The sequence below is a fragment of the Caulobacter segnis genome (genome assembly GCF_023935105.1).
Taxonomy (GTDB): Bacteria; Pseudomonadota; Alphaproteobacteria; order Caulobacterales; family Caulobacteraceae; genus Caulobacter; species Caulobacter segnis_B.
On the sequence record NZ_CP096040.1, the window covers coordinates 3,261,870 to 3,374,234 of the forward strand.

Genomic DNA, 112,365 nt, shown 5'->3' on the forward strand with positions numbered 1-112,365 from the left:
CTGCTGTTGCGTGGCCGGCGTTTCGCCGTCTTCTGGGCGGGCGACAGCCGCTGTTATCTGCTCCGTGGTGGCGAACTCTACCAGCTGACAGTCGACCACTCCCAGGTCCAGGAGATGGTCGCCGCCGGGCGCCTGACGCCCCAAGAGGCGGAGAACCACCCCATGGCCCACGTGCTGTCGCGCGCCGTCGGCGTCGGGCCGCGCTTGGAACTGGACGCGGTTTCGGATGAGGCCAGGGTCGGCGACGTCTTCCTCGTCTGCAGCGACGGCCTGACCCGTGTGATACCGGATGACGAACTGGCGGCGATCCTGACGCGCGGCAATCCCGGCGCCATGGTCGACACCCTGGTGGCCACCTGCCTTGAACGCGGCGCTCCGGACAATGTCAGCGTGGCCGTGGTGGCCTGCGACGAGACCACCCTGCTCGTCTTGGCCTAACCTCGGGAAGAAGACTTGGCCTTGGCCTTCATGTCGGCGGCGATCCGCTCGTAGGCGTCGCGGAATTCCTTGGCGAAGACCTCCATGAAGGCCTCGTCCGATCCGTGCGTGACCCCTTCGAACTCGCGCTCGTAGGCCTGCCATAGCGCCGCATCCCGCGCCCCAGGCAGGATCTTGGCCAGCAATCCCTTGTTCTCGGCCCGCCCCCGGATGGCCGACGGCGAAAAGCGATCCAGCGTCGCGGCCAGCGCGCCCTGCATGGCCGAGAGCGTCGCCATCTGATGGGCCTGAAGATCGCGGAACGCGTCCTCGACGGCTCGGTCCGAAGACATGAAGCCGCGATCCGGGCGGTTCAGCATCTGGGCCAGCGCGCGATCGGCCGAGCGCGTGAACTTCAGCGGATTATTGCCGTCGAACTCCAGGGCCGTGCCCTGGGCGCCCAACTGGGCCTTCGCCCGCGCGCGGGCCTCAAGCATGACGACCAGACCGCCCATCAGTCGCCGCAACAGTCCGCCGGCCGTCGCCAGCACCTGTTGTGGAGATTCACGGAAATCTTGAGCCTCCAGACCGGCCCCGCCCAGGAATGCGTTCCAGTCGGCGCTGCTTCCGGCCGCCGGCTGCATCGCCGGCGTCGGGCTCGGCGCCGGGGCGATGCGCGGTTGGGCTGGCGCGGAGGGGGCTGTCGCCTGGCGGTCCCAGGCCGGCGCCGTGGTCGGCGGTGCGGGCGCGAAGCCGCGATCCCAGTCCACCTCGTTGGTCGCCGCCAGCCGTCCCCAGACGTCGTCGGCCGTCGGCGCGGCCGGCGCTGATGGCTCGCTGGACCAGGCCGAAGGCGCGGGCGCGCGCGGCTGCTCGGCCGCCCAGGCGGAGGCCGGCTGCGGTTCAGCCTGGACGCGCGGCGGCGCCCAAGCGCCAGCAGCGGCGCCCTGCCCCGTGACCGCGGCCCTGGGCGCGGGTTGGTCCCAGCGACCGGGATCGCCCACGACTTCACGGCCCCCGTGACTGTCCCAGCCGCTCCAGGCCAGGGGATCGCGCGCCACGTCGTTGGCCACGGCCTGATCCAGCCGCGCCTCGATCTCGTAGTGCCCGATCAGGATCACGTCGCCGTCGCCGATGCGGTGCGGCGAGGATAGCCGCGCGGTCGAGCGATTGACGAAGGTCCCGTTGGTGCTGTGGTCGACCAGCACGTAGACGCCGTCGTGATATTCGATCTCGCAGTGCGAGGAGGAGATGTAGCTGCGCGGATCCGGCAGGCACCAGTCCATGTGCGGCGAGCGGCCGATGCGCGCGCCATGACGATCCAGCGCCAGATGCGCCGATTCGCCGTTGTCGAGCCGATCCAAGGACTTGATGGTGAGGACGAGGGTCATGGACATCCGTCTTCGCTACCGACGGCCAGAGCGTCGCCTAGCGCGAGGGCCGCGCGCAAGCCCTCCTGTCGCCGGCCGCTGTCGGTGGCCGCCGTCAGCACGGCGCTGGCCGCGAAGGAGCCCGCCGCCGCCTTAGGCGCCGGCAGCGGCTCAAGGTCTGGCGGGGCCAGCGAGCCACCGGAGAAGAACACCGCCAGGGCGCACATCCGCTGGGAGCTGGTGTCGCTGGCCGCCAAGGCCGCATCGAACGCCGCGCGCCGACGCGTGTCGTTGGGATCGCGCAGCCACTGCAGCGAGGCCTCGAGGGCCTCGGCGTCACGCGGCTTCAGGTCCGGCGGAGACATGTCACGCACGGCCTGGGCAGCCCAGGCCACGACCTCGTAACGCGGCAGGGCCTGGCCCAGGAACAAGGCCGCATCGTCGTCCTTGCCCTCCCGCCGCAAACGGTCGAAGACGGCTTCCGGCGGATCGCGGTCGTGCTCGGATTGTGGCCAGCCCAGGATCGCGGTGATTTGGCCGGCCTCGGTCCAACGCACCTGTTTCCAGCGTTTCATGCGGGTCCTAGTTGATCTTGACGGCGCCGCCGGTGACCGTGGTCAGGGTCGTGCCGTCGATTTCGGTCATGGTTCCGTGGACCCGGTTCGTGGCCGTGGCGTTGCTGACGATCGTCAGCGAATCCAGGATGATGCGGGTCGGGTCCATGGTGATGGAGCTCTTGCCAACCCGCAGCGTAATGCTCTGGGCGGCCTCGATGGTCACCTTGCCCTTGCTGACCGTCACCGAGTAGTCGCCCGAGCGGATCGTCGTGGCGTCGTTCTGCTCGACGGTCGTGGTCCGCTTCCCCTTGCTGACCTCGTGGGTCTGGTCGCCGGTCTCAATGGTCGTCGTCTCGTTCCGCTTGACCGCCGTCACCCGGTCGCGCCCCACTCGCGTGGCGCGGTCGCGCTGGACGGTCAGCTTGTCATCCAGCAGGACCTCGCGCACCATCTCGCGCTGGGCGTGGATGTAGATTTCCTCGGACCCGCCCTTGTCCTCCAGTCGGATCTCGTTGAACCCGATGCTGTTCGGGGGCGGCGTCTTCTCAGCCCCGGCATAGTCGCCCAGGCGGCCGACGGTCTGGCTCTTCCACAACGACCGGGTCTTCTGGACCGGCAGGTCGTAGGCGTGCTTGCGCTGGCCGTTGTAGACGCGGCCGGTAATGATCGGGCGGTCCGGATCGCCGTTCAGGAAATCGACGATCACCTCCTGTCCGACCCGCGGGTGGTCGACATTGCCGAAGCCCTCGCCGGCGGCATGGTGCGAGACCCGCATCCAGCACGAAGTCTTGCCCGGCTGGTCGGGGGAGCGATCCCAGTGGAACCGGACCTTCACCCGGCCCCATTCGTCGACATAGATCACCTCGCCGGGCGGTCCCGTGACGGTCGCGGTCTCGACCCCGGTGGACACCGGCTTGGCGGCCGTCAGCTGCGGCCGGAACAGAGTCTCGCTCGGAATGGCGATGACGTTGACCCGCCGCGCCTGGCGGTCGTCGCCGCTGCGGTGGCTTTCCGCTTCGATCACGTGGTTGAGACCGGTGATCAGGTACTCTTGGTTGAACCGCTCCACCCCCGCCTCGGTCAGCGTGAATAGGCCGCCGCAGGCCAGGCCCAGCACATCGCCGCTTCCGGTGTAGAGCCGGCGCGGCGCGCGGCTGGCGGCGAGACGCGACTTGCCGCGCGCCTCACCGTCGGCCTGTTCGGTGAAGTCGCCGAGATACTCGTACACCTCCAGCGCGTCGCCGGGATGTTGCTCGGCGCTGTTGGCCACGGCCTCGACGGGGTTCTGAGGCTTGGTGAAATCGAAGCTCCGCAGGGTCACCTTGGCCTGGCTGACCGAGCTGATGCGCTCGTTCCACTCCGACAGGGTGTCGGGCGTGGTCGCCTCGTCTCCCGATACGGGCAGGAAGCGGATGCTCTCGTAACCGGGCGCCGGCTTGTGCGCGGACTTGCCGTCGCAGAGCACCAGCTTGTGGGCCGCCTCCTCGTGCCGGAAATAGTAGTAGACGCCCTCATCCTCGAACAGGCGCGACAGGAAATTGAAGTCGCTTTCCTTGTACTGGACGCAGTACTCGCGCGGCTTGTACGACGCCGTGATCTTGTCGAACTCAACATCTTTCATTCCGACATCGGCGAAGACCTGCTTGGCGATGTCGATGATGCTTTTATCCTGGAAGATCCGGTAGTTCCGGTTCTGGTCCAGCAAGGCGAACCACGGCTTCACCGTCAGCCGGTAGTGCGCGCCGCTGATGTCGACCTTGGTCAGGACGGCGTCCGTCAACAACCCATGGAAGTAGCGGACGTGATCCATCTCGTCGCCAACGTCGAACGAGACCGGCTTGCCGACATGGGGCAGGAAGTCGATTTCGTCGACCGAAAAACCTTCCGCAATAATTGTGAACGGCTCGCTCAAGCGCTCAAGGCACTCGAAACGTTCAAGGTTAAGCTTAGCCGTACCAAGCGAGACAGAAATGGCCGCCTGCCGATCCATTAATCGCTCCCGTTACTAAGCTTTACCATACGATTGCCGTGGTTATGCCGCTAGGTGTAGCCGGTAAATATCAAATCTCAATCGGATGCACTTGCCAAATCCGTTTCTTTGGCCACACTCCCCGCTGCCCGTCGACGCCGCGCCCTCTCAAATCGAGGTTGAGGACGTCTGGGCTTGGAACAACGGTGACGGCTTCGAACATGGCGCTTGATCTCGGTCGACTGTTGGCGCCGGTCTCCGAAGCGGACCCCACGGGTCCCGATCTCGCCTACGACCCGGCGCGCTACGAGATCGAGCAGGCATTTGAAACCGAGGTCTCGATCGACGCCTCGGGCGTGGAGACTCAACCGTCCGAGGTCGACTGGCGTACGATCGTCGATCGCATCGTCGAGCAGAGCGACCGGACCAAGGATTTGTGGCTCGCGGCCTATCTGTGCCGGGCCGCCGCGCGCGCCGGACAGCTCGAGACGGTCGAGTTGGGCACGAGAAACCTCGCAGGCCTGCTTGAGACCTACTGGCCCAGCGTCCACCCAAGGCTCGAGGACTACGGGTTTCAGGGCCGCAAGGGCCCCTGCGACTCCCTGGTCAGCCAAGCGCAATTCCTCGCGCCGCTGCGCAAAATCACCCTGATCAGTCATCCGCGCCTTGGCCGCTACTCGATCGACGACTTCGAACGGTTCCGCTTGAGAGGTGAAAGCGAGGAAGGCTACGGAATGTTCCGCGCCGCCCTCGAGGATTTGCAATACGAGGGCCTGGACGACGTCATCCAACGCCTAGACGCGATCGAGAATAACCTCAGGCGCGCCGACTTGGTGCTGACGTCCAACGCCGACGACGTGGGCGGGACCAATTTCAAGGACGCCTACGACGCCCTCGGCCAGATGCGCCGCGCCATCCAGGCGTTCAGCCCGGAACCCGCGAAGCCAGAAACGTCGGAACCACCCACGCAGCCGCACGTTGCATCGTCAAGCTTTTCAAATGTCGCCGTCGTGGCGGCGCGTCTTGAGACGCGGGACGATGTCATCCGCGCTCTCGATGCGCTCAGCGACTACTACCAGCGCAAGGAGCCGGGACATCCGATCCTGACCCTGATGCGCCGCGCCAGGGAGTGGGTGGGTCAAGATTTTATGTCGATCCTCGAAGATATCGCCCCTGGCAGCCTTGATGAGGCCAGATCGGTTCTTCAATCTCGCAAGCAACGCGAACAGTCTTGAAATATTGTTACAACATCGCTTGACATCTCTTAGAGATCGAACAAGCCTTTAAATATCCACGTAAGCTCTAATTACGGGTGACTAATCATGGCGTCGAATAAAGGCGGGCAACGGTTTATCAAAGAAAACCGCGCGCCCCGAGTCCACATTGAGTACGAAGTTGAAACCTTCGGCTCGCGCCAGAAGATTGAGTTGCCATTTGTGGTTGGCGTGATGTCCGATCTGTCCGGCAAGTCCAATGTCGAGAAGAAGCCGATGGACAAGCGCGACTTCGTCGAATTCGACATGGACAACTTCGAACAGAAGATGGAAGCGATCGCGCCCCGCGCGGCGTTCACGGTCGAAAACACCCTCACGGGCGAGGGCAAGATCGGCGTCGACCTGACCTTCAAGTCGATGGAGGATTTCTCCCCCGGTCAGGTGGCCAAGAACGTGCCGGCCCTGGCCAAGCTGCTCGAGGCGCGCCAGCAGCTCAACGACCTGATGCTCTACATGGACGGCAAGGACGGCGCTCAGGACCTGCTCGACAAGGTCCTCAAGGACGCCGAGCTGATGAAGGCCCTGGCCGCGGCCAAGCCGCCGGCCGAGGCCGACAAAGCCGCCGACAACAACGCTTAGTCCAGGGAGCCCCTAGATGGCAGAGACCCTTCAACAGACGGTCGCCCCGGCCAGCGACGAGACCGTCACGGTCGACGATTTCACGGCGCTGCTGCAGCGCGAGTTCAAGCCCAACACCGACGCAAAGCAGGCGCGGATCGAAGAGGCTGTCCGGACGCTGGCTCAGCAGGCCCTCGTCGACACCCAGATCATCGGCGGCGATGTCTTCTCGACCGTCGACGCCCTGAAGGCCGCGATCGATCGCAAGCTGACCGAGCAGGTCAACAAGATCATTCACAACGCCGAATTCCAGAAGCTGGAATCCGCTTGGCGCGGCCTTTGGTACCTGGTTGGCAATACGCCGACGGGCAAGGACCTCAAGGTGCGCGTGCTCAACGTGTCCAAGGACGAGACCCGCAAGATGTTGCGGCAGTTCCGCGACGCGGCCTGGGATCAGAGCCCGCTGTTCAAGAAGATCTACGAGGCCGAGTTCGGCCAACTGGGCGGCCAGCCCTATGGCGCGTTCATCTGCGACTATGCGTTCGACCACACCGCGCCCGACATCGAGGTGATGAAGGGTCTGGCCAAGATCGGCGCGGCCGCCCACGCCCCGTTCATCGCCGCTGCCGACTCCGAACTGCTGGGCATGCAGAGCTGGCAGGAGCTGGCCAACCCGCGCGACATCGCCAAGCAGTTCGACGCCACCGACTACATGGCCTGGCGCTCGTTCCGCAATTCGAACGACAGCCGCTACATGGCGCTGACCCTGCCCCGTTTCCTGGGCCGTCCGCTCTATGGGGCCAACAGCGAGCCGGTCGAGGAGTTCGCCTTCGAGGAGGACACCGACGGCGGCCAGCACGACAATTATCTGTGGCTCAACGCGTCCTATGCGCTGGGCGTGCGGATCACCGAGGCCTTCAAGACCTATGGCTGGTGCACGCGAATCCGGGGCGTGGAGTCCGGCGGCACGGTCGAGGACCTGCCCACGGCGATGTTCCCGACCGACGACGGCGCCCTCGACGCCAAGTGCCCGACCGAGATCGCCATCTCCGACCGGCGCGAGGCCGAACTGTCCAAGGCCGGCCTGATGGCCCTGGTGCATCGCAAGAACACCGACCAGGCCACCTTCATCGGCGCCCAGACCCTGCACGCCCCCAAGGCCTACGAGGACGCGGACGCCACGGCCAGCGCCAACCTGTCGGCCCGCCTGCCCTACATCTTCGCCAGCTGCCGGTTCGCCCACTATCTCAAGTGCATGGTGCGCGACTGGATCGGCAGCAGCCGCGAAGCCCCGGCCCTGACCAGCGACCTGCAGTCCTGGATCATGCAGTACGTGGACATGCAGCCCGACTTCTCGACCGAAGAAGACAAGGCTCGCAAGCCCCTGAAATCCGCCTCGGTGGATGTCATCCCCGACCCGGAAAACCCGGGCTACTACCGCGGCGTTTTCCGCATGGTGCCGCACTACCAACTCGAGGGGATGGACGTGTCACTCAGCATGGTTTCGCGTCTCCCCAAGAGCGCGACCTAATCATCAGTAATCATTTCTCGTGAGGAGAACGCCTTATGGCCGTGGATATGTTCCTGAAACTTGAAGGCATTAGTGGCGAGTCCAAGGACAGCACCCACAAGGGAGAGGTCGACGTCCTGGCCTGGAGCTGGGGCATGACGAATTCGGGCACCGCGCACGTCGGCGGCGGCGCGGGCGCCGGCAAGGTCAATGTCCAAGACCTCTCGTTCACGAAGTACGTCGATCTGGCCTCGGCTCCGCTGATGCTGGCCGCCGCCAACGGCAAGCACATCAGCAAGGCCACCCTGGTTGTGCGCAAGGCCGGCGAAAGCCCGCTGGAATACATCACCATCACCATGAGCGACGTGCTGGTGACGTCGGTCTCGACGGGCGGCAGCGGCGGCGAGGATCGTCTCACCGAGAACGTCTCGCTGAACTTCGCCAAGGTCGAGGTCTCCTACAAGGAACAGTCGCAAGCCGGCAAGGCTGCCGGCACCGGCGACTTCAAGTGGGATATCGCGGGTAACGTGAAGTTCTAAACGGCCTGCGTCAGTTCTCGGCGAGATCATGAAATCAATGACGATGAACGCCGACGACCTGCTGCGCGCCGGTGATTTGGACGGCGCGCGCTCGGCCCTTGTCGAAAGGGTCAAGCGCGCGCCGGACGATCAGCCGGCCCGCATGTTTCTATTCCAGCTCTTCTGCATCCTCGGTGAATGGGACAAGGCCCTGGCCCAGCTGAAGGCCCTGACCCAGTTGTCGCCCGAAGCCCAGATGCTGGCGGTCGCCTACAACACCGCGATCAAGGCCGAGCGCGAGCGCGAGGAGGCCTTCGCCGGCCGCGCCCCGCCAGCCCTGCTCGTCGGCGGCCAACCCTGGACAAGCGATCTGGCCACGGCGCTGGGCGCCGCGATCCAGGGCCGCCACGACGAGGCTCAGGCCGCGCGTGATCGCGCCTTCGACGCCGCGCCCGACACGCCCGGACAGTTCAACGACCAGTCCTTCGACTGGATCGCCGACTCCGATCCGCGCTTTGGCCCGTCGTTCGAGGCCTTCGTCCACGGCCGCTGGGGGTTGATCCCCTTCGAGGCCATTTCCAAGATCACAAGCGAGGGTCCGCAGGATCTGCGTGACCTCGTGTGGCTGCCCGTCGAGATTGAATTCAAGACCGGCCAGTCCGTCGGCGCCCTGCTGCCGGCCCGCTATCCCGGCACGACCGGCGAAGCCGACGCGCAGTTGCTGCTGTCTCGCGCCAGCGACTGGCGCGACGCTCCTCTGGGCGATCAGGCCGTCGGCCAGAAGCTCTGGTCGCTCGGCGGCGGTGACGAGGTCGGCGTCCTGACCCTCCGCCGCCTGGTCCTGGCGTGATGGCGACACGGATCAACCCCACCCTGTTCGACAAGCTGGTCGCCGACCTCGACATCGAGGGCGTGCGCGACGATCCCAAGATCGAGGCGGGCCAGGTCAGCCGCGCATCGACCCTGCGGCTCTACCCGATCATGAAGCTGGAGCGCTTCAACGAGTCGGCCCTGCGGGCCACGGTGCTGCGCGAGCTGAACTGGATCCTCAACACCACCCATCTCGGCTCGGTCCAGAACCTGAAGGCGTATCCCGAAGTGGCGACCTCGGTGTTGAACTACGGCGTGCCGGACATGGCCGGAAAGTTGCTGCAGCGCGGCGCGATCCAGGCCCGGGCTCGCGAGATCAAGGAAGGCATCCGCCGCTACGAGCCGCGCATCGCGCCGCGCCGCCTGGATGTCACGGCCGCCACCGCCGCCTCCAAGCCCAACGCCGTCACCTTCGTCATCCGCGCCGACGTCACCAGCGCCGTGAAGGCCCTGCCCGTCGAGTTCAAGACGGACGTTGAGATCGACACCGGCTCAGCGACCCTGCGGGAGTAGCGCATGGATCCCCGGCTGCTCAGGGCCTACAACGAAGAGCTGCTCTACCTGCGTGAGACGGCCAAGGAATTTGGCGAGGAATACGAGTCGGTCGCCGGGCGCCTGGGTCTCAACGCCCCCGCCGACACCGACCCGTATGTCGAGCGCCTGCTGGAAGGCGTGGCCTTCCTCGGCGCCCGGGTGAAGCTGAAGCTGCAGGACCAGTTCCCGGACTTCACCCAGCACCTGCTCAACGCCATCCAGCCGCACTACCTGGCCCCGACGCCATCGATGTGCGTTGTCGCGCTGGAGCCGCGCGAGGGCGATCACGCGATCGCCGCGGGGTTCAAGGTGCCGCGTCTGACCGAGCTGTCGGCCACGGGCCGGGACGATGCGGCCACGCCCGTGACCTTCCGCACGGGCCAGGACGTCACCCTGTGGCCCTTGCGGATCACCGAGGCCGAATATCTGCCGACCCGCGCGGCCGTGTCCGCCTATGCCGGGGCGGCCGGCGTGCGGGCCGAGGCGGGCCTGCGCCTGAAATTCGCCGGCTTGGGTGGCATACCGCTGTCGGCTTTCGCGCCTGACACCCTGCCCATCTATCTGGACGGCTCCGAACTGGTGCCCGGCGAGCTCTATCGGCAGCTGATCGGCGATGCGGTGGCCATTGTCGCTCGCTCGGTGGACTCCGCGGCCGGCGCCGCGGCCTGGGTCAAGCTGCCAGTGGCAGAGCAGCATGGCTTCGAGGAAGACTGTGCCCTGCTGCCCAACGGCCGCCGCTCGTTCCGGGGCTATCGCATCCTCTCCGAATATTTCGCCTGCCCAGAGCGCTTCCTGTTCGTTCGGCTGCGCGAGCTGGGCAAGGCCTTCGCCGGTTGCCCAGGCGAGTGCGAAGTGGTGCTGCTGTTCAATCGCGCGGCCGGCGCGCTGGCCGGGGCGGTGTCGCCGGCCAATTTCCGGCTCTTCGCCACGCCGGCCATCAACCTGTTCGAAAAGCAGATCGACCGCGTGGCGATCAACGAATTCGACCACGAACACCAGCTGATCGCCGACCGCACCCGGCCGCTCGATTTCGAGGTCTATCGCGTCCTGGACGTCACCGCCTATTCGCAGAAGAACGGCGACGCCCGTCCGGTCGCGCCGCTGCACGCGTTCGGCAGCCTGCTGTACGACTGGAGCGAGGCGCTGTTCTACGTCACGCGCCTGCGCCACCGGCGGCTGTCGACCAAGGAACAGCGCCTGCGCCGCCGCGCCGACTATCTGGGCACCGAAACCTGGATCAGCTTGGTCGCGCCCGGTGAAGCCAAACGGCTGGAAGGCGTCTACGAACTGGGCGTGCGGGCCCTGGTCACCAACCGCGAGTTGGCCGAGAACCTGCGCGTGGGCGGAACCACGGACTTCCGTACCAGCGGCATTCCGGTCAAGGCCGCGACGATCGTCCGCGCTCCCACCAAGCCGCGCCCGCCCATGGGCATCAGCGACGGGGCCTGGCGGGTCATCGGCCACCTGACGCCCAACTACGCCGCCTTCGCGCTCGATAACGACGACGACCCGTCGGTGCTGCGCGACCACCTGGCGCTCTATGGCCGCACCGATGATCCGCATCTGCGCCGCCAGATCGATGGTGTCTTGGCCGTGCGCTCCGAGCCGGTGACGCGGCGCGTGCCCGGCGCCGGCCGCAGCGCCTTTGCCCGCGGCCAACGCCTACGCGTCAAGCTGGACGACGCGCCGTTCGAGAATGGCCGGATGTTCCTGTTCTCGGCGGTGCTGGAGCGGTTTCTCGGCGAATTCGCCACGGTCAACGCCTTCACCGAAAGCGTTTTCGACAGCCCCCAGGAAGGAACCTTCGCGCAATGGCCCCCGAGAATGGGCGAACGTCGCAACATCTAGACTTTCTCCGCCGAGCGGCGGGGCAAGCGCGGCGGTTCGGGCTGTTCGGGCTCCTGCGCGCGGCGGAGTCGCGCGCCATCGACCTGCCTCGGATCGGCGACGCCCGCCTTCCCTCTCAGAACCTGGTGGATCTCGCCCAAACCCCGGCGCTCGGTTTCCCCGGATCGACCCTGGACAGCATCACCCTCAAGGGCGGACGCGCTCGCGTTCAAGGCTACTGGCTCGGCCTGACCGGACCGATGGGGCCGCTGCCCCTGCACATGACCGAGTTCGCGCACTACGAGCGCCGCTACGCCAAGACCCACCCGTTCGGCCGGTTCCTGGACGTGCTGGCCGGGCGCATGCTGCAGTTCTTCTATCGCGCCTGGGCCGAGTCCAACCCCGCCGCCAATGCCGACCGTCCGCGCGACGATCGCTTCGCGGGCTATCTGGCGGCCCTGACCGGCGCGACCGACGGCGTGCGCGAGAACGCCGCGTTCCCGGCCCGCGCGCGCCTATACTATGCCGGCCTCTATGCCTCGCGACGCAGCGCCGCGGGGATCGAGGACGCGGTCGCCGACCTCGTCGGCGCGCCGGTGCGCCTGATCGAATATCAGCCCCGGTGGCGCGACATCGAGCCGGCCGATCAGACCCGCCTTGGCGGCGCCTTCAGCCAGCTGGGCGGCGACGCGGTCTGCGGCCGCCGCGTCAGCACCATCAGCGACGCCTACCGCATCGCCGTCCACGTCGACACCTATCGTGACTACGAGGACCTGATGCCCGGAGGCTCGCGCTTCGCCGTCGTGGCCGAGGCGTTGGATTCCTTCGCCCCCTCGCACCTGGAGTGGGACCTTGAGGTCGAGGTCAGCGAGGCGGCGATGCGCCCGACCGCCTTGGACGGCCGCGCGCGTCTCGGCTGGACCAGCTGGATGAACCCGCCGCTTGGCTGCGGCCCGCGCGCCGAGACGCGCTTGGGTCCCAGCGCCCGCCGCATCGCCCGAAACGTCGCCAAGAGTACGGCAGTCACAAGAGGTGTCGCATGACCGAGATCAACCGCGCCGCGTTGTTTGGTCGCCTCAGCCCCACGGGCCTCAAGAGCATCGAGACGGCCACGGGCTTCTGCAAGCTGCGGGGCAATCCCTATGTCGAACTGGCGCACTGGATCCACGTCCTGCTGCAGGATCCGCGCAACGACGTGGGCGCCATTCGTACGCGCTTTGGCCTGGACGAGGTCAAGCTGGTCAGCGACGTGGTCGCCGCCCTCGATGCGCTGCCCCGCGGGGCCACGGCGATCTCCGACTTCTCGCCGCAGATCGAAGAGGCCATCGAGAAGGGCTGGCTCTACGCCTCGCTGATGTTCCAGGCGGGCAAGGTCCGCACCGGCCACCTGCTGTTTGGCATGCTGAAGACCCCCACCCTGCGCAACGCCCTGTTTTCGATCTCGCCGGAGTTTCGCAAGATCGCCGCGGACGCCCTGGCCGACGGCTTCGATCAGGTCGTGGCCGGTTCGGCCGAGATCGGCGGCGCGCCGATCGCCGAAGCCGCAGCCGATGGCGCTGGCGGCCCGGCCGAGCCCTTCGTCGCGGGCGGCGAGACTCTGGCCAAGTACTCGGTCGACCTGACCGCCAAGGCTCGTTCGGGCGAGATCGACGCCATCGTCGGGCGCGACGCCGAGATCCGCCAGGTGATCGACATCTTGCTGCGCCGCCGCCAGAACAATCCGATCCTTACGGGCGAGGCCGGGGTCGGCAAGACGGCCGTGGTCGAGGGCCTGGCCCGCCGCATCGTCGACGGCGACGTGCCGCCGGCCCTGCGGGACGTCTCTTTGCGGGCGCTGGACATTGGCTTGCTGCAGGCCGGCGCGGGCGTGAAAGGCGAGTTCGAAAAACGACTGCGTCAGGTAATCGACGAGGTGGAATCCTCGCCCCGGCCGATCATCCTGTTCATCGACGAGGCTCACACCCTGATCGGGGCCGGCGGCCAGGCGGGGTCAGGCGACGCGGCCAACCTGCTCAAGCCCGCCCTGGCGCGCGGGCGCCTGCGGACGATCGCGGCCACCACCTGGTCCGAATACCGGCAGTACATCGAGAAGGACCCGGCGCTGACCCGCCGCTTCCAGACCGTCAACGTCGGCGAACCCGAGACCGATGTCGCCGTCTCGATGCTGCGCTCGGTCGCGCCGGCCATGGAAAAGCACCATCAGGTCGTGATCCTGGATGAGGCCGTCGAGGCGGCCGTAAAGCTGTCCCAACGCTATGTCCCGGCCCGCCAGCTGCCCGACAAGGCCGTGAGCCTGCTCGACACCGCTGGGGCCCGCGTCGCCGTCTCCCAGCACGCCACGCCCGCCGCGGTCGAGAACCGCCGCCGGCGCGTCGAGCTGCTGAATGTCGAGTTGGAGATCGCCACCCGCGAAGCCGAAGGCCACTACGCCAACGACACCCGCGTCGCCCGACTGCGCGAAGAGATCGCCGCCGCCCAGGCCGAGCAGGACCTGATCGAGACTCAGTGGGCCGCCGAGAAGGACGCGATCGCGACGCTGAAGGACGCCCGCAAGGCGCTGGCGCAGGCCAAGGCCGCCGGCGCGCCCGATCTCACCGACCGCAAGGCGGATCTTGACGCGGCCCTGCGCGCGGTCACCGCGGTGCAGGGCGACAGCCCGATGGTCTTCGCCGAGGTCGACGCCGACGCCGTCGCCGCCGTGGTCGGCGACTGGACCGGCATCCCGGTGGGCCGGATGGTCAAGGACGAGATCGCCTCGGTGCTGACCCTGGCCGAACAGCTCAAGCGCCGGGTGGTTGGCCAGGACCACGCGATGGACGCCATCGCCAAGCGCATCCAGACCAGCCGCGCCAAGCTGGACAACCCCAACAAGCCGGTCGGGGTCTTCATGCTGGCCGGCCCCTCGGGCGTGGGCAAGACCGAGACGGCGCACGCGCTCTCGGAGCTTCTCTATTCGGGCGACGACAGCCTGATCGTCATCAATATGAGCGAGTTCCAGGAGGCCCATACGGTTTCGACGCTGAAAGGCGCCCCGGCCGGCTATGTCGGTTACGGCCAGGGCGGGGTGTTGACCGAGGCGGTGCGCCGCCGGCCCTACTCCGTGGTGCTGCTGGACGAGGTCGAGAAGGCCCACCCGGACGTCCACGAGATGTTCTTCCAGGTGTTCGACAAGGGCTACATGGACGACTCCGAGGGCCGTCACATCGACTTCAAGAACACCCTGATCCTGTTGACGTCCAATGTGGGCTCCGACCTGATCGCCTCGCTGTCCGAAGACGAGGAGATGAAACCCGAGGCCGAGCCCCTGGCCCAGGCCCTGCGGCCCGAGCTGCTGAAGGTCTTCCCGCCGGCCCTGCTTGGGCGCTTGAGCGTGCTGCCCTACTACCCACTGTCGCCGGCCATGCTTGAAGGCATCGTCCGCCTGCAGCTGGACCGCATCAAGAAGCGGATCGCCGAAAACCACGGCATCGCCTTCACCTACGATCAGGCGGTCGCGACGCTGATCGTGTCGCGCTGCACGGAGGTGGCGTCGGGCGGCCGGATGATCGACGCCATCCTGACCAACACCATGCTGCCCGAATTGTCGGTCGTCCTGCTGGAGCGACAGATGGCCGGCGAAGAAATAGCGAAGATTACCGTCTCGGTTGAGAACTCAACCTTCACCTACGCGTTCGAACAGGTGGAAGCGTCACCGCAGAGCGACGCCGCTGTGATCCAGGAAGCCGTGGCCTGAGTATGTCCGACGATCCCGCTGATGACGTGGCCGCGACCACCGGCTTCACCCAGTCTTCCCTGGGTGGGCGCGGCGCGCGAAGAGCTGGGCGGCAGGGCATTCTTCCGATCGGCTTCGTTCTCAACGGCATCTACGAGGTCAAGCGCTTCATCGCCCGCGGTGGCATGGGCGAGGTCTATGAGGGCGTCAACGTCAACGCCGACGAGCGCGTGGCGATCAAGGTCATCCTGCCTCACCTCGCCGCCGACCCCAAGGTCCAGGCCCTGTTTCGCAAGGAGGCCAAGACCCTCATCAGCCTGGCGCACCCGGCGCTGGTCCAGTACCGCGTGCTGGCCCGCGAACCGCGGAAGGACCTGCTCTACATCGTCACCGACTATATCGACGGCGCGCCGCTCACCCAGTTGATCGGCAAGGGTCCGCCGCCCGCCACGACCGAGCTGGTGCGGCTGACGCGACGTCTGGCCGAGGGGCTCGAGGCGGCCCACAGCCACGGCGCTATCCATCGCGACATCTCTCCGGAGAATATCCTACTGCCGGACGGCGTGCTCAATCGCGCCAAGATCATCGACTTCGGCATCGCCAAGAGCATGGAGATTGGCGCCCAGACGGTGGTAGGCGACGGCTTCGCCGGCAAGCTCGGCTACGTCGCCCCAGAACAGTTCGGGGATTTCGGCCGTCGCATCGGCCCCTGGACCGACGTCTACAGCCTCGGCCTCGTGGCCTTGGCCCTGGCCGGTGGCAGGGCGCCGGACATGGGCGCGACCCTGGTCGACGCGATCGATCGTCGCCGGGCCGGGCCCGACATCGACGCGGTGCCAGCGACCTTACGACCCTTGTTCGCGCGGATGTTGAGCCCCGATCCTCGCAATCGTCCGCAGACCATGGCGGAACTGATCGCAGCCCTCGACGCGCTGGACCTGTCGAACGAACCGTCGCCGCCGCAGACGCCGTCCTGGGTTCCCGCCCACGACGCCCTGGCCTCGGATCTGGCGGCTGACGGCGAGCGGACGGTGGTGCATTTCGGCTCCGAGCCGCCCTCGTGGTTGAGCGCCGAACCGTCGGCGCAGACCGCGCCGCCGATCGCCGCCAGTCCCGATATCCCGCATGAGGCGCCGGAAGATCCGCCTCAGGGTCGCACGGTGTTCGCGCCCTCTCCCCTTCCCGAATCGCCCAAGGCGATCGAGCCGCCGCCGCCCGCGACCGCGCCGGAAGAAACTCCGCTCGCCGAGGACGTCGTCCTTCCCTCGCAGGACCAGGACGAGGACGGATCCAAGGCGGCGCCCGAGCGCGGCCAGATCGACGACCCGAACCGCGAGGAAAAGGTCCTGGTCGAGACCTCGGCGCCGGCGGCGCCTGTCGAGGATCACGAGGACGCCCTTTCTCCCGCTCCGCCGGCGATGGATGTCGCCTATGGCGCGGGTGTGGACGCCCCCGAGCCGACGCCCTCGCGCCAAGAGCCCGCGCGGACCCGCGTGCGCCCCGATGGCAAGCTGATCGTGCTGGGCGCGGCGGCGGCCGTGGTCGTCGCGGGGATCGGCTTCACCATCCTGTCGTCGCAAAACAAGGGCCAACTGCCCGCCCAGACCGCTTCGGCCCCGGCGCCGCCCGCTTCGCCCGACGTCGTCCGCGCCGAACAAGCCATCGCCGCCGCCGTGCCGAGCATTCCGTGTTCGTGGCTGACGGTCGGGCACGGCCAGGCCAGCGACGGCTCTACCAGCATCCAGGTTTCGGGCGCGGCTGGCGATCCGGCGGCCGTGAATCGCGCGGTATCTGCGGCCGCTCGAAAGGCCGGCTCGACGGGCCTGCAAATCGATTCCACCGGCTTGCTGGCCGCCGACCAGGCCGCCTGCCCCTTGCTCGACGCCACCCGCGGCGCGCGCGATCCAAAGGCCGTCGCCGCGCCAGCCGTCGTGGCGCTGCAAACGCGCTTTGAGATCGACCGGGGGCTGCAGGGTTGCCCGATCAACGGCCTGTGGGCCCAACCCGTCATCAACATCGCCCCCGACCCGTCGAAGAACTACAGCCTGATCGCGATCCAGCCTTCCGGTCGGCTGGAACAGTTCGCGGCCAGCCGCGAGCAGCTCGACAAGCTCGCCGCCCGCAATCCGAATCTCTACCAAGATCTGGGAAATGGCCGTCACAGGGTCTCGATGTGCCTGAGCGACCCGGGCCTGGCAGGTCTGCTGATGCTCGAAGGCGCTGGCCCGTTCGATCTGGGCCTGCGCCCCGGCGCGGCCGCGAAGCCGCCGCGAGACTTCGCCAAGCGCCTTGGGCAACTTGCCCAGTCGAAAGGTTGGACGATGCAGATGGCGTGGTTCCAGCTCGCCAACGACCAGCCCGATCAGCCTGAGATTCCCGCCCTCGACCCCGCCGCGCTTCGCGCGCAGAAGCTGGCCGAAGCCGCCAAAAGAGCCGCCGCCGTCGAGGCCGCCGCGAACGCCGCCGCGCCCGTCGTGGCCGCGCCGGCGCCCGAGCCGGAGAAGCTTCCCGCCGACTATGTGGCCTGTCGCCGGTTCGCCGGCGGCGCCTGGGAGGAGCTGGGTTATGCGCCGCGCGCGGCCTGCGTCGAGCGCGTGTTCGCCGGGCGCTGCGATGTCCAGACCGGCCGCTCCGGCGACATCGAGCTGCGCCGGAACGGCGGTAGCCTCCAGGCCAAGACCGGCAAGGGCTTCCGCAAGTGGCAGAACGTCGGGAAGTCGGACTGCGAAAAGTAGCCTCGACCTGCGCTCACCGCGGCGCTCCGCGCGTGCTGGGGGCGGCTCCAGCACCTCGGGCCATGACTGGCTGACCAGCTATCGCACCGTCGCGTGCGAGCCGCCGCCGTTGCGGCGAAGATCGACGATCACCGCGTCACGATCTTCGGGCGCATTTCCGGAAAGACGTAGCGCTCCCCGGAACCTGTGCGGATGGTCGCCAGGGCGGCGGCAGGGCAAGAAAGCGCTGAAGGCGCCTCTTTGATCACTCCCACTCGATCGTGCCGGGCGGCTTGCTGGTCACGTCGTAGACGACCCGGTTGACCCCGCGCACCTCGTTGATGATGCGGGTGGCTGTCTTGCCCAGGATCGGCCAGGGGAATTCGAAGAAGTCGGCGGTCATGCCGTCGGTCGAGGTGACGGCGCGCAGGGCCAGGACGTTTTCGTAGGTGCGGGCGTCGCCCATGACACCGACGGTCTTCACCGGCAGCAGCACGGCGAAGGCCTGCCAGATCTGGTCGTAGAGCCCCGCGTTGCGGATCTCTTCCAGATAGATGGCGTCGGCGTCCTGCAGGACCTTGACCTTTTCCGGCGTGATCTCGCCCGGGATGCGGATGGCCAGACCCGGACCGGGGAACGGGTGGCGGCCGACGAAGGCGGGAGCCAGCCCCAGCTCGACGCCCAGGGCGCGGACCTCGTCCTTGAAGAGCTCGCGCAACGGCTCGACCAGCTTCAGCTTCATGTACTCCGGCAGACCGCCGACATTGTGGTGGCTCTTGATCACGGCCGAGGGCCCCCCACGGGCCGAGACGCTCTCGACGACGTCGGGATAGAGCGTGCCCTGGGCCAGGAACTGCGCGCCGTCGATCTTGGCGGCTTCCTTGTCGAAGACGTCGATGAACAGGCGGCCGATGGTCTTGCGCTTGGTTTCCGGGTCGCTGACACCGGCCAGCTCGCCCAGGAACAGGTCGCCGGCGTCCACGTGGACCAGCGGAATGTTGTAGTGGTCGCGGAACAGGGTAACGACCTGGTCCGCCTCGTTCTTGCGCAGCAGGCCGGTGTCGACGAACACGCAGGTCAGTTGGTCGCCGATCGCTTCGTGAATCAGCACGGCGGCTACCGAGCTGTCGACGCCGCCCGACAGGCCGCAGATCACCTTGCCCGTCCCGACCTGGTCGCGGATCTTCTGGACCATCTCCTGGCGGAACGCCGCCATCGTCCAGTCGCCCTTCAGGCCGGCCAGGGCCAGGAAGTTCTTGTAGATCTGGGTCCCGTTGACGGTGTGGTAGACCTCGGGGTGGAACTGCAGGGCGTAGATCTTCTTGGCGTCGTTGGCGATGGCCGCGAACGGCGCGCCGGTCGAGGTGCCGATCACCTCGAAACCTTCCGGGATGGCGGTGACGCGGTCGCCGTGGCTCATCCAGACGGTTTCCAGCTCGCCCACGCCGGCCAGCCCTTGGAACAGCGGGCTCGTCTTGCCGATCGTTAGTTCGGCGCGACCGAACTCGCCGGCGTGACCGCCCTCGACCTTGCCGCCCAGCACGTCGCACAGCAGCTGCTGGCCGTAGCAGATGGCCAGCAGCGGCAAACCGAGGTCGAACAGCTTGCGGCCGATGCGGGGGCTGTCTTCCTCCAGCACGCTGGCCGGGCCGCCCGACAGGATAATGGCGGTCGGCTTGTAGGCGTCGACCAGGTCCTCGGCCTTGTCGAACGGATGGATCTCGCAATAGACGCCGGCCTCGCGCACCCGGCGGGCGATCAGCTGGGTGACTTGGCTGCCGAAATCGACGATCAGGACGCGCTGGTGGTGGGTTTCGGTGGTCATCGGCAAATCTCCAGCGGTCATGCGTTCAAGGTCAGGGCGTGTACGAGGATCGCTCGAGCACGGCGGCGAAGAAGCCGTCGGTCCCGGCGCGGTAAGGGGTCAGGCGCAGATAGCCTTCGGGCGTGACGTGCTCGACGCCCGACAGGGCGATCGGCTTCACGGTGAACTCGGGGTGGCGTTCGAGGAAGCCGGCAACGCGGTCCTCGTTCTCGTCGACCAGCAGCGAGCAGGTGACATAGACCATGCGGCCGCCGGCCTTCACGAAGGTCGAGGCGTCCTCCAGCACGCTGTCCTGCTCGATCTGGCGCTTGGCCAGTTGGTCCGGCGACAGACGCCACTTGGCGTCGGGATGGCGCCGCCAGGTGCCCGCGCCGGTGCAGGGGGCGTCGACGAAGACGACGTCGATCTTGCCTTCCAGGCCCTTCAGCGGCGTGGCCTCGATCGGCGAGCGGATCTGCAGGTTGCGGACCCCTGCCCTCTGGCCGCGCCGGATGGTGTCGGCCAAGCGGCGGGCGTCGGCGTCGTGGGCGAAGATCTGGCCGGTGTTGCCCATGGCGGCGGCCAGGGCCAGCGTCTTGCCGCCCCCGCCGGCGCAGAAGTCCAGCACCTGCTTGCCCTTCACCTCGCCCGCCACGGCGGCGGCGATCTGCGAGCCCAGGTCCTGGACCTCGAACCAGCCCTTGGAGAAGGCCGGCACGGCCTCCACCGACGGGGTGCGGTCGGCGGCGGCCGGGGCCGGGATGCGGAAGGCGTTGGGCAGGATCCCCGCCGGCGCGGCGTGGATCGGAGCCAGGGCCTTGGCGGCGCGCTCGGCGTCGGTCTTCAGGGTGTTGACCCGCAGGTCGACCGGCGCGCGTTCGGACAGCGCCCGCATCTCGACGGCCTGATCAGCGCCGAACGCGCGCGCCAAGCGCGCTTCCAGCCAGTCTGGATAGTCGCCCGCCACCGGCGCGGGGGCGTTGTCCAGCGAGACCGGACTGGCCAGGCGCTCGCGCTCGACGTCGGTCAGAGCGCCAAAACCGTGCTCCTCGCTTCCCGCTTCGGCGATGCGCTCGGGCGTCCAAGTCCAGACGAAGGCCAGCACGCCCAGCACGACGCCGCGCGGGCTCGCATCGCCCATCATCCAGCCCAGCGAACGCTTGCGGCGCAGGGCGTCCAGCACCAGGCCCGAGACGAAGGCCCGGTCCTTGGAGCCGGCGTAGCGCGCGGCGTCGCCCCAGCGCTTCAGGGCCATCTTGACCGGAAAATGCCGCGTCTCGATCTCGGTCAGAACCTCGATCGCCGCCGAAACCCGTCCTCCGTCGCGCATCAGACCACCAGGGCCAGAAGCAGCATCAAGATCCCGACCATCGACGCCAGCCAGGCCAGGCTGCGCACGAAGGGCACGCCCAGCGCATAGAGCGGGATATAGACGGCGCGGGCCACGACATAGAGCACGGCGCCGTACGCGGTCAGCGCGCCGAGGCGGCCGCCCAGATAGTCGACCGCCACCAGCGCGACGAAGAACGGGAACGTCTCGCGGAAGTTGGCGAAGGCGCGCTCCAGGCGCCCCGCGACGCCGGTCAGCACGACCGGCTCGTCCCGGGGGCCCGCATTCCACTTCAAGCCGCGCTGGGGCTGGGCGGCCGCGGCCGCCCACAGCAGATGGATGATCCCGATAAGGACCGCCGCCGCCACCATCTGCAGCTCGAAGGCCATCCGCATCGCCTAGACCGCGCTCGGATAGTTCGGGGCCTCGCGGGTGATCATCACGTCGTGGACGTGGCTTTCACGCAGGCCAGCGCCGGTGATGCGCACGAACTTGGCGCGCTTCTGCAGCTCGGGGATGGTCGGCGCGCCGACATAGCCCATGGCCGCCCGTAGACCGCCGACCAGCTGGTGCAGGACCGGCGAGATCGGGCCCTTGAACGGGGTCTGGCCCTCGATGCCTTCCGGCACCAACTTGAAGCTGTCCGTCACTTCCTTCTGGAAGTAGCGGTCGGCCGAGCCTCGGGCCATGGCGCCCACCGAGCCCATGCCGCGATAGCTCTTGTACGAGCGGCCCTGGTACAGGAACACCTCGCCGGGCGCCTCCTCGGTGCCGGCGAACATCGAGCCCATCATGGCGGTCGAGGCCCCGGCCGCGATGGCCTTGGCCAGGTCGCCCGAGTACTTGATGCCGCCGTCGGCGATGATCGGGGTGTTGCTGTCGCGGCCGGCGCGCACGGCTTCCATGATCGCGGTCAGCTGCGGCACGCCCACGCCCGCGACGATGCGGGTGGTGCAGATCGAGCCCGGACCGATACCCACCTTCACCGCGTCGGCGCCGGCGTCGATCAGGGCGCGAGCGGCGTCGTAGGTGGCGATGTTGCCGGCCACGATCTGGACGCGGTTGGCTTCGCGCTTCAGGCGGCTGACCGCCTGCGCGACCTGGCTGGAGTGGCCGTGGGCGGTGTCGATGACGACGACGTCGACGCCGGCGTCCACCAGGCCCATCGAGCGTTCGAAGCCGGCGTCGCCGACGGTCGAGGCGGCGCCGACCAGCAGCCGACCCTTGTCGTCCTTGGCGGCCAGCGGGTGAGCCTGGGCCTTCTCGATATCCTTCACCGTGATCAGGCCGACGGCGCGATAGGCCTCGTCGACGACGATCAGGCGTTCGATCTTGTGCTTGCGCAGCAGCTCGCGGGCCTCGCGCTGATCGACGCCTTCCGAGACGGTGATCAGGTTGTCGCGGGTCATCAGCGCCGAGGCGGGGACCTTGTCGTCGCCCTCGAAGCGCATGTCGCGGTTGGTCAGGATGCCGACCAGCTTGCCCGAGCCGCGCTCGACCACCGGGAAGCCCGAGATCTTGCGGCGGGCCTTGATCTCGCGGATCTCGGCCAGGGTTGTGTCGGGGTGGATGGTCAGCGGGTTGATGACCATGCCGCTCTCGTAGCGCTTGACCTCGCGGACCTGGTCGGCCTGCTCCTCGTTGGTGAGGTTGCGGTGCAGGACGCCCAGACCGCCGGCCTGGGCCATGGCGATGGCGAGGCGGCTTTCGGTCACCGTGTCCATGGCGGCGGACACGAGCGGAATGTTCAGACTGATTTCACGCGTGAACCGGGTCTCGGTCGTCACCTGGGTAGGCATGACGTCGGACGGGCCGGGTTCGAGCAAAACGTCGTCGAAGGTAAGCCCTTCGCGAATCTCCATCGGAGTCTCCATTTTGCGGCGCGGATATAGCCGCGAGGCCGGCGGTTGTCGACCCGCCTGGACGCCCAAATGGAGATGAATCTTTCCGAGGGGAAGGACGGCGGCGTCCCGGACGCCGCCGAACGACGACTAGACCGGCTTCGCGCCTGGCGTGCCGCACTTGGCGAACTTGCCTTTGGCGTCCTTGCACTTGGTCGGTTTGGCCGGCGCGGCGGCGGCGGGGCACTTGATGAACTTACCCTTGGCGTCCTTGCAGGGCGCGGCGGAGGCGACGCTCGCGCCGGACAGGGCGACGGCAAAGGCGGCGGCGATGCTCAGGGACTTCAACATGGGTAAGCCTCTTGATGATGCGCGATATGCGCATCCCAAGGCTCACGCCTGTTCCCGCCGATCCGCAAGAGACTGGAATCCAAATTTCCGTGATAGATCAACGCGCTATGGTCGAGATTGCGATTTCCCACAATCCTGGCGACAGCAACCTTCCTACCGCCCCTTGAACCCGGTCGCCACCAGGAACACCTCGGAGCTGTCCTGACGGCTGGCCTTGGGCTTGAAGTGCTGGACCCGGTCGAAGTGACGCTTCAGCCGGCCGATGATCTCGGCCGTTTCACCGCCCTGGAAGGCCTTGGCGACGAAGGCTCCGCCAGGCTTCAGCACGTCGATGGCGAACTCGGCCGCGATCTCGATCAGGCCGACGATGCGCAGGTGGTCGGTCTCGCGGTGACCGACGGTGTTGGGGGCCATGTCGGACATGACCAGGTCCGGCTCGCCGCCCAGAAGCCCCAGTAGCTTCTCCGGCGCGCCGTCGGCGGTGAAGTCCATCTCCAGCAGGTGCGCCGGCGCCACGGGATCGACCGGCAGGAGGTCGATGCCAACGAGGTCGGTCACGCCCCGCTCCACGGCGATCTGCAGCCAGCCACCGGGCGCGCAGCCCAGGTCGATGACCTTCGCGCCCTTCCTGAAGAACCGGAACTTGTCGTCGATCTCGCTGATCTTGAAGGCCGCGCGGCTGCGGTAGCCCAAGGCGCGGGCCTTGGCCGAGAACGGATCGTTGATCTGGCGCTCCAGCCAAGCTTGTTGGCTGGGCGTGCGGCCATAGGCGGTCTTCAGGCGCGCGGGCTTGCCCCGGCCACCCTCGTTGCCGCCGGCGGGCGGCTTGACCATGCGCTTGCGGGGCGGTTGTTCGTCGCTCATGCGGCTTCAGACTTCTTCGAGGCGCCGCCGCGACGACGTCGGCGCGGGCGTCGCTGCTGTTCGGACATCAGGGACATCAGGAGCCCTTCTCTAAGCCCTCGGTCGGCGACACGCACGCGCGAACACGGCCAAAGCTCCTGCACGGCCTGCAGGATCGCCGCGCCGGCCAGCACCAGATCGGCCCGGTCCGCGCCGATGCACGGCTCCTGGGCTCGCTCGGCGGCGGTCAGGCCCTGAAGGCGTTCGGCGGCCGCATCGCAGTCGGTCCGGTTCATCCACAGGCCGTCGACGACGTTGCGATCATAGCGCGGCAGGCCCAGATGCAGGCCGGCCAGGCTGGTGATGGCGCCCGACGTGCCGACCAGATGCGCCCTGCCCTGCGCGAAGATCTCGCGCATCGGTTCGGCGTGGGGAAAGGCCTTGATCCGCGCCTTGACGTCGTCGACCATGGCCCGGAACCAGCCTTCGGCGGCGCGCTCGCCCTCGGGGAAGCGCTCGGCCAGGGTGACCACGCCCACCGGGATCGACAGCCAAGCCTTGATCGGCAGCTTCCAGGCGGCGAACTGGCGCGGCTTGGCGTCGAGGCCGCCGCCGTTCAGATCCACCCATGAAAGTTCGGTCGAACCGCCGCCGACGTCGACGACCAGGGCCGCGTCCTGCTGACGATCAAACAGGCTCATGCAGCCGGCCACGGACAACTGGGCCTCCTCGCGAGGGCTGATGATCTGCAGTTTCAGGCCCGTCTCCTCGTGCACTCGGCGCACGAAGTCGGGACCATTCGTCGCGCCCCGGCAGGCTTGGGTCGCGACCGCCTTGACCCGCACGGCCTTGCGGCGACGGATCTTCTCGGCGCAGACCTTCAGGGCCGCGAGCGAGCGGTCCATGGCCGCTTCGGACAGCTGACCGCTCTGCGACAGCCCCTCGCCCAGACGCACGATGCGGGAATAGGCTTCGACGACGCGGAAACCGCGCGGCGTGGGCGTGGCCACCAACAGGCGGCAATTGTTGGTCCCCAGGTCGAGCGCCGCGTAGCACGCGACGGACTCCTCCTGAGACCGCCGGCGCCGGCCTTGCGGGGCGCCGGGCGCGCGCGGCGCCTCCGACATGGTCTCTACCTGTCTCGCAGACGCCGCGAACGCGCGACGTCCCACTTCGAGTCGACCATAGAGCCTGCGCGTATCGGAGGGAAGCTCGCCGCCGGAAGCGCTGCCTTGTCTTCCGCGTTCTGAGGACTACGTTCAGGTTTCAGTCAGGTGCGACTGATATCCTTAACGCCATGAATTCGAGACTCGCCAAATTCGCGATCGGCCAGGTCGTCCGGCACCGCATCTTCCCCTTCCGGGGCGTGGTGTTCGACGTTGACCCGGTGTTCGCCAATACCGAGGAGTGGTGGCAGTCCATCCCTGAGGACATCCGGCCGACCAAGGACCAGCCGTTCTACCATCTGCTGGCCGAGAACGACGACAACAGCTACGTCGCCTATGTGTCAGAGCAGAACCTGCTGCCCGACGACAGCGGCGAGCCGGTCGGCCACCCTCAGACCTCGGTGATCTTCGAGTCGTTCGATCACGGGCTGTACAAGCTTCGTCCCCGGATTTCGCACTAACCGAAACGTCTATCCGGCGATCCGTCGTTTTCGCGCAAACTGCGAACAGCTTTTGCGAAAATCGAGGCGTAGCGTCATCGCATGAGCGGAGATGGCTTTAGCAACGGGCCGCCCCCGGGCGCCCGCCCCGACTGGACGATCGACCAGGGCTGGGAGACCTATTCCCGGGCCGAGCATGACGTCTGGATCACCCTTTACGAGCGCCAGGCCGACTTGCTGCACGGCCGCGCCTGTGACGCATTCCTGCGTGGCCTCGACGCGCTGGATCTGCACCGCACGGGCATCCCCGACTTCAATCGCATCAACGAGGAACTCCAGCGCCTGACGGGCTGGAGCGTGGTGGCCGTGCCGGGCCTTGTGCCCGACGACGTCTTCTTCGACCACCTGGCCAATCGCCGCTTCCCGGCCGGCCAGTTCATCCGCAAGCCGGACCAGCTGGACTACCTGCAGGAACCGGACATCTTCCACGATGTCTTTGGCCATGTGCCGATGCTGACCGATCCGGTCTTCGCCGACTACATGCAGGCCTATGGCCGAGGCGGCCAGCGGGCGCTGGGCCTGGGCCGGCTGGCCAACCTGGCGCGCCTCTACTGGTACACGGTCGAGTTCGGCCTGATGAACACGCCCGCGGGGCTGCGCATCTACGGCGCCGGAATCGTGTCATCGCGTACGGAGTCGCTCTTCGCGCTGGACGATCCGTCGCCCAACCGCCTCGGCTTCGACCTGGAACGGGTCATGCGCACGAACTATCGGATCGATGACTTCCAGCAGGTCTACTTCGTGATCGACTCGATCCAGACCCTGCAGGAGGTTACCTTGCGCGATTTCGGCGCCGTGTATGAACGCCTGGCCGGCGCAAGCGACATCGGTGTCGCCGAGATCCTGCCCGGCGACACCGTCATCACGCGTGGCACCCAGGCCTATGCGAAGGCCGGGGGACGCTTGGCGACCGCCTCGGCGGACTGACCTTTCAGGCCGAACAGGATCCGCACACCGGGGATGCGTCGCACTGCCTCGTAGGTGATGAAACAGCCAGCGAACGTCGCCACGACCAGGATCGCGCCTTCCAGGCCCTGCGGCAGATTCAGCTTGGCCAAGTTATGAGCCATGACCACGATCAGGGTCTGGTGAACCAGATAGAACGGGAAAACGCCCAGGGTGAGGTAGCGCAGAGCTGGCCCGCCCTTGGTCAGATGCTTCGCGCCGAACCCCAGGATGGCGACGATGGCGCACCAGGTGTCGGTGGCGAACACAAAGCGCATCGTCTGGACCAGGGGCTGCGGCGGGACGGCGTCGTCGGCGCGGTAAATCCAGACATAGACGCTCCAGCCCGCCCAGGCGGCGATCGCCAGAATCAACGCCGGCCAGCGCACGGCGGTAAAGCGATCGCGCAGGATCTCCGACTTCGCCAGGCCAAAGCCGAGCAGGAAGGCGCTGAACGAGACCGCGTGGACATAGTGGTCGCCGATCAAGGCGTGGGTCTCGCCGAACCGGATCAGCAGCGTACGGGCCAAGCCCAGGAACAGGATCGGCCAAACGAACAGGCCCCAACCCTTCAGCACCCGCTCAGCCGCGTGCTGGATATGCTCACCGGCCTTCTTCCAGACCAGAAGCATCAACGACAGCACCAGGGTGTAGAACAGCAGGTAGGCCACGAACCACATGTGGTTCCAGGTCGGGGTGACCAGGCATTTGCCATCCGCTCCACACCAATGCCCCGAGGCCGTGACGTAGCGGATCCAGAAGTTGTCAACCGTCAGGAGCGTTCCCGGGTGGGCGGCTATGTACTCGACGACCTGGTAATAGGACTGTGGCGGCACGATCACGAACATCGCGAACAGAAGCGGCGGCAGCAGGCGCGCGATCCGCGCCCAGGTCAGCTGTCCAACGTTGGTCTTGTCGGCCATGAACCGCGTCGCCGCCCCCGAGACCAAGAACAACAGGGTCAGACGCCACGGATTGGTCATCAGCATGAAGGGCATCAACCCTTCCACCACATGCGGGGTCTTCACGTGGAATTCCCACGGCACGTAGAACATGCCGGTGTGATAGAGGATCAGCAGAAAGAACGCGCCGACCCGAATCCAGTCGAGGTCGTGGCGCCGATCGAGGGGTAAGACGGTCGTGGTCATGAAGCGGGCGTCCGGCGTGAAAAACGATGCCAAGGACCTGCCCAATCATCCCCCAAGCGGCCAAGTCTCGGGGGACCAGCGGTCGCTGCCCGGGATGACCGGAAAAGCTTCAGGGACCAGCGGCGGCTTTTTCGGGATGACTGGCGAAGAGCGCTTGTGGCTGACACGCGCCTGGATCCTCGGGGCCAGCCTGATCGCCGCGATCTCGGTGGTCAACGTCCTGACCATCCAGCACGACGCGCCTCGGCTGGGCGTGATCCGGCCGGCGATCTGGGAAAGCAGTAGCGCGCTGATTACCCTGTTCATCTTCGCCATCCCGGCCGTCATGGCGTTGTGGATGGTGCGCCGACAACCGCGTTGGTGGATGGCCGTCCCGGCGCACCTGGTCGCGGTGTTCGTCTACTCGGTGTTGCACGTCTCGGGCTTCGTGGTCCTGCGCAAGATCGGGCACGCCGTGATCCTGCACGAGGGCTATGACTTCGGGCCGCTGTCGACCGAGTTTCCGTACGAGTTCCGCAAGGACATGATGTCGTACGGCCTCGCCACGATCATCTACTGGCTGGCCTTGCGCCGCAGCGCCCAGAAGCCACTCGAGCCTTACGTCCCCGCCCCGCCCGCCACCTTCGACATCCAGGACGGCGCGCGACTGATCCGGATCCCCGTCGTCGACATCCTGGCCGTCCGCTCGGCCGGCAACTATGTCGAGTTCGTGCTGGCGGACACCCGGCGGCCCTTGATGCGCTCGTCGCTGAGCGCCGTGCAGGACGACCTCGTCGCCCACGGCTTCGTGCGCACGCATAAGTCCTGGCTCGTCAACAAGGCCCGCGTCACGGGCCTGAAGCCTGAAGGCTCGGGCGACTACGCGATCGAACTGGGCGCTCTGGAGGTCCCGCTGTCGCGGCGTTTTCCCGAAGCGTTGAGCGCGCTCCGCGGCTAAAGCAGCATTCCCATCAGGATGTCGTCCTCGAAGCGACCGTCCGGAAGGCGGCCGCGCGCGACCTGCCTCCCCTCGTGCTTGAAGCCCAGCCGCTCGTAGAGGCGGATCGCGCCGGGATTACCCGCGCCCGCCGCCAGCTCGATTCGTAGGATCGCCGGGTCCTGCGTCCGCGCCCAAGCGATCAGAGCCTTGAACAGTTTCGAGCCGATCCCCCGTCCCTGCCGCTCCGGATGAACCGCCACGGTCAGCCCGCCCAGCACATGAGCGAACAACGCCACGGTCTCGCGGCTGGCGTGGATTTCCCCGACGACGGTTGCGTCAGCCTCCACCGCGACCAGGCAAATGTCGCTGGCGATCGCATAGTCGCCGTAGGCCAGCGTCACCTCCTCGGGCGCGCGGGCCAAGGCGCCGGGCGTGACGGCGGCGGCCTTGTGCAGGACGACGACGCCGTCGCGGTCGGCGCCGGTGGCGGGACGGATCTCGAACGTCATCCGTCCCTCTGGAACGGATAGAAGTCGCCGCCCAGGTCGAGGATCTGGCTCAGTTCGTCCAGCGCCTCGCGGCTCTCGGTCAGCAGCAGCGGATCGGCGAGGTCCGCTGGCGCCAGGCTGTCGCGATAGCGGCGGGTCACCCAGTCGGCCAAGGTCGTATGCAGACCCGGCGTGAAGCGCTGGGCTGGATTGGCCGCCTCCAGTTCGGCGTCGGTCAGCACCACGCGCAGACGCAGGCAGGCCGGACCGCCGCCATTCCTCATGCTCTGGCGGACGTCGATATACTCCACCCGGCCGATCGGACCATTGGCGCTGGCCAGCCGCTCGGCGACCGCGAAGGCGCGCGGGTTGTCGCGCGTCTCGGCAGGCGCCAACAGCACCAGACGGTCCTCACCCGGGATCACGAGGAGCTGCGAGTTGAACAGGTAGCTGGCCACCAGATCGGCTATCGGCAGGTCGGCTTCCATGACCTCGACAAAGGCCGGCTCGAACAGGTCCCCGGCGGCGGCCCGGACCTGGCGCTCCATGAGGGCGCGATCCTCGAAGGCGCGCTCGTGGAAGAACAGGCACTCACGCGTGCCAACGCAGACCACGTCGTTGTGGAACGCGCCGCCCTCGATAGCCGCCTTGCCCTGCTGGGGGAAGATCGCCCGGGCCGCGCCGTGGCGACGCTGGATGGCCTCGAAGGCCTCGCGGGTCTGACGGGCCGGGAACTTGCCGTCCCAGCGCTCCCAAGCTTCCCGCCCCCAGACGAACAGGTTGACGCCCGGCGCGCCATGGTCGGCGCACAGCCGGACGTGGTTGGCCGCGCCCTCGTCGGCGAAGTGTGGCTGGGCGGGCAACGGATCGTGGACGGCGAAGCGGCGCTCGTCGGGAAACAGGCGGCGCAGCGCCCGGGTCGTCTGCGGGCCTTCCAGGCTGCGGTGCAGGTTGGTCAGCAGGTTGGCCGGCGTGAAGTGGACGCGGCCGTCGGCCGTATCGGCGCTGGGCGTCACCGTGGCGGCGTTGGCGGCCCACATCGGCGAGGCCGAGCACGCGGCGGCGGCCAGGGCCGGAGCGCTCTTCCAGGCGGCCTCGAGCACGACGTCGTCCGAGCCCGAAAAACCCAGCGACTTCAAGAGACCTACCGCCGGACGCTCATGTGGCGGCAGCACGAACTGCGGCACCCCCAGATCCGACAGCCGACGCATCTTGGAGAGTCCCTCCAGCGCCGCGCCGCGCGGGTTCGAGACCTCGCCGGCGTTCAGGGTGCTGGCAAGGTTACCCGGCGAGAGGCCAACGTAACTATGGGTCGGTCCAACCAGGCCGTCGCAATTGGCTTCGCGGGCCGAGCTCACGCCCGCAGCCCCTTGATGTCCTTGGACGTATCCAGCACCGCCTCGGCCTCGAAACTGGCGACCGGATAGGCGCAGTAGTCGGCGGCGTAGTAGGCGCTGGGCCGATGGTTTCCCGAGGCTCCAAGCCCGCCGAACGGCATGGAGCCGGCCGCGCCGGTGGTGGGCCGGTTCCAGTTGACGACACCCGCGCGAATGCGGTTCAGGAACTGATCCCAACACCTTGACTCGCTTGAGATAAGCCCCGCCGACAAGCCATAGCGCGTCGCGTTGGCGGCTTTTAGCGCGTCGTCGAAACTGGCGACGCGACGCACCTGCAGCCAAGGGGCGAACAGCTCCTCGTCAGGCGTGTCGACGCCGGTGACGTCGACCAGGCCGGGGGCCACGAAGGCCTCGCTCAAGCCTTCGACCTGACCGAGCGCGCGGATGCGATCGCCGCCCATGGTGTCGGCCACGGCGCGAGCGGCCTGGGCGGCGCGGGCTGAGATCAGCGGGCCCATGAAGGCTTCTCTGTCCCCGTTCCACGGTCCGATCGACAGGCGTCCGGCCAGGCTGGCGGTCGCCTCGATCACGGCCTTGCCAAAGGCGTCGTCCGGCAGGATCAGCCGGCGAGCGCACGAGCAGCGCTGGCCGGTGGTGATGAAGGCCGACTGAACGACCAGGGCCGCCACGGCCTCGGCGTCGTCGGCATCCCAGACCACCAGCGGGTTGTTGCCGCCCAGCTCCAGGGCCAGGATCACGTCGGGCCGATCGGCGAAGTGGCGGCGGAAGAAGGTCCCGGCCGCGGCCGAGCCGGTGAAGAGCAGGCCGTCGATCGTCTGGTTGATCAGGGCCTGGCCGGTCTCGCGACCGCCCTGGACCAGGTTGACGACGCCCGCCGGAACGCCCGCCGCCTCCAGGGCCTCGACCATCAGCTGGCCGGCCAGGGGTGTTTCCTCCGAGGGCTTGAAGACGACCGTATCGCCGGCCAGCAGCGCCGGCACGATGTGGCCGTTGGGCAAATGGCCGGGGAAATTGAATGGCCCCAGCACCGCCATGACGCCATGCGCCCGGTGGCGCAGCACGGCGCGGCCGAACGGCATGGTGGTCTCGGTGACGCCGGTGCGCTCGTCATAGGCCTTGATCGACAGGTCGACCTTGCCGGCCATCGAGCCCAGTTCGGCCTTGGTCTCCCACAGCACCTTGCCGGTTTCGCGGCTTAGGGCCTCGGCAAACGCCGCCGTGCGCTCGACCAGGATCTCCCTGTAGCGGCGCAGGATGGCGATCCGCTCCTCGCGCGGCTGGTCGGCCCAGGCCGGAAAGGCCCGGTGCGCCGCCGCCACGGCCTCGGCGACGTCGGTCTCGCTGGCCGTGGCCTCGCGCCAGACGATCGCGCCCGTCGCCGGATCGGTCGACACGAGTTCTGCGCCCTGCCCCGAACGCCACTTGCCATCGATGAACAGTCCGCCGCTCATGCCTTCACCCGCACCATGTCGCCCTCGTGGGCGCCCAGAGCCTGGGCCGCCTCTCGGCCCAGGATCGCGTTCTCGCCATCGATCAGCACCGGCGCGCGCACGGCCCTGAACCCGGCCACGGCCCCCGTGGAGACCAAAGCCTCCTCACCGAAGGCGTCCTCGCCGATCTTCACGCGCAGACGCCGGGCGTCGCGCACGGTCTTGATGTCGTCGCGACGCGCCGCAACGGTCGGCCCGGCGTCGAAGATGTCGATCAGACCCTCGTAGCGGAAGCCCTCGGACTCCAGCATGGCCCGCGCCGCCTCGCCCTCTCGGTGAACGCGCCCCAGCACATCGCGCGCCTCCTTAGGCAGCAGTTCGGCGTAGATCGGATGGCGAGGCGCGAGGTCGAGGATGAACTGGCCGTCGGTCGAGGCGCTCATCATGTCGGCCTCGTCGAATTCGAGGCGGAAGAACTTGCTGGCGACGTGGTCCCAGAACGGGCAGCCGCCGTCCTCGTCGAACCAGCCGCGCAGCTCGGCCAGCACCATCTCGGCGAAGCGCTGGGGCTCCAGGCCGATCAGCATGTAGCGCGACTGGGCCAGCAGGCGGCCCGCCCCGCCCTTGCGCCGCTCGGGCCGCAGGAACAGCGATCCCACCTCCGACCAGCCGGCGCACTCGTTGACCAGCACCAGCGCCCGGTGATCGAAGCGCTTTTCCAGGGTCGGCGACGACTGGGCCAGGGTGACGACCCGGAACGAGAAGTGCGGCCTCTTCAGGCCCACGCCCGCCTTGACGCCGGCGACGCCGATCACGTCGCTGGCCTCCAGGTCCTCCAGCATCAGAGTGTACCACGCCTCGGGCGGGGCCACGCCGGCCTGGAAACTAGCTTCCGACAGTGCCAGCCGGGCGCGCAGGGTCGGCTCGTCCTCGGGCAGGCTGGTGAAGCCGCGCCCGGACAGCACGGCCAGCTCCATCAGGGCGTCGAAGTCGGCGGGGCCGGCGGGACGGACGACGAGCATTCAGAGGGTCTCCATCGCGCTATGAATGGCGCGGGCGTCGATCTCGCCGCTGGCCAGTTTCATCAGGATCAGGGCCGAGAGCTGAGCACGCTCGACGAAGCTTTCGGGGAAGGCATGCTCGGCCTCGCTATGGATGTCGCCGCCGCGCACCCCCAGGGTGTCGACATTCGGCAGCCCCGAGGCGAACAGGTTGTTGCCCTCGCAGACCCCACCGGAGGGCTTCCAGGCGATGTCCTGGCCCAGCAGGGCGCCGACATCCTTGACCGCGCCGAACAACCGCTGCTGGGCCGCGTTGAACGGCTTGGCGCCACGGGTGATCAGGCCGTGCAGGTGAGCGTGCAGGTCATCGCCGATCTCGCCGACGATGCGGGCGACCTCGGCCTCGAACCAGGCGGCGGCTTGCGCCTCCGGGAAGCGGACGTTGAAGCGGACCACCGCCACGTCGGGCACCATGTTCAGCGGCGCGCCTCCGTCGATCCGGGCGACATTGACGGTGACGCCATCGCGCTGGCCGTTCAGGCCGTGCAGTTTCTCGGCCACGCGCGCCGCGCCGATCACGGCGTTGCGGCCAGCGGCGAAGTCGCGACCGGCGTGGGCCGCACGACCATGAATGACCATGTGGTAGTTGCCCGAGCCCTTGCGCGCCGAGGCTAAAGCTCCATCGGCCAGGGCCGGCTCGTAGGTCAGGCCCACGTGCCCGCGCCGCGCGAAATCGGCGAGAACCGGGCCCGAGGCGATCGAGCCGATCTCCTCGTCGGGCGACAGCAGGACGCGATAGCCGACATTGGCGGCGTGGGGATGGCGTTCGAATGCTTCCAGCGCCGCCAACATGACCGAGATGCCGCCCTTCATGTCGGCGATGCCCGGACCGTGCAGCGCGCCGTCGGGACGGGTGCGGACGACCTGGAACGGACTTCCCTCGGGATAGACCGTGTCGTAGTGGCCGGTCAGCACGACCTGGACCGCGGCCTCGGGTCGCACGACCACGGCCAAGGACGGAGGATGCTGGAACTCGGTCTCGCGACCGTCGGCGGCGACCTCTCGCGACGGCGACAGCGGCACATCGATCGGCGCGGCCGGCAGGCGCGCGGCGGCGTCGAGCAGGATCTGCCTTTGGCGTTCCAACCCCGCCAGGTGACGACTGCCGGAGTTTATCGCGCACCAGTCCACGGCACGGTCGACGATCTGGCCGCCATCGCGCGCGATGTGATCTAGAACCGCGCGGTCTTCTGAATTGAGACGCATGAAAAGCCGGTCCTCCCTCAGTCACGATAACCAAGGGCCGCGGGCAAATCGTGCTTACCTCTGACGAGGTAACCGCTGTCCCGCGCAACAGCCTTGCCCTTTAGTAGTCCTTTCTCCAGCGAACGGAAAGCTTCGCGTCATTCTGGCCGCCGATCCTGGAAACCAGGGAGAGAGTCCGGCGAATCCGCCACTCGACCTGAGCGGCCGGCCCTTCACGGCCGCCGCCGATGATCTCGAGATAGACGTCGTCGGTCACGTACTTGCCGCCCGAGACCGTCATGCCCGTGGCGCTCTCGGCGAAGGCCAGGCGGTCCAGCCGCGCGAAGCTGCGCAGGTTGCCGATCACATCGAAACCGCCACCGCCGGCCAATGACGCAAGAGCCGACGCTAGCTGGGCCGCTTCGATCGGCGACAGCTGCGCCGCCGATGACCCGAACAGCACCTGGCTCAGCACTTCATCGCTGGGCAATTCAGGCTTGGAGGTCAGGGTGATCTCCGGTTTGGCGGCGGTGCCCTGGATCTTGACCACTGCCGTCAGCGAGGTGTCCTGGCGGGTCGCCGACAGGTCCAGACGGATACGGTCCAGCTGACTGGACAGATAGACCGTGCCCTCGTCATCGAACTCGAACCGCTTGCCGGCGAAGTCGTACTCGCCGCGCACCACGCGGGCCACGCCGCTCAGGGCGGGCGCCAGCGAGGTGCCGCCGACATGGGCGTTCAGCGACAGCTCGACGTCGAGGCCTCTGCCCCGCACGAACACCCGGCGCGGCGCCTTCAGGTCCAGGTCCAGGATCATGCCGCCGGTCGTCGCGCGGCGCTGCAAGCCCTGGTCCAGATCCTGCGGGCGATTTCGCTCGATCACGTCCATGGCCACGACGCCGGCGGGCGTCTTGCTCTGGGCGGAGACGTCGGCGCGATCGATGGTCAACGCCCCCGCCAGCTTGATCTTGCCGTCCGCCGAACGGTTGACTGTCGCCGAACCCGTGGCGACGGCCGAGGCCAGGTCGTTGTCGATCAGGCGGAAGCCCTTCAGGTCCAGCTTGAAGCTGCCGACCCCGTCGCGGGCCAGGCTGATCCGCCCCGCGCCCGAGATCGAGCCTCCCTGCCCGTCCTCGCCAATGGCCTGGCTGACGTCGATGGCGTTGTCGGCCATGGCCGAGCGCAGGGTTACGTTCTTGAGGCGCAAACCCGTCTGACCGTCCTCGAAGCCGCCATCGTCCAGCGTCGCCGAACCGATCAGGCGGGGATCCGCCAGGGTGCCGCCCAAGCTAGCCTGCAGATTGATCCGGCCCGATAGCGAGCGGTCGGCCCCCATCAGCAGGTTCCAAAGCGGCTTGATCTCGCCCTGAGCGGAGAAGCGCCCCTGCACGCCGCGTTTCTTGTCGACGACCAAGCGCAACGGCCGGGCCGAGGCTTCGACCGGCAACACCAGATTGGCCTCGGCCTTCAGGCCCTGGCTGTTATCGCCGTCGGCGACGATGGTCAGACGGTTGTCGGTCAGGTCGCCGTGGATCTTGGCGTTCAGGGACTGTTCGACCTTGGCCCCGCGCTCCCGGGCGTTGGCCATGCGCATGTCGAAATCGCCGGTGAGGGTCTCGCCCTGCCCCCGCAGGTTGAAGGATCCGTCGATGTCGCCGTCTAGGTCGGGGTTGAAGGCGGTGATGGCCACACCCGTCAGTTCGGCCTTGAGCATGGCCGTCGCCCCGCCGAGATCGGCGTCGATGTCGGCGCGCCCCTTGTCGATGCCCAGGCGCAGGCGGGCCTGGGTCGGGCCGTCGCCGAAGCGAACCTTGGCCGTCTCCCGGGTCTTGATTTCTGTCCGACCCAGGCGGCCGGCGGCGTCCAGGCTCAGATCGTAGATCTTGCCGCTCTGGGCCAACTGCCCTGTTCCGCCGATGCGCCAGCGTCCGCCGGGGGCGTCGCCCCGCGCGTCGATGGACAACGGCAGGCGAGACAGCGGACCATCGGCCTTGATCTTGGCCGAGCGCACCTTCCAGCTTCCGAACGCTACTTCCTCGGCCGTCAGATCCAGCGCCGCCGTCGCCGAGCCACCACCGGGCGCGTCGACGAGCTTGGCTGTGCCCTTCACCTGGCCTTGCGGCAGGAACGCGCCGGGGCCGATGGCGACGGTCAGGTCCGCCGTGGCCGGCAGGCCGTCGCGCAAGGACATCGCGCCCTTGGCCTTGGCCCCGCCGGCGTCGACGTCCAGTTCGCTGAGTTCGATCCCGCCCGGCGAGAAGCGGAACGCCGTGCGCCCCCGCGCCGGACCATAGGTGCTGTCGGCCTGCAGCGCCGCGACGCCGTCCGTGGCGTTGGGGCCGCGGGCGAAGGTCAGCGTCAGGTGCGCCTTGGTCAGCGGCAGATTGGGCAGGTCGATGCTGTCGAAATCGGCGTTCAGCTCGGCCTTCGGCGCCGATAGCGTCCCGCCCACGTGACCATCGCCCGCCGCCTTGCCGGCGACTTCGACCGGTCCGGCGCTGAAGGGGCCGGACGCGGTCCAGTCCAGCTTGAAATCCAGGCCCAGCCCCTTGGCGATCATCTTGCCCGTGCTGCGCAGGCTGGCGTTCGCGCCGTCCAACCTGGCGTCGGCGACCGACAGGACCCCATCATTCCAACTGGCCTTGCCGTTCAGGCGCGGCGTCCCGCCCAGCAGCCGATCGATCTCGGCGTAGCCGGTGGCGAAGTTGGCGGCGCGGCCATCGACCGTGAAGCCCCACGGACGATTGGCGAAGCTGGTCGCCGTCCACTTGGCGATCACCGAGCCCTTGGCGCCCGGACGCACCGGCCCCAGGCTGGCGACCTTCATCTCGCCGTCGAACGACAGCCCGCCCAGCACGCCGCGCTCGCCCTTGCCCGTGACGATCAGGTTGGGCGCGTCAATGCGGGCGGCCTTGATCAGGAAGCGGCCACCCTTGACGCGCGCGCCCTCGAAGCTCGCCTTGGGGCTGGCCCCGAGCACCGCCAGAAGCCCCGTGCCGCCGCCGCCCGAGGTGGTCGCCTGGGCCTTGATCTCCAGTTCGCCCTTGGCCCAGCGAACCAGCGCCGGCCCCTTGGCGCGCTTGAGGCGGTAGCCCAGCAGTTCCAGGTCGGCGACGTCCGCGTTCCCCTCGACCGAGAACCCGCCGTCCTCCAGGCGAAAGACGCCGTCAGCCAACCCCTGCCCCATTTGCGGGACGGTGACGATCCGCTTCAGCGCGCCGATACGGGCCGTGAAGGCGATGCCATCCGGACCGGTGCGACGCTTGGCCAGGTCGGCCAGGCCGTGACCTCGCAGGCTCAAGTTCTCGGCCTGGATCTCGAGGTTCAGGGCCGAGAGGCCGTCCTGGGTGGCCTTCTTGCCGTCGATCGTGAAGTTCGCCTCGGGTCCGAACATCCGCTCCAGACGCTGGGTCCAGCGCGAGGCGCCCAGATCCAGCCGCCCTCGCGCCGCGCCGCCTTGCTCGTTCCAGGCGCCGTCGGCCTGCAGCGGCGTGGCGTTGCCCGAACGCGCCAGCACGTTGAACGCCGCGCGGCTGACCGTGCCGTCGGCCTTGGCCTTCAGGTCGAACGGCCGGTCGGCGGGCAGGCCCAGCGCGCCGGCGATCGCGCCGCCGTTGGCCTCAGTGGCGTCGGCGTTCAAGCGCAAGGTCTTGGAGCGTCCCAGGTCGAAGTCGAGATTCAGATGGTCGCCGACATGCTGGCGCGAAGCGACCACCAGCGTGCCCTTCTGTCCGCCGAGGCGCGCCATCTCGTAGTCGCCGCCGACGTCGAAATCGCCGTCACGACCACTGAACGCGGGCCGCGTGATCAGACGGAACCTGAAGGCGTCCAGATCGACCGACACCGGCGCGGCGCTGGACTTAGCCCCCTTGGGGGCCATGGTCGGGCGGCGCAGCACGATCACGTCGCGGGCGTCGATCCGCTCGGCGTGGAAGCGGCGGCCGAACAGCTCGGTGGCCCGCCAGGCGACGCGGATGTCGTGCGCCTCCAGCCAGATCCCCTTCTCGTCGGTGATGGTCAGGCGCCGGACCCCAAAGTCCTTCCAGATATCGCCCGACAGGCCTTCGATGTGCAGCTTGCCGATGCGACCCAGCTTCAGGCCCGAAGCGCGGGCCTCCAGGAACATGCGACCTTGGGGCGTGATCGGCGCGTAGCGCAGGCCGCCGGCCATGACGATCAGGATGGCGGCCAGGATCGCAGAGGCGATCAGCAGCGCGCCGCCCCAGCCGATCTTCTTAGCGGCCTTGACCGCGGCCTCGCCCGTCGCCTCGGCGGCGTGGACGACCGTCTCGGTCAGGTCAGGCTTGTCCTGCTCCCCGCTCAAAAGCTTTGCCCGATGCTGAGATAGATCTGGAACGCCGGATCGCCCTTGCGGCGGCCCAGCGGAGCGGCGATGTCGGCGCGGATGGGCCCGAAGCCCAGGTCGTAGCGGATGCCAAAGCCAGCGCCCGCCCGGAAGTCCTCGCGCCGAGGGGTCTTGTCGGTGCCGATGGCGCCGGCGTCGATGAAGGCCACCCCGCTCCAGCGCTGGGTGACCTTCTGGCGCAGTTCGAACGAGGTCTCGATCAGCGAGACGCCGCCCTGGGGCGTGTTGTCGGAGAGGCGCGGGCCGATGGCCTGATAGGCATAGCCGCGCACTGAGCCGCCGCCGCCGGCGTAGAAGCGCCGCGACGCAGGCACGTCCGGAATGCTGCCGCCCACGATCGCGCCCAGCTTGACGCGGCTGGCCAGCACCGTGCTCGCCCCCTTGCCGAGCGGCAGATAGACCGAGCCCTGGGTCGTCAGCTTCAGGTAGGGCAAGGTCGTGTCGCCGATGACGTAGGTCGGCTCGCCCCGCGCTTCCAGGCGCCAGCCGCGCTTGGGATCCAGGATGTTGTCGGAGAAGTCCCAGGCGTAGGCGGCCAGGCCCGCGAAGGTGGCCAGATTCAGCCGGCGTCCGGCCACCAGACCGTTGCTGCTGACCTGCTCCTTGGTCTGTGACAGATCCAGCGACACGCCGAAGGTGCGATAGGCGGTGGTCTGCCGCCGCTTGGTCAGGTCGACTCCGATCGAGGCGCCGGTTTCGTTGTAGGCGTCGGTATCCTCGCGGAAGATCGAGCTGGAGAGTTTCAGGGTCTGCTGCGGCCGTCGCCAATGGGGCAGCGAGAGCTCGGCGCCCACGCTCTGCTCCAGCTTGGCGAAACGCAGCGAATAGGTCGTGGTGTCGGCGCGCTTCAGCCGGTTGTAGCGGCTCCAGCGGACGTCGACGCCAGCCCCCTCGCTGGTGGAGTAGCCGGCGCTGGTTTCGATGGTGCGCGCGCGGCGGTCGGCCAGGGTGACGACGACCGGCCGCAGGCCTTCCGGCGTGGCCTTCTCCGGCCCGGCCATGGACACCGAGATTGAATCGTAGACGCTGGTGTCGCGCAGGCGGCGCTCCAGCTCGGCGACATCCTCCGGGTCGTAGACATCGCCGGATTTCCACGGCGCGAGGTGCGACACCCAGGCCGGACTGGTGCGCCCCTTGGTGATCACCTCGACGCCGTCCAGATGGACCAGTTCGCCGGACGCGATCTTGAACGCCGGCCGGACGGTGTGGTCGGCATGGTCGACGATCACCTCCCGCGGCTCTGCCGCGGCGTCGGCATAGCCGAGCTTGGCGACCTGGGCGACGATCCGCCCCTCGGCCCCGACCACATCGGCCGAACGTCCGGGTTCGCCTTGGGTCAGGCGCATGGCCGCCGCGGCGCGCTGGCGCGTGCCCTCGTCGGGCGGAGCGCCCGACCAGTCAATGCGAGGATCGGCCAGGACGAAGACCGGGCCGGGCGTGATCTTGACCACCGCGCGCGGTGGCTCGCCATCCAGCACGTCCGGCTCGACGGTGTAGGCGTAGTAGCCCTCGGCGCGCAGCACCGCGATGGCGTCCTCGCCCGCCTGGCGGGCGCGTCGCCGAGCTTCGGCGCGGCTCTGGGCCGGATGCTTGGATTCGGTCAGGGCGCGCTGGATCGCCTCGCGCAAGGCCTTGTCTTCGACGCCTTGAATCTGGGCCATAGGCTCGTCGGCGCGCGCGACGGAGGCCACTAGCCAAGCCGCCGCCGTCAAGGCCAGGGAAGTCCGCCCAAGCACCAAATCACGTTCCCCGCGCGAAGCGCCCCCGCCCCTGCTGTAGTCTGGGGTTTCGTCGCTGTCACGACCCGAAATGCAAGCGATGGACGACGAGTGGCGCTTCTCAAAGCGAGCGAATGGCGCCCAAATGATGAGCAGCCGTGCGCATCCACGCGGCGGACGTCGAATTCGCCGCGCGAGACCTGCGCGACGTTCTAGTGTCAGGACGGCGCGCGGCCCCCGGCGGCGCGTCCAAAGTGAAGAGAAACGTGGACAAAAGCGTGGCGGCGAAGACCCAGACCCTCGAGGACGCACCGACCCTGCCGATGACGGAGGCGGCGTACCTGCCGGGTATCGCCTACGACGAGATGTTCACGCCCGAGGGTGAAGTCCGGACGCATTACGATCCGCTGCACGCCCGCATGTCGACGCTGGGCGCGGAGGAACTGGCCGGCCGCCAGCGCACGCTGGAGCGCTCGTTCCTGCTGCAGGGCATCACCTTCACCGTGTACGGCGCCGAGAACACGACCGAGCGGATCATCCCGACCGACCTCTTCCCACGCATCATTCCGGCGACCGAATGGTCGAAGATCGAGGCGGGCCTGACCCAGCGGCTGCAAGCGCTGAACCTGTTCCTGGCCGACATCTACGGCGACCAGCAGATTCTGATGGACGGCGTGGTGCCGCGCGAGCTGGTGCTGGGCGCACCTTCGTACCGCCGCGAGATGCAGCACCTCTACGTGCCCCACAAGGCCTACGCCAATGTCTGCGGCAGCGACCTGATCCGCCAGCAGAACGGCGAGTTCGCGGTGCTGGAGGACAATCTGCGCGTCCCGTCCGGCGTCTCGTACATGCTGGCCAATCGCGACGCCGCCAAGCGGACCTTCCCTGGCACCTATCGCGCCGCGGGCGTGCGGCCGGTCGAGCGTTATCCGGACCTTCTGCTGTCGACGCTGAAGAGTATGGCCGCCGATTGGCGCAACGAGCCGCAGGTCGTGGTGCTGACGCCGGGCGTCTACAACAGCGCCTACTACGAGCACGCCTATCTGGCCCGCCTGATGGGCGTACCGCTGGTCGAGGGCCGAGACCTCGTGGTGCATGAGAACATGGTCTACATGCGCACCACCACGGGTCTGCGCCGGATCGATGTCATCTATCGCCGGGTTGACGACGACTTCATCGACCCCCTCACCTTCCGCCGCGACAGCTCGCTGGGCGCCGCGGGGCTGTTCAACGCCTATCGGGCCGGCAACGTGGTGATCTGCAACGCGCCCGGCACCGGCGTCGCCGACGACAAGGCCGTCTACGCCTACGTTCCCGACATCATCCGCTACTACCTGGGCGAGGATGCGATCCTGCCCAATATCGAGACCTTCCTGTGCCGCGAGCCCCGGCAGCTGCAGCACGTGCTGGGAAATCTCGACAAGTACGTGGTCAAGGCGGTCGGGGCCTCGGGCGGCTACGGCATGCTGGTGGGGCCGCACGCCAGCCAGAAGGAACGCGACGCCTTCGGCGAGGCGATCCAGGCCGATCCCGACAACTACATCGCGCAACCGACCATCCAGCTGTCGACCGCCCCTTGCCTCGTCGATGGGCGCATCGAGCCGCGCCACGTCGACCTGCGCCCCTTCATCCTGTCGGGTGAGAAAACCATCGTCACGCCCGGCGCCCTGACCCGCGTGGCGCTGAAGCGCGGTTCGCTGGTCGTCAATTCCAGCCAGGGCGGCGGCTCCAAGGACACCTGGGTGCTGGCCGAGGAGAACGGTCACGCCAATGGCCACGCCAACGGCAACGGGAGCGCCCGCCCATGATGTTGGCTCGCGTCGCCGACAGCCTCTACTGGCTGGGCCGATACATCGAGCGGGCCGAGCACCTCTCGCGCCTGTCGTCCGTGATGCTGAACGCCACCCTGGACCAGACGGACTCCGGGACCCAGGCGGTGTGGATCGCCATGGCCGCCGTGGGTGAGCCGGGCGACGGGGCCGGCGTCGGTTCGTTCGAAGCGGCCGAAGCGCTCGTGCTGGACCGCGGCGATCCCAACTCGGTCGTCTCCTCCCTGGCCCGGGCCCGCGAGAACGCCCGCCAGGTGCGCGATCAGATCACCACCGAGACCTGGGAACGGCTGAACCTGCTCTACCTCAAGGTCACCGACACCAGGGCCGGCAAGGAATTTTCGGACGGCTCGGCCAACTTCCTGCACGACGTCATCGCCGACCTGCACCTGTTCAAGGGCGCTGCCGACACCACCATGAGCCACGGTGAGAGCTGGCGGTTCATGATGCTGGGCATCTACATGGAGCGCGCCCAGTTGGTCTCGCGCCTCCTGGAAGTCTGCTTCGCGGACTCGCCCACCCACGGCAGGGTCGCCGACCACGTGGCCCTGGTCGGCGTGCTGCGCATGGCCTGCGCCCTGGAGCCGTACCTGCGGGTCTATACAGCGGAGATCGAACCCCGGCATATCCTGGAGTTCCTGGTCTTCGACGAAGAGTTCCCGCGCTCGATCCGTTTCACCACGGCCCAGATCGAACAGCATCTGTCGGCGCTGGCGCGCGGCGGCCTCTTCAGCGAACGCGCCGGTCCGGAACGGCTGGCGGGTCGCCTGAAAGCCCGCCTGCAGTTTGCGGACGTCGACGAACTGGAAGCCGTCGGCGCCGGACCGCTGCTGACCACCGTCGTCAACGAGTGCGCCCGCATCCACGAAGCGATCTATGAAACCTTCGTGGCCTATCCGCTCGAAACACGCCTTCCGGCCTAGGACCCCCACCCGTGCTGTTAGAGATCCGCCACGTCACCCAGTACCACTACGAGCGCCCGGTCCGGGAAAGCCTGATGGAGCTGTGGATGCAGCCCCAGAAGAGCGCCCGCCAGCGCCTGGTCAGCTTCGAGCTGGACCTGGAACCGGCCGCCCAGGTGTTCTCGTACGCCGACAGCTTCGGCAACGCGGTCTATCACTTCGACGTGCCCCAGCCGCACGACAAGCTGACCATCATCGCCCGTTCGGCGGTCGAGACCGAGCCGCCGGCCGAACGCCCCGCCCACCTCGACATGGGCGAATGGGACCGCCTGCGTAGCGAGTTCGTCCGCGGCGAATGTTTCGACTTCCTGCGTCCGCATGGCTTCGTCCAGACGACCGAGGCGCTGCGGACATTCATCAACGAGCACGACCTGGACGCGTTGAAGCGCAAGGACCCGCTGACGGCGGTCCGCACGCTGTCGGAGACCATCTACCGTGCTTTCGAGTACCAGCCCGGCGTCACCGACGCCGACAGCCCGATCGACCTGGCGCTGGGCGTCGGGCGCGGGGTCTGCCAGGACTTCGCCCACATCATGCTGGCCATTTGCCGCGAATGGGGCATCCCCGCGCGCTATGTCTCGGGCTATCTTTTCACCGATCGCGACGCCGGCGACCGCTCGGACCCCGACGCCACCCACGCCTGGGTCGAGGTGTTCCTGCCCAGCCTGCGCTGGGTTGGCCTGGACCCGACGAACAACATGATGGCCGGCGAGCGGCACGTGGCCGTGGCCGTGGGCCGCGACTATGCGGACGTCACCCCTTCACGCGGGGTCTACAAGGGCGACGCGGAAAGCCAGTTGGCGGTGGGCGTCACCGTTCGCCGCGCCCGGGCGGCCGTGGCGGAGCCGGAATTCCTGCGGATGGCCCGTCCCAGCTTCGCCGGCGGCCGCCGGCGTCCAGACGTAGCCCTGAAGCAGGAGCTGCACCAGCAGCAACAACAGCAGCAGCAGCAGTAGGAAACTACTGCAGGACTTCCGGCTTCAGCGTGGCGGCGAAGCGGCGGGCGATATCCAGGGCGCCGGCCGCGCCGCCGGCTCGCGGGCCGATGCGCTGGGTTTCCACGAACTGCACGCCCGCCTCGGTGTCCGAGCGCCAGACGACGTGGGCCAGATGCACCCGGCGTCCGCCCGCGTCGACGAAGATGAACTTGTCCGGCGGCGCGGCGATGCCGGCCGTCGACAGGCGCGCGCCCTTTTCGGCGACGTCCAGCAGCGAACATTTCCACGAGCGCGGATCGTCCACGATGTAGATCTTGCGCGCCGCCGGCATCCGGGGATGCGAGCGACGTTCCGCGCCTGAGGCCTCGACCATGAGCATGCGAACCTTAGAACTCCCGCCGTATGGACGACCGCGATTTTAGCGCAGTCCGTCCAAAATCAGCTTAAGCGGCAAAGTTCCTTAGGCGGCGTAAACGTGAGCCTTACGAGCGGCGATCTTCACCGTTCCCTGGAAGCGGGCGGCCTCGGCGCGCGAGGCGCTGATCTCGATGGGACGGCCATCGCTGGCGATGGCGTTGACCGTGGTCAGCGCCCCCTGGACGTGCGCCCGATCGACGCGGACCTCGAAACCATCCTCGTCCAGCACGAAGTCGTGCGGCCGGACATAGGCCGTGGCCGAGCCGTCGCGGACCCCGCTGGCCGGCAGGCGCAGCACGCCGGCGTTGAACTGGCCGCCGCCGACCTGCCCCTCGAAGCAATTGGCTTCACCGACGAAACCGCAGACGAAGGCCGTCTCGGGCTGGTCGTGGACCTGATCGGGGGTGCCGATCTGCTCGATCTGCCCCTTGTTCAGGATCGCCACGCGGTCGGCCAGCTCCAGGGCCTCCTCCTGGTCGTGAGTCACGAAGATGGTGGTGACCCCCGTGGCGTCATGCACGCGGCGCAGCTCCTTGCGCAGCGACTTGCGGACCGTCGCGTCCAGGGCGCCGAAGGGCTCGTCCAGCAACAGCACGCTGGGCTGCACCGCCAAGGCGCGTGACAAAGCGACGCGCTGGCGCTGGCCACCCGACAGCTGCGACGGGTAGCGTTTGCCCAGACCGTCCAGCTCGACCAGCTTGAGGAGGTCCTCGACCCGCTGGGCGATCTCGGCCTTGGACGGCTTGTCCTTGCCTTTTCGCACGTCCAGACCGAACGCGATGTTCTTGGCCACGGTCATGTGCTTGAACAGCGCGTATTGCTGGAACACGAAGCCCACGCGGCGATCCGCGGCGGAAGCAAAGGTCACGTCCTCGCCGTCGAACAGGACCTGGCCGACGTCCGGAAATTCCAGGCCCGCGATCGTGCGCAGCAGCGTCGTCTTGCCCGAGCCCGACGGCCCCAGCAGGGCCAGCAGTTCGCCGTCGGCGATCTCGAGATCGACCTTGTTCAGCGCCGGATAGCGGCCGAACTTCTTTTCGACGGAGCGGATGGAGATGGTCATAGGCTCGTGAAGTCCATTCAGTGTCCGCCGCGCCCGCGCATGCCGGGCTGAGCGACTTCCAGCGCCGTCTTCAGCACCAGGGTCACTACGGCCAGCAGGCACAGCAGGGCCGCGACGGCGAAGGCGCCGACGAAGTCGTACTCGTTGTAGAGGATCTCGACGTGCAGCGGCATGGTGTTGGTCAGGCCGCGGATGTGACCGCTGACCACCGACACCGCGCCGAACTCGCCCATGGCGCGGGCGTTGCACAACAGAACGCCGTACATCAGGCCCCAGCGCACGTTGGGCGCGGTCACTCGCCAGAAGGTATAGAGCCCGCCCGCCCCCATCGACACGGCCGCCTCCTCCTCGCTGGTCCCCTGTTCCTGCATCAGCGGGATCAGCTCACGGGCCACGAACGGGAAGGTCACGAAGACGGTCGCCAGCACGATGCCGGGCACGGCGAAGATGATCTTGATGTCGTTGTCGACCAAATACTCGCCGAACCAGCCCTGCAGGCCGAAGATCAGCACATAGATCAGGCCCGCCACGACCGGCGACACCGAGAACGGCAGGTCGATCAGGGTGATCAACAGCGGCTTGCCGGGAAACTCGTGCTTGGCGATCGCCCAGGCGGCGCACAGGCCGAAGGCGGCGTTGAACGGCACCGAGATCGCCGCCGTGATCAGGGTCAGCTTCACGGCCGCCAGAGCGTCAGGGTTGTTGATCGCTTCCAGCGCCGCGCCCAGGCCCTTGCGCAGCGCCTCGGCGAACACGGCGGCCAGCGGCAGGATCAGGACAAGGGCCAGGAAGGCCATGACCACGCCGATGACAAGAGCCTTGGCCCAGGCCGGATCATCGGTCGCGCGACGGCGGGAGACAGCGGCCATCAGTCGAACCTCCGCGCCCAGGCCTGGATGGCGTTGATGATCAGCAACATCGTGAACGACACGGCCAGCATCACGACGGCGATCGTGGCGGCGCGGGCGTATTCAAACTGCTCAAGCTGGATGATGATCAGCAGCGGCGCGATCTCGGACTTGTAGGGCATGTTGCCGGCGATGAAGATTACCGAGCCGTACTCGCCGACTCCACGCGCGAAAGCCATGGCGAAGCCGGTCAGCCACGCAGGCGCCAGCGCGGGCAGAACGATCCGAAGGATCGTGTCGATCCGGTTGGCGCCCAGGCTGGCGGCGGCCTCCTCAACGTCCTCGGCGGCGTCGCGCAGCACGGGCTCGATGGTGCGCACAACAAAAGGCAGGCCGATGAAGATCAGCGCGATGGTCACGCCGATCGGGTTATAGGCGGCCTTGATGCCCAGGGGCGTCAGGAACTGCCCCACCCAACCGTTGGGCGCGTAGAGCGTGGCCAGGGCGATGCCGGCCACGGCGGTGGGCAAGGCGAACGGCAAGTCGACCAGGGCGTTGACCACGGTCTTGCCCGGAAAGTCGTAGCGGACCAGGGCCCAGGCGGTCAGCACGCCGAACACGCCATTGATCACGGCCGCCACGAACGCCGCGCCGAAGCTCAGGCGATAAGCGGCCAGAGAGCGTTGTGAGGTCGCCACGGCCCAGAACTCGGCCGGAGACTGGTGGGCTGCCTTCAGGACCACGGCGCTGAGCGGGATCAGGACGATCAGCGACAGCACGGTCAGCGTCACGCCCATGGTCAGGCCAAAGCCTGGAATCGCCGAGCGCCTACGGAAAAGGGGCCGCTTGCCCGTTCCCTGACGCTTCGGGGCGGACGACCGGCGCGCGGCGGTGTCGGCGGTCATCGTCTGATCGTCGTCCAGGGTCCGGGCTCGCCACATAGCTCAAGGCAAAGGTTGAACGCGCCGGACCGGATAAGGGTCCCTGCGGCGTCAAGGAAACTGAGCCGCTTAAATCCCTACAAGGCCCATCGGGCAAATGAGAAAAGTCAGGTCAGTGCCACAGAAAAACTGGCGGCGCCTCGCCCACGCGAACGGCCCGAACAAGCGCCCAAAGCGCGGAGCCAAAGCGAGAGAATTGAGGGATCCGGCGCAACTCGCGCCGCGGAACCTCTGACAGATCAGAGGCTTGGTTTGGTAGGCCGGGTGGGGTTCGAACCCACGACCATTCGATTAAAAGTCGAATGCTCTACCACTGAGCTACCGGCCCGCTAACAATCCGGCGGGGGCCGGTGGAAGCGGCGCGGACCATAGTCGGGGGGCTCGTGCGTCGCAAGCATGGTTTCGCCGTTTTTCCGACGGATGACGGTAAAGCTGTGAGCGGGTTAGGGTGAGTCATGCGTGGAACCTTGCTTTTGACGGCCCTTTGCGGCGCGACCCTGGCCGGAACGGCTTTCGCACGCCAGCAGGAGCCGCCGCCCCAGGCCAGCGCGCCGCCCTCCCAGGATGACGAAGGGCGCATCAAATCGACCTCGGAAGCCAATCGGGACGGAATCACCGGGGCCATGCAGGCGCCGTTGCGCGACGTGAACCTCGTCCGCACCAAGATCCCGCGCGTTCTGCTGGAGGCGATGGACGATCCCTACCAGCGGCCCGCCAAGGCGGACTGCAAGAGTCTGATCGCCCTGGTCCGGCCACTGGACGTGGCCTTGGGCGAGGACATCGACCGCGTCCCGCCGGCCGACAACGAGGATTTGATGGATCGCGGGCGCAAGGCAGCCGGCGGCGCCGCCCTGGGCGCGGTGGCCAGCGCGGCGCAGGACATGATTCCGATGCGCGGCTGGGTGCGCAAGCTTACCGGGGCCGAGCGCCACGACCGCCTGGTCCAGAGCGCCGTCGCATCCGGCGCGGTGCGACGGGCCTATCTGAAGGGGCTCGGCGAGGCGCGTGGGTGCGATCCGCCAGCCACGCCGCAGCACAAGCCCCCGCCCGAGCCGCCGGTGGTCGATCCGGGCATGCCCCCGCCGCGTGATCCCTACGGTCCGCGCAAACCCCGCTTCCCGATCAACAAGGAAGAACTCGCGCCCGCGCCCCAGGGACCGCGCGGCTAGCCCGCGCTAAGATGCCGGGCGCGGAAGTCGCGCCGGAACTGCTCGAAGCGTCCCTCGGCGATCGCCGCGCGCATGGCCGCCGTCAGCGCCTGGAAGAAGGCGATGTTGTGCCAGGACAGCAGCACCTGGCCCAGGATCTCCTCAGCCTTGAATAGGTGTCGAAGATAGGCCTTCGAATAGTCGCGACTGGCCGGGCAGTCGCTGGTCGAGTCCAGCGGGCTCTCATCCTCGGCGTACTTGGCGTTCTTCAGGTTGATCGGCCCGTCCCAGGTCCAGGCCTGGCCGTGGCGGCCCGAGCGGGTCGGCAGCACGCAATCGAACATGTCGACGCCCCGCGCCACGGCCTCCACCAGATCGATCGGCTTGCCGACGCCCATCAGGTAACGCGGACGGTCCTCGGGCAGCAGGCCCGGCGCGTAGTCCAGCACTTCGCACATCGCCTCATGCCCCTCGCCGACCGCCAGGCCGCCGATGGCGTAGCCGTCGAAGCCGATCTCGCGCAGGCGGTCGGAGGACTCGCGGCGGAGGTTTTCGAAGGTCGAGCCCTGCTGGATGCCGAACAGCACTTGGCTGTCGCGGGCGCCGAACGCGTCCTTGGAGCGTTGGGCCCAGCGGGCGGAGAGTTCCATCCCCTTGCGCGCCCTCGCCTCCTCGGCCGGCCAGGCGACGCACTCGTCCAGCTGCATGACGATGTCGCTGCCCAGCAGATCGGCCTGGATCTCGATCGAGCGCTCGGGGGTGAGGACGTGTTTGGAGCCGTCCACGTGGCTGGAGAAGGTCACGGCCTCCTCGGTCAACTTGCTGATGCCCGACAGCGACATGACCTGGAAGCCGCCGCTGTCGGTCAGGATCGGCTTGTCCCAGCGCATGAACTTGTGCAGCCCGCCCAGGCGCGCCACCCGCTCGGCCGAGGGCCGCAGCATCAGGTGATAGGTGTTGCCCAGGATGATGTCGGCGCCGGTGTCCTTGACCTGGTCGACGGTCATGGCCTTGACGGTCGCGGCCGTGCCCACAGGCATGAAGGCTGGCGTGCGGATATCACCGCGCGGGGTCTTCAGCACGCCGGTGCGCGCCTTGCCTTCCGTGGCTTTGATCTCGAAGGGGAACGCGGCCATGACTAAGTCTCGTCCTTGAACAGCAAGCTGCCGTCGCCGTAGGAATAGAAGCGATAACCCGTGGAGATGGCGTGCGCGTAGGCCTCGCGCATCGTAGCTTGGCCGGCGAAGGCGCTGACCAGCATGAACAGGGTCGACTTGGGCAAGTGGAAGTTGGTCATCAGCACGTCGGCGGCGCGGAAGCGGTAGCCGGGCGTGATGAAGATGGCCGTCTCGTCGGCGAATGGTTTCACCACGCCGTCCTCGCGCGTGGCGCTCTCCAGCAGACGCAGGGAGGTGGTGCCGACGCAGACGATGCGACCGCCGGCCGCCCGGACAGCGTTGAGGGCGTCGGCGACGTCCTTCGTCACCTCCCCGAACTCGGCGTGCATCCTGTGCTCGGAGACCTCGTCGGTCTTGACCGGCAGGAAGGTGCCCGCGCCCACGTGCAGGGTCACGAAATGTAGTGAGACGCCCCTTTCCTTCAGCCGCTCGAGGAGATCGGGCGTGAAATGCAGGCCGGCGGTCGGAGCGGCCACCGAACCGTCCTCGCGGGCGTAGACGGTCTGGTAGTCGGCGCGGTCGCGTTCGTCCTCGCCCCGCTTGGCGGCGATGTAAGGCGGCAACGGCATGTCGCCATGACGGGCGACGCCGATGTCCAGATCAGGCCCCGAAAGGTCGAAGGCCAGCACGATCTCGCCGCCCTCGTGTTTCTCGGCGACCGTGGCGTCCAGACGGTCGCCCTCGCACGCGCGATCGTCGCGAGACCCGAACGCGACGCGGTCGCCGACCTTCAAGCGCTTGCCCGGACGCATGAAGGCGCTCCAGCGGCTGGGTGAGACGCGACGGTGCAAGGTCGCCTCGACGGCCACCGGCGTGCCGTCTGCGCCGCCCGTGGTCCGTCCCTCGCGCAGACCCGAGAGGCGCGCGGGGATCACACGGGTGTCGTTGAAGACCAGAGCGTCGCCGGGACGCAGGATATCTGGCAGCTCGCGAACCACGTGGTCGGCGAGCGTCTGGCCCGGCCGGACCACCAGCAAGCGCGCTGCGTCGCGCGGCTCGGCGGGGCGCAGGGCGATGCGGTCCTCGGGCAGGTCGAAATCGAAGTCGGAAAGGCGCATGGGCGGGCTTCAAGCGCACGATGGGCCGCGAAGGTCAAGAGACAGGCGGTTTTCGCCATGAGACATTGGGGCGGCGGAATGGAGGAACTGCTGCGCCCAATCGTAGCGCCGTCATGCTAAGGGCGGGGCATGCGCCTGATTGCTGATTTGCTGAGTCTGCTGGTACGCGGCACCGCCCTGATGATGGGGCTTGTCGGGGTCGCTTTCTCCATTGCTGGCCTTGGCGGCCTGTTCAGCGACCACTTGGACGCGGTGAATCATGCGGCGCCGCTGTGGCTCGCGATGGGCGTCGGCGCCGTCCTTCTTGGCGGTCTTTTCGCCCGCGGCGCCGAGCGCTTGGTCATGATGGCTCTGGGCGCAACCGCCGTCGTAGCGTGCGCGGTGCTGATGCTGCCCGAGGTGGCCTCGGCCTGGCGCTTCAAACCCGAGGCCTCTCGGCCTGGCGATCTCAAGATCATCCAATTCAACGCCTGGCATGAGAACCCCACGCCCAAGCAAAGCCTCGCATGGGTGCTGGCCCAGAACGCCGACATCGTGGTTGTCGAGGAGGCTGGCGGAGGATCCTTGGAACTGATCAAGGGTCTGACAGCCGCCTATCCGTACGCGTCCTGCGAGAAAGGCCGTGGCTGCGAGCCTTGGATCTTTTCGCGCAGGATGATCGTCGCGCGCGGCCACTTCGGTCCCGGCTTGCCGAGCTCTTGGGCCAAGATCGAGGATCCGGCCGGCGCCTTTACCGTCGTGGGCGTGCATTTCGTTTGGCCCGTCCCGGCGGGACCTCAACAGGCGCAGTCGCGCAAACTGGTCCAGGGCGTCGGAACGCTAGACCGCCGAAGCCTCATCCTCACCGGCGACTTCAATTCAACGCCTTGGTCCTTCAGCCTGAAACGCCAGGACAAGGCGATGGGCCTGCGCCGCTGGACCCGGGCCCTGCCCTCATGGCCTTCCGGCCAGTTCTCGCGTGTCGCCGCTGCGCCCGCCCCGTTTCTTCCGATCGATCACGTCTACACTGGTCAGGCGTGGCGCGCGGTCAAGGTCGAGCGCGGGCCCGCGGTCGGCTCAGACCATCGCCCCGTGATGGTGACCCTGAGACGGTCGGCAAAATAGAAACGGCTCCGGACGGAAGTCCGGAGCCGCTGCTGGATCGTTGGGTCGGACGCTTAGGCGTCGGCGGCGATCTTGGCGCTGATGATCTTGCCCGGCTCGCGCGGCGGCTCGCCCTTGGGCAGGGCGTCGACGTTTTCCATGCCCTCGGTCACCTGGCCCCACACCGTGTACTGCTTGTCCAGGAAGGTGGCGTCGTCGAACACGATGAAGAACTGGCTGTTGGCCGAGTCCGGATTCGGCGTACGGGCCATCGAGACCACACCGCGCACGTGCGGCTCGTCGTTGAATTCGGCCTTCAGGTCCGGCTTGTCCGAACCGCCACGGCCGGTGCCGGACGGATCGCCGCCCTGGGCCATGAAGCCCGGAATCACGCGGTGGAAGACGACGCCGTCATAGAAGCCCTCACGCACCAGTTCCTTGATGCGGGCCACGTGGCCGGGCGCCAGGTCGGGACGCAGCTTGATCGTGACCGGACCGGTCTCGAGGGTCAGGATCAGGGTGTTTTCGAGGTCGGCCGACATGGTCTTCCCTTGGATGGCGAGGAGTTGTGACGCGCTTCTAGCGCGGTTCACGCGGTCCTGTGAACCAAGTCCAGCCCGAAATCGGGAATTGGCTCAATGAACCTCGACCGGCAGGTCGATGTCGCAGACCGAGAAGTCAGCGCCCTTCAAGGCCCGCAAGCGCTTGGTTTCGGCCGCGAACCAGGCCCCTTTCGGGTCGATCACCCGCACCTTGGGCCGTTCACTTTCGGGAATATCGCTCAGCAAACGGACCTTGGTCATCAAATCCTGCGGCGCGGGCGCGGGCTCGCCGGTCTTGATGGCGCGGACGGCGTCGAGACCGCTGATCACCCGGCCGAAGGCCGTATAACGCTTGTCCAGCGACGGATAGGGCTGACGCATGAGGAAGAACTGGCTGTTGGCCGAGTTGTTGTCCTCGTCGCGGGCCATGCCGACCACGCCGGGGCAATAGGTTCCCCAGGCGGCGACCTTCTTGTCGCTGGTCATGTCGCTCCAACTCCAGGCCTGGCTGACGACCGGCAGCGATTTGACATAGCCGACCTCCAGGCCGGCTGGCGCGGCCATCGCCACGAAGCCGGTGTCCGCCGCGCGGCGGAACGTGAACTCGGCCTTGAGATTGGGCAGTTCGGTCCCGCCCTCCCCTGTATTGGTCGGATCCCCCGTCTGGGCCATGAACTTGTCGATGACCCGGAAGAAGGTGCGACCATCATAGACACCGCTCCGGGTCAGCGCCTGCAGGCGCGAGACGTGGTTCGGCGCGACGTCCGGAACAAGCTCGACTAGAACCCGCCCCTTGTTGGTGTCGATCACCATCACCGTCTCGGGCGCGGGTGTCCGCCAGTCCGCTTCCGTCGGCTTGGCCGTCGCCGCCGCGAAGGCCGAACCGGACAAGGCCGCGAGGCAGAGCCCCGCCAACAGCGCGCGAGAACGGATCATGTCATTTCACCTGAACGGGCACATCCACATCGCAATTGGTGAAACTACCGCCCAGCTCGCCCTGGCGCTTGGCGACCAGCGCCTTGAAGGCGGCCGAGCCGGTGTTCATCACCTGGATGGTCGGGCGCTTGTCGGCCGGCAGATCGGCCAGCAGCTTGACGCTGATCATCTTGTCCTGCGGATCTGGAACGGGTTCGCCGGTCTTGATGTTGCGCACGACGTCGACGCCCTGCAGCACGCGCCCAAAGGCGGTGTAGGTCTTGTCCAGCGAGGCGTTGGTCTGGCGCATGAAGAAGAACTGGCTGTTGGCGCTGTCGGGATCGCCAGCGCGGGCCATGCCCAGCACACCCGGACAGAAGTTGCCCCAGGTGGCGACCTTGCGGTCGGCCGTCATCACCGCGAGCGCCGAATTTTGGCTGGTCACCGGCAGGACGCCTACCCAGCCGGACTCGTTGCTTCCGACCTTGAAGCCCTGGGCCAGCGGCAGGTCCGCGCCGCGGCGGAAGGTGAACTCGGCGGTCAGGTTGGGCTGGTCCGAACCGCCCATGCCGGTGTTCTGCGGATCGCCCGTCTGGGCCATGAAATCGCTGATCACCCGGAAGAAGGTCAGGCCGTCGTAGAAGCCGCTCTTCACCAGCCCGCGCACGCGTTCGACATGGTTCGGCGCGACCTGCGGATAGAGCTCGGCGATAATCCGGCCCTTGTTGGTCTCCACGACGATGACGTTATTCGGGTCAGGGGTGCGCCAGTCGGAGACACTCTGGGCCGAGGCCGCCCCAAAGGAGGTCGCAGCGGCGGCGAGCGCCAGCGCGGCGGCGGTCATGGCGAGCTTCATCGAATACCCCGAACAGAATAGGTCGCGGCCGGGCGTAGAACGACACGGCCTCCCCGACAAGTGCGGTGGCTGTTGAAGCGCAGGATTTCGGCCGGATCGGGGCGGAGCCCGCGCGCCCTACGCGTGGGCCGGCCGCCAGTGCGGATAGGTGACATAGGCGGTCGTCGCGCCCTCTTCGTGAGCACGAATGGTCACCGCCTCTCCCTTGGGCATGTAGATGATCTCGCCAGGCCCGGCGGTGACCGTCCCCGCGTCGGACGAAACCGAGATCCGCCCTTCGAGCACGATCATGACGTCGTCGACGGCCATCGTCTCGGCGAGCGTCTGCCCCGGTCCATACCGTCCATAGCCGATGGTGACCGGTCCGCCATGCCGCTCATCGACAACATTGCCCACGAAGACGTCGGCGTCTTGTCCGGGTGAACGCTCCAGCGACGTCTCCGCGATCGAGAACTTGCCGACCTTCATCACCCTGCTCCATGGGCCGCGAGGTGCGAGGAGTACGGTTGGTCGGCGAGGAAGTTCCCGATGGGGTCAGCGCTTGCCGACCTTGGCCAGCAATTGCTCGGCGACGCCGCTTGGCACGAACTTGGAGATATCGCCGCCCAGGGCCGCGATCTCCTTGACCAGACGCGAGGCGATCGCCTGGTGGCGCGGATCGGCCATCAGAAAGACGGTCTCGATCTCGCGATCCAGCTGCTGGTTCATCGCCGTCATCTGGAATTCGTATTCGAAGTCGGCCACGGCCCTCAGGCCGCGCACGATCATCTGGGCGTTCACGTCCCGGGCGAAGTGCATCAGCAGGCTCTCGAACGGCCGGACCTCGATCTCGGCGATCTTGGTCAGGTGCGCCGTCTCGCGCTGCAGGATCGCGACCCGTTCGTCCAAGGAGAACAGCGGCCCCTTGCCCGTATTCACCGCCACGCCGATCACCAGCTTGTCGACCAGCTTCACGGCCCGCCCGATGATGTCGAGGTGACCATTGGTGACCGGATCGAAGGTCCCCGGATAAAGCCCGACCCGCATGCAACCCCCTGCTCTAAGGGTTCGAGGGGTTACAGGGTCTCTTCCGCCCCATTGTCCTCGCCCTGGTTGTCGTCTCCGCCGGAATCGGCGAGGCGCTCGACGCTGACGACGTGTTCGTCCTGCGCGGTGCGGAAGATGGTTACGCCCTGAGTATTCCGCGCTGCAACACGAATTTGCGAGACGGGCACCCGGATGAGCTGACCTTGATCCGTCACCAGCAGGATTTGGTCGCTTTCCTCGATGGGGAACGAGCCGACCAAACGCCCGCCGCGCTTGCTGAGATCTTGAGCGGCCAGGCCCTGACCGCCACGGCCCGTGCGGCGGAAATCGTAGGCGCTGGTGCGCTTGCCGAAGCCTTCCGACGACACAGTCAGCAGGATTTCCTCGGCCGCGCCGAGCTCGGCGATGCGTTCCGGCGTCAGAGTGGTTTCGTCGCCGTCCTCATCGCCCTCCTCCACGGCGGCGGGGGCGTCGTCGCCCTCCTCGCCGGCAGCGCGCAGCATGGCGCGCTGGTGCTTGAGGTAGGCGGCGCGTTCGGCCGGGGTGGCGTCGACGCTGCGCAGCACGGCCATCGAGATGACGGTGTCCCCGCCCGCCAGCTTCACGCCGCGCACGCCGGTCGAGTCACGGCTGGCGAACACGCGCACCTCGTCGACCGAGAAGCGGATGCAGCGGCCGGCGGCCGTGGTCAGCAGGACATCCTGATCGGCGTTGCAGACCGACACGCCGACGATGCCGTCGCCTTCGTCCAGCTTCATGGCGATCTTGCCGTTGCGGCGGACGTCAACGAAGTCGCTGAGCTTGTTGCGACGCACGCTGCCCGAGCGAGTGGCGAACATCACGTCCAGACCGCCCCAGGTCGCCTCGTCCTCCGGCAGGGCCAGGATCGAGGTGATGGTTTCGCCGGGCTCGATCGGCAGCAGGTTGACGAACGCCTTGCCGCGCGAATTGGCGACGCCCTGCGGCAGGCGCCACACCTTCATCTTGTAGACCTTGCCGCCCGAGGTGAAGAACAGCAGCGGGGCGTGGGTCGAGGCCGAGAACACGCGGGTGACCGCGTCCTCGGTCTTGGTCGCCATGCCCGACTTGCCTTTGCCGCCCCGGTGCTGGGTGCGGTAGTTGGCCAGCGGGGTGCGCTTGACGTAGCCGCCCATGGTGACGGTGATGACCATGTCCTCGCGGACGATCAGGTCCTCGTCTTCCATGTCGGCGTCGCCGTCGACGATCTGGCAGCGGCGCGGGATGGCGAACTTCTCGCGGACCTCGACCAACTCCTCGCGGACCACGGCCATGATGTTGGCGCGGTCTGACAGCAGCTCCAGATAGCCACGGATGGCGTCGGCCAGGGCGGCGGCCTCGTTGCCGATCTCGTCGCGGCCCAGGCCGGTCAGGCGCGACAGGGTCAGGGCCAGGATGGCGCGGGCCTGCTCGTCGGTCAGGCGGATCAGGCCGCCCGCTTCCTGGATCGTGCGCGGGTCGGCGATCAGCTCGACCAGCGGCAGCATGTCGCCGGCGGGCCAGGACTTGGCCACCAGGCGCTCGCGGGCCTCGGTCGGATCCTTGGACGAGCGGATGATGTGGATGAACTCGTCGATATTGGCGACGGCGATGGTCAGGCCGACCAGCACGTGCCCCCGATCGCGGGCCTTGCCGAGCTCGAACTTGGTCCGACGGACGACGACTTCCTCGCGGAACTCGACGAACAGCTGGATCAGCTGGTGCAGGCCCATCTGCTCGGGTCGCCCACGATTCAGGGCCAGCATGTTGACGCCGAACGAGGTCTGCAGCGCCGTGAAGCGGTACAGCTGGTTCAGGATCACCTCGCCCGAGGCGTCACGCTTCAGCTCGACCACGATCCGCATGCCGTCGCGGTTGGACTCGTCGCGAATGTCGGCGATGCCCTCGATCTTCTTATCGCGGACCAGTTCGGCGATGTACTCGACCAGATTGGCCTTGTTCACCTGATACGGGATCTCGGTGATGATGATGGCTTCGCGGCCGGCGCGCAGCTCCTCGACGCTGGCCACGCCGCGCATGATCACCGAGCCGCGACCGGTCAGCAGCGCCTGGCGCGGACCCGCGCGGCCGATGATCTCGCCGCCCGTGGGGAAGTCGGGGCCGGGCACCAAGTCCAGCAACTGGTCGGTGGTGACGTCCGGCTGATCGATCAGCAGCAGGCAGGCGTCGATCACTTCGCCCAGATTATGCGGCGGGATGTTCGTGGCCATGCCGACGGCGATGCCGCCCGCGCCGTTGACCAGCAGGTTCGGGATCCGCGACGGCAGGACGGTCGGTTCCTGCTCCTTGCCGTCGTAGTTGTCGGCGAAGTCGACCGTGTCCTTGTCCAGGTCGGCCAGCAGCGACATGGCCGGCGGGGCCATGCGGCATTCCGTGTAGCGCATGGCCGCGGGCATATCGCCATCGACCGAACCAAAGTTGCCCTGGCCGTCGATCAGCACAAGGCCCATCGAGAACGACTGGGTCATGCGGACCAGGGTGAAGTAGATCGAGGCGTCGCCGTGCGGGTGATACTTACCCATCACGTCGCCGACCACGCGGGCCGACTTGACGTAGGGACGCTCGGGCGTCTGCCCCTGCTCGTGCATCGAGAACAGAACTCGACGGTGCACGGGCTTCAGGCCGTCGCGCGCGTCCGGCAGGGCGCGGCTGACGATCACGCTCATAGCGTAGTCGAGATAGGAGCGGCGGAGCTCGTCCTCGATATTGATCGGGGCGACATCCCCGCGCGGACCGTCAGCGGGGATCGTGGTGTGTTCGTCGCTCAAGGGGATTTTTCGCCGTCAGAATCGGACACGGAACAGTCTGAAACTGTTAGCATTGGGATGTGGAAGGCGCCACCTTTCCAGCCGCTTCATCCCCTGCTGTTCGCTTGAATCCGAAGGAAAAACGCATGATCCGCCTTCCCGCAGCCACCGGTGTCGCCCTCGCGACGCTGATCGCCGCCTCCCCCGTGCTGGCTCAGACCACCGCGACTGCCGTGGTCAAGACCGGCGACGGCAAGGACGCCGGCGTCGTCACCCTGACCGAGGCCCCGCACGGCGTGCTGCTCAAGCTTGAGCTCAAGGGCCTGACGCCGGGCTGGCATGCCGTTCACTTCCACGAAAAGGGCGACTGCGGCGCGCCGGACTTCAAGTCGGCCGGGGCCCACGTCCATACCACCGCCCAGGTGACCCACGGCCTGCTGAATCCGGCCGCCAACGACAGCGGCGATCTGCCCAACGTCTTCGCCGGCGCCGACGGCTCGGCCACGGCCGAGGCCTATTCGACCCTGGTGTCGCTGAAGGGCGCGGGCGGCCGCCCGGCCCTGCTCGACGCCGACGGCAGCTCGATCGTCGTCCACGCCAACCCCGACGACCACACCAGCCAGCCGATCGGCGGCGCCGGCGCGCGCGCCGCTTGCGGCGTGTTCAAGTAAGCCCCTACCCTCCCGCCACGATTCATCTCGTGGCGGGAGATCCCATGCGTATCTGGCGACTGTCGCTCATCATGCTCGCCCTGGCCGCGACGGCCGCCTGCAACAACAGGGGCGACAAGGACACGGCGAAGGCTTCCAAGCCGCCAGCGGCCTCCGCAACGCCGGCGACGGAACTGGTGTCGCTGGCCTGGCGGCCGGCGAACGCCGATCAGAATCTCCAGGCTTTCGAGCTTCAGCTGGCCGGCGCGGAGGTCATCGCCATCTGCCGTACGCCGCCGGGCTGGGATCTCAAGGCCGCGCGCGGACGGATAAAAGGCTTCGCCACGGTCGGCGCGGCGTTCATCAGCGTCGACGACTTGGAAGACCTGGACGGCCTCTTCCTGATCCGCCACCACCCCGGCGAGGCGTTCGGCGTGAGCGGCAAGCTGGTGACGGGCGCCTATACCGGCGAAGCCGGCCAGACGGAGAGCCAGGCGGCCCCGGCGCTGCTGAGCGGCAGACCGGCGGAACAGTGCCCGCCAGCCAAGGGCTAAGCCGCCTCCGTCAACGCCTCCGTGGCCTTGCCGCGCTTCTCGGTCAGGGCCACCAGGGCCACGCCGACCATGGTCGCGCCGCCGCCGATCAGCAGTTGCGGCGTCAGGCGGTCGCCCAGGAACAGGATCCCGATCGAGCAGGACACCAGCGGCGTCAGCAGGAAATAGGGCGTCACGCGCCCAGCTTCGCGACGTTGGACCAGCCAGAATAGCAACGCGCTGGCGCCGATGGTCGAGACCACGCCGGCGAACAGCACCGCAGCCCAGGCGATCGGCGGCGCGGCCTGGGCCTTGGCGACCTGACCGGTCTCGAACACGAACGACATGGCCAGCAGCGTCGGCGCGGCGACCAGGGCGGTCATGCCCTGCATCTTCAGCGGCTTGATGCCTGGCGTCTTGCGCACTAGCACCGTGGCCACGGCCCAGCAGGCGCCAGCGAAGACCATCAGCGCGATCGCCGGAAGGTCGCGGGACGCATGCGGATCCAGGCTCATCCAGGCCACGCCGACGAAGGCGATCACCAGGCCGATCACCGCCGGCGGCCGCATGGTCTCGCCCAGCATCCGCCAGGCGAAGATGGCGGTGAACGGGATCCACAGCTGGCTGGCCACGACCAGCGGACTCAGGGCGTCGGCCATGCTGAACGCCAGATAGATCATGCCGAAGTGGATCGGCCCAGTCAGCAGCACGATCAACAGCAGCTTCCGGGGCTCGGGGAACGGCGGCTTGACGAACGGGATCAGGAAGATCAGCGCCGCGGTGAACCGCAGGCCGCCCATCAGCATCGGCGGCAGATAGGCGGTGGCGATCTTGGCGGCGACGTTGTTGAGCCCCCAGGTCAGGATGATCGCCAGGATGGCGAGATATTCCACGACCGTGAGCGGAGACGACTTGCCGGACATGGCCGTGCTTGGACCAGACGCGCCCCCTCGGGTCAACCGACGCCGACCACCTCGCGGACAGCCGCCGTCAACAGGTCGAGATCCGCGTCCGACGTGCTGAAGGCCGGCGTCAGATAGACCAGCTTGCCCATAGGCCGGATCCAGGCGCCCAGCTCGGCGAACCGCGCGCAGAGATCGCCCACGGCCACCGGGGCGTCGAACTCGACAACGCCGATCGCGCCCAGCGTGCGGACATCGACCACGCCCCGACCCGTCCGGCACGGCGCCAGCCCCTGGGCCAGCGCCGCCGACACCCGCGCCACGTTCGCCGCCCAGGTCCCATCCTCGAACAGGTCAAGCGAGGCGTTGGCCGCCGCGCAGGCCAGCGGATTGGCCATGTAGGTCGGCCCGTGCATCAGCGCCGCGCCCGGATCGTCGGACCAGAAGGCCTCGAACACCTTGCGCGAGGCCACCGCCGCCGACAGCGGCAGGGTCCCACCGGTCAGGGCCTTGGATAGCGTGACGATGTCGGGCTCGATCCCCGCCGCCTGCATGGCGAACAGTGTGCCGGTACGGCCAAACCCCGTGAAGATCTCGTCGAAGATCAGCAGCACGCCGTGCTTGTCGGCCAGGCGGCGCAGGGTCCGCAGCACCTCAGGCGCATGCAGCAGCATGCCGCCCGCGCCCTGGACCAGCGGCTCGATGAGGATCGCTGCGATCTCGTGGCCGCGTTCGGCCAGCAGCGCGTCCAGCGCCGCCTCGCTCACCGCATCGCGCGGCAGGTCGGCGATCACCTGGGCGGGCATGACGCCGGCGAACAGGCTGTGCATGCCCTCCTCCGGATCGCAGACCGTCATCGTCGCCAGGGTGTCGCCGTGATAGCCGCCCCGAAAAGCCAGAAATTTGGTGCGTCCGCGCACACCCCGATTGATCTGGAACTGAAGGGCCATCTTCATGGCGATCTCGACCGAGACCGAGCCGCTCTCGGCGAAGAAGACGTGGTCCAGGTCGCCGGGCAGCGCCTTGGCCAGCCGCGCCGCCAGCCGATAGGCCGGCTCGTGCGCCAGGCCGCCGAACATCACGTGCGGCATGCGGTCGATCTGCTCGCGCAGCGCCTGGGCGATATGGGGATGATTGTAACCGTGGCAGGCCGTCCACCACGAGGCCAGGCCGTCCACCAGTTCGCGCCCGTCGGCCAGCACCAGCCTCGAGCCCCGTGTCGCCACCACCGGCAGCGGCGGCCGCGCGGTCTTCATCTGGCAGTACGGCCGCCAGACGTTGGACGACCCTTGCGTCAACCAATCAGGATCGGACATCGCGGCGCTTTCCGTTTGCGGACTCGGGGCGCCTTGCCTATTCCCGCCCACCAGCCACGGCAAAGGGAAACGACATGCAGAGCCTCGACGCCTTCGCCGGCGAGAAGCTGACGGCCCTGGACGCCAAGAGCCTGCGCCGCCGGCTCAAGCCCACCCGCCGCCACGACGGCGCGATCGTGGAGCGTGACGGCAAGCGGCTGATCTCGTTTTCGTGCAACGACTATCTGGGCCTGTCGCATCACCCCGCCGTCCGCGCGGCGGCGGCCGAGGCGGCGCTGAACTATGGCGCGGGCGCGGCGGCCTCGCGCCTGGTCACCGGTGACCACCCGCTGCTGTCGGATCTGGAAAAGCGCCTGGCGCGCCTGAAGGGAACCGAGGCCGCCTGCGTGTTCGGTTCGGGCTATCTGGCCAATACCGGCGTCATTCCCACCCTGGTCGGGCCCGGCGACGCGATCTTCGTCGACGCCCTGGCCCATGCCTGCATCTGGGCCGGCGCGCAGCTGTCGGGCGCGAAGATCGTCAAGTTCGCCCACAACGACGTCGCCGATCTGGCCCGCCTGCTGGAGGCCGAACGGCCCGGCGTCCGCCACGCCCTGGTCGCCACCGACGGCGTCTTTTCGATGGACGGCGACATCGCCCCGCTAGACCAACTGTCGGCGCTCTGCGAACGCCACGACGCCTGGCTGCTCAGCGACGACGCCCATGGGGTCGGCGTTCTGGCGGGAGGGCGCGGTTCGGGCGCCTTGTTCCCGGACGCAAAAATCCCGCTGCAGATGGGCACACTGTCCAAGGCACTGGGGTCGTATGGCGGCTATCTGTGCGGCTCGCAGGCGGTGATCGATCTCCTGAAGACCCGGGCCCGCACCCTGGTCTACGCCACCGGCCTGCCGCCCGCCTCGGCCGCCGCCGCCCTGGCGTCGCTGGACATCATCCAGACCAATCCAGCCTTCACCGAACAACCGCTGGCCAAAGCGCGCCTGTTCACCCGCCGCCTGGGCCTGCCGGACGCCCATAGCCCGATCGTGCCGGTGGTGCTGGGCGAGGCCGACGCCGCCCTCGCGGCCTCCGCCGCGCTGGAAGGTCAAGGCTTCCTGGTCGTGGCGATCCGCCCGCCGACGGTGCCCGAGGGCACGGCCCGCCTGCGCGTGGCGTTCAGCGCCGAGCACGCCGACGCCGACGTGTTGCGCCTGGCCGATGCGATCGCGGTCCTGCGAAAGGCCGCGGCATGAAGGCGCTGTTCGTCGCCGGAACCGGCACCGATCTCGGCAAAACCCACATCGCCTGCGCTCTGCTGCGCGCCGCGCGCGCCAAAGGGCTGGGCGTGGACGCCTTCAAGCCGGTCGTCAGCGGTTTCGACCCCGATGCGCCAGCGAGCAGCGATCCGGCCCGCCTCGCCGCCGCCATCGGCCGCCCGGACGCCTGGTCGGAGGTCTCGCCCAAGCGCTATCGCGCCCCCTGGCCCCGAATCTCGCCGCCCGCCTGGAGGGGAGGCCCTGGCCATCGCGGACGTGACCGCCGACTGCCGGACCTGGCTGGACGGTCGCGACGTCGACCTCGCGCTGATCGAAGGCGCCGGCGGCGTCATGTCGCCGATGACCGACGACGCCACCAATCTGGACCTGATGGTCGCTCTGAGCCTACCGATCCTGCTGGTCGCTGGCAGCTATCTCGGCACCGCCAGCCACCTGCTGACCGCGCTGGAAGTCTTGCGAGCACGCGACCTGACCGTGGCGGCGATCGCGATCAGCGAAAGCCTCGACGCCCCAGACCTGGCCCAAACCGTCGAGATGCTGCGGGCGTTCGAAAGGCAGACGCCGATCCTGGTCGCGCCAAGGTGCCAGTCCTGGAAGGCTAGCGACCTGCTCGATTTGCTCTGACCGACAAGTCCGGTTGTCGATCACGCAGCGCTCACCCTAAGATCACCGTGGATTCCGGGGGGAACATGGCTGATATCGACGATGAGATCGCAGAACTGAAAACGCGTCTAGCGAAGCTCGAGGCCCAGAAGGCGGCTCAATCCACTGCGCCTTCGTCAACTGCCACCCCGGTCGTCGACGAGCCCACCAAGGACAAAGACGGCTTCACCAATCGCCTCACCACACTGATGGGCGGCGGCGCAGCACTATTCGTGGTGTTGGCTTTGCTCGCCAGCCTACTACCCAAGACGCCTACGCCTAAATCCGACCAGCCAGTCCCTGTCGATCTTCCACCAGGGCCGATCCAGCCGCTTACCCCGCGCGAGCCCGCCGCGCCACACTACGCCTGGACCTATTCCGAGGATGTCGACTCCATGTCCGACCGGAAGACACGGATGGCGTGTGTTGATTCCACCGACACCGTAAACCTCGATTGGCCTTACAAGGCCACCACCGCCGAGCTCTGTATCCGCAACAGTCCTAAGTTCGGCTTCGACGTCTTCTATCGCCTAAACGGCGACGGGCAGATCCTGTGCGACAGCTACGACGGCTGCTCGATCAAGATCCGCTACGGCGACGCGCCGGCCGGCCGCAATGGAGCCCTTACGTCGGAAGATCACTCATCGAACATCGTCTTCCTGACAGGCGCTCGCAATGTCGCCGCGCGCCTCGCCAAGGCCAAAAGCACACGCATGGAACTAACCTACTATCAGGCTGGCTCACAAACAGTGACCTTCCCAACGGAAGGTCTCGACCTCACCAAGGTCGGCCTGGGCGGCGGCAAGAAGAAGGGCTAGGCGTTACTTCTCTAGCCGCGCCACCAGGCTGGAGGTGTCCCACCGGTTGCCGCCCATGGCCTGGACCTCGGCGTAGAACCGGTCGATCAGGGCCGTGCTTTCCAGCTTGGCGCCGTTCCGGGTCGCCTCTTCCAGGGCGATGCCCAGGTCCTTGCGCATCCAGTCGACGGCGAAGCCGAAGTCGAACTCGCCGCGCGCCATGGTCGGCCAACGGTTTTCCATCTGCCACGACTGGGCCGAACCCTTGGAGATGGCGGCCAGCACGTCGTCGGTCGGCAGGCCCGCGCGCTTGGCGAAGTGCAGCGCCTCGGCCACGCCCTGGACGACGCCGGCGATGGCGATCTGGTTGCACATCTTGGTCAGCTGGCCCGCGCCCACCTCGCCCATGCGGCGCACGGCCTTGGCGTAGACCTCGATCACCGGCAGCACGCGGTCGTAAGACGCCTGGTCGCCGCCGGCCATGATGGTCAGCTGGCCATTCTCGGCCCCGGCCTGGCCACCCGACACCGGGGCGTCGACGAAGGCGCGGCCGCTCTGGGCCAGCAGCGCCGCCATCTCGCGGGCCACCGTGGCGGAGGTGGTGGTGTGGTCGACGATCACGGCGCCCTCGGCCAGGGCCGGCAGGGCTTGCGCCACGACGTCGCGGACATCGTCGTCATTGCCCACGCACAGCAGCACGACCTCGGCCCCGTTTACCGCCTCGGCGATGGCCTCGAACGCCTGGCCACCGTGTTTTTCAGCCCAGCGGCGGGCCTTTTCGGGGCTGCGGTTGTAGACGGCGACCTCGTGGCCGGCGGCCTTCAGGTGGCCCGCCATCGGAAAGCCCATCACGCCCAGGCCGATAAACGCCGTCTTCATGCCGCTGCTCCACTGGAAGATGGTCGGCATTACGCGCCCGACGCCCCCTGCGGCAACCCCATCTTAACGACCTTTGGGCAGGTTGCCGGTTCAAGGTTAAGCAGGCTTAAGCGCGATGGCGGTCAACAGCGAACAGCCGATCATCATCAAGAAGGTGAAGAAAGGCGGCGGACACGGTCACCATGGTGGCGCGTGGAAGGTCGCCTATGCCGACTTCGTGACGGCCATGATGGCCTTCTTCCTGCTGATGTGGCTGCTGAACACGACCAGCCCCGAGCAGAAGCAGGGCATCGCCGACTATTTCGCGCCCGCCTCGATCTCGTCGACCACCAGCGGCTCGGGCGGCATTCTGGGCGGCACCTCGCTGGGCGACGACGGCGCCAAGGCCGACGGCAAGATGTCGGTGATCCAGCAACTGGCCCCCGAAGCGCCCGACCACGTCGAAAAGGACGGCCAGAGCAGCACCACCCCCGCCAATCTCGACTCGGCCAGCGAACAGGCCCTGCGCGACGCCCTGGCCAAGAAGGAACAGGACGCCTTCGCCTCGGCCGCCCAGTCCCTGCGCCAGTCGCTGCAGGACATGCCGGAACTGGCCGAGCTGTCGAAGCAGATCATGATCGACCAAACCCCGGAGGGCCTGCGCATCCAGCTGGTCGACCAGGAAGGCCGCTCGATGTTCAAGGAGAACTCGCGCGAGCCGAACGACCGCGCCCGTATCCTGCTGCGCGCCGTCGCCAAGGTGATCAACCAACTGCCCAACCGCGTGACCATCTCGGGCCACACCAGCGCCAACGCTTACGGCAAGAAGCAGGACGGCGACTGGGCCCTGTCGGCCGGCCGCGCCGACGCCTCGCGTCAGATCCTGCGCGGCGCCGGCGTCGACGACGACCGCATCTACCAGGTTTCGGGAAAGGCCAATTCCGAGCCGCTGTACGCCGATGATCCAACCCTGGCGGGTAATCGCCGGATCTCGATCATCCTGCTGCGCGAAAAGCCGGTCCTGCCCGACAACCTGTAAAAGAGCCGACCTGTGACCGTTCGCCGCGTGATCCATGGATGACGCGCCGTGACGCTTGCGCAACCGGACGCTATGCCCCCTAATCCTCCTTAGGGCTGGTGATAGACGAGAGGGGTTAGGGCTACAGTGACGCAGCATTTTCCGACGCGGCAGCTTCGGTTCTTTCTGACGGCGCCCACGCCTTGCCCGTACTTGCCCGGCCGCGAGGAACGGAAGGTGTTCGCCCACCTGCCGCTGTCCGACGGTCCGACGGTCAACGACAGCCTGACCCAGGTCGGCTTCCGTCGTTCCCAGAACATCGCCTACCGTCCCGCCTGCGAGACCTGCCGCGCCTGCCAGTCGGCCCGGGCGCCGGCGGCCGAGTACGTGTTGTCGCGTTCCGAGCGAAAGACCCTGAACCGCAACGACGATCTCGAGCGCCATCTTGTCGAGGCCGAGGCGACGCTGGAGCAGTTCGAGCTGCTGCGTCGCTACCTGCTTGCCCGTCACGCCGACGGCGGCATGGCCGAGATGACCTGGCCCGACTACGTGGCCATGGTCGAGGACACCGCGGTCCGCACCCACCTGATCGAATATCGTCGCAAGTCGCAGGACCGAGGTCCGGGCGACCTGATCGCCTGCGTGCTGGTCGATGTCCTCGCCGACGGCCTGTCGCTAGTCTACAGCTTCTACGACCCGGACCTGATCAAGCGCAGCCTGGGCTCGTTCATCATCCTGGACCACATCGTCCAGGCCCAGCAGGGCGGCCTGCCCTATGTCTATCTGGGCTATTGGGTGCCGGGCAGCGAGAAGATGGCCTACAAGGCGCGCTTCTCGCCGCTGGAGATCCTCAAGCCTGGCGGCTGGTCGCTGATGTCGGCCCGCGAACGCGGCGCCCGTCCGCCCAGCATGCGCGGCGGAGCCAAGGATCCTTGCGACCTGCCGCTCAGCGACGCCGAACCGGCGGAGATCGAGGACCTGGGCTGAGGCCCGGCCCTCTTCCTCACACGCTAGCGGGCGAAGCTGACGCCGCCGTCGACGGTCACCGCGCCGCCCATCACGTAGTCCCCCGCCCGCGAGGCCAGATAGATGGCCGCGCCGGCCATGTCCTCTTCCGTGCCGATGCGCCCGGCCGGGATGGCTTTCGACACCGCGTCGGCATGGTCGCGGGCGACCTTGTTCATGTCCGAGGCGAAGGCGCCCGGCGCGATGCAGCTGACGGCGATGTTGTCGGCGGCCAGGCGCAGGGCCATGCGCTTGGTCATGTGCAGCAGACCGGCCTTGGACGCGCCGTAGGGATAGGTCTCGTCCTTGGTCACCGACTGACCGTCGATCGAGGCGATGTTGATAACCTTGGCCACCCGGTCCTTGGCGGCGGCGCGCAGCTGACCGATCAGGGCCTGGGTCAGGAAGAACGGCGTCTTCATGTTGAGGTCGACGGTCTTGTCCCAGCCGGCTTCAGGGAACTCGTCGAACGCCGCGCCCCAGGCCGCGCCGGCATTGTTGACCAGGATGTCGAGCTTGTCCTCGCGCTCCTTGATCCGGTCGGCCAGGCCCTGGATCCCTTCCAGGGTCGAGATGTCGCCCGGCAGCGAGACGCACTCGCCGTATTGGCTGAGTTCCTCGGCCGCGGCGTCGCAGGCGGCGGCCTTGCGGGCGGTGATGTAGACACGCTTGGCGCCATAGGTCAGGAAGCCCTTGACGATCATCGCGCCGATGCCGCGCGAGCCGCCGGTCACCAGGGCCACGCGGCCTTCGAGCGAGAACAGGTTCTGCATAACAATAACTCCTAGAAGCCGCGCGCGGCGGCCAGGGCGCCAAGGCGTCCGGTGATGTCGTGGAACTGGGCGACGGTCTCGTCGATGATCGCCTGGGCGGTCTTGACCTCGTCGATCAGGCCGACGGTCTGGCCCGCCAGCGCCGGCGCGGCCTCCATGTCGCCGCCGAAGTAGACGTCGAGAATGTTCTTCAGCACGTCGGGCGGCATGACGCCGGCCTCGTGGATTTCCTTGGTCAGCTCGGACTTGATGGCGCGGATGCAGGGACTGGCCTTCTTGTTCAGCACCCAGGTGCCGGTCTCCTTCGCGCCCGTGATCGCGGCCTTGTAGTTGGCGTGGACCGGGCTCTCGGCCGAGCTGACGAAACGGGTGCCCATCTGGATCGCCTCGGCGCCCAACGCGAAGGCCGCCGCCATGCCCCGCCCGTCGCAGATGCCGCCCGCCGCGATCAGCGGCACGTCGGTCCTGGCCCGGATGGCCTGCAGCAGGACCAGGGTCGAAACCTCCTCGGGATTCTTGAAGCCACCGCCTTCGGCGCCCTCGACGACCAGGCCATCGACGCCCGCCTCGACGCATTTGAGCGCCGCATCGACAGTCGGCACGGCGTGATAGACGACGATGCCCGCGTCCTTCAGCGGGCCGACGAACTTGGCGGGGCTGCCGGCCGAGGTGGTGACGAACTTGACCCCACTGTCGCAGACGAAGCGCAGCATCGCGTCGTCGCGCAGGAACAGGATCGGCAGGTTCACCCCGAACGGCAGGCCGCTGTCGGCCATCTTGGTGATCTCGGCCTTGCAGTTTTCGGTTTCACCGGACGAGGTCTCGATGATCCCCAGGCCGCCGGCCCGCGACACCGCCGAGGCCAGCGGATAGCGGGCGATCCAGCCCATCGGGGCCTGGACGATCGGGTATCTGGCGCCCGTATGCTTCAGGACGCGGTTCATGGGACCAGCAGCACCCGGCCCACGGCCTGGCGGCTTTCGATATAGGCGTGGGCGGCGGCCGCCTCCGACAGCGGGAAGGTCTTGTCGATGACGACCTCCAGCTCACCCTTGGCGGCGCGGTCGATCAGGTCCTGGATCATGTCATGGACACGATCGGTCATGATCTCGGCGCCCAGGAAGACCCCGGTCAAAGACCGGTTGCCGCCCATCAGCGAGCTGACGTCCACCTTCATCGGCTCGCGTCCGGCATTGCCGACCAGCGAGATGCGGCCGCGATAGCCCAGCGCGCCCAAGCTGCCCTGAAGCGTCGCGCCACCGACCGGGTCGACGACCAGGTCCACGCCCTTGCCGCCGGTCAGCTTCATCACCTGCTCGACCAGGTCGTCGCGGCGATAGTTGATCCCGTGGTCCATGCCGAACGCCGTCAGGCGCTGCAGCCGCTCGTCGCTGGAGGCCGAGGCCAGAACCGTCGCGCCGGCTTGCTTGGCCAGCTGGATCGCGGCCAGGCCGACGGCCCCCGCCCCGGCCTGCACCAGCACGGTCTCGCCGGCCTTCAAACGGCCCGCGCCGAACAGGCACTCATGCGCCGTGCCGAACGGCACCGGAATGGCCGAGGCCTTCTGGATGTCGAAGCCGTCCGGGATGGGCCAGGCGTTGCGGGCCGGGACCGCGCGCAATTCGGCATGCGAGCCAAAGGCGTTCACGGTGACGACCTTCTGGCCGACCTTCATGTGGCTGACCTCGGCTCCGACCTCGACGATCTCGCCGGCCGCCTGGTAGCCGACGATGTGCGGACTGCCAGCCATCTGGCCGCCGCCGCGGTTGAGGGTGTCACCGCCTTCGATGCTGACCGCCTCGACGCGGATCACCACGCCCTGCGGGTGGCAGACGGGATCGGGGACGTCCTCGTAGCGAAGGACGTCCGGCGCCCCGGTCTCGTAATAGACGGCGGCCTTCATCGTATTCTCCCTGAAATTCTTGTTCTTGCTTGGGAAAGTCACTTCTTCGGATCGACGAGGGCTTCGTAGACCAGCTTGGCGCTGTCATCGTCGATGTCCTTGATCGCCGGATCCCCGTCCTTGTTGAGGATGTGAATCATGCCCAGGAAGAAGAGGTCATTCTTGGGATCGATCCAGAACCAGGTGCCGGCCGCGCCGCCCCAGCTATAGGTCCCCTCGCCCTGCGGCCCAGCCTTGGCGCTGTCCAGCACGACGGCGAAATCGAGGCCGAAACCCCTGCCCCGCGCCGTGTTGAACGGCGGCTCGCTGGAGTTCATGATCGTGTCGCTGAGCATGTTCGTCCGCATCAGCTTCACGGTCTCGGGCTTCAGGATCCGCTTGCCCTCCAGCGCGCCGCCATTCAGCAGCATCTGGGCGAAGCGGGCGTAGTCGGCGTTGGTCGAGACCAGACCGCCGCCTCCAGAGGCCACGACCGGCGGCTTGCTGATGTCCAGCACCATGAAGCCCTCGGCGGGAACCAGCTTCTTCTCCTTGGGGCTCCAGACGTACAGCGACGCCAGACGATCGGTCTTGGCGGCCGGCAGCCAGAAGCCCGTGTCGGTCATCTTCAGCGGCGCGAAGATCCGCTTCTGCATGAAGTCGCCCAGCGACATGCCGGTCAGCTTCTCGATGATCAGCCCCTGGATGTCGACCGAGACGCTGTATTTCCAGCGCGTCCCCGGCTGGGCCACCAACGGCAGGGCGGCGACCTTCTGGACGAACTCCTGGCGAGACTTCGCGCCCAGCACGCCGGTGTCGACATAGGCCTTGTCGATCGGGTTGTCTGGGACCAGGCCATAGGCGAAGCCGCCCGAATGGCTCATCAGTTCGCGCATGGTCGGCGGGCGGTCGGCCGGAACCGTGTCGAACGAGCCGTCGGGATTGACGCCCTTGAAGACCCGCAGGGACGCGAACTCCGGCACGTACTTGCTGACCGGGTCGTCCAGCTTCCACTTGCCCTCCTCATAGAGGATCATCATCGCCACGCCGGTGACCGGCTTGGTCTGGGAGTAGATGCGGAAGACCGTGTCCCTGGTCATGGGCGGGCCGTCGAAGCCCTTCTTGCCGTGGACTTCGAAGTTCACGACCTTGCCATGACGGACCAGCATGGTGGTGACACCCGGCAGATGGCCGGTGTCGACCAGGCCCTGCATATGGGCGTCCAGCTTCTTCAGCCCCTCGGCCGAGAAGCCGGCGCTCTGCGGGGCGGCCGCGACGATGGCGGGCGTGGCGGCCAGAACGGCGGAAGAACCGCCCCCAAGCACGGTCGCGGCCAACACCGCCGCGATCAAATTGCGAAACGCCAAGCCCCACCTCCCGAACAGATGTTTGAGGCGACCTTAGAGGGCGTCCTCGCGGGATGAAACCCGCTTTTTCAGCGACGGGGCCCGGCACGCCCGATGGTCGCTCACGTTAAGGTTTTTTCATTCAAAGCGGGGTTGATCGAACGGCGTTCATGTATATTTTTTACTGCACGAGGGATTACGAAATATACATGAAGGGGGCTGCTCCATGGCCACGATCGACAACCTGGTCTCAATCTACCGCAACGTTCACCGCCTGCCGGCCAATTCCGATCTTCCGGAAAGCGCCTGGACGCAGCTGACGCTGATGGCCCAGGGCATCGACATCGCGCGCGGCGGCCAGGTGGCCGGCGACATCTGGACCTATGCCGCCGCCGTCGACTGGATCCAGGATAGCGCCAAGGCCACCACCCAGGTCGCCGTGCTGTCCTACGGCTTCCTCACCGACATCAGCCTGGGTTCGGCCGGGCTCGACTATCTGGTCTCGGCGAAGGGCGGCAATCCCAACAACCTGAACAGCGACTACTATGCCGGCTTCAGCCTCGAGGATCGCTTCATCAACTTCGCCCTCAACCTGGTGAAGTTCGGCGACGCCAAGGACGAGTTCTCGGCCGCCTACGGCGAGAACGCCTCGCCCATCAACACCTTCCAGAAGGCCTATCTGAAGCTGTTCGGCGTCGAGAAGACCCTGGACGAGATCCTCGCCATCTTCGCCGAGCCGGTGCCGGACGGCCATGGCGGGACCCAAGCCCGCTTCGCCCATTTCGAGGACATCGGCGGCGACGGCTCGTTCGGTATCGGCACCCGCGCGGCCATGGTCGGCTGGTTGATGGCCGAGGCGGTCAAGAGCGGCCAGGGCCCCTATGTCGAGGCGATGAAGGCCTACCTGGCTGACGTCGGCCTGGAGGGCAAGGTCACCCCCGTCAACGCCTTCATCTCGCTATACGGCGAGGGCGGCGATTACGCAGAAGGTGGTCCGGACCATCCCGGCCTGCCCGGCGAGAAGGCCAGCTTCGCCCACGACTGGAACGTGGACGCCTTCAACCAGGAACCCGACGATAACACCCACGTCCTGGCCAGCGACGGCAACGACGTGATCAAGCCGATCATCACCGACGGTCCCGGCGGCCTGGACGCGGGCAAGCACATCCGCACCGCCGGCGGCAACGACATCGTCCTGGTCGACAACGGCGTCATGCGCGGCCTGATCGACACCGGGACCGGCAACGACCAGATCTTCCTTGAGAAGCTGGACGGCCACGTCATCACGGGCGCCGGCTACGACAGCATCGACATCGGCTCGTTCGCCACGCTGCACCTGGCCGGCGGCAAGGTGACCGACATCGCGGTGATCGAGGATTTCCAGAAAGGCTTCGACCTGCTCGGCTTCGCCGGCGTGGCCGGTCCGGGCGAGAAGAAGCAGCTCTACTTCGTCACCACCGCCACCTTCGATGAGGCCCTGACGGCCTATGCCGGGATCACCGCCGCCAACAACAACACCGTCTTCGAGTGGGGCAACGATACCTACATCTTCCACAATAACGGCGTGGCCGGGCTCGATGCGGGCGACGGCCTGATCAAGCTGGCAGGCGTCACCGGCCTGACCGTCGGCAAGTCCAGCGAGGCGGCCGACATCCTCTTCGCGGCCTAGAACTTCAGCCCTTCCAGGACCGTGACGGAACTCCCCTCGCCTCGGCGGGGGGAGTTTTCCTTTTGGACGATCAGCGCGCGGTCGTCGGCTTCGTCGACGCGGCCACCTTGGTGGGCGGTTGCGCCGGCGTCGGCGGCGCCGGCGGCGGACGCTCGATCGCCTGATAGACCAGGGTCCGCGACTGGGCGTCCAGGCCGGGCCCGACGCCGCCCAGGCGCTGGATCATGCCGATGAAGAACAGGTCGTTGACCGGGTCGATCCAGAACCAGGTGCCGGCGCTGCCGCCCCAGCTGACCGTGCCGGGCCCGACCGGCGCGCCGGAGGCGGCAGGGTCGACGGCCACGGCCATGTCCAGGCCATAGCCCATGCCGGCGGCGAACGGGAAAGGCTTGGGCCCCGGCTTCAGGACGCCCGTCGTGCCATTGGTCGTCACCACGAAGCCCGGCGGCAGGTGGTTCTGGGTCATCAGGGCCACGGACTCCGGCTTGAGGATCCGGATCCCACCCAGTTCGCCCTTGTTCAAGATCATCTGGGCGAAGCGGGCGAAGTCGCCGGCGGTCGAGACCAGCCCGCCCCCGCCCAGCGGCGCGGCCGGCGGCTTGCTAACGTCGCGCCAGGCGCCCTCCACGGCCGGGACCAGCTGGCCGGTGACCGGGTCACCGTCATACAGAGCCGCCAGGCGGCGCTGCTTCTGCTCGGGAACGAAGAAGGCGGTATCCTTCATGCCCAGAGGCGCGAAGATGTGCTCCTCCATGAACACCGGCAGGCTCTCGCCCGACAGCTTCTCGACGATGTAGCCCTGGATATCGGCCGCCACGCTGTAGCGCCACAGCTGGCCGGGCTCGGAGAACATCGGCAGGCCCGAGACCTTCTGGACCAGGTCCGTCAGGGACGAGGACTGCAGCACGCCGGCCCGATAGTAGGCCTGGTCGGCCGGACTGTTGGGATCGTCGGCCAAGCCGTAGGCGAAGCCGGCCGTGTGGGTCATCAGCTCGCGCATGGTCGGCGGTCGAGTGACCGGGGCCAGGATCGGCTGACCCGCCGCGTCGACACCCGTGGCGATGCGCAGGTTGGCGAACTCCGGCACGTACTTGCTGACCGGGTCGTCCAGCTTCCACAGCCCCTGCTCGTACAGGATCATCATCGCCACGCCGGTGACCGGCTTGGTCTCCGAGCGGATGCGGAAGATGGCGTCGAACGGCATCGGCTCGCCGCCCAGGGCGCGGTGGCCGAAGGCCATGGCGTGGACCACGCGACCGTGGCGGGCCAGCAGGGTCACGCCGCCGGCGACTTGGCCGTTGGCCGCCATCGCCTGCATGTGCTCGTCCAGACGCCTGAGGCGCTCGGCGCTGAAGCCCAGGTCCTCGGGCTTGCCCTTGGGCAAGGCCAGGGCCGGGGTCGCGGCGACGGCCACGCAGCCGAAGACACTGGCGAGAACGCTCAGCGCGCGGCGACGCAGCCGTTTCAACCTCATTTCGGCCTGAACCGCTTGTTGGTGGCGAAGCCGCGCGGGGCCAGCTTGCCCGCCCCCGCCCGGCGGCCGATCCATTCCTTCCACTCCGCCCAGTCGCGTCGGCGGCCGGCGGTGTCGATCCAGTAGGCCCCGGTCTCGGCGTTGAACGACAGGCCGTCGCGCAGGCCGCCTTCGCGATAGGCCTGCAGCTTGACGCCCTTGCCGCGCGGCATTTCCGGCAGTTCCTCGATCGGGAAGATCAGGATCTTGCCGTTGTCGCCGATCACCGCGAACTGGTCGCCCACGGCCTCGAGGCAGAAGGCGGCGCCGGCGGCGTCGACGGTCAGGACCTGCTTGCCGGCCTTACGGTTGGCCAGGGCTTCTTCCTCGGGCATCAGGAACCCGTAGCCCAACTTCGAGGCCAGAATACGCTTGCGGCCGGCCTTGAACGGGAAGACGTCGACGATCTTCACCTTGTCGTCCAGCTCGATCATCATCCGCACCGGCTCGCCATGGCCCCGCGCGCTGGGCAGCTTGTCACAGCCCAGGGTGAAGAACCGGCCGTCGCTGGAGAAGATCAGCAGCTTGTCGGTGGTCTCGGCGGGGACCAGGAAGCCCAGCTTGTCGCCTTCCTTGAACTTCAGCTCGGACGGGTCGTCGATCTTGCCCTTGGCGGCGCGGATCCAGCCGCGCTCCGACAGGATGATCGTGATCGGCTCGCGGACGATCATCGCCTCGATGGCGGCGTCGGCGTCGACCACTGGCGCGTCGGCGAAGATCGAGCGGCCGGTCACGCCGGTCGGGCGGCCGCCCTTGTCCAGCGGGTGCTTGATCTTCAGCAGGGCCTCTCGAACCTGGCCCAGGCCCACGCCCACCAGCTTCCACTGCTTTTCGTCGCTGGCCAGCATGGCCAGGATGCCGTCGCGCTCCTCGACCAGCTCGGCGTGCTCGCGGCGGATCTCCATCTCTTCCAGCTTGGCCAGCTGGCGCAGGCGAGTGTTGAGGATGGCGTCGGCCTGGATGTCCGAGAGCGTGAAGGCCTCGATCAGCTTTTCCTTCGGCTTGTCCTCGTAGCGGACGATCCGAATGACCTCGTCGAGGTTCAGATAGGCGATCAGCAGGCCGTCCAGGATGTGCAGACGGGCTTCGATCTTGGCCAGGCGGTGGCGGGCCCGGCGGGTCAGCACCTCGCGGCGGTGAGCCAGGAAGGCCATCAGGGCCTGCTTGATGCCCATGACGCCCGGCGTGCCCCGCGCGTCCAGCACGTTGATGTTGACCGGGAAGCGGCTTTCCAGCGCCGAGAGCTTGAACAGGCTCTCCATCAGCACTTCGGGCTCGACGTTCTTGGACTTCGGCTCGAGGACGAGGCGGATGTCCTCGGCGCTCTCGTCGCGGACGTCGCCCAGCAGGGCGGCCTTCTTGCTGTCGATCAGGTCGGCCAGTTGCTCGACCAGGTCCGACTTCTTCACCTGGTACGGGATCTCGGTGACGACGATCTGATACGTGCCGCGACCGGTGTCTTCCTTTTCCCACTTGGCGCGGATGCGCACGCCGCCACGGCCCGTCTCGTAGGTCTCGAGCAAGGAGGCGCGCGGCTCGACGATGACGCCGCCGGTCGGGAAGTCAGGACCGGGGACCTTTTCCAGCAGGTCCTCGGTCGTCGCGTCGGGATTGGCCAGCAGCAGCTGGCAGGCGTCGATCAGCTCGGCGGCGTTGTGCGGCGGGATCGAGGTGGCCATGCCGACGGCGATGCCCGACGAGCCGTTGGCCAGCAGGTTCGGGAAGCCCGACGGCAGGACCACCGGCTCCTCGTCCTGGCCGTCATAGGTGGGGCGGAAATCGACCGCGTCCTCGTCGATGCCGTCCAGCAGAAGCGTCGCCGCCTCCGTCATCTTGCATTCGGTGTAGCGCATGGCCGCGGCGCTATCGCCGTCGATATTGCCGAAGTTGCCCTGCCCCTCGACCAGCGGGATGCGCTGGCTGAACTCCTGGGCCAGGCGCACCAGGGCGTCGTAGATCGACTGGTCGCCGTGGGGGTGGAAGTTACCCATGACCTCGCCGACCACCTTGGCGCATTTGCGCGCGGCGGACTCGGGGTTCAGGCGCATGTTGCTCATCGCGTACAGGACGCGACGGTGCACGGGCTTGAGACCATCGCGCACGTCGGGCAGCGCCCGCGAGCCGATGGTCGAGAGCGCATAGGCCAGATAGCGCCGCGACAGAGCCTCGGTCAGGGGCTCGTCGAGGATGCGGTCGCCGTCGCCGGGGCCGCCAGGGGGAAGGACTGGTTTGTTCATCAGGCAGATTCGTGAGGTGTGGCCGGCACTTTAGCAGATGTGTCGGGAGCAGTTCGACGATTGTTCCACGGTTTTGAACGTCGGCTCACAGGCGATTGGCCTCGCTCAGCCGATCCAGCAGCCAGACCCGGGCCGGCGGCAGCGGTCGGTTCAGGGGGCCGAACACGAACTGCTCCAGGAAGTGGCCGGTGATGTCCAAGCCCGCCTTCACGTCGCCCTCGGCCAGACCGCCCTGCGAGGACAGCATGAACGGCGGCAGCGGCAGCAGCTTGTCGTGATAGGGCTTGCCCGCCGCGCGGCTGACGGCGCGGCCGGTGCGCGGGCTGACATAGACGAGATCGTCGAAGGTCCCGGTGGCGGCGCACTTGGACAGGTCCAGGCCGAAACCCAGCTCCTGCAGCAGCCCTGCCTCGTAGCGGACATAGACCGCCGGCCAGATCTCGGGAATTTCCAGCACGCGGATCAGGGCTTCCAGGGCATGGAAGGCGCCCGGATGGGCTTCGCGCTCCGGCAGGGCGGCGGCCGCGACGGCGGCGGCGGCGGACAGTCCCGCCAAGGCCAGACGGTCGTCGAACAGGCTGGAAGGCCCCTCGCCCATCGGTTCAAGGCTGGCGGAGCCCAACTGGTCCGAGACCCGGGCCCGGTAGCGGGCGATGACCCGCGCCCCCGGTTGCAGGAACGGCTTCATCCGCCGCGAGGCCGCGCCCGCCACATGGGCGGCGAACTTGCCGCGGTCCTGGGTGAGAAGTTCGACGATGGCGCCCGTCTCGCCATGCGAGCGGGCCGAGAGGACGTAGGCTTCGTCCTCCCACTCCTGGCTCAAGCGGGCGTCCCCCAGGCGACGACCTTCTCCAGCACCGGACGCCAGTCGGCCTCGACCGGCAGGCCGATCACGTCGCGCAGGGTCGCTTCCAGTTCGTCGACCGAAAGGTCGCGCTGCTCGACCACCGCGCCGGTCAGGTCGCGATGGGTGAAGCGGTTGTTCTTCAGGGCGTAGCGCGCGGTCGCCGTCGTGCGCCCCACCGTCATGCTCCAGGTGAAGTGCGAGCTGGGGTGGGTGTAGGTGAAGAAGTTGGCCTGCTCGTAGTCGACCTCGGCCCAACCGCCTTGCGACACATGGTAGAGGGTCGCCCAGCGGCCCGAGAGGTCGGCTTGCACCCGGCGCTCGGCCACGCCGCCCGTCTGGGTGTCGAGGATGCGGAACTTGCCGTGCGGGGTGTCCTGGACCTCGTCCGAGAACAGGCGCAGCGGCGCGGTCAGCACGCAGCCGCCGAAGCCGGCGTCGGCCAGCCAGACTTCGCCCTCGCCAAATTCTCCAGGGATGGTGACGCCCAGCACCTGGTGCGAGCGCGGACGCGGCGGCGCACCTTCCGGGGCCATCCACAGCACGCGGGCCATCAGCCCTTCGACCTGGAAGCCCAAGGCCTGCAGCACGCGCTTCAGGAGGCCGTTCTGCTCGTAGCAGTAGCCGCCTCGGCCGCCGCCGATCAGCTTGGCGTCGATATCGGCCGGAACGATGCTGATCCCGCGCCCCAGCAGGACGTCGAGGTTCTCGAACGGAATGGCGTCGGGATGCCGGACGGCGATGGCCCGCAGCGTCTCCCGGGTCGGGGCGCGAGGACCGTCATAGCCGATACGCCTGAAATAGGCGTCCAGATCCACGGCCGGAGCCGAAGCCGGCGCGTCAAACATCGAAGTCCAGCCCGATATCGCTGAACAGGCCGCGCTCCTCGGCCCAGTTCTCCTTGACCTTCACGTGCAGGAACAGGTGCACCTTGCGATCCAGGATCTCGCACAGCTCCTCACGCGAGGCCTGGCCGATCCACTTCAGGGTCTGGCCGCCCTTGCCGATCACGATGACCCGCTGGCCCTCGCGCTCGACCAGGATGGTCTGCTCGATGCGGACGCTGCCGTCCCGGCGTTCCTCGAAGGCGGTCGTCTCGACGGTGGCGGCGTAGGGCAACTCCTCGTGGACGCGCAGATAGACCTTCTCGCGGGTGATCTCGGCGGCCAGCAGGCGGGCCGGCAGGTCGGCGGTCTGATCTTCGGGATAGAGCCAGGGGCCTTCCGGCATCAGGGTCACCAGCTTGGCGGTCAGGTCCTCGACGCCCGCGCCGGTCGAGGCGCTGATCATGAAGACGTCGCTGTAGACGCCCTGATCGAAGAAGTCCTTGGCCACGGCCAACAGGGTGTCGCGCTTGATCCCGTCGATCTTGTTCAGGGCCAGTATGACCTTGCGGTCGGCGGCCTTGAGGCCCTCGATGATGGTCTGGACGTCCTGGGCCGAGCGGTATTCGCCGGGGGTGGCCTTGTCGGCGCGGCTGGCCAGCTCGGCCTGCACGTCGACCAGATGGACGGTGGCCTCGGCGTCTTCCGAGCCGGCCCAGGCCGAGCGGACCATGGCCCGGTCCAGGCGCCGGCGCGGGCTGAAGATCCCGGGAGTGTCGACGAGCACGATCTGGGTGTCGCCCTCGATGGCGACGCCGCGCACGGGGAAGCGCGTCGTCTGGACCTTCTGGGTCACGATCGAGACCTTGGCCCCGACCATGCGGTTGACCAGGGTGGACTTGCCGGCGTTCGGCGCGCCGATGATAGCGGCGAAGCCGGCGCGGGTGTTTTGGGAGGTGGTGTCAGTCATTGCGCGTGCGTGTAGCACCGATGGCGCGTTTTCGCGATGGGCGCGACTTCGCCGCTTCACGCGGCTGGCCGCTGAAGGTGATGAAAGGGACGCGGAGCGCCCCGGGCGACGCCCGGAGTGTGAGTTGGTAAGTACCGTTTCGACGAAGCCAAGACGCTCCGCGTGGTTCGTTATCCGGTGAGCCCGCGAGGCGGCGGGGTCTTAACCCGCTCCCACGTGAGGCCCCCGACGGGCGGGCCAGGGCGACGACCCCGGTCCCGGAACGCTCGGGCGATTTCAGCCCGGACCTGCCGCGTTCGCCTGATCCTCGCCGCCAGGGCTTCGTCCCGATGTTTCAGGGAGCCCGCATCTGGATCCGTCGCGAAGACGAGCCTCCCGAGAGAGACCCGGCGAGCGCTTCCCGCTCGCCCCCCCCTGACAGCCGTCTCGATCGCCGGCCGGACGTCCCTTCCGAGCCATCAGGTGCAGTTAGTATGAGGGGCGTTTTGAACGTGGATCATTCAGCGACGTCTAAAATCGACAAGCGTCTGATTTCGCTACGTTCAGTCCCGCGAATTCCGAGGATACAGCCTCCCCAATCCCCGTACTCGCCCCCTCCGCGCTGACGCGCTCCTCCCCCGGAGGGGGAAGAAGGAGCCGGCGCGAACCTTCCGCCCCCTCCGGGGGCGGACGACCACGCGAGGCGTGGTCAGGTGGGGCCCGCGGCGCTGGCCGCCTACCCCGCGCCTTCGCGTTCCAGCAGCGCCTTGGCCGCCGCTTTCTCCGCCTCTTGCCGGGACTTGCCCTTGGCGATGGCGGGATCCACCCCAACCACCGTCGCCTCGACCGTGAACACCGGCGCGTGATCGGGGCCGGTGCGGTCCAGGACCCGGTAGGTCGGCAGCGGCCGGCCCTTGCCCTGCGCCCATTCCTGCAGCGCGGTCTTGGAATCGCGCGGACGGCCCTCGCCCGCCCGGTCGAACTCATCGGCCCACAGCTTGAGGAACACGCCGCGCGCGGCGTCCAGGCCGCCGTCCTGATAGAGGGCCGCCATCAGCGCCTCGGTGGCGCCGGCCAGGATCGACTCGGTCTCGCGGCCGCCGATCTTGCTGGACGAGGCCGACAGGCGCAGGGCCGGGCCCAGCTCGGCGGCGCGGGCGACACGGGCGCAGGTCTCGCGGCTGACCAGGGCGTTCAGACGCGGAGCCAGCTCGCCTTCCTTGGCCTTGGGGAACCGCTGGGCCAGGGCCTCGGCGGCCAGCAGGCCCAGGACGCGGTCGCCGATGAACTCCAGCACCTCGTTGTCGCGGACCTTCTTGGCCCCGTCCCCGACGCTGGCGTGCGTCAGGGCGCGTTCGAGCAGTTCGCGATCCTTGAACTGATGGCCGATCCGGCGCTCCAGGTCGCCGACGGCGGCGACCCGTCTATCCATGTTGGGAGATCACTTCAGCACGTGGAAGAAGCGGCTGGGACGCGCGTTCAGGAACCACGTCCACGGCTTGAACAGGCTGGCCTCGGCGTTCCATGACAGCAGGATGATCTGGGCGCGGCCTACCAGGTTCTCGGCCGGGACGAAGCCGACCCCGACCTCGTCGCCGATGTACTGGTCCAGCTCGTAGTCCCACTTGCAGGCGCTCTCCTTGAACGGCGAGACGCCCGGATCGAAGCGGCTGTCGGCCGAGTTGTCGCGGTTGTCGCCCATGAAGAAGTAGCAGCCGGCCGGCACGGTGTAGACGCCGGTGTTGTCGCCGCGGCTGTCGGGACCGAAGTCCTGGGTGTCGTACTGGCGGCCTTCCGGGTTGGTTTCCTTGAAGCGCTGCACCTGCTGGGTGAAGCCATAGCCGGTGTCGACCAGGGCCGGGGCCTCTTCCTTGCGCGGCAGCGCCTTGCCGTTGATGTAGACCTGACCGCCGCGGATCTGGACCTTGTCGCCCGGCAGGCCGATCAGGCGCTTGATGTAGTCGGTGCGGTTGTCGCGCGGCAGCTTGAAGACGATGATGTCGCCCCGGTTGGGCGCATGGCCCAGGATCCGCCCCTTGATGATCGGCGGGCTGAACGGGATCGAGTGCTTGCTCCAGCCGTAGCTGAACTTCGACACGATGATGTAGTCGCCCTGATACAGGTTCGGCTCCATCGAGGCCGACGGGATCGTGAAGGGCTGGAACAGCAGGACCCGCAGCACCAGGGCGATGCCCAGGGCGTAGGCGACGGTCTTGATGATCTCGATCAACTCGGCGACGGCGCCCTTCTCTTCGGGCGGCGTGATGTCGGCGTCGGTCATGCGGGCGCTGAACTCTTCGAAGATGGATGTCCGGCGAACCGGTTCGGCTTTGCTAGACGGGCTTGGCTACCGGAGCAAGTGTGGCGCGTTAGCGGGGCTTTACGGCGAAGGTTGGACCAGCTGATCCGCCGGCAGCGCCTCGATGATCACGAAGGCCTGGGCGTAGGGGTGGTCGTCGGTCAGGGACAGGTGGATCACCGCCTCCATGCCCGGCGGGGTCATGGCCTTCAGCCGCTCCAGCGCGCCGCCGGTCAAGGCCATGGTCGGCTTGCCCGACGGCAGGTTGACCACGCCCATGCCGGCCAGGTGCACGCCGCGCTTCAGGCCCGTGCCCAGGGCCTTGGAACAGGCCTCCTTGGCGGCGAAGCGCTTGGCGTAGCTGGAGGCGCGGTCGGGCTTGCGCTCGGACCGCCGGCGTTCGATCTCAGTGAAGACCTTGTTGGTGAATCGGTCGCCGAAGCGCTCGAGGGACTTCTCGATCCGGCGGATGTCGCACAGGTCCGAGCCGATCCCGATGATCACGCGGCCTGCTCCGCTTCCAGGCGGGCCGCGTCCATCAGGGCCCGCATCCGCTGGATGGCCTGCGGCAGGCCGACGAAGATCGCTTCGCCGATCAGGAAGTGGCCGATGTTCAGCTCGGCGATCTGCGGGATGGCGGCGATCGGCTTGACCGTGGCGTAGTCGATGCCGTGGCCGGCATGGACCTCCAGGCCCAGCTCGGCGGCCAGGGCTGCGCCGGCCTTCAGCCGTTCCAGGATCGCTTCGGCGCGCGCGGTCTCCCCGGCGCGGGCGGCGTCGCAATAGGCGCCGGTGTGCAGCTCGATCACCTGGGCGCCGGCCTGGGCCGAGGCGCGGATCTGGGCCGGGTCGGGCTCGATGAATAGCGAGACGCGCGCGCCGACGGTGCGCAGGCGGCCCGTGGCGTCGGCGATGCGGTTCTGGCCCTTCACGACATCGAGGCCGCCTTCGGTGGTCACTTCTTCCCGACGCTCGGGCACCAGGCAGGCGGCGTGCGGCCGCGCGCCGATCGCGATGCCGACCATCTCGTCGGTCACCGCCATCTCGAAGTTCAGCGGCTTGCCGCGCTTGTGGCAAAGGTCGGTCAGGACGGCGATGTCGGCGTCGCTGATGTGCCGGCGATCCTCGCGCAGGTGGGCGGTGATGCCGTCGGCCCCGGCCGCCAGGGCTAGCTCGGCGGCCCGGACCGGTTCGGGATAGGAGGAACCGCGCGCGTTCCGGATCGTCGCTACGTGGTCGATGTTGACGCCCAGACGCAGCATGAGGATCAGCCCTTCAGCCGGCGGCTGCCGGGGTCTTCGATCGGGATCGCCGCCAGCTCCGGCGGCAGGGCGTCGGCCGGATAGGCCGGCACCGCCAGGCTGGCCAGGGCGATCAGCGGCACGCCGACATCCGCCTTGCCGCCCGAGCGGTCGACGATGCAGGCCGCCGCGACGACATCGCCGCCGGCGTCCTTGATCGCTTGGATGCATTCGCGCGACGACAGGCCCGTCGTGACGATGTCCTCGACCATCACGACCTTCTGGCCGGGCTCCAGGTGGAAGCCGCGCCGGAACTTGAAGCCGCCGCCCTCGCGCTCGACATAGATCGAGGGGACGTTCAGGTGACGGGCGGTCTCGTAGCCGGGGATGATGCCGCCGACGGCCGGCGAGACGGCGACGTCGACCTGCCCCACCGTGGCGATGATCTTCTGGGCCAGGGCCTTGCACAGCCGCTCGCAGCGCTCGGGCCGCATGAACACCAGGTTCTTCTGCAAGAACACCGGGCTGTGCAGGCCGCTGGACAGCACGAAGTGGCCTTCGCGCAGGGCGCCGGCGGCGCGGAATTCGTCGAGGACGTCGTCGTTGGTCATGAGCGACGGATATAGAAGCCCGCGCCTGAGTCTTCAAACGCCGGCTTGCCTGAAGGCCGCGTTTCGGGCTCTACCGCCCCCATGAGCGAAGATATTCAACGCCCTCGCATCGGCTGCGGCGCGGCCGTTCTCGACAGCCAGGGCCGGCTGCTGCTGGTCAAGCGCGTCAAGAACCCCGAGGCCGACCACTGGGGCGTGCCCGGCGGCAAGCTCGACTGGGGCGAGGCCGCCAGGACCTGCGCCGAACGCGAGATCGAGGAGGAACTCGGCATCCGGATCACCGCCGGCCCCGTTCTGGCGGTCACCGACATGGTCGCGCCCGACTATCACTGGGTGGCGATCACCTACCGGGTCGAGCGCTTCGAAGGCGAACCGTCGATCCAGGAAGCCCATGCGATCCACGAGTGGGGCTGGTTCGCCCTCGACGCCCTGCCCTCGCCCCTGACGGCGGCGACGCGGGACGCGGTGGCGGCCCTGAAGGCCGCCTAGGTCAGCTCCTTGATGATCCGCCAGGCCCGCAGCGACAGCACGTATTCGCGGTTGCCGATGGCCTCGGCGTCCAGGCCGGCCAGCACCGAGCCGATGTCGAACGCCATGGCCGGGCTGCGCACATAATAGCTATGCTGCACCAGGGTGTCGGCGTCGGCGGCGACGTTGCGGCAGTCGACCAGCACCACCTTCTTGGGCAGCATGTCGATCAGCCTGGGTCCGTCGGAGCCGAGGCGATCGGGATTGCCCTTGGTCTTGTCCGATATGACCAGAGCTCGGTCCGACGGGTTGAAATAGACCGTCACCTGCCGGCCGATCCTGGGCAGGGGCTTGAGCTTGCTGTCCAGCTCGAAGGCGTCGTCGTCCTCGTCCGGCGCGGCCAGCAGGATCTGGTCGAACAGCCGAACCAGCCCGTCCGGATCCTTGGCGATCACCGCCTGCAGGCCCTGGCGCAGCACATAGGCGCCCATGCTGTGGGCCAGCAGGTGCAGGCTGCGCTCGCAGCGATCCTGGGTGCGCAGCTGCTCCAGGAAATCGCGCAGCTTCAGATAGGCCCGCGCCAGGCCAGGCCCCGACGCCCGCGCATCCTCGCGGTCGCTGTAGTAGGACATGAACGGCACCGCCTCGCCGTCGGATGGCCAGCTGAACACGACGATGTTGACGGGGCGCCCTTCGTCGGTCACGCCGGCCCGGATCCGCACCTCGCGCGCCAGCCGCGCGCCCGCCTCTATCGCGCCATTGAAGGTGACGTTGAAGCCGTGGACGAAGACAAGGGTGTCGCGACCGTCCAGCATTTCGTTGCGCAGGTCGTTCATGAACTGACCGCCGCCGGTCTTGGCGACGTCGGTCTCGCCCTTCACGTCCGGATAGACGTGGACCTCCCCGCCCTGCAGCGTCTCGACGCCGTCCGGGAAGTCGGCATAGCCGAACCGCAGGGCCGCCACGCCGTCGGGATTGAACCGCGGGCCGAAGACCAGCTTCTTATTGTCGGGCAGCTCGTTGCGATTGGTCGCGAAATAGACCCGCACGCTTCCCATGGCCGCCTCCCCCGACGCCTGCGGGAGGACGATGCGCCCTTAGCGCGCATTCAGCAACCACTCAGCCTGGAGCTTAACCGCGCGTCCGGTCCACGGTCTCGACCGACGGGCAGGCCCGCAGCGCGGCCGAGATGTTGGTCAGGTGCTTGGCGTCGCGGACCTCGACATCGATGTCGGTGTCGAAGAAGTCGCTCTGCCGGTGGTGCATACGCAGATTGACGATGTTGCCGCCGGCTTCGCCGATGATCGTGCAGACCAGGCCCAGCACGCCCGGCGCGTTCTGGATGGTGGCGTGCAGGCGGGCCAGAGAGATGGTCGAGCGCTCGGCCTCGGGCGTCCAGTTCAGGTCGCGCCACAGCTCCTCGTGGTCCTCGAACTCGGCCAGGCGCGGACAGTCGATGGTATGGACGTCCAGACCCTCTCCGTCCTCGCGCAGGATGCCGACGATGCGGTCGCCCGGCACCGGGCTGCAGCAATGGGCGAAGTGCAGCGAGACGCCCGGGGTCAAGCCGCCGCCACGCACATAGAGCCGCGCGGCCTCCTGGCCGCCCTCGATCTTGCGACGGGCCGTGGCGGCCTCGCGATCGGCGTCCTTCATGCCCGGATAAGCCGTCTCCAGCACCTGGCTGGGCGAGACGCGGCCACGACCCAGGGCGTCGTACAGCGCCTCCTCGGTCTCTAGGGCGAAGCGCTCCAGGATCGGCCGCAGCGACACGTCCTTCAGCCGTTTGCCGGCGCGTTCGAAGACCTGCTCCAGCGAGGCCTTGCCCAGGCGCAGGAACTCTTCCTTCTCGGTCTGGCGGATATGGCGACGAATGGCCGAGCGGGCCCGGCCGGTCACCGTCAGCGAACGCCAGTCCGGCGGCACCACCGGCTTGGAGCCGCGCACCACCTCGACCACGTCGCCATTGACCAGCGGCGTGCGCAGGGGCTTGAGCTCGCCATTGATCTTCACGCCGATACAGGTGTCGCCAACGTCGGTGTGGACGGCATAGGCGAAGTCCAGCGGCATCGCCCCGCGCGGCAGGCTGACCAGCTTGCCCTTGGGGGTGAAGACGAACACCTGGTCCAGGAACATCTCGAGCTTGGCGTGCTCGACCAGTTCTTCGGAGTCCCCGCCATGCTCCAGCACCTGGACCAGCTGGCGCAGATTGGCCAGCGGATCGCGGCCGCCGGCGGCCTCCATGCCTTCCAGGTCCAGGCCGTACGAGGCGTCCTTGTAGCGGAAGTGGGCCGCCACGCCCTCTTCGTTGACGCGATCCATCGCCTCGGTGCGGATCTGCATCTCGATGCGCATGCCGCGCGGGCCGACCACCGTGGTGTGCAGCGAGCGGTAGTTGTTCCGCTTCGGCGTCGAGATGTAATCCTTGAAGCGGTCGGGCACGCTGGACCAGGCCCGGTGCACGACGCCCAGGGCGCGGTAGCAGTCTTCCTCGCTGTCGACGATCACCCGGAAGGCGTAGATGTCCGACATCTGCGAGAAGCCGATCGACTTGCGCTGCAGCTTGCGCCAGATCGAATACGGCGACTTCTCCCGGCCGAACACGCGGGCCGGCAGGTTGGACGATTCCAGGCGCGCCGAGATTTCCTGGCTGACCAGGGCCACCGCCCCGCCCTGCTCCTCGCGCAGCGCGTCCAGGCGCCGGATGATGGCGTCGCGGGCCACCGGATTGGTGTGCTGGAAGCTGAGCTCCTCCAGCTCCACGCAGATGCGATGACAGCCGATGTTGCGGGCCAGCGGCGCGTAGATGTCGCGCGTCTCGCGGGCGATCCGCTCGCGCTTGGCCTGGTTCTTGATGAAGTGCAGCGTCCGCATGTTGTGCAGACGGTCGGCCAGCTTGACCAGCAGGACGCGGACGTCCTTGGAGATGGCCAGGATGAATTTGCGCAGGTTCTCGGCCTGGCGCATGTGCTCGGCCTGCAGCTCGAGCTTGGAAAGCTTGGTGACGCCCTCGACCAGTTCGCCGATCTCGTCGCCGAACAGCTTGGCGATCTCTTCCTTGGTGACCGGGGTGTCCTCGATCACGTCGTGCAGCAGGGCCGTGACGATGGTCGCGGTGTCCAGCCGGTACTCGGTGAGGATGCCCGCCACCTCGATCGGGTGGGCGTAATAGGGGTCGCCGCTGGCCCGGGTCTGCGAGCCGTGCATGCGCATGGCGTAGACATAGGCGCGGTTCAGCAGCGCCTCGTCGGCCGTCGGGTCGTAAGCATGGACCCGCTCGATCAGTTCGTACTGGCGAAGAAACTTGGGGCGAGGCTTGGGCGCCTCGGTGGTCGTCGCGGCGACCGGCGCCACAGACGACGACGCGCCCGAATCGACTTCGGGCGCGCGTTGGGGTGAAGCGGTCGGTTCGACCGCTTCCAGGGTCAGAGGGTCTGCGCCTTCGGGGCTCAGTACCGCTCCTCCTGGCCGCCATCGCGGTCGCTCTGCAGAGCGCGGACCAGTTCCAGCTCGCTCATCTGCATGTGGCTGGGATCGGCCAGCAGGGCCAGGGTCTCGGCCTCTTCCTCGGCCTCGGTGTGCTCATCGACACGTTGCAGCGTGCTGATGAGGTGCTCCTTCAGGGCCTCGTGGTCGATCACGTCGTCGGCGATCTCGCGCAGGGCGACGACCGGGTTCTTGTCGTTGTCGCGGTCGACCATCAGGGCCGCGCCGGCCGAGATGCCGCGCGCGCGATGCGCCGACAGCAGGACCAGCGAGAAGCGGTTCGGAACCTTCTCGACGCAATCTTCGACGGTGACGCGGGCCATGAGTTCCTCGGGCTGCGGTTGGCTATCGCAAAATAGGCTTCCGCGCGGCGACACGCAACGTCGCGCACGAAGGTTCTGACTTTCGCGAGGGGGCGCTTATGCCGTGTTCGCGAGTCAATGTCCAGGGAAGACTCTCCTCCCCCGCGACGCGGGGGAGGAGAAAACACCCCCTACCAGACCTTCACCCGCTTCTCCGGCGGCAGGTACATGCTGTCGCCCGGCTTGATGTCAAAGGCGGCGTACCAGTCGTCCAGGTTCCGGACCGTGAAGGCGCGGTACTGGTCCGGGGCGTGGCCGTCGGTGATGATCTGCTGGCGCAGGGCCGCCGGGCGCGAATAGCCCAACCAGCTCTGGGCGAAGGCCAGGAAGAAGCGCTGGTCGCCGGTCATGCCGTCGATCACCGGGGCGGGCTTACCGCCCAGCGAGGCGTGGTAGGCGTCCAGCGCCGCGCCCAGGCCGGCGACGTCGGCGATGTTCTCGCTCAGCGTCTGCTTGCCGTTCACGGCCAGGTCGGGGAACGGCTTGTAGGTGTCGAACTGCTCGGCCAGCGCCGTCCCCGCCTTCTCGAACTGGGCCAGGTCCGCCGGGGTCCACCAGTTGCGCAGGCGGCCCTGGCTGTCGAACTGCGCGCCCTGGTCGTCGAAGCTGTGGCTGATCTCGTGGCCGATGGTGGCCCCGGTCGCGCCGTAGTTGGCGGCCGGGTCGTTGGCCAGGTCGAAGTTCGGCGGGGCCAGGATGGCGGCCGGGAAGTTCAGGGCGTTCAGCATCGGCAGGTTCACGGCGTTGACCGTCTGCGGGGTCATCACCCACTCGCCGCGATCGACCGGCTTGCCCAGCTTGGCGAGCGCGGTGGCGTAGTCGAAGGCTTCCGAGCGCTGGAGATTGCCGAACGCGTCGCCACGCACCACCGCATAGGCCGAATAGTCGCGCCAGGTGTCGGGATAGCCGACGCCGACCTTCAGAACCGACACCTTCTTGCGGGCCTCGGCCTTGGTCGCCGGATCCATCCAGGCCAGGGCGTCGATGCGCTTCTCGAAGGCGACCTTCATGCTGTCGACCATGGCCGTGACGGCGGCCTTGGACTCCGCCGAGAAGTACTTGTCGGCATAGAGCTTGCCGACCGCCTCGCCCAGCACGGCGTTGGTCGAGTTCACCGCCCGCTTCCAGCGCGGCGACAAGGCCGGCACGCCCTGCAGCGACGCGTTGTAGAAGGCGAAGCGCTCATCGACGAACGCCTTGGGCAGGACATTGGAATAGTGGTCCAGCAGGTGGAAGGTCAGATAGTCCTTCCAGGTCGCCAGCGGGACCTCGGCCGCGGCCTTGCCCAGGCCGGTCACCATCGTGGGATGCCAGACGATGAAGCGCGGCTGGCCCGACAGCTTGGCGGCGGCGAAGAAGGCGGCCCAGTCCAGGCCCGGGGCCTTCGAGGCGAAGTCGGCCGCGGTCCAGCTGTTGTTGGCCTTCTGGACGTCGGCGCTGTCGGCGCGGCTGGCCGAGGCCTGGGCCAGCTGGGTTTCCAGGGCCATGATCGCCTTGGCCTTGGCGGCCGGATCGGCCACGCCGCCCAGGGTCAGGATCTTCTCGACGTGGGCGACGTACTTGGTGCGCGCCTCGACCATCGAGGCCTTGTCCGAGAGGTAGTATTCGCGGTCGGGCATGCCCAGGCCGCCTTGCAGCAGGAACGGCGCGTATTGGCTGGTGTCGTCGAAGGCCGGCGAGACCCACAGGCCCAGCACGTTGTCGGTATAGAAGTCGGTCGAGTTCAGGGCGTCGACGTCGGCGCGGATATTGCCGCCCAGCACCGTGGCCAGTTGCTTCTTGTCCTTGATCGCGGCGATGCGGGCCAGATCCGTCTTCAGCGGGGCCAGGCCCTTGGCCTCGATAGCCGCCTCATCCATGTAGCTGGCGTAGTAGTCGCCGACCTTCTTGCCGTCGCCCGTCCCGCCCTTGGCCGCGTCCTGGATCAGGTCGACCGTGCGCTTGCTGGCCTCCTCGACCATCACCGCGGTCTTGCCGTAGCGGCTGCGATCGGCCGGGATCGGGTGGGCCTTGACCCACGTGTTGTTGGCGTAGGTCCAGAAGTCGTCGCCCGGCTTGATCGACTTGTCGATCGAAGTCAGGTCGACGCCGCTCTTCATCTGGGCGAAGGCGGGGGCGGCGGTCATCAGCGCGCAAGCGGCGACGCAGGCGAGCAACGAGCGGGTCAGGGTCATCGGGATCGTCCTATGAGCGTCCGGCGGGACGCTTGGCGCGGAAATTTGGCCGGACTATGGGCGCCGCTCGCGCCGATCGGAGATTAAACTTTGGCAATGGAGCGCGCGTCGCGCCCCACCGTGGCGTTCGCCGCCAGCCGTAAAGCCGGCTCGCCGCTGACCGGATGGATCCAGGCCGGAGCCAGTTCGGCCAACGGCCCCATCACGAACAGGCGCTCATGAGCCCTGGGATGCGGCGTCACGAGGTCCCCGTCCAGCACCGCCCGGCCGTGCGCCACCAGATCCAGATCCAGGGTGCGCGCGGCGTTGGCCGCTCCCTCGCCCGCCCGAAACGCGCCTCGATCCGGTGCAGGGCCGCCAGGGTCTCGGCGGGCGACAGGTCGGTGCGGACGATGGCCACGCCGTTGAGGTATTCCGGTCCCGTCGGGTCGGGCCAGGCCGCCGAGGCCCACCAGGTGGAGCGCGCGACCAGCGCCAGCCCCTCTTCCGGCAGGGCCGTCAGCGCCGCTTCCAAAAGCGCCTCGCGACTCGTATACGCTCCCGCCAGATTACACCCGAGCGCCACGATCACGGCCTCGTCCAAGTCATTTTCAGCGACCTGATTTTTCAAGGGATTACCGTGACCTTCTATCCGACCGACCGGCTCGCGCTGTTCATCGACGGCGCCAATCTCTATTCCGCCGCCAAGGCCCTGGGCTTCGACATCGACTACCGCAAGCTGCTGGACGAGTTCAAAAAGCGCGGCGTCCTGATCCGGGCCTATTACTACACCGCCATCGCCGAGAACGACGACTATTCGCCGATCCGGCCGCTGGTCGACTGGCTGGACTACAACGGCTTCACCCTGGTCACCAAGCCGGCGCGCGAGTTCACCGACAGCCAGGGTCGCAAGCGCTGGCGGGGCGACATGGACATCGAGATCGCCGTCGACATGCTGCAGATGGCCGAGACCGCCGACCACCTGGTGCTGTTCTCGGGCGACGGCGATTTCCGCGCCCTGGTCGAGGCGATCCAGCGCAAGGGTCGCCGGGTCACCGTGGTCTCGACCATGAAGAGCCAGCCGCCGATGACCAGCGACGACCTGCGCCGCCAGGCCGACAACTTCGTCGAACTGGCCGACCTGGGCGCCATCATCGGCCGCCCGCAGCGGATCCAGCCGCGCCCGGTGTCGGACAATCGCACCCCGGCCGAACGCGAAGCCGACGACGAGTACTGAAATGACCCAGGTTTCCAACATCGTCGGCGAGGTCGTTCCCAACCCCGCCGAGCCGCCGCGCGACTGCCCGCTGTGCCCGCGCCTGGTGGCCTATCGCCGCGAGAACCAGGCGCTGTATCCGGACTATTTCAACGGTCCCGCCCCGTCGTTCGGCGACAAGGACGCGCGGCTGCTGGTCGTCGGCCTGGCCCCCGGCCGCAAGGGCGCCAACCGCACCGGTCGGCCGTTCACCGGCGACTATGCCGGGACCCTGCTCTACGAGACCCTGATCAAGTACGGCTTCGCCACCGGCAAGTTCGAGGCGCGGCCCGATGACAGCCTGAAGCTGGTCGGCAGCGCGGTGACCAACGCCGTCCGCTGCGCCCCGCCCGGTAACAAGCCCGAGACCTCGGAAGAGAACACCTGCCGTCCGTTCCTGAAGGCGCGGCTGGACATGTTTCCGAACCTGAAGGCCATCGTCACCCTGGGCGACGTCTCGCGGCGCAATGTGCTGAAGACCCTGGGCCTGAAGGCTTCCGCCGGCATCCCCGGCCACGGCTCGGAGTTCCAGGCCGGCCCCTACCGGATCTTCAACAGCTATCACTGCTCACGGCTCAACACGAACACCGGCCGCCTGACGACGCCGATGTTCGAGGACCTGTTCGCGCGGGTGAAGGCGTATCTGGACGAAGCCGCCTAGCGCGGCTTCATCCACCCATTGTCGTTCAGCCAGTCCACCAGCAGGTTCGGCCAGTGCTTGAACGAGGCCTGCTCCTTGCGCAGGCCCATGTTGAAGGCGTGGCCGCCGGCCTGGAACAGGTGCAGCTCGACCGGAACCTTGGCGGCGCGGAACTTGGGCAACAGGTCGACCAGCGGCGCCGAGCAGCACTCGTCGTCGTTGGCGGCGACCATGAAGGCCGGCGGCGCGTCCGCCGGCACCTTGTCGGGCACGCCCAGCGGCCCTGGATAGACCAGCACCTGGAAGTCCGGCCGGGCGCTGACCGCGTCGATGGCGTCGACCTTGGGATCGCCGGCCACCGCGCCCTTGTAGATCTCGAGGTTCGCCGTCTCGCCGCCGGCCGAGAAGCCCATCAGGCCGATGCGTTTGGGATCGACCCCGTAGTCGGCCGCGTGGGCGCGAACCCACCGCACGCCCCGGACCGCGTCCTGGCGGGCGTTCTCGATCGTGTAGGGCGAGCCCTCCTCGCGGAACAGCCGGTACTTGATGATGAAGACCGCCACGCCGGCCGGGTTCAGCACCTTGGCGACGTCCGTGCCTTCCGAGCGGATGACCAGGATCTTGTGGCCCCCACCGGGCAGCACGACCAGCGCCGCGCCGGTGGCGACGTCCTTGGGCGGCAGATAGACGGTGACCGACGGGTTGTTGATGCTTCTGAGCCAATAGTCGCCAGGGATCTCCGGCATGTCCTTGCGGCTCTCGAAGCCCGGCGCGCCGTTGGGCCACAGCGGGATCTGCTGCTGGGCCTGGGCCAGGCCGGGCGCCAGCAGGGCCGCGGCCAGGACCAGCGCCTTCACAGCTTCACCGTCCGGCCTTCGCGGGCGGCGCGGTAGATGGCCTCGATGACCCGCAGGTCCTTCAGACCCTCCTCGCCCGAGACGATCGGCTCGCGGCCCGTCAGAATGCACTCGGACAGGTGATCCAGCTGGGCCGAGAACTGGTTCTTCGCCTGCGGCGCCGGCTCGCGCGGCGCCGGCGGCCCGCCCAGCGCGGCCCGCATCGACTGGCCCTGATAGCTGGTCGCCGGGTCGAGCTCGATCCAGCCCTTGGGCCCGCTGACCCGATAGCGGTTGAAGTTGGCGGTGTAGGCCGAGCCGCACTGCGCCGTCGCGCCCGACGGGAACAGGAGCTGGAAGTTGATGATGTCCTCCACCTCCTTGAAGCGCGGGTTCGAGCGGTCGGTGGACTCCATGGCGTTGACCGCCACCGGCTCCTCGCCGGTCAGGTAGCGCGCGGCGTTCAGGCTGTAGATGCCGATGTCCATCAGACTGCCGCCGCCCGACAGCGCCTTCTTCAGCCGCCACTGCGTCGGATCGCCGATCGTGAAGCCGTGGTCGGTCGAGATCGAGCGCACCGGCCCGATGGCGCCGTCGCGGATCAGCTTGATGGCCTCGATATTGTGGGCCTGGAAGCGGCTGCGATAGCCGATCATCAGCTTGCGGCCGGCCTTCTTGCAGGCGGCGATCATCGCCTGGCAATCGGCGGCCGAGGTCGCCATCGGCTTCTCGCACATCACGTGCTTGCCCGCCTTGGCCGCCCGCTCGGTGAAGGTGCGGTGCAGGCCGTTGGGCGTGATGACGTAGACGATGTCGACATCGGGATTATCGACGATCCGGTCGAAGGTCTCGTAGCTGTAGCGGTGGCTTTCCGGGATGCCGTACTGCTCGCCGAACGTCTTCAGCTTCTCCGGCGTACCGCTGACCAGGGCGACCAGCTTGGAATGCTCGCACTCGGCGAAGCGCGGCATGATGATCTTGGTGGCGTAGTAGCCCAAACCCAGGATCGCATAGCCCAGCTTGCGGTCGGGCGTCTGGCTCCACGCCTTCAGCGGCGCGACGCCGGCCGCCAGGCCCGCCGCGACGCCCGCCCCGAGGAAGGCGCGCTTGCTCATCGTGTCCATGTCATCACCACCCTAGGCCGGAGGTCTTGGTGCGCACGCGCGCCACGACGTGATTGGAGGTCAGAAACAGCGCCTTGCCGTCCTCGCCGAACACGCAGTTGGCGATCGGGCCGCCGGTCTCGATGACGCCCAGCAACTTGGCGTCCGGCGTCAGGATCAGGATCCCGCCCGGCCCGCTGGCGAACAGCCGCCCCTGGGCGTCGACCTTCATGCCGTCCGGCAGGCCCGGCCCACCGGCCTTCAGCAGGTCGCTGGCGTCGAAGAACACTCTGGATGACCTCGGCAGGCCGTCCGGGCCGAGGTCGTAGGCCATGATCACCGGCCGCTTGGGGTCCGAGACCGCCACGTACAGCCGCTTGCCATCCGGAGACAGGCCAACCCCGTTCGGGAAGCTCAGCGCGCCGTCGACCAGCGCCACCTCGCCGTTCGGACGCCGCAGATAGACGCCGTTGAACGCCATCTCCTTGGCCGGCGAGGCGTCCAGGCCTTCCAGGCCGTAGGGCGGATCGGTGAAGTAGAGCGCGCCCTTCAGGGGACCGCCCCGAACCTCGACCAGATCGTTGGGGCTGTTGAACTTCTTGCCCTTGTACGTGCTGGCCAGGACGGTCTTCTTCTTGGTCGCCAAATCGATCTTGGCCAGACCGCGATTGCCGCAGTCGCAGACCAGAAGATCGCCGGCCAGACTGACGATCGCGCCATTGGTGCCGGCCTCGCGGAAGATCTTGGTCGGCGGACCGTCATAGCCCGACGGCTTGAGGAAATCGGTCTTGCCGGCCTTGGCGTCCCAGCGGTGCAGGGCATTGCCCGGCACGTCCGAGAACAGCAGGTAGCCGCCCTTGCGCACCCAGGCCGGTCCCTCCGCCCAGGTGATCCCGTCGGCCAGCTGCTCGATCACGGCGTCCGGCGCGATGATCGCGTCCAGCTCGGGCGACAGCCGGCGGATGCGGCCGATCCTCGGATAGGCGGGAGATGCGGCGAAGGCCTGGCCCGTGGCGATCAGGGCGGCTCCGGCGCCGAGCACGGCGCGGCGGGTGGTCATGGCGGGTCTCCGCTTCTGATTGGCCAAATTTCGAGTTAGCCGGACCTTTATGGGGAGACAGCGATGTCAGGGCAACCGGCGTTCGACTAAAGTCGCATCCTCTACAGTCTGACCCTGGGCACGGCGTCGAGCCAGCGGGCGTAGGCCGCCTCGCGCTCGTGCGGCTTGATCGACGGCGTCAGGGTCTCGGCCGCAGGGCTGGCCTCGGCCGCTTCCTCGACCGAGGCGTAGAGCCCCGCCCCCACCCCGGCGAACAGGGCCGCGCCCAGGGCCGTGGTCTCCTGGTAGCTGGCGCGGCGCACCGGGATGCCGGTCAGGTCGGCCAGCCGCTGCGAGAACCAGACGCTCTTGGACATGCCGCCGTCGATCCGCAGCTGCGCGGCCTCGCCGAACGCCGAGGGCGCGTCGGTCCGCATGGCCTCGATCAGATCGCGGCTCTGGAGGGCGCAGGAATCGAACGTCGCCGCCGCGATCTCGGGCAGGCCGGCGTCCCGGGTCAGGCCGAAGATCCCGCCGCGGGCCTCGGCGTCCCACCATGGCGCCCCTAGGCCCGTGAAGGCCGGCACCACGACGACGCCGTGATCGGCCTTGGCGGCCCGCGCCAGGGCCTCGGCGGCGCGCGGGCCGCCGGTGACGCCCAGCCCCTCACCCAGCCACTGGATCGCCGCACCGGCCACGAAGATCGAGCCTTCGAGCGCATAGGTCGTCCTGCCGTTCACACGCGCCGCCACCGTGGTCAGCAGCCGCGCGTGCGACACGGCGCGTTCCTCGCCGGTATTGATCAGCATGAAGCAGCCGGTGCCGTAGGTGGCCTTCATCTGGCCCGGCGCCACGCAGCCCTGCCCCATCAGCGCCGCCTGCTGGTCGCCGGCCACGCCCCGGATCGGGACCTCGCGGCCGAGGATCTGGGCCTGGGTCGCGCCATAGTCGTCGACGCAATCCAGCACCTTGGGCAGCAACGCGGCCGGAACCTTGAACAGGTCCAGCATCTCGGCCGACCAATCCTGCGCCGCGATGTCGAACAGCAAGGTGCGCGAGGCATTGGTGGCGTCGGTGGCGTGGACGGCGCCGGCCGTCAGCCGCCAGATGACCCAGCAGTCCATGGTCCCGGCCAGCAGCTCGCCCGCCTCGGCCCGAGCCCGCGCGCCGGGAACCTTGTCCAGGATCCAGGCGATCTTGGTGCCCGAGAAATACGGGTCCAGCAGCAGGCCGGTGACCTCGGTGACCCGGGGCTCGTGACCCGCTTCCTTCAGGCTGGCGCAGACGTCGGCCGTGCGGCGGTCCTGCCAGACGATGGCCGGATGGATCGGACGGCCGGTCTTGCGGTCCCAGATCACGACCGTCTCACGCTGGTTGGTGATGCCGATCGCGGCCACCTCGTCGCCGCGCCCCGACTTCTCCGTCGCCTCGCGCAGCACCGCCACGCAGGCCGCGTAGATCTCCTCGGCGTCGTGCTCGACCCAGCCGTCGCGCGGATAGCTCTGGCGCAGCGGCCGGGACGCCTCGGCCAGCGGCCGGCCGGCGAGGTCGAACAGGATGGCTCGGGTGCTGGTCGTGCCCTGGTCCAGGGCCAGGATCAGATCTTGAGCCATTCACGCGTCCTCCACTCGTTCCACCTGTTTAAGCATGTTTTCATTTGGGGGCCGCAAGGTCATCCTCCTCGGGTCTTCGGGATTCGAAGGAGGCGGGCCATCCAAGCCGTCGAGATCGCAGCGCTCATGAAGCTGGCTCGCAGTCGCGAGCCCGGCGATCGTGAACGTCTGCTCACGGGCATCATCGATCTCTGCGAGGCCGGCCAGGCCAGCGGCGAGCCGACCCATCCCGATATCCAGGCCCTGCTGAACTCGATCTTCATGACCCTGGTGGTCGAGGCCGAGCGCGACATCCGCCATCGTCTGGCCGAACGCCTCGCCGACGCCGACTGGGCGCCGTCGGCCCTGATCAACATCATGGCGCTGGACGAGATCGAGATCGCCCGGCCGATCATCGCCCGCAGCCCGGTGCTGCAGGATCACGACCTGATCCGCCTGCTGGTCCAGGCGACGCTGGAGCACCAGATCGAGATCGCCCGTCGCCCGCGCCTGCCCGGCGCCGTGGTCGAGGCGATCATCGAACGCGACGAACCCGCCGTCCTCACGGCCCTGGCCTCGAACGAGACCGCCGAGATCTCGCCCGCCGCCATGGGCCAGTTGGTCGAGCGCTCGCGAGACGTCGTCGCGCTACGCTCGCCCCTCGCCCGCCATCCCAAGCTCTCGACCGATCTGGCCGAGCAACTCTATCTGCTGGTCGGCCGCGCCCTGCGCGACACGCTGATGTCCCGTTTCAATCTGGACTCCGGCAAGATGCAGACGGCGGTCGATGACGCCCTCCGCGCGGCGCATCGCGGCGACAGCGACGAAGACATCGCCCCCGTCGAGCAGGACGAGGACCGCGAGGAGATGGAGCGCTCGCTGATCGAGAAGCTCGACTCCGCCGGCCAGCTTCGGCCGGGCTACCTGCTGCGGGTGCTCCGCGAAAGCCGGTTGCAGTTGTTCGTCATGGCCCTGGCGCGTCTGGGTAAGTTCGAATCCGCCCAGGTCCGCCGCGCCATCGACAGCAGCCGCCCCGAACTGCTGGCCCTGGCCTGCTCGGCCGTGGGCATCGACCGCAGCGTCTTCCCGACCATCCTGGAGCACGTGCGCCAGCTGAACGGCGGCCGTCCGGGCGGCGGAGAGGAAGGCGTTCGGCGCGCCGCCAGCGCCTTCGGCCCGTTCACGCCCGACATCGCCGGCATGGCCTTCCGCCAGGCCGTGGGTCAGGTCTGACCAAACCTTTCCCAAGGCCCCTTTGACAAACCTGGGGGCTTCACGCCTCTTGGCGCCATGTACCAGCCGCAACCGTTCGTGACTCGCCTGGCCTTCAAGTCCAGCGACCGGCCCGAGGCCATCGAGGCCCGCGAACGCCTGACCGCCCGCTATGGCGATGTCGGCGACGAGAACGCCCAGGTGATCGTCGCCCTGGGCGGCGACGGCTTCATGCTGGAGACCCTGCACGAGGCGATCGCCTCCCAGACGCCGATCTACGGCATGAACCGCGGCTCGGTCGGCTTCCTGATGAACGAGTACAGCGAGGACGACCTGCTGGAGCGGATCAACGCCGCCGAGCGCGCCGTCATCCATCCGCTGGCCATGGTCGCCATCGACGCACACCGCCGCCAGCATCGGGCGCTGGCGATCAACGAGGTCTCGCTGCTGCGCCAGACGCGCCAGACCGCCAAGCTGCGCATCTCGATCGACGGCAAGGTGCGGATGGGCGAACTGGTCTGCGACGGGGCCCTGCTGGCCACCCCCGCCGGCTCGACCGCCTACAACCTCTCGGCCCACGGCCCGATCATCCCGATCGACGGCCAGGTGCTGGCCCTGACCCCGATCAGCGCCTTCCGTCCCCGACGCTGGCGCGGGGCGCTGCTGCCCCAGTCGGCGCGCGTCACCTTCGAGATCCTGGAAGCCGACAAGCGCCCCGTCAGCGCCGTGGCCGACAACTTCGAGGTCCGCGACGTCCTGGAAGTCCATATCTCCGAGGACCGCGGTACGTCGCTTTCCATGCTCTTCGACGCCGGGCGCAGCCTGGAGGAAAGAGTTCTGGCGGAACAATTCTCCGCCTGATCTGAAGACCTCGCCTCGGACATGAGACGTTGGGTCGCGTCTCACCCAATATTAACGCCTGCTATGTTAGCGGTTACGCAACTATCCGCCGCTGGGGAGGCGCCCGTGACGAATAAGACCGCTGAAGTGATCCAGGTGCCGAACATGCTCAAGCTCAAGGTGGGCGGGCGTGGCGGCATCGACATGGCCGCTATCGCCAAGGCCGAGGCCGCTCTGAAGAGCCTGTCCGGCAACTTCGCCCAATGGCTGAACGACGAGATCGTCAAGCTGGAGGCCGCCCGTCAGGCGATCCGCGTCGAGGGCATGAACGCCCAGACGGTCGAGACCCTGTATCTGCGCGCCCACGACCTGAAGGGCCTGGGCGCGACATACGAGTTCCCGCTGATCACCCGCCTGGCCGCCTCGCTGTGCAAGCTGATCGACGAGCCGGAGACCCGTCTCCAGGCGCCGATGTTCCTGGTCGACGCCCACATCGACGCGATCAAGGCCTGCGTCCGCGACGACATCAAGGTCGACACCCACCCCGTGGGCAAGGCCCTGGTCACCGAGCTGGAAGCCCGCGTCACCGAATATCTCGAAGCCGCCGCCTAGTCAGGTCAGGCCAAACAGGCCTTTCAGATACGGGTTGAGCATCCGGCCCTCCGGATCCAGATCCTGGCGCACATCCAGGAAATCCTTCCAGCGCGGATAGATCGCCGCCAGCTGCCCGCCGTTCAGCGTGTGCAGCTTGCCCCAGTGCGGCCGGCCGTCGTAGCGGCGGAAGATCGGCTCGATCAGCTGGTACATGAAGCTGAAGTCGTCGCGATAATAGGCGTGCACCGCCACCGAGCCCCGCGCCCCGCCATGGAAGGGCGACAGCCACGCGTCGTCCGGCGCGATCCGCCGCGCCTCGATCGGGAAGAAGACGTCCGGACGCTCCTTCTCGATGGTCCCCACGACCTCCGCCAGCGCCTTCAGCTGGTTCTCGACCGGCAGGTGGAACTCCATCTCGTTGAAGCGCACCGGTCGCTCGGTCGACAGCAGCTTCCAGCCCTCGTCGACGGCCGTTTCGGGCTTGGCGGTCGACAGCAGCGCCTTGGCCGCGGCCTTGCGCAGCGGCGTGGCGAAGCCCAGCAGGTTCCGCAGCCCCCGCAGCGCCTCGAGGAATTCGGTGTCCTGGTCGGGGCCGCGCGGCAAGACCGGATCGTCGGTCTCGTCGTGGCTGATATTGGCCGCCAGGCCGGTGAAGGGCACGGCGAAGAACTCGAAGTTGCGGTGCTGGGCCCAGCGCGCCTCGGCGTTGGCCAGGGCTTCGTCGAACGGCTCCAACCACACGTGGCGGCGCAGGCGCCGGTTGGCGCCGGTCTTGATCCGGACCTGGCTGATCACCCCCAGCGCGCCCAGCGAGACGCGAGCGGCCTGGAAGACCTCGGGGTTGGTCGCCCTGTCGGCGTCGATCACCCGGCCCGTGGGCGTCACCAACCGCAGGCCGGTGACGTCGCCGTGGATGGCCGCGATCGTCTGGCCGGTTCCATGGGTGGCCGTGCCCAGCGCTCCACCCAGCGACTGCTTGTTGATGTCGGGCAGGTTCGGCAGCGCCCGCCCCTTCTCGGCCAGCAACGGCCCTAGGGCGCCGAGCCGCGTGCCGGTGCGCACGATCGCCTGGTCGCCCTCCCAGCCGACGATGCCGGCCATGGCGTCCAGCGAGACCAGGGTCCCGCTGGTCGGAGCCAGGGCGGTGAAGGAGTGGCCCGCGCCCACCGGCCGGATGGGGCCTTGCGCTCGCCCGAGCATCTCGGCCAGTTCGGCCTCGTCCTTGGGGGCCAGGCGGGCGGCGGGATAGGCGTGCTGCACGCCCGACCAATTGCGCCAGAGCAGCTTGCCCTGGGCGTTGACCGAGGCCGGCGCCGGCGGTTCGGGCTTGTCTCCCGTCGCCACGACATAGGCCGCGCCGCCGCCGGCGACGACCGCCGCGCCCGTTCCGCCCGCGATCAGGGCTCCACGCCTGGTGATCATGTTTCCCCCGCTCTTCCTGGCGCATGACGGTCGCCGAAACCGCGAACACTTTCGGCTGTCATGCTTGCCTATTTCGCGGAGTCTTCGCGCCCCGCCATGAAGCGTATCAGGGCCTTGAAATCATCCGGCGTGCAAGTCGCGCACTGGCCGGTGGCGGGCATGGCGTTGAAGCCCTGGATGGCGTGGTCCAGCAGGACGCCCTCGCCGCGCTTGTAGCGCCCGTCCCAGGCGGCGCGGTCATGGATCAGCGGCGCGCCGGTGCCAGGGACGGCGTGGCAGGCGTGGCACGAGGTTTCGTACAGGGCCGACAGGCGCGCGTCGGCGGGACGCAACGCCAAGGCCTGCTCCGGCGTCGGAGGCGGCGGCGCCTTGGCCCGCAGGCGGCGAGTATCAGGGCGGACGCGGTGAGGACGAACGCCCGCTTCATCAGGCGATCCCCGACAGGCGCTTGGCGGCGGTCAGGGTGTTGGCCAGGAGGCAGGCGATGGTCATCGGCCCCACCCCGCCCGGCACCGGCGTGATGGCGCCGGCCACTGCGCGGACCTCGTCGAAGGCGACGTCGCCCACCAGGCGGGTCTTGCCCGCTGCGGCGGCTTCCGGATCGCGAGCCGGATAGCGGGTGATGCCGACGTCGATGACCACCGCGCCGGGCTTCACCCAATCGGCCTTGACCATCTCGGCCCGACCGACGGCGGCCACGACGATGTCGGCCTGGCGCACGATGCCCGGCAGGTCCTGGCTGCGCGAGTGGGCGATGGTCACGGTGCAGTCGGCGGCCAGCAGCATCTGGGCCATCGGCTTGCCCATCAGGTTCGAGCGGCCGATGACCACGGCGGTCTTGCCCTTCAGGTCGCCGACCACGTCCTTGATCAGCATCATGCAGCCCGTCGGCGTGCAGGGCGCCAGGGCCGGCAGGCCGCTGGCCAGGCGCCCGGCGTTGGTCACGGTCAGGCCGTCGACGTCCTTGTCCGGCGAAAGCGCCGCCACGACGTCCATCTGGCTGATGTGCGGCGGCACCGGGAACTGGACCAGCACGCCGTGGATCTTGGGATCGGCGTTGAGCTTAGCGACCACGGCCAGGAGCTCGTCCTGGGTGGTTTCGGCGGGCAGGCGGTGGGTCTCCGAGTACATCCCCGCCTCCTCCGTCTGCTGCCCCTTGTTGCGGACATAGACCTGGCTGGCCGGATCCTCGCCGACCAGCACCACGGCCAGGCCTGGGGTGACGCCATGCTTGGCCTTCAGCTCGGCGACCTCCTCGGCGACCTTGGCCCGCAGATCGGCCGCGAAGGCCTTGCCGTCGATGATGGTCGCCTGGGTCATGGGGGTTCTCCTGCTTGGCCCGTCCCTAGCCTTTGGAAGCGAGACTCGCAACGGCGGGTGAGAACGCCCCATTGCCCGCGTCGCCGGGCCTCGCTAAGGAAGACGCCCGTCCGGCCACCGGACGGCCCATGCCGGCGTAGCACAGCGGTAGTGCAGCGGTTTTGTAAACCGAAGGTCGGGAGTTCGATCCTCTCCGCCGGCACCAGTCCTTCCATTCAGGTCCAGTCGCGATGACCGCCATCCTCTTCATCGACGCCGACGCCTGCCCCGTGAAGGACGAGGCCTACAAGGTCGCCGCCCGCCACGGCTTCAAGACCTTCGTGGTGTCCAACAGCTGGATCCGCGTGCCGCTGACGCCGGTGATCGAGCAGATCGTGGTCGACGCCGGCCCCGACGTCGCCGACGACTGGATCGCCGAGCGTTGCGGGCCGGGCGACGTGGTGGTGACCAACGACATCCCCCTGGCCGACCGGGTCCTGAAGGCCGGCGGCGCGGCCGTGGCCCCGAACGGGCGGGTGTTCAGCGCCGACATGATCGGTTCGGCCCTGGCCTCGCGCTCGATCGGCGAGCACCTGCGCTCGATGGGCGAGGTCACCAAGGGCCCAGCCGCCTTCGCCAACGCCGACCGCTCGCGCTTCCTGCAGGCGCTGGACCAGCTGGTGGTCAAGGCCAAGCGGGCCGTTCCCCGATGATCGAGATCACGTCCTGGCTGCGGATCGATGAGGACGAGCTGGTCTGGAAGGCCACCCGCGCCTCGGGTCCCGGCGGCCAGCACGTCAACAAGACCTCGACCGCCGTCGAGCTGCGCTTCGACGTGCGCAACGCCCCGTCCCTTCCCGAAGACGTCAAGGCGCGCCTGGAGAAGCTGGCCGGCAGCCGCCTGACCCAGGACGGCGTGCTGATCCTGTTCTCGCAGGGCTCACGCTCGCAGGAGATGAACCGCCAGGACGCCCAGGAGCGCCTCGTGGACCTGATCCGCCGCGCGACCGAGAAGCCCAAGCCCCGCAAGGCCACCAAGCCGACGTATTCCAGCAAGCTCAAACGGCTGGACGGCAAGGCCAAGCGCGGGACAGTGAAGTCCGGACGCGGACGAGTTAAGTTCGACGACTGAGGATGCAACGCTGTGCGGCTTGAGTGGTCGCCGGACCTCTCCTCCCCTTTCAGGAGAGCAGAGTGTGGACGGCTCGAAGCGGACGAGCCGCCGGCTAAACCGTCTCCGGCGGGGCCGGGGTGGAGAACGCGATGACGTCCTGCTTCCAGTCCGGCTCGACGATCAGGCCGGTCAGCATCTTCTGCAGATAGAGGGTCATGGCCGCCTGCTCTTCCGCGGTCAGGTTGGCGCAGATGTCGCGGTTCAGCGGGCGAATCTCGGCGCGGATCGTTTCCAGCAGGCCGCGACCGATGTCGGTCAGGCGGACCACGACGATACGGCGGTCGCTGGACGAGGTCTCGCGCGCCACCAGACCGTCGGCGATCAGGCTGTCGATCGAGCGCGTCAGCGTGGTGCGGTCCGTGGCCGCCAGCTTGGCCAGGCGGGTCATCGACAGGTCGCCGAACCGGCGCAGCGAGATCATCGCCACCCACTTGGCGAAGGTCAGGCCGTGCCGGGCCAGAAGGTCCGCGGCGACCGCGCGGCGATGCTGCTCGGTCTGGTAAAGCAAGTAGCTGAGATAGCTCGGCAGCGGCAGCGCATGGTCCTCGACCACGTCGGCGCGCTCATCCCCCTTACGCATAATCGTTTCCGCCCCCACAAAACGGCGCTCTGTGTCTCATAAGGTTAACGGCCACGCAATCTGTGGTGTCCGCTACGGAAACGAAAAACCCCGCGAAAGGCTTCGCGGGGTCATCTCATTCAATTTATGCGGGAATTCTGACTGTCAGGTTCGCTCGTCAAGCGTCGGTGGCGGCCCGGTTGCGGTCGCGGCCCCGGGTCAGCCAGTTGTCCGGATAGGTCTCGCGCACGGTGATCGACTTGAACTGGGTGACCGGGATGCGGGCGTGGTCGCCGGGGTTCAGATCGCGCGACACCGAGTGGCCGGCGAACTCCTCGATGATGGTGATCACTTGGCTGCTGCCGGCGGCGTTCTCGATCAGGACCATGTTCATGGGTTTTGCTCGGTGGTCTCGAGGAAAGGAGAAAATTCTGGCGAAGAAGGTCTGGAGCAGGCCTCAGATCTGGCTCGGCTGAACCCGTTCCTTCAGGCCCTTCAGGGCCCAGGCCTCGACGGCCTGGCTGGAGCCGAGGCGACGGAAGGCGCCGGCGCTGTGCTGTTCGCAATACGAGCCGCGCGAAGTCAGCTTGGGACGGCCGCAGAAGCCGAAGTCGTCACCCTCGGGGTTGCCGATCGGCCAGCGGCACGAGTGGGCGCCCAGCTCCAGGATGCCCGACGTCGGCAGCAGGTCTTCCTCGGTGCGCTCCAGACGCGGCGCGACGTGGGGCGCAGCGGTGGTCTCGCGGGTCGGCCGGCGGACCTGGATGCGCGACGGCGAGCGGACGGTGGTGATGCGTTGGCGGGTCGGAACCTCGCGGACGGTGATGCCCAGACGGTGAACCTTGCCGATCACCGCGCTACGGCTGACGCCGCCCAGTTGGCGGGCCACCTGGCTCGCGCTCAGGCCTTCCAGCCAAAGCTTCCTGAGCGTCGCGGTGCGTTCCTCGCTCCAGTCCATGATCTTGTGTCCCTGCCCATCGGAGCCAGCCCGCTCCGTGAGAAAATGGGTAGAATTTATGGTTAACGCCCGTCAAACAATTATGTGCGGACCCACGTTTTGCGATTCCACTTTTCGTGAGAAGAATCACGTAGATACCGGCAATTGTCGCAGGGCTCCCGCCAAGCCCGCCTTAAGGAACATTGTTCCGTGACAGGCGGGGGACCCTGATTTTATAAGGGTTTGGAATGCGTCGCGCCGTCGCAGCCGGTGCGGCGAAACGTCAGTTGGGGACCAGCATGCGTACGTTGAGATTGGCGGCCGTCACGGCCCTCTGCCTGGCCGCCACGGCCTGCTCCAAGGACGGCGGCAGCTCGGGCGAGGCCCCGGCCTCCGCGCCCGCCTCCGCGCCCGCCCCGACCGACGCCGACAAGGCCGCCGCCCTGGCCGCCCTGCCCGCCCCCTACAACACCGGCGACCTGTCGAACGGCCAGAGCAAGTTCGCCCTCTGCCGCTCGTGCCACACCATCACCGAGGGCGGCCCGGACCTGACGGGGCCGAACCTCTACGGCGTCTTCGGCCGCAAGGCGGGTTCGAAGGAAGGCTACGCCTATTCCGACGCGGTGAAGGCGGCGGGCTTCACCTGGGACGCCGCGCACCTGGACAAGTGGCTCTCGAGCCCGCGCGAGTTCCTGCCGGGCACCAAGATGACCTTCGCGGGCCTGCACGATCCCAAGGACCGCATCGACCTGATCGCCTACCTGAAGGTGGAGACGGGCTACAAGCCGGCGCCCTGACCATGCGCCCGGCCCCGCTCGAAAAAGAAGCGTGCGTGCGGCATTGTTACACGCTCCGCGACAGGCGGTTCTGGCGCATGGATAGAGTTTCCAACCGGGATCCGGATCCAGGCCCATGACGCCCGACGAGGATCGGATCGCGCAGCTGTTCGACGCCTATAACGGCCGCGCCTTCGATCGCTGCGTCGCGATGCTCACCGACGACGTCGAATGGCCCAACGAGGTCGAGAGCGGCGTGCTGAAGGGCCGCGACGCCGTCCGGATCTACTTCACCGACGTCACCGCCCCACTGCGGGCCCACTACGAACCGATCAGCCTGCACACCGACGCACGCGGCCGCGTCAGCGTGCCGAGTCGCCAGGCCGTCGCCAGCGCCGCCGATGGCTCGCTGTGGTCCAGCACCCGCGTCGTTCACCGCTTCACGCTCGCGGGCGGCCAGATCACGCGGATGGAGGCCGAGCAGGACGTCCAGGCCGTCACCTTCCCCGGGATCGCCGACCTGCTGACCCGGCTGCACGGGGCGATCAACGCCCGCGACCTGGATGCGATCGTCGCCTGCTACGCCCCGAACGCCCGCTTCGCCGACACCTTCGAGAGCGGCGAGATCCAGGGGCTGGACGGCGTGCGCGCCCACTTCGAGCACCTGCTGGACACCGTCCGTCTGAAACTGGTGGTGCTGAACCACGCCCTGGCGCCCGACGACCGGGTCCGGGCGCGGATCCAGGTCGAGACCCGCGGCCCGAGCGGCGGCCTCTGGCAGGACGATACGATCACCGTCTGGTATCGTCTGGAGCGGGGGTTGATCGTCGAACAGGACGTCGACGACAGCGGTCGTGACGGAAACGGACCATGAGCGCGCTGCTCGAGCTTCTGGAAACGGCCTACGAGGCTTTCAACGCCCGCGATCTGGCGGGCATCCGGACGGCGCTGCATCCCGATGTGGTCTGGCCCGACACCCTGGAAAGCGGCCCGTCGTTCGTCGGCCGGGAAGCGACGATGGCGCAGTTCGCCCATATCTTCGCGACCATCGTGCCGAACATCGCCCTGATCCGGGTGGTGTCGGAAAGCGCCGACGCCCTGACGGTCGAGTCCCAGTACTCGGTCGAGAGCCCCGACGGCCATCTGTGGACCGACAGCCGCGCCACCCTGATCTACCATTTCCGCGACGGCCTGCTGTCGGGCCTGACGATCGTCGGCGGCCTCTAGGCTTTCTAGGCCAGCAGGTCGGCGCAGGCGTCCAGCACCGCCTCGGCGTCCAGGCGGTATTTGCCGTAGAGGTCCGGCAGGTCCCCCGACTGGCCGAACGCCTCCAGCCCCAGCGCTCGCACCCGCTGACCCCGCACCGAACCCAGCCACGACAGGGCCAGCGGCGCACCGTCGGTGAGCGTCACCAGGCCAGCGTCGCGGTCCAGCGGCGTCAGCAGGGTCTCGATGGTCGAGACCCGCGCGCCATCCCCGGTCCAGCGCGCCCGCCCCGAGGCCGTCCAGTCCCGGTGCAGCACGTCGGCCGAGGTCACGGCCAGCAGGCCGGCCTCGGGCATGTCCTCGGACAGCGCCTCGAAGGCGGCCAGGGCCTCGGGGGCCAGGGCTCCGCTGTAGACCACCGCCAGCCGCGCGCCCGGCGCGGGCGCCTTCAGCCAGTAGGCGCCGTCGACCACGCCCCGGCGCCAGGCGTCATCCGCCCGCTCGGGCTGATCGATCACCCGCGTCGACAGGCGCAGATAGGTCGAAGCGCCGTCCGCCGCCTGGATTCGGTCGAACGCGTGGGCCATCAGCACCGCGGTCTCGTCGGCGAAGGCCGGTTCGTAGGTGTCCAGGCCCGGCTGGGCCATGCCGATGACCGGGGCGTTGATCGACTGGTGCGCTCCCCCTTCCGGGGCGAGCGTTAGTCCGGAAGGCGTCGCCACCAGCAGGAACCGGGCGTCCTGGTAGCAGGCGTAGTTCAGGGCATCGAGGCCCCGGGCGATGAACGGATCGTACAAGGTCCCGACCGGGAACAGGCGCTCGCCGAACAGCGGCGCGGTCAGGCCCAGCGCCGCCAGGGCGATGAACAGGTTGTTCTCGGCGATGCCCAGCTCGACGTGCTGGCCGGTCTCGGCCTTGGACCAGACCTGGGCCGAGGGGATGCGGCGGCGCTTGAAGACGTCCTCGTGGGCGCGGCGCTGGAACACGCCCCGGCGGTTCACGAAGCCGCCCAGGTTGGTCGAGACCGTCACGTCCGGCGAGGTGGTGACGACGCGGCCGGCGAACTCGTCCTTGCGGGCGGCGATCTCAAACATCACCTTGCCGAACGCGGCCTGGGTCGACTGCTCGCCGCCTCCGGAAACGGCCGTCAGCAGTTCGTCGGCGGTCGGGGTCGGGATCCTGGGCGCGACGTGCTGGCGCTCGACCTCGGCGGCGAACGGCGCGCGGGCGACCAGGCCCTTCAAGGCCGTGCGCTCGGCCGCCGACAGGCCCGACAGCGGGTCCCACTCCTCGCCCTCGACGACGCCCAGCCGTTCGCGCAACTCGGCGATCTGGGCCGGGGTCATCAGGCCCGCGTGATTGTCCTTGTGCCCCTGGAACGGCAGGCGCAGGCCCTTGACCGTGTAGGCGATGAAGAAGCGCGGCCGATCGTCCTGCCCCGCCTTCTCGAAAGCCTCCAGCAAGGTCTCCAGGCAGTGACCGCCCAGTTCGGTCATCAGCTCGGCCAGGTCGACGTCCTTGTAGCCGGCGATCAGGGCCAGGGTCCTGGGACTGCCGGCCAGGTCGGCGTTCAGCCGCTCGCGCCAGGCCGCCCCGCCCTGGTAGGTCAGGGCCGAGAACAGGTCGTTGGGCGCGGTCTCGATCCACTCCCGCAGCTTGTCGCCACCCGGCTTGGCGAAGGCCTCGCGCTGGCGCTTGGACCACTTCAGCGTCTCAACGGTCCAGCCGGCGGCCTCGAAGATCTCGCCATAGCGGGTGAACATGCGGTCCTGGGTGGTCGCGTCCAGGCTCTGGCGGTTGTAGTCGACGATCCACCAGGTGTTGCGGATGTCGTGCTTGCAGGCCTCGATTAGGGCCTCGTAGATGTTGCCCTCGTCCAGCTCGGCGTCGCCCAGCAGCGAGATCATCCGGCCCATCTTTTCAGGCTTCACCGCCCCGCGCGCGGCCAGGTAGTCCTGAGTCAGCGAGGCGAAGGCGGTCATGGCCACGCCCAGGCCGACCGAACCGGTCGAGAAGTCGACGTCGTCCACGTCCTTGGTCCGCGAGGGATAGGACTGGGCCCCGCCCAGGGCCCGGAAGCGCTTGAGGTTGTCCAGGCTCTGGCGGCCGAACAGGTGCTGGATGGCGTGGAACACCGGGCTGGCGTGCGGCTTGACCGCCACTCGGTCCTGCGGCCGCAGCGCCTTCATGTAGAGGGCGGTCATGATCGTGGTCAGCGAGGCGCTGGACGCCTGGTGACCGCCGACCTTCAGGCCATCGCGGCTTCGCCGGAGATGGTTGGCGTTGTGGATGGTCCACGCAGCCAGCCAGAGAATCCGTTCCTCGAGACGGCGCAGCAGAGCTATTTCCTGCCGCCTGGCCGTCAGAGAGCCATCAGCCATGCTTCCTCACCTGCGCTATGCCGGTGAGGTTTGCCCCTCACCGTTCTTTTCGCGGGCTTCATACTCTTCGATCTGCCGGGCCGTCCACTCCGGCGACTTCGTGAAGCGCGCGAGGAGGTCATAGAACACCGGAACGATGAACAGCGTCAGCAGGGTCGCGAAGATCGCGCCGGTGAAGATCACCGCCCCGATCGTCTTGCGACTTCCCGCGCCGGCGCCTGCCCACAACATCAGCGGCAGGGCCCCCATGGCCGCGGCGATCGAGGTCATGATGATCGGACGCAGGCGCAGGGCCGCCGCCTCGATCACCGCCTCGCGCACGGTCAGGCCTTCGTCGCGCAGCTGGTTGGCGAACTCGACGATCAGGATGCCGTTCTTGGTGGCGATGCCGACCAGGATGATCAGGCCGATCTGGCTGTAGGTGTTGATGGTCGAGCCGGTCATCAGCAGGCCGAACAGCCCGCCCAGCGCCGCCAGCGGCACGGTCAGCATGATGACGGCCGGATGGATCCAGCTTTCGAACTGCGCGGCCAACACCAGGAACACCAGCAGCAGGGCCAGGCCGAAGGCTATGGCGATGCCGCCTGAGCCTTCCAGATAGTCCTTGGCCTGGCCGCCCCACTTGACGCTGACGCCGGGCACGGGCCGCTCGGCCGCCTGCGCCTGGAAGAACGTCACGGCGTCGCCGACGGTATAGCCGGGGTTCAGCTGGGTCGTCAGGGTCACCGAGCGCAGGCGGTCGACGCGCGGACGGTCCGGGGTGTCGCCGCGCAGCTGCGTGGTCACCACGGTCGACAGTGGCACCAGGACACCCGAATTGGTGCGGACGTTCAGCCGGTTCAGGTCCTCGATGCTGCGACGCTGTTCCAGGTTGGTCTGCAGGATGACGTCGTATTCCTGGCCGTTCTTGATGTAGGTCGTGGCGCGCCGGGAGCCGAACATGGTCTCCAGCGCGCGGCCGATCGACTGGGCCGAGACGCCCAGGCTGGCGGCCTTGTCCAGGTCGATCTGCACCGACAGGCGCGGCGCGGTCGGCTCGTAGTCGAGGCGCGGACGCGACAGGCCCGGATTGTCCTGGGCTTCGGCCAGGATGGGCTTCAGCCACTCGGCCAGCTGGACGTAGTCGTTGCCGACGGCGATCAGGTCGACGTTGGTGCCCCCGCCCCCGCCGCCACCGCCGCCCCGCTGGAACGGACCGCGCACGCTGGCGATGGCGCGCACGCCGGTGATCTTGCCGAGGTCCTTGTTCAGCTCGGCGGCGACCTGGTCGGCGGTCTTCTTGCGCTCGCCCCAGGGCTTCATGACCACGACGCCGTTGCCGGTGTTGAACTGGCTCTGGCCGAAGCGCGGGATGCTGAGAATGGTCCGATCGGCCTCGCCGTCCTCGCGATAGCGGGTGATGGCTTTCTCGACCCGCGCGGCGATGCCGGCGGTGTAGTCGTAGCCCGCCCCTTCGGGCGCGGTGATCGACACGTCCACGCGGCCCCGGTCCTCGGGCGGCACCAGTTCCTTGGGCAGGACGGTGAAAAGCAGGCCCGCGAAGGCGGCCAGCACCACCACCAGCACGCCGGCGATGGCCGCCGACCATCCGCCGAGGATGCTCTCCAGCGAGGCGCGGTACGAGTTCTTCAGCTTGTCCATGGCCGCGTCGACGCGCTTGGCCAGCCAGCCCTCGCCGTGCGCGGGCGCAGCAGCTTGGAGGCCATCATCGGCGACAGGCTCAGCGCCAGCAGCGCCGAGAAGGCGACGGCGGCGGCGATGGCCACGGCCAGCTCGACGAACAGGCGGCCGATATAGCCCGGCAGAAACATCAGCGGCGCGAACACCGAGATCAGCACGATCGTGGTGGCCACGACGGCGAAGAACACCTGGCGCGTGCCGCGCTCGGCGGCGACCAGGGCGGGCTCGCCCTCGTCCACGCGGCGCTGGATGTTCTCGACCACCACGATGGCGTCGTCGACGACCAGGCCGACGGCCAGCACCAGGGCCAGCAGGGTCAGCAGGTTCAGCGAGAAGCCCATCGGGGCCAGGACGATGAAGGTGGACAGGATGCAGATCGGCGCGACAATCGAGGGGATCAGGGCCGAGCGCCAGCTGCCCAGGAACACCAGGTTGACCAGCACCACCAGGCCGATCGACAGGCCCATGGTAATCCAGACCTCGTGGATGGCCTCGGCGGTGAACACCGAGTTGTCGACGGCCACGACCATCGTGGTGCCAGGCGGCAGGCTCTGGTTGATGAGGTCGACTTCCTTGCGGACTGCCTCGGAAATGGCGACGTCGTTGGCCTGCGACTGGCGGGTCAGGCCGATGCCGACCTGGTCGATGCCATTGCCCCGGAACATGCGCCGGCGCTCGTCCGGGCCTTCCTCGATGCGCGCCACGTCGCCCAGCCGCAACACGAAGCCGTTGGCGTCGGCCGCGCGCAGCGGCAGGCGGGCGAACTCCTCGGGCTTGGCGTAGGCGCGGGCCACACGGATCGTGAAGTCCTTGGCGTTGCTTTCCAGCGAGCCGGCCGGCAGCTCCAGGTTCTGGGCGTTGAGCGCGTTCTCGACGTCGTCGACGCTGACGTTGCGGGCGGCCATCTCATTGGCGTCCAGCCAGATCCGCATGGCGTAGATCTTGGCCCCGAACAGGTTGGCCTGAGCCACCCCGTCGATCGTCGACATCCGCTCGACCAGATAGCGGTCGGCGTAGTCCGCCAGGGCCAGGGGGTCCAGGGTCGTCGAGGTCAGGTTCAGGATGATGATCGGCGAGGCGTCGGCGTTGGCCTTGGCGATCTGCGGCGGATCGGCCTGATCCGGCAGGTTGCTGGTCACCCGGCTGACGGCGTCGCGCACGTCGTTGGCGGCCGCGTCCAGGTCGCGGTCGAGGTTGAACGTGATGGTGATCTGCGAGCGGCCGTCACGGCTGCTGCTGTTGACGCGGTCGATGCCCTGGATGCCGGCCACCTGGCGCTCGATCACCTGGGTGATGCGCTCCTCGATGACCTCGGCCGAGGCGCCGCGATAGGTGGTCGAGACCGAGACGACGGGCGGATCGACGCTGGGCAATTCGCGGATCGGCAGCGAGCTGTAGGCCGCCAGGCCGATGACACAGAGGATGATCGCCGCGACGGCGGCGAAGACGGGACGACGGACGGAAAGGTCGGACAGCATCAGCCGGCCTTACGGCCAGAACCGCCCTGCTCGCCGCCTTTTTGGCCAGGCTTGCCGCCGCCGCTGCCGACGGGCGCGCCGTCCTGGATGCGGTTCAGGCCGTCGGCCACGATCTTGTCGCCCTTGGTCAGACCCGAACGGATCTCGACGAAGCCGGCTTCGGTGATGCCGGTGTCGACGTCGGTGCGGCGGGCGACCATGCCCTTGGGGCCCTTGGCGATCCGGAAGACCGAGGCCTGGTTGCCCTCGAACTGCACGGCCGCCTCCGGCACGGCGACGGCCGTGCGCACGCCTTGGTCGATGGCGACCTTGACCAGCATGCCCGGCTTCAGGCGGCCATCGGCGTTCGGGAACTCGGCGCGGGCCTTGATGGCGCGGGTGGCCGGGTCGATGCGGGTGTCGATCTGGGCGATACGGCCCTGGAAGGTCTGGCCGGCCAGGGCGTCGGGGCGCGCCGTGATCGGCAGGCCCTCGCGCAGGGTGGAGAGATAACGATCGGGCACCGAGAAATCGACGCGGATCACCGAGGCGTCGTCCAGGCTGACGATCGGCGTGCCGGCGGCGATCAGCATGCCCGGCGCGACGTCCGAGATGCCGACGCGGCCCGCGAACGGCGCCCGCAGCACACGATCCAGCTTCTGAGCCTGAGCCGTGCCCACCGAGGCCTTGGCGACCTCTAGAGCGGCAAGATACTGCTCGGCCGTGGCGCGCGGGGCGATGCCCTTGTCGGCCAGGGTCTTCCAGCGCGTGTAGTCGCGTTCGGCCTGGGCCAGCCGCGCCTTGGCCTCCGAGATCCCGGCGTCCTCCTGGTCGGCCTTGAGGGTGACCAGCACCTGGCCGCGCGACACGGCCTCGCCAT

At 68.0% G+C, this 112,365-nt stretch carries 99 protein-coding genes, 2 tRNA genes and 4 pseudogenes (2 of these 105 running past the window's edge); 39 read left to right on the forward strand and 66 right to left on the reverse strand.

From position 1 onward, the window contains the following. On the forward strand, nt 1-438 hold the 3' portion of the coding sequence (locus MZV50_RS15285; protein ID WP_252630101.1) for a PP2C family protein-serine/threonine phosphatase. The gene continues 303 nt to the left of window position 1, outside the view; 438 of the gene's 741 nt are visible here — the last part of the coding sequence; the start codon falls outside the window, past its left edge; its stop codon occupies nt 436-438. Here MZV50_RS15285 and tagH read toward each other — a convergent pair. Genes tagH through MZV50_RS15300 form a run of 3 tightly spaced genes read right to left on the reverse strand, consistent with a single transcriptional unit; the run spans nt 435 to nt 4,334 of the window. Continuing rightward, nucleotides 435-1,808, reverse strand: coding sequence for a type VI secretion system-associated FHA domain protein TagH (gene tagH, locus MZV50_RS15290; RefSeq protein WP_252630104.1), 1,374 nt, complete (start codon nt 1,806-1,808; stop codon nt 435-437). The two genes, MZV50_RS15285 and tagH, sit on opposite strands and share 4 nt — an antisense overlap. Then, the gene (locus MZV50_RS15295; RefSeq protein ID WP_252630105.1) at nt 1,805-2,362 is read right to left on the reverse strand and encodes a DUF6931 family protein; all 558 of its coding nucleotides are present in this window, start codon (nt 2,360-2,362) and stop codon (nt 1,805-1,807) included. Before MZV50_RS15295 ends, tagH begins: the two co-directional genes overlap by 4 nt. A 7-nt stretch (nt 2,363-2,369) precedes the next feature. Continuing rightward, the gene (locus tag MZV50_RS15300; protein WP_289781868.1) at nt 2,370-4,334 is read right to left on the reverse strand and encodes a type VI secretion system Vgr family protein; all 1,965 of its coding nucleotides are present in this window, start codon (nt 4,332-4,334) and stop codon (nt 2,370-2,372) included. Nucleotides 4,335-4,519: 185 nt separating this feature from the next. Here MZV50_RS15300 and MZV50_RS15305 point away from each other — a divergent pair, with 185 nt between their 5' ends. The 10 genes from MZV50_RS15305 (at nt 4,520) to MZV50_RS15350 (ending at nt 17,851) form a co-directional block, all read left to right on the forward strand. Then, nucleotides 4,520-5,548, forward strand: coding sequence for a type VI secretion system protein TssA (locus MZV50_RS15305; RefSeq protein ID WP_252630108.1), 1,029 nt, complete (start codon nt 4,520-4,522; stop codon nt 5,546-5,548). An 87-nt stretch (nt 5,549-5,635) separates the two neighbouring features. Next, nucleotides 5,636-6,166 (forward strand): type VI secretion system contractile sheath small subunit, encoded by a 531-nt coding sequence (tssB, locus tag MZV50_RS15310; RefSeq protein ID WP_252630109.1) that lies wholly within the window; start codon nt 5,636-5,638, stop codon nt 6,164-6,166. A 16-nt stretch (nt 6,167-6,182) separates the two neighbouring features. Next, a complete protein-coding gene (gene tssC, locus MZV50_RS15315) occupies nt 6,183-7,676 on the forward strand; it encodes a type VI secretion system contractile sheath large subunit (RefSeq protein WP_252630110.1) in 1,494 nt (497 codons plus the stop codon). Between the two features lie 35 nt (nt 7,677-7,711). Then, nucleotides 7,712-8,194, forward strand: coding sequence for an Hcp family type VI secretion system effector (locus MZV50_RS15320; protein ID WP_289781869.1), 483 nt, complete (start codon nt 7,712-7,714; stop codon nt 8,192-8,194). Between the two features lie 28 nt (nt 8,195-8,222). After that, complete coding sequence (locus MZV50_RS15325; RefSeq protein WP_252630112.1) at nt 8,223-9,023, forward strand: type VI secretion system accessory protein TagJ; 801 nt, start codon at nt 8,223-8,225, stop codon at nt 9,021-9,023. Continuing rightward, nucleotides 9,023-9,556: a type VI secretion system baseplate subunit TssE gene (gene tssE / locus MZV50_RS15330; RefSeq protein WP_252630114.1), complete on the forward strand. Its 534-nt coding sequence runs from the start codon at nt 9,023-9,025 to the stop codon at nt 9,554-9,556. Before MZV50_RS15325 ends, tssE begins: the two co-directional genes overlap by 1 nt. Nucleotides 9,557-9,559: 3 nt before the next feature. After that, nucleotides 9,560-11,425, forward strand: a complete 1,866-nt coding sequence (gene tssF, locus MZV50_RS15335) for a type VI secretion system baseplate subunit TssF (protein WP_252630115.1) — start codon at nt 9,560-9,562, stop codon at nt 11,423-11,425. Further along, nucleotides 11,389-12,447, forward strand: a complete 1,059-nt coding sequence (gene tssG, locus MZV50_RS15340; protein ID WP_289781870.1) for a type VI secretion system baseplate subunit TssG — start codon at nt 11,389-11,391, stop codon at nt 12,445-12,447. The genes tssF and tssG overlap by 37 nt, the downstream gene beginning before the upstream one ends. Next, entirely contained in the window at nt 12,444-15,137 is a 2,694-nt protein-coding gene (tssH, locus tag MZV50_RS15345) for a type VI secretion system ATPase TssH (protein ID WP_252630117.1), read from the forward strand. The genes tssG and tssH overlap by 4 nt, the downstream gene beginning before the upstream one ends. Nucleotides 15,138-15,139: 2 nt before the next feature. Further along, nucleotides 15,140-17,851, forward strand: a complete 2,712-nt coding sequence (locus MZV50_RS15350; RefSeq protein ID WP_252630118.1) for a serine/threonine protein kinase — start codon at nt 15,140-15,142, stop codon at nt 17,849-17,851. Nucleotides 17,852-18,095: 244 nt separating this feature from the next. Here MZV50_RS15350 and guaA read toward each other — a convergent pair whose 3' ends face one another. From guaA to MZV50_RS15385, 7 genes are all read right to left on the reverse strand, one after another. Next, on the reverse strand, nt 18,096-19,655 hold the full coding sequence (gene guaA / locus MZV50_RS15355; protein WP_252630120.1) for a glutamine-hydrolyzing GMP synthase: 1,560 nt from the start codon (nt 19,653-19,655) through the stop codon (nt 18,096-18,098). Between the two features lie 31 nt (nt 19,656-19,686). Beyond that, the gene (locus MZV50_RS15360) at nt 19,687-20,964 is read right to left on the reverse strand and encodes an RsmB/NOP family class I SAM-dependent RNA methyltransferase (protein ID WP_252630121.1); all 1,278 of its coding nucleotides are present in this window, start codon (nt 20,962-20,964) and stop codon (nt 19,687-19,689) included. Next, nucleotides 20,964-21,359 carry an MAPEG family protein gene (locus MZV50_RS15365; protein ID WP_252630122.1) on the reverse strand — a complete coding sequence of 132 codons (396 nt, stop codon included), beginning with the start codon at nt 21,357-21,359 and terminating at the stop codon, nt 20,964-20,966. The genes MZV50_RS15360 and MZV50_RS15365 overlap by 1 nt, the downstream gene beginning before the upstream one ends. Nucleotides 21,360-21,362: 3 nt before the next feature. Then, nucleotides 21,363-22,826, reverse strand: coding sequence for an IMP dehydrogenase (gene guaB, locus MZV50_RS15370; RefSeq protein WP_252630124.1), 1,464 nt, complete (start codon nt 22,824-22,826; stop codon nt 21,363-21,365). A 129-nt stretch (nt 22,827-22,955) separates the two neighbouring features. Further along, nucleotides 22,956-23,156: a hypothetical protein gene (locus tag MZV50_RS15375; RefSeq protein ID WP_252630126.1), complete on the reverse strand. Its 201-nt coding sequence runs from the start codon at nt 23,154-23,156 to the stop codon at nt 22,956-22,958. Between the two features lie 153 nt (nt 23,157-23,309). After that, nucleotides 23,310-24,020: an RlmE family RNA methyltransferase gene (locus tag MZV50_RS15380; protein WP_252630128.1), complete on the reverse strand. Its 711-nt coding sequence runs from the start codon at nt 24,018-24,020 to the stop codon at nt 23,310-23,312. Beyond that, complete coding sequence (locus tag MZV50_RS15385; protein WP_252630129.1) at nt 24,017-25,126, reverse strand: Ppx/GppA phosphatase family protein; 1,110 nt, start codon at nt 25,124-25,126, stop codon at nt 24,017-24,019. The genes MZV50_RS15380 and MZV50_RS15385 overlap by 4 nt, the downstream gene beginning before the upstream one ends. A 170-nt stretch (nt 25,127-25,296) precedes the next feature. Here MZV50_RS15385 and hspQ point away from each other — a divergent pair, with 170 nt between their 5' ends. Together hspQ and phhA are read left to right on the forward strand one after the other, a co-directional pair. Continuing rightward, entirely contained in the window at nt 25,297-25,626 is a 330-nt protein-coding gene (gene hspQ / locus MZV50_RS15390) for a heat shock protein HspQ (RefSeq protein WP_252630131.1), read from the forward strand. Between the two features lie 81 nt (nt 25,627-25,707). After that, nucleotides 25,708-26,592: a phenylalanine 4-monooxygenase gene (phhA, locus tag MZV50_RS15395; protein ID WP_252630132.1), complete on the forward strand. Its 885-nt coding sequence runs from the start codon at nt 25,708-25,710 to the stop codon at nt 26,590-26,592. Here phhA and MZV50_RS15400 read toward each other — a convergent pair. Beyond that, complete coding sequence (locus tag MZV50_RS15400) at nt 26,547-27,758, reverse strand: acyltransferase family protein (protein ID WP_252630133.1); 1,212 nt, start codon at nt 27,756-27,758, stop codon at nt 26,547-26,549. The two genes, phhA and MZV50_RS15400, sit on opposite strands and share 46 nt — an antisense overlap. A gap of 154 nt (nt 27,759-27,912) precedes the next feature. Between MZV50_RS15400 and MZV50_RS15405 the strand changes: the two genes are divergently transcribed. Next, nucleotides 27,913-28,695, forward strand: a complete 783-nt coding sequence (locus MZV50_RS15405; protein WP_252630134.1) for a LytTR family DNA-binding domain-containing protein — start codon at nt 27,913-27,915, stop codon at nt 28,693-28,695. On the opposite strand, the gene MZV50_RS15410 is transcribed toward MZV50_RS15405, so the two are convergent. The 7 genes from MZV50_RS15410 to MZV50_RS15440 form a co-directional block, all read right to left on the reverse strand. Continuing rightward, a complete protein-coding gene (locus MZV50_RS15410) occupies nt 28,692-29,186 on the reverse strand; it encodes a GNAT family N-acetyltransferase (RefSeq protein ID WP_252630136.1) in 495 nt (164 codons plus the stop codon). The genes MZV50_RS15405 and MZV50_RS15410 overlap by 4 nt on opposite strands. Continuing rightward, nucleotides 29,183-30,523 carry an N-succinylarginine dihydrolase gene (gene astB, locus MZV50_RS15415; RefSeq protein WP_252630137.1) on the reverse strand — a complete coding sequence of 447 codons (1,341 nt, stop codon included), beginning with the start codon at nt 30,521-30,523 and terminating at the stop codon, nt 29,183-29,185. The genes MZV50_RS15410 and astB overlap by 4 nt, the downstream gene beginning before the upstream one ends. Next, a complete protein-coding gene (astD, locus tag MZV50_RS15420; protein ID WP_252630139.1) occupies nt 30,520-31,974 on the reverse strand; it encodes a succinylglutamate-semialdehyde dehydrogenase in 1,455 nt (484 codons plus the stop codon). The genes astB and astD overlap by 4 nt, the downstream gene beginning before the upstream one ends. After that, entirely contained in the window at nt 31,971-32,975 is a 1,005-nt protein-coding gene (locus MZV50_RS15425) for an arginine N-succinyltransferase (protein ID WP_252630141.1), read from the reverse strand. Before MZV50_RS15425 ends, astD begins: the two co-directional genes overlap by 4 nt. Next, nucleotides 32,976-34,220 (reverse strand): hydrolase, encoded by a 1,245-nt coding sequence (locus MZV50_RS15430; protein WP_252630142.1) that lies wholly within the window; start codon nt 34,218-34,220, stop codon nt 32,976-32,978. 100 nt (nt 34,221-34,320) lie between these two features. Further along, nucleotides 34,321-38,496, reverse strand: coding sequence for a translocation/assembly module TamB domain-containing protein (locus MZV50_RS15435; RefSeq protein WP_252635252.1), 4,176 nt, complete (start codon nt 38,494-38,496; stop codon nt 34,321-34,323). A 23-nt stretch (nt 38,497-38,519) separates the two neighbouring features. Then, nucleotides 38,520-40,304: an autotransporter assembly complex protein TamA gene (locus MZV50_RS15440; protein ID WP_252630143.1), complete on the reverse strand. Its 1,785-nt coding sequence runs from the start codon at nt 40,302-40,304 to the stop codon at nt 38,520-38,522. 257 nt (nt 40,305-40,561) lie between these two features. Between MZV50_RS15440 and MZV50_RS15445 the strand changes: the two genes are divergently transcribed. The 3 genes from MZV50_RS15445 to MZV50_RS15455 are packed head-to-tail and all read left to right on the forward strand — an operon-like array spanning nt 40,562 to nt 44,030. Then, entirely contained in the window at nt 40,562-42,091 is a 1,530-nt protein-coding gene (locus tag MZV50_RS15445) for a circularly permuted type 2 ATP-grasp protein (RefSeq protein WP_252635253.1), read from the forward strand. Beyond that, a complete protein-coding gene (locus tag MZV50_RS15450) occupies nt 42,088-43,035 on the forward strand; it encodes an alpha-E domain-containing protein (RefSeq protein WP_252630145.1) in 948 nt (315 codons plus the stop codon). Before MZV50_RS15445 ends, MZV50_RS15450 begins: the two co-directional genes overlap by 4 nt. Nucleotides 43,036-43,046: 11 nt before the next feature. Beyond that, on the forward strand, nt 43,047-44,030 hold the full coding sequence (locus tag MZV50_RS15455) for a transglutaminase family protein (RefSeq protein WP_252630146.1): 984 nt from the start codon (nt 43,047-43,049) through the stop codon (nt 44,028-44,030). 4 nt (nt 44,031-44,034) lie between these two features. Here MZV50_RS15455 and MZV50_RS15460 read toward each other — a convergent pair whose 3' ends face one another. The 5 genes from MZV50_RS15460 to MZV50_RS15480 form a co-directional block, all read right to left on the reverse strand. Continuing rightward, nucleotides 44,035-44,391, reverse strand: a complete 357-nt coding sequence (locus tag MZV50_RS15460) for a PilZ domain-containing protein (RefSeq protein WP_252630147.1) — start codon at nt 44,389-44,391, stop codon at nt 44,035-44,037. An 81-nt stretch (nt 44,392-44,472) separates the two neighbouring features. After that, nucleotides 44,473-45,492, reverse strand: a complete 1,020-nt coding sequence (locus MZV50_RS15465; RefSeq protein WP_252630148.1) for a sulfate/molybdate ABC transporter ATP-binding protein — start codon at nt 45,490-45,492, stop codon at nt 44,473-44,475. Between the two features lie 17 nt (nt 45,493-45,509). Continuing rightward, nucleotides 45,510-46,364, reverse strand: coding sequence for a sulfate ABC transporter permease subunit CysW (gene cysW / locus MZV50_RS15470; protein ID WP_252635254.1), 855 nt, complete (start codon nt 46,362-46,364; stop codon nt 45,510-45,512). After that, nucleotides 46,361-47,245 carry a sulfate ABC transporter permease subunit CysT gene (gene cysT, locus MZV50_RS15475; RefSeq protein WP_252630150.1) on the reverse strand — a complete coding sequence of 295 codons (885 nt, stop codon included), beginning with the start codon at nt 47,243-47,245 and terminating at the stop codon, nt 46,361-46,363. The genes cysW and cysT overlap by 4 nt, the downstream gene beginning before the upstream one ends. A 289-nt stretch (nt 47,246-47,534) precedes the next feature. Beyond that, nucleotides 47,535-47,609 (reverse strand) — tRNA-Lys (locus MZV50_RS15480). Between the two features lie 127 nt (nt 47,610-47,736). Between MZV50_RS15480 and MZV50_RS15485 the strand changes: the two genes are divergently transcribed. Continuing rightward, complete coding sequence (locus tag MZV50_RS15485; protein WP_252630151.1) at nt 47,737-48,450, forward strand: hypothetical protein; 714 nt, start codon at nt 47,737-47,739, stop codon at nt 48,448-48,450. Here MZV50_RS15485 and tgt read toward each other — a convergent pair. Continuing rightward, nucleotides 48,447-49,565, reverse strand: coding sequence for a tRNA guanosine(34) transglycosylase Tgt (tgt, locus tag MZV50_RS15490; protein WP_252630154.1), 1,119 nt, complete (start codon nt 49,563-49,565; stop codon nt 48,447-48,449). The genes MZV50_RS15485 and tgt overlap by 4 nt on opposite strands. 2 nt (nt 49,566-49,567) lie before the next feature. Then, the gene (gene queA / locus MZV50_RS15495) at nt 49,568-50,665 is read right to left on the reverse strand and encodes a tRNA preQ1(34) S-adenosylmethionine ribosyltransferase-isomerase QueA (protein ID WP_252630156.1); all 1,098 of its coding nucleotides are present in this window, start codon (nt 50,663-50,665) and stop codon (nt 49,568-49,570) included. A gap of 129 nt (nt 50,666-50,794) precedes the next feature. Here queA and MZV50_RS15500 point away from each other — a divergent pair, with 129 nt between their 5' ends. Then, the gene (locus MZV50_RS15500; RefSeq protein ID WP_252630157.1) at nt 50,795-51,769 is read left to right on the forward strand and encodes an endonuclease/exonuclease/phosphatase family protein; all 975 of its coding nucleotides are present in this window, start codon (nt 50,795-50,797) and stop codon (nt 51,767-51,769) included. 53 nt (nt 51,770-51,822) lie between these two features. Here the strand turns inward: MZV50_RS15500 and MZV50_RS15505 are convergent, their stop codons facing one another. The 6 genes from MZV50_RS15505 to gyrA all read right to left on the reverse strand — a co-directional run bounded on the left by MZV50_RS15505 (nt 51,823) and on the right by gyrA (nt 57,873). Then, nucleotides 51,823-52,290 (reverse strand): peptidylprolyl isomerase, encoded by a 468-nt coding sequence (locus tag MZV50_RS15505; RefSeq protein WP_252630159.1) that lies wholly within the window; start codon nt 52,288-52,290, stop codon nt 51,823-51,825. Between the two features lie 93 nt (nt 52,291-52,383). Beyond that, nucleotides 52,384-53,226: a peptidylprolyl isomerase gene (locus MZV50_RS15510; protein ID WP_252630160.1), complete on the reverse strand. Its 843-nt coding sequence runs from the start codon at nt 53,224-53,226 to the stop codon at nt 52,384-52,386. Between the two features lies 1 nt (nt 53,227). Further along, nucleotides 53,228-54,061 (reverse strand): peptidylprolyl isomerase, encoded by an 834-nt coding sequence (locus tag MZV50_RS15515; protein ID WP_252630162.1) that lies wholly within the window; start codon nt 54,059-54,061, stop codon nt 53,228-53,230. A gap of 117 nt (nt 54,062-54,178) precedes the next feature. Then, the gene (locus MZV50_RS15520; protein WP_252630163.1) at nt 54,179-54,529 is read right to left on the reverse strand and encodes an AraC family ligand binding domain-containing protein; all 351 of its coding nucleotides are present in this window, start codon (nt 54,527-54,529) and stop codon (nt 54,179-54,181) included. Between the two features lie 66 nt (nt 54,530-54,595). Continuing rightward, the gene (gene coaD, locus MZV50_RS15525; protein WP_252630164.1) at nt 54,596-55,087 is read right to left on the reverse strand and encodes a pantetheine-phosphate adenylyltransferase; all 492 of its coding nucleotides are present in this window, start codon (nt 55,085-55,087) and stop codon (nt 54,596-54,598) included. A gap of 29 nt (nt 55,088-55,116) precedes the next feature. Further along, complete coding sequence (gene gyrA, locus MZV50_RS15530) at nt 55,117-57,873, reverse strand: DNA gyrase subunit A (protein ID WP_252630165.1); 2,757 nt, start codon at nt 57,871-57,873, stop codon at nt 55,117-55,119. 125 nt (nt 57,874-57,998) lie between these two features. Between gyrA and sodC the strand changes: the two genes are divergently transcribed. Beyond that, entirely contained in the window at nt 57,999-58,523 is a 525-nt protein-coding gene (gene sodC, locus MZV50_RS15535) for a superoxide dismutase[Cu-Zn] (protein ID WP_252630166.1), read from the forward strand. A gap of 44 nt (nt 58,524-58,567) precedes the next feature. After that, entirely contained in the window at nt 58,568-59,056 is a 489-nt protein-coding gene (locus MZV50_RS15540) for a hypothetical protein (protein ID WP_252630167.1), read from the forward strand. On the opposite strand, the gene MZV50_RS15545 is transcribed toward MZV50_RS15540, so the two are convergent. Then, nucleotides 59,053-59,958 (reverse strand): DMT family transporter, encoded by a 906-nt coding sequence (locus tag MZV50_RS15545; protein WP_252630168.1) that lies wholly within the window; start codon nt 59,956-59,958, stop codon nt 59,053-59,055. The genes MZV50_RS15540 and MZV50_RS15545 overlap by 4 nt on opposite strands. 32 nt (nt 59,959-59,990) lie before the next feature. Then, nucleotides 59,991-61,253 (reverse strand): adenosylmethionine--8-amino-7-oxononanoate transaminase, encoded by a 1,263-nt coding sequence (locus MZV50_RS15550; RefSeq protein WP_252630169.1) that lies wholly within the window; start codon nt 61,251-61,253, stop codon nt 59,991-59,993. 74 nt (nt 61,254-61,327) lie between these two features. On the opposite strand from MZV50_RS15550, the gene bioF reads away from it, so the two are divergent. The 3 genes and pseudogenes from bioF (at nt 61,328) to MZV50_RS15565 (ending at nt 63,966) form a co-directional block, all read left to right on the forward strand. Next, nucleotides 61,328-62,482 carry an 8-amino-7-oxononanoate synthase gene (bioF, locus tag MZV50_RS15555; RefSeq protein WP_252630170.1) on the forward strand — a complete coding sequence of 385 codons (1,155 nt, stop codon included), beginning with the start codon at nt 61,328-61,330 and terminating at the stop codon, nt 62,480-62,482. After that, nucleotides 62,479-63,130 (forward strand): annotated as a pseudogene (bioD, locus tag MZV50_RS15560) (dethiobiotin synthase). The gene bioF and the pseudogene bioD overlap by 4 nt, the downstream one beginning before the upstream one ends. A 65-nt stretch (nt 63,131-63,195) precedes the next feature. Next, nucleotides 63,196-63,966, forward strand: a complete 771-nt coding sequence (locus tag MZV50_RS15565) for a hypothetical protein (RefSeq protein WP_252630172.1) — start codon at nt 63,196-63,198, stop codon at nt 63,964-63,966. 3 nt (nt 63,967-63,969) lie between these two features. On the opposite strand, the gene MZV50_RS15570 is transcribed toward MZV50_RS15565, so the two are convergent. Beyond that, nucleotides 63,970-64,854, reverse strand: coding sequence for an NAD(P)-dependent oxidoreductase (locus tag MZV50_RS15570; RefSeq protein ID WP_436792179.1), 885 nt, complete (start codon nt 64,852-64,854; stop codon nt 63,970-63,972). A gap of 85 nt (nt 64,855-64,939) precedes the next feature. On the opposite strand from MZV50_RS15570, the gene MZV50_RS15575 reads away from it, so the two are divergent. Then, a complete protein-coding gene (locus tag MZV50_RS15575; protein WP_252630176.1) occupies nt 64,940-65,842 on the forward strand; it encodes a flagellar motor protein MotB in 903 nt (300 codons plus the stop codon). 126 nt (nt 65,843-65,968) lie between these two features. Next, nucleotides 65,969-66,808, forward strand: a complete 840-nt coding sequence (locus tag MZV50_RS15580; RefSeq protein WP_252630178.1) for an arginyltransferase — start codon at nt 65,969-65,971, stop codon at nt 66,806-66,808. 23 nt (nt 66,809-66,831) lie between these two features. Here the strand turns inward: MZV50_RS15580 and MZV50_RS15585 are convergent, their stop codons facing one another. Genes MZV50_RS15585 through MZV50_RS15600 form a run of 4 tightly spaced genes read right to left on the reverse strand, consistent with a single transcriptional unit; the run spans nt 66,832 to nt 70,848 of the window. Next, nucleotides 66,832-67,599: an SDR family NAD(P)-dependent oxidoreductase gene (locus MZV50_RS15585; protein WP_252630180.1), complete on the reverse strand. Its 768-nt coding sequence runs from the start codon at nt 67,597-67,599 to the stop codon at nt 66,832-66,834. Between the two features lie 11 nt (nt 67,600-67,610). Further along, nucleotides 67,611-68,543 carry an NAD(P)H-dependent flavin oxidoreductase gene (locus tag MZV50_RS15590; RefSeq protein WP_252630181.1) on the reverse strand — a complete coding sequence of 311 codons (933 nt, stop codon included), beginning with the start codon at nt 68,541-68,543 and terminating at the stop codon, nt 67,611-67,613. Then, a complete protein-coding gene (locus tag MZV50_RS15595) occupies nt 68,540-69,502 on the reverse strand; it encodes a quinone oxidoreductase family protein (protein WP_252630183.1) in 963 nt (320 codons plus the stop codon). The genes MZV50_RS15590 and MZV50_RS15595 overlap by 4 nt, the downstream gene beginning before the upstream one ends. A gap of 38 nt (nt 69,503-69,540) precedes the next feature. Then, entirely contained in the window at nt 69,541-70,848 is a 1,308-nt protein-coding gene (locus tag MZV50_RS15600) for a serine hydrolase domain-containing protein (RefSeq protein ID WP_252630184.1), read from the reverse strand. A 205-nt stretch (nt 70,849-71,053) separates the two neighbouring features. Here MZV50_RS15600 and MZV50_RS15605 point away from each other — a divergent pair, with 205 nt between their 5' ends. After that, nucleotides 71,054-72,496 carry a hypothetical protein gene (locus MZV50_RS15605; protein ID WP_252630186.1) on the forward strand — a complete coding sequence of 481 codons (1,443 nt, stop codon included), beginning with the start codon at nt 71,054-71,056 and terminating at the stop codon, nt 72,494-72,496. A gap of 70 nt (nt 72,497-72,566) precedes the next feature. On the opposite strand, the gene MZV50_RS15610 is transcribed toward MZV50_RS15605, so the two are convergent. From MZV50_RS15610 to pyrE, 10 genes are all read right to left on the reverse strand, one after another. Further along, nucleotides 72,567-73,970, reverse strand: coding sequence for a serine hydrolase domain-containing protein (locus MZV50_RS15610; RefSeq protein WP_252630188.1), 1,404 nt, complete (start codon nt 73,968-73,970; stop codon nt 72,567-72,569). Further along, on the reverse strand, nt 73,967-76,246 hold the full coding sequence (parC, locus tag MZV50_RS15615) for a DNA topoisomerase IV subunit A (RefSeq protein WP_252630189.1): 2,280 nt from the start codon (nt 76,244-76,246) through the stop codon (nt 73,967-73,969). The genes MZV50_RS15610 and parC overlap by 4 nt, the downstream gene beginning before the upstream one ends. Before the next feature lie 85 nt (nt 76,247-76,331). Continuing rightward, nucleotides 76,332-77,069 (reverse strand): DNA repair protein RecO, encoded by a 738-nt coding sequence (gene recO / locus MZV50_RS15620; protein ID WP_252630192.1) that lies wholly within the window; start codon nt 77,067-77,069, stop codon nt 76,332-76,334. Next, nucleotides 77,066-77,938, reverse strand: a complete 873-nt coding sequence (locus MZV50_RS15625; RefSeq protein WP_252630193.1) for an arylamine N-acetyltransferase family protein — start codon at nt 77,936-77,938, stop codon at nt 77,066-77,068. Before MZV50_RS15625 ends, recO begins: the two co-directional genes overlap by 4 nt. Continuing rightward, the gene (era, locus tag MZV50_RS15630) at nt 77,931-78,884 is read right to left on the reverse strand and encodes a GTPase Era (RefSeq protein WP_252630196.1); all 954 of its coding nucleotides are present in this window, start codon (nt 78,882-78,884) and stop codon (nt 77,931-77,933) included. Before era ends, MZV50_RS15625 begins: the two co-directional genes overlap by 8 nt. 715 nt (nt 78,885-79,599) lie before the next feature. Then, nucleotides 79,600-80,295, reverse strand: coding sequence for a ribonuclease III (gene rnc / locus MZV50_RS15635; RefSeq protein ID WP_252630197.1), 696 nt, complete (start codon nt 80,293-80,295; stop codon nt 79,600-79,602). 9 nt (nt 80,296-80,304) lie between these two features. Continuing rightward, on the reverse strand, nt 80,305-81,144 hold the full coding sequence (gene lepB / locus MZV50_RS15640) for a signal peptidase I (protein ID WP_252630199.1): 840 nt from the start codon (nt 81,142-81,144) through the stop codon (nt 80,305-80,307). Between the two features lie 99 nt (nt 81,145-81,243). After that, nucleotides 81,244-81,666, reverse strand: coding sequence for a holo-ACP synthase (acpS, locus tag MZV50_RS15645; RefSeq protein WP_252630201.1), 423 nt, complete (start codon nt 81,664-81,666; stop codon nt 81,244-81,246). Next, nucleotides 81,663-82,424, reverse strand: a complete 762-nt coding sequence (locus MZV50_RS15650; protein ID WP_252630203.1) for a pyridoxine 5'-phosphate synthase — start codon at nt 82,422-82,424, stop codon at nt 81,663-81,665. The genes acpS and MZV50_RS15650 overlap by 4 nt, the downstream gene beginning before the upstream one ends. Nucleotides 82,425-82,429: 5 nt before the next feature. Then, nucleotides 82,430-83,014, reverse strand: coding sequence for an orotate phosphoribosyltransferase (pyrE, locus tag MZV50_RS15655; RefSeq protein ID WP_252630205.1), 585 nt, complete (start codon nt 83,012-83,014; stop codon nt 82,430-82,432). A gap of 81 nt (nt 83,015-83,095) precedes the next feature. Between pyrE and MZV50_RS15660 the strand changes: the two genes are divergently transcribed. After that, a complete protein-coding gene (locus MZV50_RS15660; RefSeq protein ID WP_252630206.1) occupies nt 83,096-83,503 on the forward strand; it encodes an NUDIX domain-containing protein in 408 nt (135 codons plus the stop codon). On the opposite strand, the gene MZV50_RS15665 is transcribed toward MZV50_RS15660, so the two are convergent. The 5 genes and pseudogenes from MZV50_RS15665 to folK form a co-directional block, all read right to left on the reverse strand. Next, nucleotides 83,500-84,540, reverse strand: a complete 1,041-nt coding sequence (locus MZV50_RS15665) for an alpha/beta hydrolase (RefSeq protein WP_252630208.1) — start codon at nt 84,538-84,540, stop codon at nt 83,500-83,502. The two genes, MZV50_RS15660 and MZV50_RS15665, sit on opposite strands and share 4 nt — an antisense overlap. 73 nt (nt 84,541-84,613) lie before the next feature. Further along, on the reverse strand, nt 84,614-86,836 hold the full coding sequence (locus MZV50_RS15670; protein ID WP_252630209.1) for a RelA/SpoT family protein: 2,223 nt from the start codon (nt 86,834-86,836) through the stop codon (nt 84,614-84,616). Between the two features lie 95 nt (nt 86,837-86,931). Further along, a complete protein-coding gene (gene rpoZ, locus MZV50_RS15675; RefSeq protein WP_047413437.1) occupies nt 86,932-87,291 on the reverse strand; it encodes a DNA-directed RNA polymerase subunit omega in 360 nt (119 codons plus the stop codon). Between the two features lie 170 nt (nt 87,292-87,461). Beyond that, nucleotides 87,462-89,504: a M13 family metallopeptidase gene (locus tag MZV50_RS15680; protein WP_252630210.1), complete on the reverse strand. Its 2,043-nt coding sequence runs from the start codon at nt 89,502-89,504 to the stop codon at nt 87,462-87,464. A gap of 83 nt (nt 89,505-89,587) precedes the next feature. Beyond that, nucleotides 89,588-90,075, reverse strand: a pseudogene (gene folK, locus MZV50_RS15685) (2-amino-4-hydroxy-6-hydroxymethyldihydropteridine diphosphokinase). Nucleotides 90,076-90,123: 48 nt separating this feature from the next. On the opposite strand from folK, the gene MZV50_RS15690 reads away from it, so the two are divergent. Together MZV50_RS15690 and MZV50_RS15695 are read left to right on the forward strand one after the other, a co-directional pair. Next, on the forward strand, nt 90,124-90,720 hold the full coding sequence (locus MZV50_RS15690; protein WP_252630212.1) for a LabA-like NYN domain-containing protein: 597 nt from the start codon (nt 90,124-90,126) through the stop codon (nt 90,718-90,720). 1 nt (nt 90,721) lies between these two features. Beyond that, nucleotides 90,722-91,399, forward strand: coding sequence for a uracil-DNA glycosylase (locus MZV50_RS15695; RefSeq protein WP_252630213.1), 678 nt, complete (start codon nt 90,722-90,724; stop codon nt 91,397-91,399). Here MZV50_RS15695 and MZV50_RS15700 read toward each other — a convergent pair. The 4 genes from MZV50_RS15700 to glpK form a co-directional block, all read right to left on the reverse strand. Continuing rightward, the gene (locus tag MZV50_RS15700; RefSeq protein ID WP_252630214.1) at nt 91,396-92,235 is read right to left on the reverse strand and encodes an alpha/beta hydrolase; all 840 of its coding nucleotides are present in this window, start codon (nt 92,233-92,235) and stop codon (nt 91,396-91,398) included. The two genes, MZV50_RS15695 and MZV50_RS15700, sit on opposite strands and share 4 nt — an antisense overlap. Beyond that, on the reverse strand, nt 92,232-93,329 hold the full coding sequence (locus MZV50_RS15705) for a Gfo/Idh/MocA family protein (RefSeq protein WP_252630215.1): 1,098 nt from the start codon (nt 93,327-93,329) through the stop codon (nt 92,232-92,234). The genes MZV50_RS15700 and MZV50_RS15705 overlap by 4 nt, the downstream gene beginning before the upstream one ends. A 13-nt stretch (nt 93,330-93,342) precedes the next feature. Then, on the reverse strand, nt 93,343-94,377 hold the full coding sequence (locus tag MZV50_RS15710; RefSeq protein WP_252630216.1) for an SMP-30/gluconolactonase/LRE family protein: 1,035 nt from the start codon (nt 94,375-94,377) through the stop codon (nt 93,343-93,345). Between the two features lie 101 nt (nt 94,378-94,478). After that, nucleotides 94,479-95,969 (reverse strand): glycerol kinase GlpK, encoded by a 1,491-nt coding sequence (gene glpK / locus MZV50_RS15715; RefSeq protein ID WP_252630218.1) that lies wholly within the window; start codon nt 95,967-95,969, stop codon nt 94,479-94,481. A 126-nt stretch (nt 95,970-96,095) separates the two neighbouring features. Between glpK and MZV50_RS15720 the strand changes: the two genes are divergently transcribed. The 3 genes from MZV50_RS15720 to MZV50_RS15730 all read left to right on the forward strand — a co-directional run bounded on the left by MZV50_RS15720 (nt 96,096) and on the right by MZV50_RS15730 (nt 98,612). Next, nucleotides 96,096-97,181 carry a DUF2336 domain-containing protein gene (locus MZV50_RS15720; protein ID WP_252630219.1) on the forward strand — a complete coding sequence of 362 codons (1,086 nt, stop codon included), beginning with the start codon at nt 96,096-96,098 and terminating at the stop codon, nt 97,179-97,181. A gap of 57 nt (nt 97,182-97,238) precedes the next feature. Continuing rightward, entirely contained in the window at nt 97,239-98,021 is a 783-nt protein-coding gene (locus MZV50_RS15725; protein WP_252630220.1) for an NAD kinase, read from the forward strand. Nucleotides 98,022-98,126: 105 nt separating this feature from the next. Next, entirely contained in the window at nt 98,127-98,612 is a 486-nt protein-coding gene (locus tag MZV50_RS15730) for an Hpt domain-containing protein (protein WP_252630221.1), read from the forward strand. On the opposite strand, the gene MZV50_RS15735 is transcribed toward MZV50_RS15730, so the two are convergent. The 3 genes and pseudogenes from MZV50_RS15735 to folD all read right to left on the reverse strand — a co-directional run bounded on the left by MZV50_RS15735 (nt 98,613) and on the right by folD (nt 101,336). Beyond that, complete coding sequence (locus tag MZV50_RS15735; RefSeq protein WP_252630222.1) at nt 98,613-100,016, reverse strand: D-arabinono-1,4-lactone oxidase; 1,404 nt, start codon at nt 100,014-100,016, stop codon at nt 98,613-98,615. Between the two features lie 68 nt (nt 100,017-100,084). Further along, nucleotides 100,085-100,443, reverse strand: a pseudogene (locus MZV50_RS15740) (c-type cytochrome). Continuing rightward, a complete protein-coding gene (gene folD, locus MZV50_RS15745; RefSeq protein ID WP_252630224.1) occupies nt 100,443-101,336 on the reverse strand; it encodes a bifunctional methylenetetrahydrofolate dehydrogenase/methenyltetrahydrofolate cyclohydrolase FolD in 894 nt (297 codons plus the stop codon). The pseudogene MZV50_RS15740 and the gene folD overlap by 1 nt, the downstream one beginning before the upstream one ends. Before the next feature lie 130 nt (nt 101,337-101,466). Between folD and MZV50_RS15750 the strand changes: the two genes are divergently transcribed. From MZV50_RS15750 to arfB, 3 genes are all read left to right on the forward strand, one after another. Next, nucleotides 101,467-101,541, forward strand: a tRNA-Thr gene (locus MZV50_RS15750). 25 nt (nt 101,542-101,566) lie between these two features. Further along, a complete protein-coding gene (locus MZV50_RS15755; protein ID WP_252630225.1) occupies nt 101,567-102,028 on the forward strand; it encodes a YaiI/YqxD family protein in 462 nt (153 codons plus the stop codon). Beyond that, a complete protein-coding gene (gene arfB, locus MZV50_RS15760; protein WP_252630227.1) occupies nt 102,025-102,447 on the forward strand; it encodes an alternative ribosome rescue aminoacyl-tRNA hydrolase ArfB in 423 nt (140 codons plus the stop codon). The genes MZV50_RS15755 and arfB overlap by 4 nt, the downstream gene beginning before the upstream one ends. Before the next feature lie 94 nt (nt 102,448-102,541). Here arfB and MZV50_RS15765 read toward each other — a convergent pair whose 3' ends face one another. The 3 genes from MZV50_RS15765 to MZV50_RS15775 all read right to left on the reverse strand — a co-directional run bounded on the left by MZV50_RS15765 (nt 102,542) and on the right by MZV50_RS15775 (nt 104,006). After that, nucleotides 102,542-103,069, reverse strand: coding sequence for a MarR family winged helix-turn-helix transcriptional regulator (locus MZV50_RS15765; protein WP_252630229.1), 528 nt, complete (start codon nt 103,067-103,069; stop codon nt 102,542-102,544). Between the two features lie 157 nt (nt 103,070-103,226). Continuing rightward, a complete protein-coding gene (locus MZV50_RS15770; RefSeq protein WP_252630231.1) occupies nt 103,227-103,442 on the reverse strand; it encodes a hypothetical protein in 216 nt (71 codons plus the stop codon). 63 nt (nt 103,443-103,505) lie between these two features. Then, nucleotides 103,506-104,006, reverse strand: a complete 501-nt coding sequence (locus MZV50_RS15775) for a GcrA family cell cycle regulator (RefSeq protein WP_252630232.1) — start codon at nt 104,004-104,006, stop codon at nt 103,506-103,508. A 278-nt stretch (nt 104,007-104,284) separates the two neighbouring features. On the opposite strand from MZV50_RS15775, the gene MZV50_RS15780 reads away from it, so the two are divergent. The 3 genes from MZV50_RS15780 (at nt 104,285) to MZV50_RS15790 (ending at nt 105,988) form a co-directional block, all read left to right on the forward strand. Beyond that, nucleotides 104,285-104,782, forward strand: coding sequence for a c-type cytochrome (locus MZV50_RS15780; RefSeq protein ID WP_252630234.1), 498 nt, complete (start codon nt 104,285-104,287; stop codon nt 104,780-104,782). Between the two features lie 115 nt (nt 104,783-104,897). Next, nucleotides 104,898-105,635, forward strand: a complete 738-nt coding sequence (locus MZV50_RS15785; protein WP_252630236.1) for a nuclear transport factor 2 family protein — start codon at nt 104,898-104,900, stop codon at nt 105,633-105,635. Further along, complete coding sequence (locus tag MZV50_RS15790) at nt 105,632-105,988, forward strand: nuclear transport factor 2 family protein (protein WP_252630237.1); 357 nt, start codon at nt 105,632-105,634, stop codon at nt 105,986-105,988. Before MZV50_RS15785 ends, MZV50_RS15790 begins: the two co-directional genes overlap by 4 nt. 5 nt (nt 105,989-105,993) lie before the next feature. On the opposite strand, the gene MZV50_RS15795 is transcribed toward MZV50_RS15790, so the two are convergent. The 3 genes and pseudogenes from MZV50_RS15795 to MZV50_RS15805 all read right to left on the reverse strand — a co-directional run. Beyond that, nucleotides 105,994-108,348: a transketolase gene (locus MZV50_RS15795; protein ID WP_252630239.1), complete on the reverse strand. Its 2,355-nt coding sequence runs from the start codon at nt 108,346-108,348 to the stop codon at nt 105,994-105,996. Between the two features lie 15 nt (nt 108,349-108,363). After that, a pseudogene (locus MZV50_RS15800) lies at nt 108,364-111,506 on the reverse strand (efflux RND transporter permease subunit). After that, nucleotides 111,506-112,365, reverse strand: partial view of an efflux RND transporter periplasmic adaptor subunit gene (locus MZV50_RS15805; protein WP_252630240.1) — the 3' portion only. It continues 262 nt past the right edge of the window; only the last 860 of its 1,122 coding nucleotides appear in the window; the start codon falls outside the window, past its right edge — the gene reads right to left on this strand; its stop codon occupies nt 111,506-111,508. Before MZV50_RS15805 ends, MZV50_RS15800 begins: the two are co-directional and overlap by 1 nt.

What these genes read in the sequence shown, in the direction of transcription:
- MZV50_RS15295 (WP_252630105.1), bottom strand. Translation starts at nt 2,362, where the DNA reads ATGAAACGCTGGAAACAGGTGCGTTGGACCGAGGCCGGCCAAATCACC.
- MZV50_RS15780 (WP_252630234.1), top strand. Translation starts at nt 104,285, where the DNA reads ATGCGTACGTTGAGATTGGCGGCCGTCACGGCCCTCTGCCTGGCCGCC.
- MZV50_RS15680 (WP_252630210.1), bottom strand. Translation starts at nt 89,504, where the DNA reads ATGACCCTGACCCGCTCGTTGCTCGCCTGCGTCGCCGCTTGCGCGCTG.
- tssE (WP_252630114.1), top strand. Translation starts at nt 9,023, where the DNA reads ATGGCGACACGGATCAACCCCACCCTGTTCGACAAGCTGGTCGCCGAC.
- MZV50_RS15775 (WP_252630232.1), bottom strand. Translation starts at nt 104,006, where the DNA reads ATGGACTGGAGCGAGGAACGCACCGCGACGCTCAGGAAGCTTTGGCTG.
- MZV50_RS15400 (WP_252630133.1), bottom strand. Translation starts at nt 27,758, where the DNA reads ATGACCACGACCGTCTTACCCCTCGATCGGCGCCACGACCTCGACTGG.
- MZV50_RS15380 (WP_252630128.1), bottom strand. Translation starts at nt 24,020, where the DNA reads ATGAGCGACGAACAACCGCCCCGCAAGCGCATGGTCAAGCCGCCCGCC.
- MZV50_RS15660 (WP_252630206.1), top strand. Translation starts at nt 83,096, where the DNA reads ATGAGCGAAGATATTCAACGCCCTCGCATCGGCTGCGGCGCGGCCGTT.
- MZV50_RS15595 (WP_252630183.1), bottom strand. Translation starts at nt 69,502, where the DNA reads ATGAAGGCCGCCGTCTATTACGAGACCGGGGCGCCGGACGTCCTTCGC.
- MZV50_RS15705 (WP_252630215.1), bottom strand. Translation starts at nt 93,329, where the DNA reads ATGAGCAAGCGCGCCTTCCTCGGGGCGGGCGTCGCGGCGGGCCTGGCG.
- MZV50_RS15795 (WP_252630239.1), bottom strand. Translation starts at nt 108,348, where the DNA reads ATGGCTGATGGCTCTCTGACGGCCAGGCGGCAGGAAATAGCTCTGCTG.
- MZV50_RS15590 (WP_252630181.1), bottom strand. Translation starts at nt 68,543, where the DNA reads ATGAACCGCGTCCTGAAGCATACGGGCGCCAGATACCCGATCGTCCAG.
- MZV50_RS15735 (WP_252630222.1), bottom strand. Translation starts at nt 100,016, where the DNA reads ATGATCACCAGGCGTGGAGCCCTGATCGCGGGCGGAACGGGCGCGGCG.
- MZV50_RS15465 (WP_252630148.1), bottom strand. Translation starts at nt 45,492, where the DNA reads ATGACCATCTCCATCCGCTCCGTCGAAAAGAAGTTCGGCCGCTATCCG.
- MZV50_RS15565 (WP_252630172.1), top strand. Translation starts at nt 63,196, where the DNA reads ATGGCTGATATCGACGATGAGATCGCAGAACTGAAAACGCGTCTAGCG.
- MZV50_RS15325 (WP_252630112.1), top strand. Translation starts at nt 8,223, where the DNA reads ATGAAATCAATGACGATGAACGCCGACGACCTGCTGCGCGCCGGTGAT.
- MZV50_RS15550 (WP_252630169.1), bottom strand. Translation starts at nt 61,253, where the DNA reads ATGTCCGATCCTGATTGGTTGACGCAAGGGTCGTCCAACGTCTGGCGG.
- MZV50_RS15500 (WP_252630157.1), top strand. Translation starts at nt 50,795, where the DNA reads ATGCGCCTGATTGCTGATTTGCTGAGTCTGCTGGTACGCGGCACCGCC.
- MZV50_RS15540 (WP_252630167.1), top strand. Translation starts at nt 58,568, where the DNA reads ATGCGTATCTGGCGACTGTCGCTCATCATGCTCGCCCTGGCCGCGACG.
- MZV50_RS15510 (WP_252630160.1), bottom strand. Translation starts at nt 53,226, where the DNA reads ATGATCCGTTCTCGCGCGCTGTTGGCGGGGCTCTGCCTCGCGGCCTTG.
- queA (WP_252630156.1), bottom strand. Translation starts at nt 50,665, where the DNA reads ATGCGCCTTTCCGACTTCGATTTCGACCTGCCCGAGGACCGCATCGCC.
- MZV50_RS15710 (WP_252630216.1), bottom strand. Translation starts at nt 94,377, where the DNA reads ATGACCACCCGCCGCGCCGTGCTCGGCGCCGGAGCCGCCCTGATCGCC.
- MZV50_RS15485 (WP_252630151.1), top strand. Translation starts at nt 47,737, where the DNA reads ATGCGTGGAACCTTGCTTTTGACGGCCCTTTGCGGCGCGACCCTGGCC.
- coaD (WP_252630164.1), bottom strand. Translation starts at nt 55,087, where the DNA reads ATGCGGGTCGGGCTTTATCCGGGGACCTTCGATCCGGTCACCAATGGT.
- MZV50_RS15385 (WP_252630129.1), bottom strand. Translation starts at nt 25,126, where the DNA reads ATGTCGGAGGCGCCGCGCGCGCCCGGCGCCCCGCAAGGCCGGCGCCGG.
- era (WP_252630196.1), bottom strand. Translation starts at nt 78,884, where the DNA reads ATGACTGACACCACCTCCCAAAACACCCGCGCCGGCTTCGCCGCTATC.
- MZV50_RS15360 (WP_252630121.1), bottom strand. Translation starts at nt 20,964, where the DNA reads ATGCGCGACGGAGGACGGGTTTCGGCGGCGATCGAGGTTCTGACCGAG.
- sodC (WP_252630166.1), top strand. Translation starts at nt 57,999, where the DNA reads ATGATCCGCCTTCCCGCAGCCACCGGTGTCGCCCTCGCGACGCTGATC.
- MZV50_RS15520 (WP_252630163.1), bottom strand. Translation starts at nt 54,529, where the DNA reads ATGAAGGTCGGCAAGTTCTCGATCGCGGAGACGTCGCTGGAGCGTTCA.
- MZV50_RS15665 (WP_252630208.1), bottom strand. Translation starts at nt 84,540, where the DNA reads ATGGGAAGCGTGCGGGTCTATTTCGCGACCAATCGCAACGAGCTGCCC.
- rnc (WP_252630197.1), bottom strand. Translation starts at nt 80,295, where the DNA reads ATGGATAGACGGGTCGCCGCCGTCGGCGACCTGGAGCGCCGGATCGGC.
- tssG (WP_289781870.1), top strand. Translation starts at nt 11,389, where the DNA reads ATGGCCCCCGAGAATGGGCGAACGTCGCAACATCTAGACTTTCTCCGC.
- MZV50_RS15320 (WP_289781869.1), top strand. Translation starts at nt 7,712, where the DNA reads ATGGCCGTGGATATGTTCCTGAAACTTGAAGGCATTAGTGGCGAGTCC.
- tagH (WP_252630104.1), bottom strand. Translation starts at nt 1,808, where the DNA reads ATGACCCTCGTCCTCACCATCAAGTCCTTGGATCGGCTCGACAACGGC.
- guaA (WP_252630120.1), bottom strand. Translation starts at nt 19,655, where the DNA reads ATGACCACCGAAACCCACCACCAGCGCGTCCTGATCGTCGATTTCGGC.
- tgt (WP_252630154.1), bottom strand. Translation starts at nt 49,565, where the DNA reads ATGGCCGCGTTCCCCTTCGAGATCAAAGCCACGGAAGGCAAGGCGCGC.
- MZV50_RS15430 (WP_252630142.1), bottom strand. Translation starts at nt 34,220, where the DNA reads ATGCGTCTCAATTCAGAAGACCGCGCGGTTCTAGATCACATCGCGCGC.
- folD (WP_252630224.1), bottom strand. Translation starts at nt 101,336, where the DNA reads ATGACCCAGGCGACCATCATCGACGGCAAGGCCTTCGCGGCCGATCTG.
- cysT (WP_252630150.1), bottom strand. Translation starts at nt 47,245, where the DNA reads ATGACCGCCGACACCGCCGCGCGCCGGTCGTCCGCCCCGAAGCGTCAG.
- MZV50_RS15450 (WP_252630145.1), top strand. Translation starts at nt 42,088, where the DNA reads ATGATGTTGGCTCGCGTCGCCGACAGCCTCTACTGGCTGGGCCGATAC.
- MZV50_RS15770 (WP_252630231.1), bottom strand. Translation starts at nt 103,442, where the DNA reads ATGAACATGGTCCTGATCGAGAACGCCGCCGGCAGCAGCCAAGTGATC.
- tssF (WP_252630115.1), top strand. Translation starts at nt 9,560, where the DNA reads ATGGATCCCCGGCTGCTCAGGGCCTACAACGAAGAGCTGCTCTACCTG.
- MZV50_RS15410 (WP_252630136.1), bottom strand. Translation starts at nt 29,186, where the DNA reads ATGACGTTCGAGATCCGTCCCGCCACCGGCGCCGACCGCGACGGCGTC.
- MZV50_RS15720 (WP_252630219.1), top strand. Translation starts at nt 96,096, where the DNA reads ATGAAGCTGGCTCGCAGTCGCGAGCCCGGCGATCGTGAACGTCTGCTC.
- MZV50_RS15625 (WP_252630193.1), bottom strand. Translation starts at nt 77,938, where the DNA reads ATGTTTGACGCGCCGGCTTCGGCTCCGGCCGTGGATCTGGACGCCTAT.
- MZV50_RS15575 (WP_252630176.1), top strand. Translation starts at nt 64,940, where the DNA reads ATGGCGGTCAACAGCGAACAGCCGATCATCATCAAGAAGGTGAAGAAA.
- MZV50_RS15365 (WP_252630122.1), bottom strand. Translation starts at nt 21,359, where the DNA reads ATGCGGATGGCCTTCGAGCTGCAGATGGTGGCGGCGGCGGTCCTTATC.
- pyrE (WP_252630205.1), bottom strand. Translation starts at nt 83,014, where the DNA reads ATGACCAACGACGACGTCCTCGACGAATTCCGCGCCGCCGGCGCCCTG.
- MZV50_RS15695 (WP_252630213.1), top strand. Translation starts at nt 90,722, where the DNA reads ATGACCCAGGTTTCCAACATCGTCGGCGAGGTCGTTCCCAACCCCGCC.
- MZV50_RS15790 (WP_252630237.1), top strand. Translation starts at nt 105,632, where the DNA reads ATGAGCGCGCTGCTCGAGCTTCTGGAAACGGCCTACGAGGCTTTCAAC.
- MZV50_RS15425 (WP_252630141.1), bottom strand. Translation starts at nt 32,975, where the DNA reads ATGCTCGTCGTCCGTCCCGCCGGCCCCGCCGACTTCGACGCCCTGATG.
- MZV50_RS15570 (WP_436792179.1), bottom strand. Translation starts at nt 64,854, where the DNA reads ATGCCGACCATCTTCCAGTGGAGCAGCGGCATGAAGACGGCGTTTATC.
- tssB (WP_252630109.1), top strand. Translation starts at nt 5,636, where the DNA reads ATGGCGTCGAATAAAGGCGGGCAACGGTTTATCAAAGAAAACCGCGCG.
- hspQ (WP_252630131.1), top strand. Translation starts at nt 25,297, where the DNA reads ATGAATTCGAGACTCGCCAAATTCGCGATCGGCCAGGTCGTCCGGCAC.
- MZV50_RS15515 (WP_252630162.1), bottom strand. Translation starts at nt 54,061, where the DNA reads ATGAAGCTCGCCATGACCGCCGCCGCGCTGGCGCTCGCCGCCGCTGCG.
- tssC (WP_252630110.1), top strand. Translation starts at nt 6,183, where the DNA reads ATGGCAGAGACCCTTCAACAGACGGTCGCCCCGGCCAGCGACGAGACC.
- MZV50_RS15545 (WP_252630168.1), bottom strand. Translation starts at nt 59,958, where the DNA reads ATGTCCGGCAAGTCGTCTCCGCTCACGGTCGTGGAATATCTCGCCATC.
- rpoZ (WP_047413437.1), bottom strand. Translation starts at nt 87,291, where the DNA reads ATGGCCCGCGTCACCGTCGAAGATTGCGTCGAGAAGGTTCCGAACCGC.
- tssH (WP_252630117.1), top strand. Translation starts at nt 12,444, where the DNA reads ATGACCGAGATCAACCGCGCCGCGTTGTTTGGTCGCCTCAGCCCCACG.
- astD (WP_252630139.1), bottom strand. Translation starts at nt 31,974, where the DNA reads ATGAGCGGCGGACTGTTCATCGATGGCAAGTGGCGTTCGGGGCAGGGC.
- MZV50_RS15300 (WP_289781868.1), bottom strand. Translation starts at nt 4,334, where the DNA reads ATGGATCGGCAGGCGGCCATTTCTGTCTCGCTTGGTACGGCTAAGCTT.
- MZV50_RS15610 (WP_252630188.1), bottom strand. Translation starts at nt 73,970, where the DNA reads ATGAGGTTGAAACGGCTGCGTCGCCGCGCGCTGAGCGTTCTCGCCAGT.
- MZV50_RS15755 (WP_252630225.1), top strand. Translation starts at nt 101,567, where the DNA reads ATGACCGCCATCCTCTTCATCGACGCCGACGCCTGCCCCGTGAAGGAC.
- MZV50_RS15650 (WP_252630203.1), bottom strand. Translation starts at nt 82,424, where the DNA reads ATGCTGCGTCTGGGCGTCAACATCGACCACGTAGCGACGATCCGGAAC.
- MZV50_RS15605 (WP_252630186.1), top strand. Translation starts at nt 71,054, where the DNA reads ATGGCCACGATCGACAACCTGGTCTCAATCTACCGCAACGTTCACCGC.
- MZV50_RS15350 (WP_252630118.1), top strand. Translation starts at nt 15,140, where the DNA reads ATGTCCGACGATCCCGCTGATGACGTGGCCGCGACCACCGGCTTCACC.
- guaB (WP_252630124.1), bottom strand. Translation starts at nt 22,826, where the DNA reads ATGGAGATTCGCGAAGGGCTTACCTTCGACGACGTTTTGCTCGAACCC.
- phhA (WP_252630132.1), top strand. Translation starts at nt 25,708, where the DNA reads ATGAGCGGAGATGGCTTTAGCAACGGGCCGCCCCCGGGCGCCCGCCCC.
- MZV50_RS15785 (WP_252630236.1), top strand. Translation starts at nt 104,898, where the DNA reads ATGACGCCCGACGAGGATCGGATCGCGCAGCTGTTCGACGCCTATAAC.
- glpK (WP_252630218.1), bottom strand. Translation starts at nt 95,969, where the DNA reads ATGGCTCAAGATCTGATCCTGGCCCTGGACCAGGGCACGACCAGCACC.
- arfB (WP_252630227.1), top strand. Translation starts at nt 102,025, where the DNA reads ATGATCGAGATCACGTCCTGGCTGCGGATCGATGAGGACGAGCTGGTC.
- parC (WP_252630189.1), bottom strand. Translation starts at nt 76,246, where the DNA reads ATGAACAAACCAGTCCTTCCCCCTGGCGGCCCCGGCGACGGCGACCGC.
- MZV50_RS15505 (WP_252630159.1), bottom strand. Translation starts at nt 52,290, where the DNA reads ATGTCGGCCGACCTCGAAAACACCCTGATCCTGACCCTCGAGACCGGT.
- MZV50_RS15585 (WP_252630180.1), bottom strand. Translation starts at nt 67,599, where the DNA reads ATGCAGAACCTGTTCTCGCTCGAAGGCCGCGTGGCCCTGGTGACCGGC.
- MZV50_RS15375 (WP_252630126.1), bottom strand. Translation starts at nt 23,156, where the DNA reads ATGTTGAAGTCCCTGAGCATCGCCGCCGCCTTTGCCGTCGCCCTGTCC.
- lepB (WP_252630199.1), bottom strand. Translation starts at nt 81,144, where the DNA reads ATGACCGACGCCGACATCACGCCGCCCGAAGAGAAGGGCGCCGTCGCC.
- MZV50_RS15765 (WP_252630229.1), bottom strand. Translation starts at nt 103,069, where the DNA reads ATGCGTAAGGGGGATGAGCGCGCCGACGTGGTCGAGGACCATGCGCTG.
- bioF (WP_252630170.1), top strand. Translation starts at nt 61,328, where the DNA reads ATGCAGAGCCTCGACGCCTTCGCCGGCGAGAAGCTGACGGCCCTGGAC.
- MZV50_RS15460 (WP_252630147.1), bottom strand. Translation starts at nt 44,391, where the DNA reads ATGCTCATGGTCGAGGCCTCAGGCGCGGAACGTCGCTCGCATCCCCGG.
- MZV50_RS15725 (WP_252630220.1), top strand. Translation starts at nt 97,239, where the DNA reads ATGTACCAGCCGCAACCGTTCGTGACTCGCCTGGCCTTCAAGTCCAGC.